Here is a 115,343-nt window from a genome sequence, read left to right on the forward strand (position 1 = left end):
ATCAGGAAGACAAGCCACCAGGAAAGCGTGGAAACGCTGTCATTGGCGCCAAGCCCGGAAGGGTTGAGAATGGCGGTCAGCATCGAGAATTTGGCGATGAAGCCTGAGAGCGGCGGCAGGCCGGCGAGAAGAATGCCGCAGGCGGCAAAACAGGCGCCGAGCACCGCCATGGTGGCGGGCATGGTCACGCCGACTTCTTCCTCCTCATCCTCGTCTTCGCCCTCGCCATAGGCTTCCATGGTCACGGCAAGAACGTTCGCGCCCGCATCCTGCCCGCGTTCCACCAGCTCGATCAGCATGAAGAAGGCGCTGATGGTGAGCGTGGAACTGACCATGTAATAGAGCGCCCCGGCCGCAACTGTCGGATTACCGGTGCCCATGGCGGCAAGAAGCGTTCCGGACGATACCAGAACCGAAAAGCCGGCGAGCCGCCCGAGCGCCTGTGACGCCAGAACGCCGATGGCCCCGAAGATGATGGTGGCGATGCCGCCGACAAGCAGGGCATCATGGCCGAAACCGGCGGATTCGCCGGCCGTCTGCCCGAAAAGAAGGAAGGACAGGCGGGCGATGACATAAATGCCCACCTTGCTCATGATCGCAAACAGCCCGCCGACCGGGGCCGACGCCGCGCCATAGGCGGAAGGCAGCCAGAAATTCAGCGGCCACATGCCGGCCTTGACCAGGAACGCGACGCCCAGAACCGCCGCTCCGGTTTCCAGCAGCATACGCTGGTCGGGGTTGAGGCCTTCGATACGATGGGCGAGGTCACCCATGTTCAGCGTGCCGGTCACACCATAGATGAGGCTGACGCCGATCAGGAAGAACAGTGCCGCAACGAGGTTGATGGCGATGTAATGCAGCCCCGCCTTGACGCGCTGCTGGCCGGAACCGTGCAGCAACAACCCATAGGAGGCCGCCAGCATCACTTCGAAGAAAACGAAGAGATTGAAGAGGTCACCGGTCAGGAACGCGCCGTTGACGCCCATCAGCATCATCTGGAACAGCGAATGGAAATGCGCACCGGACTTGTGCCACTTGGCCATGGAATAGATCAAAGACGGAATGGCAAGCAGCGCCGTCAACAGCACCATCAGGCCTGAAAGACGGTCGGCGACGAGCACGATCCCGAAGGGGGCCGGCCAGTTGCCGAGCAGGTAGACGCCGCTCGAAACCACCGCGGCGATCTCGGTATTGACGGTCGAGTTCACCTCGCGGAACAGCAGGATGGCGACCACCAGCAACAGCACGGTGGAGGTGAGGCTGATGGCGGCTTTCGCCACGCGCTGGCGCTCGTCGAAGAACAGCAGCAGGGCTGCAGTGATCAGCGGCACCAGAATGGGGGCGATGACGATGTGGAAGGGGAACGACATCATTTCGACTCCCTCCCGTCCACATGGTCGGTGCCGGTGAGGCCGCGGGCGGCAAGCAGCACGACGAGGAACAATGCGGTGGTGGCAAAGCCGATGACGATGGCCGTCAGCACCAGCGCCTGCGGCACGGGGTCGGCCAGCGTTGAGCTGTCAACGCCGTTCACCAGCACCGGCGGCGCATTGGTCTTGATGCCACCGACACCGAAGATGAAGAGATTGACGGCATAGGACAGCAGCGAGAGCCCGACAATGACCTGGTAGGTTCGTGGGCGCAGCACCAGCCAGACGCCGGAGCCGGTCATGATGCCGATGCCGATTGCAAGAATGAGTTCCATTACACGTCCTCCGCTTTTGCGGCTTCAGGCGTGCGAACGCGGTAGTTACGCAACGATTGGTGTGCCAGTGCTATCAGGATAAGAACGGTGGAGCCGACGACCAGCGAGAAGACGCCGAGGTCGAACAGCAAGGCCGAAGCTGTCGGCATTTTGCCGATATAGGGGATCTCCGTATATTGGAAATAGGAGGTCAGGAACGGGTAGCCGAAATACCACGAGCCGATACCCGTCGCCGCCGCCATCAGAAGGCCGAAGCCCATCCAGCGCAACGGCAGGATGCGGATGCGGTCTTCCGCCCAGCGTGCGCCGCCAGCGAGATATTGCAGCAGGAAGCCAATCGCCATGGTGATGCCGGCCGCAAAGCCGCCGCCCGGCATATCGTGGCCGCGCATGAACAGGAAGATCGAGAAGGTGATGATGACAGGGAACATCCACTGCATCACGATTGATGGCACGTAGAGATAGTCGCGAACCGTGTCCCCATTGCTGCGGTCGGGTCTTTCCGCATCGAAGGCGTTCTGCATCTGCTGCTGTTCCGGCACCCCGATGCTTTCATGGGCAGGGCGGAAACGGCGAAGCAGCGCAAAGACGGTAAGCGCCACGATCGCCAGAACAGCGATTTCGCCGAATGTGTCGAAGCCGCGGAAGTCGACAAGGATGACGTTGACGACATTGGTGCCGCCGCCTTCCGTATAGGCGCGCTCCAGGAAATAGGTCGCAATCGCGTTCGGCACGGGCAGGGTCATCACGGCATAGGCGATGACGGACATGCCGATACCGCTTGCAGCTGCCAGCAGGAAGTCACGGGCGCGGCGGAGCTGCGCCGGGAATTCATTGCTGCTGTCGACCTTCTCAAAGCGTTTCGGCAGCCATCTGAGGCCAAGCAGGATGAGAACCGTGGTGACGATTTCCACCAGCAGCTGGGTGATGGCGAGATCCGGTGCGGAAAGCCAGACGAAGGTAAGGCAGGTGACGAGCCCCGAGACGCCAAGCATCACGAGGGCGGCGAGGCGGTGATATTTCGCCTGCCAGGCGGCACCCATCGCGGCGATCATGCCGATCAGCCAGAGGATGGCGAAGATCGGATCGAAGGTCGTCACGCGCGGTAGCGATAGGGAGAACTCCGAAAGGAACAGAGGCGAGAAACCGGCAAGAAGCGCGACAAGGATCAGAAGCCTCAGCTGCGGCTGCAGACGCCGCGTGCCGAGCGTGCTTTCCAACCACCGCGCCCATTTCCAGGACACGGTGACGAGAATGCGCTCGAAGATGCGCTGTCCCCGCAAATGCCGGAAGACTGGCGGGCCGTCGTCGCAGCGCGAGAAATAACCGCCAAGCAGGACATAGATGGTGACGCCACCGATCAGCGCCGCAATACTCATGATGAGCGGCAGGTTGAAACCGTGCCAGATCGACAGGCTGTAGACGGGTGTCTGCGGGCCGAGAACGGAAAGCACGGCCGAATGCAGGAACGGGCCGATCGAAAGGCTCGGAACGATGCCGACGATGAGGCAGGCGAAAACCAGGAACTCGATCGGGAAACGCATCCAGCGCGGCGGTTCGTGTGGATTGGGGTTCGGCAGATCAACGGGTTTGGGGCCGAAGAAGACCGTGTGGATGAAGCGTAGCGAATAGGCGACGGCGAATGCGCCGGAAAGCGTCGCGACATAGGGCAGCGCGCGGTCGAGCAGCGAGTCGGCATGGGTTTCGACGGCCTCGGCAAAGAACATTTCCTTGGAGAGGAAGCCGTTGAACAGCGGCACGCCGGCCATGGCCGCGCTCGCCGCCATGGCGAGCGTCGCGGTCGCGGGCATATAGGTATAAAGCCCGCTCAGCCGCCGCATGTCGCGGGTGCCGGTTTCATGGTCGATAATGCCGGCGGCCATGAAAAGCGAGGCCTTGAAGGTGGCGTGGTTGACCATGTGGAAGATGGCCGCAACCGCCGCAAGCGGGCTGCCGAGGCTGAGCAGCGTGGTGATGAGGCCGAGGTGGCTGATGGTGGAATAGGCCAGCAGCCCCTTCAGATCCTGCTGGAACATGGCGAAATAAGCGCCGAGCAGCAGCGTGATGATGCCGGCCGCACCCACCAGCCAGAACCATTCCGGCGTGCCTGCCAGTACCGGCCAGAACCGTGCGAGCAGAAATACCCCTGCTTTCACCATGGTGGCGGAGTGCAGATAGGCGGAAACGGGTGTGGGCGCCGCCATGGCGTTGGGCAGCCAGAAATGAAATGGAAACTGCGCGCTCTTGGTCAGCGCGCCGCCGAGAATGAGGATAAGCGCCGGCAAATAGAGGGAATGGGCGCGAATGGCGGCACCAGCCTCGATGATCTTGTCGAGATCGTAGCTTCCCGCCATATGGCCGAGGATCAGCAGCCCAGCCAGAAGGCTGAAGCCGCCGATGCCGGTCACGGTCAGCGCCATGCGCGCACCGTCGCGAGCGCCGGCATTCTGGTGCCAGTAGCCGATCAGCAGGAACGAGAAGATACTCGTCATTTCCCAGAAGATCGACAGCAGGATGACGTTGCCAGAGAGGACCACGCCGAGCATTGAGCCCATGAAGGCGAGGAAGAAGGCGAAAAAACGCGGGATCGGATCTTCAGCCGACATGTAGTAACGGGCGTACAGCACCACCAGCAGGCCGATGCCGGTAATCAGCATTGAGAAAATCCAGGCGAACCCGTCCAGCCGCAGGGTAAAGTTCAGGCCGAGCTGGGGCAGCCATTCCACATCATATTTAAGAACCGCGCCGCCACTGACGCTCGTATAAAGAAAGATGCTGCTGACAAGCCCGAAAAGGGCGACTGCGCCCGCGACGGAGGCGGGGGCTGCGGCTACACCCTCGCGCGGCATGAAAGCCGTCAGGAGCGCGCCAACGAAGGGCAATGCGACAATAAATGGGAGAATGATTGCAAGTGTCATATGCGGCGGCGGTTTTCTCTCTGGAATGGGAGCCTACGGCGGGTTTCCGACGCCTCCGATCCCTCAAGGTTCGCAATGAACCCGATGATGATGACCGCCGGAATGACTAATACATAATATGCGGAGGCGCGCGTGGAACCACGCTGGCAAAGTCTCGGGAAGTTTGTGGCACGATGGCAACAGCAGCGAGCGAGGCTTCGGCGTGATCCCTGAGGTTCGGGGCGAATGAAGCGAACTCGCTGTAGCGAAGGCCCGAACCGGCATCGCCGGTCCTGCAGCCGACATCGTTGCCGCTATCGCAAGCTTTTTCGCGAAGGGAAACGGAACGGCCCGGATCGACGCTCTGCAATCGCTCGAGGCGGCTGGTTTTGGAAAGGGGCTTGATGCCGGAGGGCGCCTGAAAGCCGATCATGACGAGCAGGCTCGCGACCACGAGACCGATCAGCACTTGCGGATGGCGCCTTGAACTGCGGCCTTTCTCCATCCATGGCAAGTTGGCATCTCCTTGATCGTAAAGGTCTCTTTAAAGCATCACCGTTGAGCGAATATCCTGTTGATTTGTTTTAGGGGAAGCCGGACATGCTTGTCCAGCGCGCAGGCGGGAAAAACCGCCCGCAGCGTCCGATTCCTTTTCGTTTTTGCCCGTTTGCGGCAAAGTGAGGGCGGCATTGGCTAAAAGCTTTTACAAATTTTACCGTTTGACGCCGACGCCTGTGTTTCTTAACTTTCAAGCAAGGAATTAACCATAAAGATTGATGGTATTTCCACGGCGGAATGGGGTTCTCTCCCCTTCCAGGCATGACGCCGCACTGCCGTACCGGTGCCGATCCGGTATTTTCGTTTCTTGGTTCAAGAAGGTCTGGCAAGCGTCGATGCCGCATCGTCCGCGATGGGTATGTTCGTTCAAAAATCCCCTTTAGGGTGCTGGCGTTCTGAACCTTGGCCAATTTGGCCGGGTTTTACCGGCCGTCATGTTATTGGGGACGTCGGTTGGGGCAGGACTTGCCATCAGATCAAGCGCGCAGGTCGGCAGGCGGAAGCCTGGCGGGACGGTTGCGTTTTGCCGGCCTCGATGAGACGCAATCCGATTTCCTGCGCAGCTATCGCAGCATGCTGGAGCCTTACGTCAAGGCCGGCCTGCGGGACGTGATGACCCGTTTCCAGTCCATGCCGGACTGTTCCCCGTCCTTCGAAAGTGAAAATCAGCTCGACCGACTGCACGATCTGCAATCCTCGCACTGGAGCGTTTTGACGGATGCGCGTTTCGATGCGCTTTATGCCGAGCGGGTGAAGGTTCTCTCTGATAATTCCAGCCGCATGGGGCTTGATCCGCGCTGGCAGATCGCCAGCCACGCGGTGGTTCTGGAACATCTTGTCGGCGGACTGGTGGCCGAACATGCGCCACGCTCCATCCTGCCCGGCAACCGCAAGAAAACCCGTGAACTGGCGGAAGCCGTGAAGAACGTCGTCCGTCTGGTGATGGTCGACACCGAAATCGCCGTCTCGCTGCGTTTTAACGAATTGCGCCTGCGCCATGGCCGGGAGCTGGCCGAGCAGCGTGACAGTGACCGCTCGGAAGCGGCGACGTTGCTGGGCACCGCATTGACGGCCTTTGCTGCAGGCGATTTGCAGGCCCGCATCGGCGGCGATGTACCTGAAGCCTATCGCGACGTTGCGGTTTCCTTCAATACGGCTCTGGAAACGATCGGCGCATCGTTGATCGCGGCGCAAAACAACATCGGCGAGGCTGAGGCGCTCGGCGCGCGGTTTGCCGATATGGGCCGCTCCATCGCGGAGCGTTCCCGCCAGCAGGCCGAAGCCCTTGCCGAGACCTCCCGTGCGATCCAGGCGATGATCGGTAACGTTGCCGAAAACGGCGCCCGCATAGCGGCGACGGAAAAGGCGGTTTCCAGTGCCCGCGACGCGGCTGTCGAAAGCGGCCGGGCGATCGGCGAGGCGATCGACGCCATGTCGGACATCGAACAATCCGCCGAACAGATCGGCAGGATCATCGGCACGATTGACGAGATTGCTTTTCAGACAAATCTTCTGGCCCTCAATGCCGGCATCGAGGCGGCGCGCGCGGGTGATAGCGGCCGTGGTTTCGCCGTCGTTGCGCAGGAAGTCCGGGCGCTCGCCCAGCGGTCTGCAGATGCGGCAAGAGAGATCAAGAGCCTGGTCGGCACCACGAAGACGCAGGTTGAGGGCGGCGTGCGCATGGTCAACCGCACTCAGGACGCAATCGGCGGCGTCGTCCGGCAGGTTTCAGGCATCAACGACATGATCGCGGAAGTCTCCCGGCATACGGCCGAGCAGGCCGGCGAACTGCAATCGGTTGCCGCCGATATTGGCGGGCAGAAACGGCAGGCGGACCGGAATGCCATCGATATCAGTGCGAGCGCCTCCGAGGCCGACGCGCTTCAAATCGTCATTCTGGAACTCGGCCGCACCATCCGCGAATTCCGCATTGCCCGTCAGGCGCAGGCGCAGGCGGTGTCCGGTGCGGACCGGCAGGACACTTCATTTATGGCCCGTGCGGATAACCGCACGGATTACGGCCAGGATTACCAACAATTCAGACGCCAAGGAGTCATGTAATGGCAGCCAGAAAAGCAGCTGAGGCGACGCTGAAACTGTCACCGGTGCTGGATCTCAACGAAGCATCGGCCCTGCACGGCAAGCTGATGACGCTGAGAGGAGCACCGTTGTCGGTCGACGCGTCCGAGGTGGAGCGTATCGGTGCACTTTGCGCCCAGGTCCTCATGGCCGGCGCGAAGTCCTGGGAGGAGGATGGCAAGCCCTTCGGTTTTGCCAGGGTGTCCGATGCATTCGACAAGACCATGAAACTGATAGGCGTCGATATTGACCATTTGCTCCCCAAGGAGATGCAAAAGTGAAGAAAAAAGTTCTTACCGTGGATGATTCCCGGACGATCAGGAACATGCTCCTGGTCACGCTTAACAATGCCGGTTTCGAAACCATTCAGGCCGAAGACGGCATCGAGGGCCTCGAAGTGCTCGAGCAGAGCAACCCCGATGTCATCGTGACTGATATCAACATGCCCCGTCTCGATGGTTTCGGCTTCATCGAGGGTGTGCGTCGCAACGAAAAGTACCGGGCGATCCCGATCCTCGTTCTGACGACCGAAAGCGATGCAGAAAAGAAGAACCGCGCCCGTCAGGCCGGTGCGACCGGCTGGATCGTCAAGCCGTTCGACCCTGCAAAACTCATCGATGCCATTGAACGCGTAACCGCCTGATACGGGACATTTCACGATGGATATGAACGAAATCAAGGAAATCTTTTTCCAGGAATGCGAGGAGCAGCTCGCCGAACTGGAATCGGGGCTTCTTAAATTGAATGACGGCGACCGTGATCCGGAAACCGTCAACGCCGTTTTCCGTGCCGTTCATTCCATCAAGGGCGGGGCGGGTGCCTTCGGTCTCGATGATCTCGTGGCTTTCGCCCACGTTTTTGAAACGACCCTCGACTGCGTCCGCTCCAACAAGCTGGAGCCGACCCAGGATGTTCTGAAAGTCATGCTGCGCTCCGCCGACGTGCTGGCGGACCTGACCAATGCGGCAAGAGACGGCGGCAGCGTCGATGAAAGCCGCACCCGTGGCCTCGTGAAGGAACTGGAAGCGCTGGCAAACGGCGAAGCCGTTCCGGCATCCGCGCCGGCTCCCGTCGCCGTAAAGGCACCGGAACCCGTGAAGGCCAAGCCGACGGATGAGAGCGGCTTTGAGCCGATCCCGTTCTCTTTTACGGACTTTGCCGACGAAACCACGCCGCTGATGGAAGTGCCGTCCTTCCAGATCACCTTCAAGCCGCATGCGTCGCTTTATTCGAAGGGCAACGAGGCGGCACTTCTGCTGCGCGATCTCTCGCGCATCGGCGAGATGAGCATCAATTGCGACATGTCGGAGCTGCCTTCGCTCGACAAGCTCGATCCTGAAGCATCCTATCTCTCCTGGACGGTTTCGATCGCGACCGACAAGGGCGAAGAGGGTATCCGCAGCGTCTTCGAATTTGCCGAATGGGATTGCGATCTGGAAATCGTGCCTGATGTTTCGGCCGTCGCAGGCGGCGATGAAGAGCTTCCGATGATCCCGGTGCCGTTCGACCTTTCGGCTCTCGATAGCGGATCGGAAGAGCAGCCCATCGTTGAAATCGCTACGGCGGAAGCGTCTTATGCTGCAGCAGCCGTCGAAACGGCCGTCGCGACGACGCAGATCGCCCAGAGCGTCAATGCCGCCATCGAAAAGCGCGAGGCTGCGGCCGCGCCTGCGGCAACGCAGGCGAACGCCAACGCAGCGGCCAATGCCAGCGCCGGCCAGACCATCCGTGTCGATCTCGATCGCGTCGACCGCCTGATCAACCTTGTCGGCGAGCTCGTCATCAATCAGGCGATGCTGTCGCAGAGTGTCATCGAAAACGACGCAAGTGGCACGTCGGCCGTCAATATGGGCCTCGACGAGCTGCAGCAGCTGACGCGCGAAATCCAGGACAGCGTCATGGCGATCCGCGCGCAGCCGGTAAAGCCGGTGTTCCAGCGCATGTCGCGTATCGTCCGCGAAGTCGCCGACATGATCGGCAAGCAGATCCGCCTCATCACCGAAGGTGAAAACACCGAAGTCGACAAGACGGTCATTGACAAGCTGGCGGAACCTCTGACGCACATGATCCGCAATGCCGTCGACCACGGCATCGAAACGCCGGAAAAGCGCGAGGCTGCGGGCAAGAACCCCGAAGGCACCATCAAGCTTTCGGCCAAGCACCGTTCGGGTCGCATCCTGATCGAACTGCAGGACGACGGCGCCGGCATCAACCGCGAGCGTGTTCGCCAGAAGGCGATCGACAACGATCTGATCGCCGCCGATGCAAACCTGACCGACGAGGAGATCGACAATCTGATCTTCGCGCCGGGCTTCTCCACGGCAGACAAGATTTCCGACATTTCCGGCCGCGGCGTCGGCATGGATGTGGTCAAGCGCTCCATTCAGGCGCTTGGCGGCCGCATCAGCATCTCCTCGCGCCCGGGCCACGGTTCGACTTTCACTATGAGCCTGCCGCTGACGCTTGCCGTTCTCGACGGCATGGTGGTGACTGTTGCCGGCCAGACGCTGGTGGTGCCGCTGACCGCGATCGTGGAAACCCTGCAGCCGGAAGCGAAGAACATTCACTCCTTCGGCGCCAACCAGCGGCTGATCTCCATCCGCAACTCCTTCTGCCCGCTGGTGGATGTCGGTCGCGTGTTGAACTTCCGTCCGACCCAGGCCGATCCGGTCGAAGGTGTCGCCCTTCTGGTGGAATCGGAAGGCGGTGGCCAGCGTGCCCTGATGGTCGATGCGATCCAGGGCCAGCGCCAGGTCGTCATCAAATCGTTGGAGGCAAACTATACCCATGTTCAGGGCATTGCCGCCGCCACTATCCTCGGTGACGGGCGCGTCGCTCTCATTCTGGATGTCGATGCCATCGTCAGCGCCTCGCGCGGACAGCCACTGAAGCAGGAAATGTCGCTTGCGGCGACAGGTTGAAAGCGGATCATCCATGGCAGCACTTAATTTCAGCGACCAGCGCCAGTCTCCCGACGACGTCCTTGCCAGCGGTGAATATCCGCTGACGAGACGCGACCTGTCGGAAATCGCGGCGATGATCTATGCCGATGCGGGCATCTATCTCAACGACACTAAGGCGTCGCTGGTCTATTCCCGCCTCTCGAAGCATATCCGCAATCTCGGCCTGTCAGGGTTCCGCGAATATTGCGCCCTTGTATCCTCACCGGAGGGCGCGCCGGCGCGGCGCGAAATGCTGTCGCACCTGACGACGAATTTCACCCGCTTCTTCCGCGAAAACCATCATTTCGAACATCTGCGTGATGACGTCCTGCCGGGCCTCATCGCCCGGGCGAAATCCGGCGGGCGCGTCCGCATCTGGTCGGCGGCCTGTTCCGACGGGCAGGAGCCCTATTCGATTGCGCTCACCGTGCTCGCCATGTTTCCGAATGCGGCGGATTACGATTTCAAAATCCTCGCGACGGATATCGACCCGAAGATTTTGGCGCAGGCCCGCGCCGGGGTCTATGACGACAACGCGCTCGAAACCGTGTCTCCCGCCATGCGCAAGCAATGGTTCGCGGAAGTCGATGCCGGCGGTCGCCGCAAGTTCCGCATTGATGACAAGGTCAAGCGCCTCATTACGTTCAACGAGTTGAACCTGATGACGCAGTGGCCCTTCAAGGGCAATTTCGACGTGATCTTCTGCCGCAACGTCGTCATCTACTTCGACGAGCCGACGCAGATGCGCATCTGGTCGCGTTTCGCCGGGCTGCTGCCGGAAGGTGGTCATCTTTATATAGGTCATTCCGAACGTGTGTCCGGTGACGCAAAGAACCTGTTCGACAATACGGGCATCACCACCTACCGCTACATTGGTCACGCATCCGGGAGGAAGGCATGAGCGCACTCGCACGGGTACTCGTCGTCGATGATTCTCCGACGATGCGCGGCCTGATTTCGGCCGTCCTCAAGGCCGATCCCGAAGTCGAGGTGGTCGGTCAGGCCGGCAACGCCATGGAGGCGCGCGCCGCCATCAAGCAGCTCAATCCCGATGTCGTGACGCTCGACATCGAGATGCCGGAAATGAACGGGCTGGAATTTCTCGAAAAGATCATGCGCCTGCGCCCCATGCCGGTCATCATGGTCTCGTCGCTCACCCACCGCGGCGCGGACGCGTCGCTGGCCGCGCTTGAAATCGGCGCTTTCGACTGTGTCGGCAAACCGGCGCCGGGCGATGCACGCCCCTTCGGCGATCTCGCCGACAAGGTGAAGGCTGCTGCCCGCTCGCAGCATGCCGCTTACCGCGCTGCGCGCCCGGAAGCCGCTGCCGCGCCGCAGCCGGTCCCGGTCAGCGAATATCGGGCGGGTCGCAAGGTCGTCGCCATCGGCTCCTCCACGGGTGGTGTCGAAGCGCTGATCGCCGTGCTGCAGAAATTCCCGGTCAACTGCCCGCCGACCGTCATCACCCAGCACATGCCGCCGACCTTCACCAAGAGCTTCGCCGAACGGCTGAACCGCATCTGCGCCCCCGTCGTGGAAGAGGCGACTGATGGCGCGCGCCTGCAGACCGGCAAGATCTATCTTGCACCGGGCGGCGAACGCCATCTGCAGATCGCCAACCGGTCTGCACCCTGCTGCCGGCTTGTCGAGCGCGATCCCGTCAACGGCCATCGCCCCTCGGTCGATGTGCTCTTCGATTCTGTCGCCGAGCTTGCCGGCCGCAACGCCGTCGGCGTCATCTTGACGGGCATGGGCCGCGATGGTGCGGCCGGGCTCTTGAAAATGCGTCATGCCGGTGCGCGCACCGTCGGCCAGAACGAAAAAACATGTGTCGTCTATGGCATGCCCCGCGTGGCTTATGAGCTTGGCGCGGTGGAACAGCAATTGCCGTTGGCCTCCATCGGTGAAGAAATCCTGAAACTAACCACTGCCCGCAAAGAAGGTGCTGACTAATGTCTCTCGCAGAAAAGATCAAAGTTCTGATCGTCGACGATCAGGTGACCAGCCGGCTGCTCCTCAGCGATGCGCTGACACAGCTCGGCTTCAAGCAGATCACCGCCGCCGGCGACGGCGAGCAGGGAATGAAGATCATGGAGCAGCAGCCCCATCATCTCGTCATCTCCGATTTCAACATGCCGAAGATGGATGGTCTCGGTTTCCTGCACGCCGTGCGGGCCAACCCGACCACCAAGAAGGCCGCCTTCATCATCCTCACCGCGCAGGGCGACCGCGCGCTGGTGCAGAAGGCAGCCCAGCTCGGCGCCAACAACGTGCTGGCCAAGCCCTTCACGATTGACAAGATGCGCGCTGCCATCGAGGCGGTTTTCGGATCGCTGAAATGATTGAAGCTGCGGCCAAGCGCGTACATATCATTCAGGGCGAGTACAAGGTCATCAGCGATCCCGACGTGGTCATGACGACGATACTCGGTTCGTGCGTGGCCGCCTGTCTGAGAGATCCCGTTGCCGGCCTCGGAGGCATGAACCACTTCCTGCTGCCGGGAACGGGCAATGTGACCGGCGGAGATGCGACGCGTTACGGCGTGCATCTCATGGAGCTCCTGATCAACGGCCTCCTGAAGCAGGGCGCGCGGCGTGACCGGCTGGAAGCCAAGGTTTTCGGCGGCGCGAAGACGATCGCCAGCTTTTCCAATGTCGGCGAGCAGAATGCCATCTTCGCCATGCAGTTTCTGAAGGATGAGGGTATTCCGGTCATAAGCTCCTCCACGGGCGGGGAACACGGCCGCAAGATCGAATTCTGGCCGGTCTCCGGTCGTGCACGTCAGCATCCGCTCAGCGGCGCGGAAACCCAGAAGACGGTTGCCTTGGAAACGCGTCCGGTGCCGGCCCCAAAGCCCGTCGCCAACGACATCGAATTTTTCTAGTCACGGAGTTTCCAATGCAGCTTGCAGAGCACACCGCCACCACTCCGTTCGAAGAAGCCCTGCCGGATGTTCTGATGCGCGTGGTATCGGAATTGCACGATGTCGCCTACCTTATAGAGCGCATCGAACCGCAATTGCTTGAAGTGACCAACGGTCAATTGTCGAGCGACGGCGTCAAGCTCCTGCAGGGCATCGACCTTGCCGTCCAGAAGACCCGTGGCCTTGCCGAATTCATCGATACCGTCACCGGCTCCATTCCCGGAGACTGGATCGTGGATGTCTCTACCGCGCTCAGCCTCGTCAAGCTTGCGGAAATGCAGAAGGCGCTCGGCGCCGCCTTCCGCCATGGCCATTCCCAGCCGCTCGACAAGGCCTCCGGCGACTTCGACCTCTTCTAGCGGCATTTCCGCCGTTGCCTGCCTCTTCGCGGAATGCGGAGAAAGGCAACGCTCGCGCAAGCTTCGCACCCTATTGTCATTACGGGGCCAAAAGGTCTCGGACTCTATGAATGACGGTGCGGAACAGAATGAATCTGTTAAATCAAATCCCTCAGGTCTTGAAGAATGTTGCTGCGCTGGGGCAGACACGGCTTTTGATGCTGGGCGGCGTGGGCGTTTTGTCCATGGCCATTATCCTTGCAGCAGCGCTTTACGTGAACCGTCCCGCTTACGAGACCCTTTATGTGGGGCTTGAAAAAAGCGACCTCAACAAGATCAGCATTGCGCTCGCCGAATCGGGTCTGGACTTTCAGGTAGGGACCGATGGTTCCAGCCTTCAGGTTCCCGTTGGGCTCACCAGCAAGGCACGGCTGCTTCTGGCCGAGCGCGGCCTGCCGGACAGCGCCAATGCCGGTTATGAGCTTTTCGACAATGTCGGTTCTCTCGGCCTGACCTCCTTCATGCAGGAAGTGACGCGCGTTCGCGCCCTTGAGGGCGAAATCAGCCGCTCCATCCAGCAGATTGACGGCATTGCCGCTGCACGCGTCCATATCGTCATGCCTGACGTCGGCAATTTCCGCCGTGGCGAACAGAAGCCCACCGCATCGGTCATGATCCGCGCCAGCGCCACCGCAGGGCGCAAGGCATCGGCTTCCATCCGTCACCTCGTCGCCTCGGCCGTTCCCGGCCTCGAGGTCGATGATGTGACTCTCCTCGATTCGACCGGCCAGCTTCTGGCCTCCGGCGACGACGTCACCAACGCCGCCATGAACCGCTCGCTGACACTGGCGCAGAATGTTCAGCAGGAAATCACGACCAACATCGACAAGGCGCTGGCGCCTTTCCTCGGCATGGACAATTTCCGCTCCAGCGTGACGGCGCAGCTCAATACCGACAGCCGCCAGATTCAGGAAACCGTCTACGACCCGGAATCACGCGTCGAGCGCTCCATCCGCACGGTGAAGGAAGACCAGAAATCCCAGGAAACGCAGCCGGATACGGCCGCGACCGTGGAGCAGAACGTACCGCAGGCAGCGCCCCAGGGCGGCGGCAGTGGCCCGCAGTCTTCCGACCAGTCGGCCAAGAAGGAAGAGCAGACGAACTACGAGATCAATTCCAAGACGGTCGCCACGGTCAAGAACGGCTATACCGTCGAGAAGATTTCGGTCGCGGTTGTCGTCAACAAGGGTCGCATCGCCAAGATGGTCGGCGAACCCGCCGATCAGGCCAAGATCGACGCCTATCTCGCCGAGATGCAGAAGATCGTAACCTCGGCGGCCGGCATTTCTTCCGATCGCGGCGATATGGTGACGCTCACCGCTATGGACTTCCTCGAAACGCAGCTGCTTGATGAAGCCGTAAGCGGGCCGGGCATCATGGAAGTGCTGAGCCGCAATTCGGCCGGCATCATCAACTCGCTCGCCTTCGTCGCCGTCGCCTTCCTCGTCATCTGGCTCGGTGTGCGTCCTCTGGTCCGCACGGTTACCGCCAACGGTGCAGCAGCGGGTCAGCTCAGCCAGGAGACTGCCGGTCTGGAACTGCCGGACTTCTCTCCCGGCATGGATGCCGGCGCAGGTGGTCTCATGGAAGGTTTCGGGGCGGATTTCGGCTTCGACAGCACCGACGATCTTCTGGCAGGCGGCGATGGCGAGGGCACATTCAACCGCCGGGTTCGCGAAGGGCCCGAACGCAGGCTCTCCCGCATGGTGGAAATCAGCGAGGAACGAGCCGCCAAGATCCTGCGCAAATGGGCGGTGGAAAAAGCAGCATAATATCAAAAAGGCCGGTTTTACCCGGCCTTTTTTCTGTTTTCGGGCTTTTTGCTATCCTTGGCGGGCGCATCGTGGCAATCTCGTTTTAGGACAGTGTTTACAAAAAATTCAGCAACGATACAGTTTGCTGGGAATTGGCTGAGAATGCCGTTTATGGATTGAACAGCTTTTCAGTATGTTTTTTTAGCAATAGACGAACAGTGAAATACGTGGAAAGGCTGGTGTCAGGTAATGGCAAATCCCAGTCCGTTCCATAAAATGAAGTGATTCGGTCTCCGGGGGCTTGCCGTCCCATTTTGGTAAGCTTCTCGAATGGAATGATTCCATCCCGAGGTATAATCTCCCACTGGGAGCAAGAGGGCGTAGGCGATTGAAAGTCGATGTTGATATCCGCAGGCTGTCTGCCAAGCCTATGGAGGGCATGGGTAAGCCCTTGCCACGCGATCAGCTTGCTAAAAACGTCGCAGCCACGGCTGCTGCCGGTAACGTTGCAGGCGCACTGGATCTGCTCGTAACCTATGCTGGCGCCTCGCATTATCTGCTGGCGCGGGATGATCTTCTCGAAGAAACCGGACTGAAATTCATCGTCACCTCCGACTGGCCTTTTGATCTGGTCCGCAGGCTTGGCCTTGAACTGGCCAACAGCCAGAACAGATCAAGCGAAATGGAGAAATGCCTTTCGCTTCTGCAGCCACGGCTGCTTTTCCTTCCCGATGATGTTGCGGTTCCCTACGGCATAGACCGGCAATATTCGGCGCTCTCCTTCTGCGTGGGCCGCATCCGGCTTTCTCTGCTGCTGCTGTTTCCCGAAGAAGCGGTGCCTTCGCCGGAAAGACTGCGCGAAATCGCCCTGCTGACGGGTTATTGCGTCAGTTTCGGCATTGCCAGCGAAGCAAAGACCGTGCGCGATATCGATCTCACGGAGCGTGAGCTTGAGTGCCTGTTCTGGATCGCGGAAGGCAAGACAAGTGACGAAATTGCGATGATCCTTGGCATTTCACGCAATACGATCAATAATTACATCACAAGCGTGATGCGGAAAACCGCGACAAAAACCCGCTCGGAGGCAATTGCCTACGCCGTGCGCAACAACCTCGTATAATGGTCGGACGGATGGTACAGACGAAAGACAATGAGGGTACAGGTCAAATGGGCATGTTTTACCGCAGCCCTGTCGTGACGAGCCGGTCGGATCTGTTTCCGAAGCTTGTCGCCATGCAGAAGCTGGTCGGCGCGCGCAATTTCGTGGTGACGAAAGCTGCCGCTTCCGGTTTCCCGAACAAGAAGAAGTTGACCTGCGAGCTGGAAAACTGGGGCATGAATGCCGCAGAACAGAGCACGCAGTTCATCCGCGCCGTCGGCGATATTCTTCTCGATCATATCGAGACATCGCTTCTGCCGGTGATATGGCGCAACAAGAATGCCGGCGGCTTTGCCGATCTTCCCGATGTGCCCGCACTTCTGCGCCGCATCGAGAACGACACATTGCCCTATGCGGGGCTCGCCCTGCCGGTGCGGCTTGGCACTATCGGCAACGGTTATATCGTCTTCTGCGGTACCAACCTCGTTCTCGACAATGAGGTCGTGATCGAGCAGCACATCAAATGCTGCGAGATCATGGTGGACATGCTGGCGCTGGACGAGCGCAAGGCAGCACCCTCCGAAGCCCTGAGCGAGAGGGAAATCGCCTGCCTGCAACTGGCGGGGGATGGCCGTATCAGCGAAGAAATCGCGGTCAAGCTCGGGCTTTCCGTGCACACCGTCAACGCTTATCTCGGTTCGGCGACGATCAAGCTCGATTCCGTCAACCGTATCCAGGCGATCGCCAAGGCTATCAGGCTCGGTTACATCCATTGATGGCGGGCGGGTTTTCCCGCCCCTCCCAGGCCGGCGGCCCCGAACCGGCATTTGCGCGCCCCCTAAAAGGCGCTATCGGCACTTCGCGTTTTTTTAACAGTTGCCTACTAGAACTTTTATAAGTTTGGCTTTGGGGAACTGTTTCATGCACAACCGGCTCTTTAAGTCCGTTGCTGGCAAGGTCGTCGCGTTGACGATCGGCCTGATCACGCTCAGCGTGGCGGCAGTTGGTTTTTCGACCTATATTCGCTTGAAGGACAACATCATCACCACCGCGCTGCGTGATACGCACAGCGCGATGCGCGGCATGTCTATCCTTTATGAGATGAAGGTCGGCGGCGTTGCCCTCGAAATGGTGGATGGGGACCTCAAAAGTGTGGGTCGCGCCAGCATCGGAACGATGCGCGACAATGATCTCGTCGACCGCACCGCAGCCGGTAACGGCGGTATTTCTACCGTGTTTGAAGCCAAGGGCGGCGAATTCATTCGCATGACCACCAATCTGAAGAACGAAAAGGGCGAGAGAGCAGCCGGCACCAAGCTTGCTACCGATCATCCCGCTTTTGCGAAAGTCTCCAAGGGTGAGGCCTATTTTGGCACCGCCACGCTGTTCGGCACCAGCTACATGACCGGTTACATGCCTGTCACGAACAAGACCGGCGCAACCGTCGGCATCCTGTTCGTGGGTGTTCCCATGGACGTCTACGATGCGCAGATATACAGCCTGCGCGACATGATGCTCATCTGCGGCGCGCTCGCCATGCTTGGCGTCGGACTGCTCGCCTACTTTGTCATCAAGCGCACGCTTCAACCCCTTGGCAAGTTGACCGATGCGGTGAAGTCCCTTTCGGACGGCAATCTCGATACGCCGATCCCTTACGCCACCAATACCAATGAATTTGGCAACATCGCCCGCGCGCTGGTGATTTTCCGCGAAAATGCGCTTGAGAAACTGGCGATCGAGGGCAAAAGCGCCGAAGAACGCTCTGCGGCGGAGTCCGAGCGTTACCGCAACGACGCCGAGAAACAGGAACTCGACAGCCAGATCGAATTTGCGGTCGGCGAGATCGCCTCTGGTCTCGGCAGGCTGTCGCGTGGCGATCTGAGCCGCACGATCGAGACGCCTTTCGCTGGCCGTCTCGACCGTCTGCGCACGGATTTCAACGAATCCCTCCTCAACCTGCGCGATGCGCTGGGGCAGATTCGTGAGCGCACGCTCATCATCCAGCATAGCGGCTTTGAAATCGAGCAGTCGTCGGTCGATCTGTCGAAGCGCACCGAGAATCAGGCCGCCTCGCTGGAAGAGACCGCTGCCGCTGTAGACGAAATCACTGTCACCGTCAGATCCTCGGCCGAGCGTGCGCGGGAGGCCAATGAGGCCGTGCGCATCACCAAGCAGAGCGCCGACAGTTCCGGTTCGGTCGTCAGCAACGCCGTCGACGCCATGGGCCGCATCGAAGATGCCTCGCGCAAGATCGAGCAGATCATCGAGGTCATCGACGACATTGCCTTCCAGACCAATCTTCTTGCCCTGAATGCCGGCATCGAGGCGGCGCGTGCGGGCGAAGCGGGCAAGGGTTTTGCCGTCGTGGCGCAGGAAGTGCGCGAGCTTGCACAACGCTCTGCCGACGCGGCGCGTGAAATCAAGCAGCTCATCAACCAGTCGACGCAGGAAGTCAGTTCCGGATCGAAGCTGGTGCAGGAGGCGGGCACCGTACTTTCCGCCATCAGCCGGCAGATCGTCACCGTCAGCCAGCATGTCGAAACCATCGCCACGGCAACGCAGGACCAGTCCTCGGCACTTCATAACGTCAACAGTTCCGTCAACCAGATGGATCAGATGACCCAGCAGAACGCGGCCCTTGCCGAACAGTCGAGTGCGGCCAGCAGCATATTGTCCGGAGAGGTGGAAGCGCTGCTCGATCTCGTTCAGCGTTTCCAGATGGAACATGGCTCGGCGACCGGCAGGGATCGATTGAGCCGTGCGGCCTGACACGCTTATTCAGACGTAAACACCTCCCGGATCGCAACATCCGGGAGTTTTTTATTCTGCCGCCGCGCGGGCCGTGCTGGATATCTGGTTGATGTAGGCCCGCAGCGCTGCCGGTTTGACCGGCTTGTGCTGGACGGAAATCCCGTATTTTTCCGCATCGCTGCGCACTTCCGGGCTGCGGTCCGCCGTTACAAGCAGGGCAGGGATCGTCTTGCCGTAAAATGTCCTGATGAGGCGGATGGCGCTGATGCCGTCGCCATCGTCCAGATGATAATCGGCGACGATGACATCGGGCGCTGCGGCCAAGGTGAGGAAGGGCTCCTCCAGCGTCGCCACGGAACCTGCGGGCAAAACCTCGCAACCCCATCCCGTCAGCAGCAGTGTCATGCCCTCGAGGATTTTCGGCTCGTTGTCGACGCACAGGACCCGGACGCCCTGAAGGCGGTCGCTGGCTGCGGGACTGGTTATCCCGCCATCGGTTTTTGCCGGCACGAGGCGATCCGCCTCGCGCGGCAGGTGGATGCGGAAGGTCGTGCCTTTTCCGGGGGTGGAGGTCAGCTGTACCGGATGGTGCAGCATGCGCGACAGTCGGTCGACGATGGAAAGACCGAGTCCGAGGCCGGATGCCGTTCTTGCACCCTCGTCCAGCCGGGCAAATTCCTTGAAGACGGTGCGAAACTTGGATGAGGGAATGCCGATACCGGAATCCGTCACCTGAATGACGACTTCACCGCCACGCCGGCGCGCACCGACGACCACCTTGCCCCTCAGTGTATATTTGATGGCGTTGGAAACGAGATTCTGTATCAGACGCCGCAGGAGGTTGGGGTCGGAGCGGACGGTCAGCGAGGTTGGCATGACCACGAGGTCCAGGTTCTTCTCCTGCGCCATCGGTGCGAAATCGGTCTCGATGCGTTTCAGCAACTCATTCAGCGGCACGGATGTCATGCGCGCCTTCATAGAGCCGGTGTCGAGACGGGAAATATCGAGGACAGCACCAAGAATGGTCTCCACCGATTCCAGCGCCGAATCGATATTGTGGACGAGATCGCTTTCGCCAGAAGCGCCAAGCCGTTCGACCAGCGAGGAGGAATAGAGGCGGGCGGCGTTCAGGGGTTGGAGAATGTCATGGCCGGCGGCGGCGAAAAAGCGTGTCTTGCCGATATTCGCCTCGTCGGCGGAGGCTCTTGCCTCCGCCAGTTCGCGGTTGACGCGGGTAAGCTCAACGGTTCGCTCCGCCACGCGCTGCTCCAGCGTTTCGTTTGCCTGTTTCAGCGCCTGATCGCTCGCCACCCGCTGGGTGATATCGGTGAAGGTGGCGACGATGCCTTTGTCCGGCATGGTGTTGGAGCGCACTTCGATGATGCGCTCGCCGCCCGCCAGCACCAGCGAGAAGGGCAGATCCATGGTCAGGAAGCTGGTGATCAGTTCATTCGTGTCACCGGCGGGCATATCGCCGCGTTCCTGCAGCATCGAAACGATATCCGTGAGCGGTACGCCCACCTGCCCGAACTGCTCGGGTAGATCGAGAAGGGTGCGGAAACGCCGGTTCCAGATGGTCAGCTGCTGCGAACTGTCGAAAACGGCAATGCCCTGATCCATCTGGGCGAGCGCGGTCTGCAGCATGTCCTGGTTATATTGCAGGGCCTCGCTCGCCTGATCGAGCAGCCATGCCGTATCCGCACTGGTGTCTTCCGCCTTCTGTAGAATGATCGAAAGCACCAGACGGGCGGAGGAGGAGCCGATGGCGCTGCCCAGCAGCTGTTCGGAGAAATGAATCAGCGCCATGTCCGCCGGCTGGTCGTCATTGAGCTTCCTGCCTGCCGTCTTTTCATAGGTCGCGAGTGACCGCAGCATGCGCTCCTCGCCGAGATAACGGGCGACCGCGCTTTTGAGATCACCGACGCTGACGCGGGTTTTCCAGCCGCGGGTGGCGAATTGCGATTTCGAGTGGCGCTTGACGAAGATGCCGGACTGGATGCGCTCCACCGGCCTCGGATTTCGCGAAAGCGAGCCGAGCACGAAGGCGAGGCTGTTGACGAGCAGGCTGAGAATGACCGCATTCACGAATGGGTCGGCTTCCGGCCCATTGAATACTGTGCTGCCGGAAAACAGGAAACCGAGAATATTGGCTGCCACCTCGGAATTGTCAGGCCCGCCGAAGCTTGGCAGGAACAGCAGATACGCCCAGACGAAGAAACCCGAACTCAGCCCCGCGATCGCGCCGCGGGCATTGGCGCGCCGCCAGAACAGCCCGCCGAAAAGGGCAGGGGCCATCTGCGCAATGGCGGCGAATGCCAGAAGGCCGATGGAGGCAAGGCCCGTGGCGCTATCGGCGGCGCGATAATAGCCATAACCCAGCAGCAGCACGGCAAAGATCGCCGTTCGGCGGATGTTGAGCAGCGTCTTGGCGAAGTCGTCCCGGTGCGGTGAGCGGTTCAACAGCTTCTGCCGCAGGAAGATCGGCATGACGATATCGTTGGAAATCATGATCGACAGCGCCACCGAAGCGACGATCACCATCGCGGTCGCCGCCGAAAAGCCGCCGATGAAGGTGATCAGCGACACGACCGGCATCTGATGATTGAGCGGCAATTGCAGCACGTAGAGATCGGCATCGCCATTGGCGCCGAGCGTCAGAATGCCGGCAAGCGCGATCGGCAGCACGAAGATGTTGATCGCGATGAGGTAGAGCGGCAGCAGGAACCCGGCCATACGCAGCTCTTCCGGCGTGCGGTTTTCAACCACCGTGACGTGGAACTGGCGCGGCAGCAGGATGATGGCGAAACCGGAAAGCAGCGTCATCACGATCCAGCGGCTGACGGGCGTGTGATAGGATATGGCCCGCATGGCCTGCTCATTATCCGTGGCAAGCTGCCACAGATGCGCGGGACCGTCGAAGAGGACGAAGAGTACGTAAAAACCGACGGTGCACATGGCGACGAGCTTGACCAGCGATTCCATCGAAATCGCCAGAATAAGCCCGTCCTGATGTTCGGTGGCATCGGTGTGGCGGGTGCCGAACATGACGGCAAACCCCGCCATGACGATGGTGACGACCAGTGGCAGATCGAGGAAATAAAGATTGCCGCTGCCAATGCCGTAATCGCCGGGATCGACCATCGTCGCCACCGAGCTGGAAACGGCTTTCAGCTGCAGCGCGATATAGGGAATGGCGCCGACGAGCGCGATGATGGCGACGATCATCGCCACGGTGGAATTCTTGCCGTATCGGGCGGCGATGAAATCCGCGACGGAAGTCAGTTTTTCCGTTTTCGCCAGTTCAACGATGCGGCGGATGATCGGCATGCCGATGGTGAAGGCGAGGATCGGCCCGGTATAGATGCCGAGAAATTCCAGCCCCCTGTCTGCCGCGAGCCCCACACCGCCGAAATAGGTCCAGGACGTGCAATAGATTGCCAGGCTGAGCGCATAGACGAACGGACGCCCCTTTTTCGGAGCGTTTCTGTTGCGGCTGTTCCTGTCCCCATAGCTTGCAACCGCAAACAGCAGCAGGACATAAGCGAAGGCCGAACCGAATATGATCCACCCAGGAAGCACGCATCCTCCCCGTGCAAGAGTTCCCTGATATCAGCATAGGCGAATTCCGGGCCGTTGAGAATGAGCGCGGTCTGATCATAAAGTTCAAGGCGCGCGTGCAAAAAAGCTAATAAATGCAATCCCGCGGATTCCAAATGATGCCCGGACCCTATATGGTTGAGCGCGTAGGGACAGTCACATAGCTTCAGCTCGCGAAGCAGGAGAGAGGGACAATCTGAATGCTTAACGAATTTAAAACCTTCATTGCCCGCGGCAATGTCATGGATCTGGCCGTGGGTGTTATTATCGGTGCGGCTTTCAGCAAGATCGTCGACTCCGTCGTCAACGATCTCATCATGCCGATCGTGGGGGCGATCTTCGGCGGGTTCGATTTTTCGAACTACTTCCTGCCGCTGAGCTCCAGCGTCAATGCCACCTCGCTCGCCGCCGCCCGCGATCAGGGCGCCGTCTTCGCTTATGGCAGCTTTCTGACGGTTCTCATCAACTTCCTTATCCTCGCCTGGATCATTTTCCTGATGGTCAAGGGCGTCAACAAGCTGCGCGATTCGGTTGAGCGCAAGAAGGTTGAGGAAAAGGCGGAAGCAGCTCCGCCGCCGGAAGACGTCAAGCTCCTCACCGAAATCCGCGATCTGCTGAAGACGCGTTGATTGCCGGCATTGTCCCCGGCCTGATTTGCCGGCCCGTGCGGCCGGCGATCTGCTGCCGGGGATGATCCATAAAGAAAATCCATGATCGCCTCACGGAATATCATGCACATGGCTGGTTCGATGCGATAAGAAGGCACCAAACGGAGTGTCTTTAATGTCCATTTTGAACAGTCTGAGTGCGCGCTCTCTGGCGGCTCCCGAGAGCGGCATTGTTGAAGTCGTGAATTATGCCCGGGGGCGAGACAATCTCCTGCCGCTCTGGGTCGGCGAAGGTGATCTGCCGAGCCCGGACTTCATCAATCAGGCCGCCATCGATGGGCTGAACAATGGCGAAACCTTCTACACCTGGCAGCGTGGCATTCCAGAATTGCGCCAGGCGCTGAGCCGTTATTACGAACGCCATTTCGCGGCATCGCTGCCGCCGGAGCATTTTTACGCTACCGGTTCCGGCATGCAGGCGATTGTGCTTGCCGTGCAGGCGCTGACCTCACCCGGCGACGAAATGGTCTATCTGTCTCCGACATGGCCGAATATCGTTGCCGCCATCGGTGTGGCAGGCGCGAAGGCGGTTCCAGTGGGTATCGATTTCCGCGACGGCCGCTGGGATCTCGATATCAACAGGCTGGAAAGCGCGATCACCGGCAAGACGAAGGCGCTTTTCATCAATACGCCCTCCAACCCGACCGGATGGACGGCGACACGCGATAATCTTCGTGATGTTCTGGCACTCGCCCGCAAACATGATCTGTGGATCGTCGCCGACGAGATTTATGCGCTTTATCATTATTCCGGCAGCCGTGCGCCGTCCTTCCTCGACGTCATGGAGCCGGATGACAAGATCGTCTTCGCCAATTCCTTTTCGAAGAACTGGTCCATGACCGGTTGGCGTGTCGGCTGGCTTGTTGCCCCGCCGGCCATCGGTCAGGTCATCGAAAACCTCATTCAATATTCCACTTCAGGCGTGGCGCAGTTCATGCAGCGCGGCGCAGTCGCCGCCCTCGATCACGGTGATGGTTTCGTGCGCGAGAATTACGAACGCGCCCTGACCTCCCGCGACATTCTCTGCGATGCGCTCATCGCGACGAACCGTGTGGAAACTCTGAAGCCCGATGGCGCTCTCTATGCCTTTCTCAAGATAGACGGCGTGACGGACAGCCGGGCCACGGCGCTTGATATCGTCGACAAGACCGGGGTCGGCCTTGCGCCCGGCACGGCCTTCGGCCCTGGAGGGGAGCTGTTTCTCCGTGCCTGCTTCCTGCGCAACCCAAAGCAGATAGAAGATGCGGCCGACCGGCTGGCATCCTATATCCTCGGCAGGTAAGCGGCGCCTTTGCGTATAATGGTTTCCCCTGCCGCGCCGGGATCGCGCTGCGGTAGGGAAATCGGCAACAAAATCACAGCGAAGACCTAAAACTGCAACCCCACGGCGCAACCATCGACGCGGGGGATTTTCTGTGCTATGCGCTCCTTGTTCCATTTATGAGAACATTTTCATCTAATAAATAAAAAGCACCTCATTGCGCTAACCAATCGTAAGCCACCTTTTTAATGGGGCGGGGGTTCGGTCGCGTATTCGCTGTGCAAGTAATCAATGATGAAGAATTATTGGCTTTGATGGGCTCAAGAAAAGCAAACAGGGAAGTATTGTCATGGCTGTTCTGGTCACGGGTGGGGCCGGCTATATAGGAAGCCACATGGTGTGGGCTTTGCTCGATGCCGGGGAAGAGGTCGTTGTTGTCGACCGGCTTTCGACGGGGTCGCGCTGGGCGGTCGCGCCGGCGGCGCGTTTTTATCTCGGCGATGCGGCGGATCGCGCCTTGCTCGACCAGATTTTCGAAGAAAACCAGATCGAGACCATCTTCCATTTCGCGGGCTCCGTCAGCGTTCCTGAATCGATCAGCCAGCCGCTCGAATATTACGAAAACAACACGGGCACGACCCGCGCCCTCGTTGCGGCGGCAGTCGGCCACGGTATTCGCAATTTCATCTTCTCGTCGACAGCCGCCGTCTATGGAAACCAGCCCTTTGATGGCCCGGTTCCTGAAACCGCGATCCTCAGCCCTGAAAACCCCTACGGCCTGTCGAAACTCGCCTCCGAAATCATGCTGCGCGATGTCGTGCAGGCGCATGATTTCAATTACGTGGCGCTGCGGTATTTCAACGTTGCCGGAGCCGACCCGCAGGGGCGCGCCGGGCCTTCTCCCACCGGTGTGGCAAACCTCATCAAGGTCGCCTGCGAAGCCGCTACCGGTCGCCGCGACCGGGTGGAAGTTTACGGAACGGACTACCCGACCGCGGATGGCACCGGCGTTCGCGATTATATTCATGTCAGCGACCTGATCGACGCGCATATGCTGGCCATGGCGCATCTGCGTGCCGGTGGCGGCACACGCACGCTCAATTGCGGTTATGGCGTTGGTTATTCGGTTCTTGATGTCCTGCAGGCCGTGCAGCAGGAATCGGGTTGCGATTTCCCGATCATCCATTGTCCGCGCCGCCCGGGCGATATTGCGGCCATGGTGGCGGATTCGGCGCGCATCCAGTCGGAGCTGGGCTGGCGTCCTCGCTTCAACGATCTGGTGACCATCGTTCGCACTGCGCTCCAGTGGGAGGCCAAACGCCAGGCCCAGCAAAGCGACAGGATTCCGCCGGTGCGGCGCAAGCTCGCGGCAATAGGCTGAGCGGACTTTGCTTTACCGAAAGCGGTCTTTCCTGACGGAAGGATAAAGGATCGGCCGATCCAGTGGAGCGGCTGGTCGAAGCCAGCGATCCCTGTCAAAGAAGCTGCGTGTCAGCTTCTACCCCGGCGATTGTTCGCTTGTGAGCAAAATCACGTTCAGGCGATGGGGTGCCGTCGTTTCCGGTTTTATGGAAACCGAAATACCGAAATGTTGTGCCTGATAGGGCTGCATCCGGCGGGCCGGCTCAAGCATGTCCGCCAGATCAGCCCAGCGGGTTTGTTCGATGATCATGGTGAGTGTTTCATCGAGTTTTGTCAGAATGGCAGCACCATCCGGCGTCTTCGGCGCAACGGCCTTCATCCTGATGGAGCGAACCTCGCCGGACGCTTCGCCCCTGATCTCGAGGAAGAGCGAGGCCCGCTCGGCCGGGCCTGCCGCGTTCGCCACCGCAAGATCGGCCATGCACTCGAAATTGCGGATGTTGACCGGGCTTGTGTGCCAGCCATGCGGGTTGGAAAAACCTGCGGCAGTAAAGCGGTCGCAAAGCTCCTTACCGGAAAGAACGAAATCGCGTGCGAAAGATGCCCTGTCACCCCCTTGCTCAAATTTCAGAAGATGGGGCGGCAGAGAGACTTTTTGGGCGACCAGTTTCTGCCGCTTGACGGGCTTCATCTTCGGCGGGGGGGCCGCGGAGCGTGTCGCGGATGCCAGATTGAGATAAATCAGCAGGCTTTTGAGATGCTTCCTGTCATTGGCCAGCAGCACCGTCGCCCCGATGGCAAGACAAACGGCCAGCACCGCAAACAGCAGCGCGCCGGAGCTCACTCTTTTCTGCAAGCCTGCGTCCATCGCAAGACCTTAAGGGGCTGGCGGAAAGGCGTCAGCCGGTTTTGATATGGCTTTTCGGACTATCGGCAGCCCGGTGAATATATGGTGTGAGCGAAGGCTCTGAAAATCTTATGCAACTCACCGCCGAAGTTTCCGGCGGTGCAGGTCTTATTCGCCGTTGTTCTTGGCCGTGTCCTGTCCAACGGCGCTGCTTTCATCGTCTGCGACCGGAATGGCGTAGGAGCCGTTCAGCCAGCGGGCGAGATCAAGCGAGCGGCAGCGATCCGAACAGAAAGGATAGTCTTCCCGTGTCGAGGGCCGCCCGCATTCAGGGCATGGCTGGGATTTGCGCAGCGGCGTGACGTTTCCGGCGCCTTCGGGAGATTTTGCCATGGCCTATCCTTCGAGCCAGCCCGAAGTCACCTCAAATCCTTCTCCGGAAAGAAGCGACATCGTCTCATAAAGCGGCAGGCCGACGACATTGGTATAAGAACCGGTCAGCTTCTGCACGAATGCGCCGGCGATGCCCTGGATGCCATAGGCTCCCGCCTTGCCGCGCCACTGGCCGGAGGCGATATAGGCCTCGATTTCGCGCGTGGAGAGGCGCTTGAAACGCACCTTTGTCTCCGCCACCTTCTGTCGGATCTTGCCGCCGGGGGTGACGAGGCAGATGCCGGTATAGACCCAGTGGCTGCGTCCCGAAAGAAGATGCAGCGCAGCCGAGGCCTCTTCCGTATATTCGGCCTTGCCGACGATGCGGCGACCAACGGCGACCACGGTATCGGACCCCAGAACATAGGAGTCTTTCCACACCTGTTCGTTCTTCAGCGCCGCCTGCGCGGCTTCCGCCTTCTGCAATGACAGACGACGGCAGAGCGTGCGCGGATGCTCAAGCTTGGCCGGGGTCTCGTCGATATCCATCGGCATCAGACGTGCCGGTTCGATACCGATCTGATGCAGCAGTTCCAGACGCCGCGGCGAGCCGGATGCCAGAACGAGCTTTTGTTTTGAATTGGTCATTGCGCTGCCCGGGCGTCCGTTGCGGAACGTGGATTACTTGAAGCGATAGGTGATGCGGCCCTTGGTGAGGTCGTAAGGCGTCATTTCGACCAGCACCTTGTCGCCGGCGAGAACGCGGATACGGTTCTTGCGCATGCGGCCCGCCGTGTGGGCGATGATTTCGTGGTCGTTCTCAAGCTTTACGCGGAATGTTGCGTTCGGCAGCAATTCGGTTACGATGCCCGGGAATTCAAGGACTTCTTCTTTTGTCATGTAAGGGTTTTCTTCCTGTTGATAGTGCCGGACGTGTCCTGTCCGGGAAAATTGCGCGGAAACTACACAATCCCGGCACATTTGTGAACCTCTAAAGCATCGGCTTGAAAATCGCGATCGATTTTAACAGGCTGAGGCGGTTTTCAGTCTTTTGAAAGCGTATCCGCCACCGGCTGCTGCCGTCCCGGCAGGCGTTCCGAGATCAGCTTTGCCAGATGGTCCCGCACCTCGCGATAGGCGTCGAGGATTTGCTCGCGCGTGCCTGTTATTACCGTCGGGTCCATGGTCGGCCAATAGACCACGTCGAGCGAATTCGAGCGCGTCAGTTCCAGTGCGGCGTGATGGGCTTCGGGTGTCAATGTAATGATCAGATCGAAAAAATCATCCTCGATCTCATCCAAAGTGCGCGGTTTGTGCTTGCCGAGCGAAAATCCCTGTTCTTCCAGTACGGCATCCACGAAAGGATCGCGCTCGCCGGCGCGCACGCCCGCCGACTGTATATAGATGCCGGGCGCCACCAGCCGTTTGGCGATGACCTCCGCCATGGGGGAGCGAATGGAGTTCATGCCGCACATGAAGAGGACCGATTTGGGCGCTCGTCCCTCGTTTGGCGCTGCGGCAGGATCGATCATCTCTAACCCCGCCAATAAAGCACGCAGACAAGGGTGAAGAGGCGGCGCGCGGTATCAAAATCCACCTTGATCTTGCCGGAAAGCCGATCCATCAGCGTTTGCGAGCCGTCGTTGTGAATACCGCGCCTGCCCATGTCGATTGCCTCGATCTGGCTCGGCGTGGAGGAGCGGATAGCCTCGTAATAGCTTTCGCAGATCAGGAAATAATCCTTGATGATGCGGCGGAACGGCGTCAGCGACAGGATATGGATCGCGACATCCTTCTCGTCTTCCGTTCTGATCGAGAAAACCAGCTTGGCGTCGACGAGCGAGATGTGCAGCCGGTATGGCCCGCCGGCATGGCCAAGCGGCTCAAAGGTGTTTTCCTCGATCAGATCGAAAATGGCGACGGCGCGTTCATGCTCCACGTCGGGCGTGGACCGGCCGATGCTATCGTCCAGTACCACGTCGCAGAGCCGGAAATCGCCTGAAGCCATCGCTTAACTTTCCGGATTGAGGCGAATGGAGACCGAACGCGCATGTGCGTCCAGCCCTTCGGAACGGGCAAGGGTAATCGCTGCCGGCGCAAGCTGGCGCAGCTGCTCGGGCCCAAGCCGCAGGATCGAGGTGCGCTTGACGAAATCTAGCACTGAAAGGCCGGAGGAGAAGCGCGCCGAGCGCGCCGTCGGAAGAACATGGTTAGAGCCGCCGACATAATCGCCGATCACCTCCGGCGTGTGGCGTCCGACGAAGATCGCACCCGCATTGCGGATGTGGGCCATCAGGGCATCCGGATCATCGACGGCAAGTTCCAGATGCTCGGCGGCGATGCGGTTGGCGAGCGGAATGGCGTCGGCGAGCTTTTCGACCAGAATGATCGCGCCGAAATCGGCCCAGCTTGCCGCCGCCGTTTCGGAACGCGACAGGCGCTTCAGCTGCCGCTCGACGGCCGCTTCAACGGCCTTGCCGAGTTCGGCATTGTCGGTGATCAGGATCGATTGCGCGCCGCGATCATGTTCCGCCTGCGCCAGAAGATCGGCAGCCAGCCAGTCCGGATCATTGTCCTTGTCGGCAATGACAAGCACTTCAGAAGGCCCGGCGATCATGTCGATGCCGACAGTGCCGAAGACCTGGCGCTTTGCGGCGGCCACATAGGCATTGCCGGGGCCGACGATCTTGGCGACCGGCGCGATGGTTTCCGTGCCATAGGCAAGCGCTGCCACGGCCTGTGCGCCGCCAATACGATAGATTTCCTCGACGCCTGCGATACGCGCGGCGGCAAGCACCGCCGGATTGACCGCGCCGCCATTGGCCGGCACGACCATGACGATACGTTCCACGCCGGCAACCTTTGCCGGCACGGCGTTCATCAGCACCGAGCTTGGGTAGCTGGCCGTGCCGCCGGGCACATAAAGGCCCACGGCTTCGATCGCCGTCCAGCGCGAGCCGAGGCCCACGCCGATATCGTCCTCGTAGATATCGTCCTTCGGCATCTGCCGCGCATGGTGTTTTTCGATACGCCGGGCAGCAAGTTCAAGCGCCTCGATCACGCTCCTGTCGACGGCGGCAAAGGCTGCATCGATCTCATCCGCCGTGACACGCATCGGGACTTTCGAGAAATCGATACCGTCGAATTTCTGGGAATAATGGGCAAGGGCGGCATCGCCGCGATGGCGGACATCGTTGATGATGTCGCGAACGGTCGCGTTGACGTCTTCGGAAACTTCTCTCTTGGTTGTCAGGAAAGCCGCGAATTTCTGTTCGAAATCAGCCGATGCCCGCTCCAGCCAGATTGCCACGCCATTACCCTTTCATTGTCCCCGCGGGAAATCCCGCGAGGTGTACGAACTTGCCACAGAAAAATTGCGGCTCTGGTATGTGGCATAAATCGAAACGGCAAGGAAAGGCAACCGTTGCGAAGGCTTGCAACGTTTATTCGCTGTCGGGATGATGCGGTTTGGTAGTGGTTTCCCAGGCGCCGCTCACATCGGTCAGCTGCGCCTCGATGCATTCGACGTCGAGTGCGATGGCGCCGCCGCCGGACAGCGTCAGTTCCACCGCGCCATCAGGCCCTTCGCCATTCTGGACGAAGCGGATGGCGAGAAGCGAAAGCACCTGTTCCTTGTCGTCGCGGTTGATGCCGTGCGAGCGGACCGCGGAGACCCGCTTCAGGAAAACCACGCTGCGGCAGCGCTCCGGCGGCAGGCTCTTTTTCTCAGTGCTTTCCCAGACGAAACGGTTGGCGGAAAGCGTGAATTGCCCGTGTTTCGGCTCGAAGGCAACGTCCTTCAGCTTGAAGACGCTGTCCTGCATATGCGTCGAAATGACGGAGAGATCTTCAGTATCCAGCGCCAGCAATTTCAGGCCGCTCATCGTTTTCTTCCTTCTTCTGCGGTGCGGACCGCTATTTCCATGACTTACAATGGAAATAGGCAGTCCGGGGCCACTCTGCAACGGGTAGAAAACGGATGAGCGGTGATGAAAGGATCAATCGCTGACGCGTTCGACCAGCGCACCGCAGCGGGTGAGCTTTTCTTCGAGGCGTTCGAAGCCGCGATCGAGGTGGTAGACCCGCGAAACCATGGTCTCACCTTCCGCCACGAGGCCGGCAATGACCAGCGAGACGGAAGCGCGCAGGTCGGTCGCCATCACTGGCGCACCCTTCAGACGGGAGACGCCTTCGATGCGGGCCATCTGGCCGGAGAGCGAAATCTTCGCGCCGAGGCGGGCCAGTTCCTGCACATGCATGAAGCGGTTTTCAAAGATGGTTTCGGTGATATGCGAGACGCCCTGCGAACGGGTCATCAGCGCCATGAACTGCGCCTGCAGGTCGGTTGGGAAGCCGGGGAAGGGCTCCGTCACGATATCGACCGGCTGGATGCCATTGCCGTTGCGCACGACGCGCAGGCCTGTCTCCGTATCGCTGATGGTAGCGCCTGCGAGCCGCAGCGTATCGAGCGCGTTGTCGAGCAGCGATGCGCGTGTGCCTTCCAGCACCACGTCACCACCGGCCATGGCGACCGCCATGGCATAGGTGCCGGTTTCGATACGATCCGGCAGAACCCGGTGGCGTGCGCCGGAAAGCGAGGTGACGCCTTCAATGGTGATGGTGGAGGTGCCGGCGCCTTCGATCTTCGCGCCCATGGCAGTCAGGCACTGGGCCAGATCGACCACTTCCGGTTCGCGCGCGGCGTTGTGGATAACGGTGGTGCCGCGGGCAAGGCTTGCCGCCATCAGCATCACATGCGTCGCGCCGACGGAAACTTTCGGGAAGGTGTAGACGGCACCGATCAGGCCGCCCTTGGGCGCAGTGGCGTTGATGTAACCGCCATCGATCTCCATCGTCGCACCGAGTGCTTCAAGGCCCTCGATGAACAGGTCGACCGGGCGTGTGCCGATGGCGCAGCCGCCGGGCAGCGAAACGCGGGCGCGGCCCTCGCGCGCCAGAAGCGGGCCGATGACCCAGAAGCTCGCGCGCATCTTGGAAACCAGCTCGTAAGGCGCTGTGGTGTCTACAATGGTGCGGCAGGTGAAATGCACGGTGCGGGAATAGGCTTCGCCCTGGCTTTCGCGGCGGCCGTTCACGGAAATATCGACGCCGTGATTGCCGAGAATGCGGATGAGCTGCTCCACGTCGGCCAGATGCGGCACGTTTTCGAGCGTCAGCGTGTCGCTGGTGAGAAGCGATGCGATCATCAACGGCAGGGCGGCATTTTTAGCGCCGGAGATGGGAATGATGCCGTTTAGCTTGTTGCCACCCGTAATTCTGATGCGATCCATGCGTCCCTACGGGCCTGTGCCCGCCTTTCTTATAGTGCCTTGCGGAAAGGCGCGTCCTTAGACGAATTTCCGCGGCGTTTCAATTTTATGCTGATGAATTCTCTAAGAGGATGATTCGTCCGTTTTTGCGGCAGGCAGGCCAATAGTATCGTCCTCTTCGCCGGCACGGCGCGCACGAACCTGCTGTTTGCGCTTCAAAAGATTTTCACGAAGCTTCTTGGCCGCCCGGGCCTTGCGCTCCACCTCGCGCTGCCGCGCCTTTTCGCCAGGCCCCGCCTGCGGCTTGCCGTCGGCCACCGGGGCGTATGCTTCTGCGGAAGCGCCGGCGGAAACCGCTGCCTTTGCCTGTTTGTCATGATGTTCGTTCATAGATTCAGCAATATCTGAAAAATGCATTTTTCAACAGGGGGCACGCTTTTTTGCCCCGCTTGATGAAGAATATCGTTTTGCGACTTGCGCTCGTCAAAAACCTATGGCAATAGGCCGCCACGCTTGATGCTGAAGCAAACGCTTCGGCACCGGATGCTGCTATAGCTCAGGGGTAGAGCACTCCCTTGGTAAGGGAGAGGCCGAGAGTTCAAATCTCTCTAGCAGCACCATTTCCACACAATTTCAAATACTTACGTAATAGCCTACACCGTTCGCATGCGGCATGTGATGTATGCCCGCGCCGCGCAGCCCGCGGCAAATGGAAAACCGCGCCCCTTGCGAAGCGCGGTTTCCATATCCGAATATTCTGTTGCTGCCAGAGCGGGACGAAACCGCCCGTAGCCATCGGGCGCCGCTTACTGACGGAATAGCGACAGGATATTTTCGGAACTGGTATTGGCGATGGAGAGCGACTGGATGCCCAGCTGCTGCTGTGTCTGCAGCGCCTTGAGGCGGGTCGATTCTTCGTTCATGTCCGCATCCACAAGGCGGCCGATGCCGCTGTCGATGGAGTCGGTGAGCTTCGACACGAAGTCTTCCTGAAGGCCGATGCGCATCTTGATCGAGCCGAGAGCGGCGGAAGCGCTGCTCAGGGATTGAAATGCGGTTTCGACATCGGTGAGAAGATTACCGATGGTGTAGGCCGGCGGCGTTGCAGAAGCGAACAGCTTGAGATCGATGTCCCATACGGAAATGCCGGAGGCTGTTCCGGGTTGTCCGATGATGCCCCTCGTGGTGTCGAGCGTCGCGGGCGAGCCGGTCAGGCCGAAAAGCACATTGGCGGTCGTCGTGCCGGCAGTGGTATCGACAAGCGTATAGTCTGTTTTCGTCACGCTGACAGTGCCGCCGCCGTCGCGAACAAAGCCGGAAACGACAGTCTTGGCGCCGGTGCCCAGCAGCCAGTTCTCGCCGCTGAAGGATGCGCCCTGCGCGATCGATTCAAGCTGCTTTTTCAGCTGGTCGATCTCTTCCTGGATCTTGGTCTTGTCCACACCTTCTTCGGTGGCGGCAACGATTTTCGATTTGATTTCCTTGATGACTTCGACCGAGCTTTCCATTGCGGAATAGGCGACATCGATCTTCGCCGCGCCGAGGCCCAGCGCATCCTGAACCGCGGAAAGGGCCATGTTGTCGGAGCGCATCGTCGTCGCGATCGACCAGTAGGCGGCATTGTCGGATGCGGTCTTGACCCGCAGACCCGAAGACACTCTGGATTGGGTATCTTCGAGCTGGCCGCTGATTGCGCGCAAGGTCTGAAGCGCCGACATGGCGGCGGTGTTCGTCAGAATACTTGTCATAATTGCCCCTCTGAGCTGGCTAAATGGGAAGGGACATTCCGGGATCGCCGGAAACGACTGAGCGGCGTGATGCCTGTTAACCTCTTTTTCGTCTTGGTTAACGAGTCGTTTCGATGCGCTGATTTAGCCGTGATTTGGTTAACGAACTCTTAATCAAAAAATCTCTTAGTTTCGCAGGCGATTAAACAAAAAAACCGCGCCTTTCGGCGCGGTTGATTTTTTCGGCTGAAGCTTCCGATTAACGGAAGAGCGACAGGATGCTTTCGGAGTTGCTGTTGGCGATCGAGAGAGCCTGAACGCCGAGCTGCTGCTGGGTCTGCAGGGCCTTGAGGCGGGTGGACTCTTCGTTCATGTCGGCGTCCACGAGGCGACCGATACCCTTTTCGACGGAGTCGGACAGCTTGGAAGCGAAATCTTCCTGCAGGCCGATACGCATGGAGAGCGAGCCGAGCTTTGCGGCAGCGCTGGTCATGGCCTTCAGGGAGTTTTCAACCAGCGTCAGGGCTTCGGCCATGTTCGTGGCGCGGTCAGCGGCTGCATACTGGGTGATATCAAGCGTGTAGACGGACTGGGCAGCGACGGTCGTGAACGTGCCGGTCGTGCCGAGAATGCCTGTCGTGTCGGGAACGCCCGTAGCGGAGTCGACCGAGCCGAACAGGGTATTGCCGGTTGCGGTGTTGTCGAGAGCGTATTTCGTGGTCGTGACGTTAACGGCGCCACCGGTGGAGCGAACGAAGCCGGCAACGACCGACTTGTCCGGGTCCGTGCCGGGGGTCGTCGCACCGAGCGTCGAAACGCCGACGAGCCAGTTTTCACCGTAGAAGGAAGCGCCCTGTGCGATCGATGCGAGCTGCTTCTGGAGCTGGCCGATTTCTTCCTGAACCTTGGTGCGGTCGACGCCTTCTTCAGTTGCCGTGACCAGCTTTGCCTTGATTTCCTTGACGACTTCGATTGCCGATTCCATGCCGGCAGAAGCGGTGTCTACCTTGGCGGCGCCGAGGCCGAGAGCGTCGGAAACGGAGGAGAGAGCCATGTTGTCGGAGCGCATCGTGGTTGCGATCGACCAGTAAGCAGCGTTGTCAGCAGCTTCGCCAACGCGAAGGCCGGAGGAAACGCGTGCCTGAGTGGATTCCATGTTCTGGCCGATAGAGCGCAGGGTCTGGAGCGCAGACATTGCTGCGACATTCGTGATAATGCTCGTCATAGTAGTGTGCCCCTTGAATGGCTGATTAAAGAAGGGACATTCCGGTTTCACCGGGAACGGCGCACAGCATCATGCCTGCTAACTGGCTGATTTTTAACGTTAGCTCGCCGTTTCGATGAGCATTAGGTAACGCGGGTTTGGTTAATGAATTGATAAGCGGAGAAAGAAATTCGGCGTCGTCAAAATTAAAAAATACAACCCTCGCGCGCACGCGCGCGTATCGCCAAAAGTTTAAAAAAAAGATAAGGCCGCACCCGTTTCCGGATGCGGCCTCATTGATGCATTCAGTCCGATTCAGCCTTTCGGACCTTTATGCCTTCTATCCCAGTCTGCGCTCGGTCAGCCCCCGATTGCCTGTGGGAAGAAATCTGTCCCCCAGCCCCGAAGGGCTATGAGAAGCTCAGCTCTTAACGGAAGAGCGACAGGATGTTCTGCGAGTCGCTGTTGGCGATCGACAGAGCCTGGATTGCCAGCTGCTGCTGCGTCTGGAGAGCCTTCAGCTTGGTGGACTCTTCGTTCATGTCGGCGTCAACGAGACGGCCAACGCCCTTTTCGATGGTGTCGGACAGCTTGTCGGCGAAGTCGGTCTGCAGGTCGATACGGGCAGACAGCGAACCGAGCTTGGCGCCGGCGCTGGTCATCTTCGTCAGAGCGGTTTCAACGGAGTAGAGGGCGTTGTCGAGATCGTCGGTGGTGACGTTCATGTCGAGAACGGAGATCTGGGTGTAGGTCTTGGCGCCGACAGTCGTCGTCGCACCGGTAGCGTTCAGGATACCGGAGTTTGCGTCGATCGTGCCGGGCGTAGCTTCCGTGTAAAGCATGGAGGCGGCGTCGAGAGCGTAGTCCGTCGTCTTGACGCTGACGTTGCCGCTGGCGTCACGAACGAAGCCGGAAACAACCGTCTTGGTGGCGTTGGCGCTGGAAACGAGCCAGTTTTCACCGTTGAAAGACGCGCTCGTGCCGATCGACTTCAGCTGGTCGAGCAGCTGCGTGACTTCTTCCTGAACCTTGGCCTTGTCAACGCCCTGTTCCTTGGCGGCAACGACCTTTGCCTTGATGTCGGTGACGACCTTGATGGCGGCGTCCATACCGGCAGACGCGGTGTCAACCTTGGCGGCGCCCATGCCCAGCGCGTCGGAGACGGCGCCGAGAGCCTTGTTGTCGGAACGCATGGTGGTCGCGATCGACCAGTAGGCAGCGTTGTCCGAAGCCGAGCCAACCTTCAGGCCGGAAGAAATGCGGTCCTGCGTGCTCGAAAGGTCGGAAGCGATGGAACGCAGGGTCGAGAGAGCGGCCATTGCGTTGGTGTTGGTGAGAATGCTTGCCATAATAAATGTGTCCCTTGTTTTTACGAGATACTGGAGTGGGGACATACCGGGTTTGGTATTACCGGTCGCAACGTTTCGGCTTCATGCCACTCGGTTCGGAAATACTTAGTTTCAGAAACCAAACCCGCTGCGTGTAAAAAGAAATTCGCAGCGAAAAATTGCACAATTATTAATTTGAGCGCTAAGAAATATTGGAAGATACTTATGGTTAGTTTTCGATTTATTTAAATGGTAATTTTTCTATTTAGAAAGATAGTTACCAAGTCGCCAGAAAAACTGGTAATCAAAGCGTTAAAACGCGCAAACCCCGCGGCCTTGGGCGCGCGGGGTTAAAAAACAGGGTTAACGGGTGTCAATCCGGCACGAATGCCCGTCAGTTGAACGATCTGACGAGACTGCCGACGAGCAGGTTCCAGCCGTCGATCAGCACGAAGAACAGGATCTTGAACGGCAGGGAAATGGAGGTGGGCGGCAGCATCATCATGCCCATGGCCATGGTGATGGTGGCGACGATGAGATCGATGACCAGAAACGGCAGGATGATGAGGAAACCGATCTCGAAACCGCGCCGGATTTCCGACAGCATGAAGGCCGGAACGAGCACTCGATAGTCGACGACGTTGTTGGTCATGACTTCCTGTCCGCGCTCGCGGGCAATGTCAACGAACAGTTTCAGATCCTTGTCACGCGTATTGGCGTTCATGAAGGTGCGGAAGGGTTCGGCGATGCGCTCTACGGCCTGCTGCTCGTTGATCTGGTTCTGCAGCAGCGGCTGCACGCCGTCGGTCCAGGCTTTGTCGAAGGTGGGCGACATGACATAGAAGGTCATGAACATCGCCATCGACAGCAGGATCATGTTGGAAGGGGTCGAGGCAAGCCCCATGCCGGACCGCAGGATCGAGAAGGCGATCACGAAGCGCGGAAAGCTCGTGACCATGATCAGGATGCCCGGTGCGACGGAGAGAACCGTCAGAAGACCGAAGGTGCGGATGATCCATGCCGCAACAGAGCCGTCTATCTGCGTGTTGAACAGATCGGACGGAAATTGCTGGGCATTGGCAAGGCCCGGCAAAGCAAGGAGGACGGCGATGGTTACAAGAAATCGAATCATTCGATGACAAAGGTCCGGAACATGACCTTGGATACGCGCCCTTGAGAGCGCAGGTCAACTCGTTCCTGAATGTCATCCTTAAGATATTGAAAGCCGCGCGGCCCTTCCAGCTGCTGAAGGGAAACAGTGCGGATATAGGCCATGATGTCCTGGTGGATATCTTCCGCCAGACCCACCTCGACCGGTCCCTTGAACATCAGCGCCACTTCCAGCCGCACCCAGTTCGTCGAGGGATAGGCGAGGTTGGTGGTGATGGGATCGAGCTGGACGATGCCGTTCGCCTCGGCCGAGATTTTCTCGACGCCCTCTTCCTTTTTCTCACCGTGTCCGCCGGCAGCAGCCGGCGCATGCGCCTCCGCGCCGGCGATCTTCGGCGCGATCATGCCACCCACGAGCCAGCCGCCCCCCGCACCGAGCAGGGTGAGGATCGCAACGCCTGCGATGGTCATGACCAGAGGGGAGGATTTTTTCTTGCCCTCTACCTGTTCGTTTTCCATGGGTCAGTCCGTTCCCGTGTACCGGCGTCAGAGCGGCGAGAACAGGTCGACGACCTGCTGCCCGACCGGGGGCTGCTGCACTTCCGTCAGACGTCCGCGACCGCCATAGGAGATGCGTGCTTCGGCGATGCGCTCGTAGGAGATGATGTTCTGTGCATCGACATCCTGCGGACGGACGATACCGCCGACGTTGAGGATGCGGATTTCGTGGTTCACGCGCACTTCCTGCGAGCCGCTGATGATGAGATTGCCGTTTTCCAGAATGCCGGTCACCACGGCGGCCACCAGCAGCGTCAGCTTTTCCGAACGCTTGGTCTTGCCCTTCGCCTGGGTGTCGGTGTCGGAGCCGTATTTGATGCTCGAGTCCGCTTCCGGGGTCCAGCCGAAGATTTCGGCCTTGGCCTTCCAGTTCAGGCCGCTGGCATTTGTACGGTTGCGCTCGGTCTCGTTGTCGAAATCGGCCTTGTCGTTGATCTGGATGTTGACGGTCAGGATGTCGCCGATGTTGAGCGCGCGCAGATCCTTGAACAGCGCCCCCTGGCTGTCGCTCCACAGCGAATAGCCGCTGGCCATGTGCTTCGGCTGCTTGGGATACATGCCCATCTGCGGCGTCTGGCTGAATTGCAGGCCGCTGCCGATCGGGCTCATCGCAGGGGCGTTGCCGATTTCCTTCAGGGTCTGGTTGTTCTGGCAGCCGGCAAGCAGAGCGAGCGGCAGGAGGAGGGCCGGAAGACGACGCGTGCTCATGAAGGATCCTTCGAAGTGTTTTTATCGGTTGCCTGCGACATGATGCCGGCGACAGTGGCGGCTTTCTGCGCATCCATCTCACTGAGAATGAGACCCGATTGGCGCGGCGGCAGCTGCATGATGATGGCGGCCGCAATCTCCACATGCATCTTCTCAAGCTGCGGTGCGGCGGCATCGGCCTTCATCGTCTTGTAGATGTCGACGAGATTGCTTTTCGCCTGATTGAGGAAATGCTCGCGGCGCGCCAGCCAGTCCTCATATTCCGCCTTGCGGTCTTCCAGCACGGCAATGCGCTCATTGACGTCGGACTGCAGCTTTTCCAGCTCCTGCTTCTGCATGAGATAACGCTGGTCGCGGGCGGCATCGGCGATGTTGGTGCAGAATTTCTGGATTTCATCCTGCGTGCTGAGTTCCGACACCACGTTCTGTTGGCTCTCGGCGCCAGCAGCGGGAAGCAGGAAAAGCAGCGAGGCGACAGCCGCGAAGCGGACAAGGCCATTCGGGAAAGCGTTTTTCTTCTGATTGTCCATCATTGCAGCACAAGCTCCGCTTGAAGGGCGCCGGCGGATTTGATGCCTTGCAGAATGGCGATGATACCATCCGCCTTGAGCCCGATGCTGTTGAGACCGGCAACCAGCGTGCGAAGATCAGGACCTTCGACGATGGCGACCTTGCTGCCTTCCTGCATTGCCATGATATCCGTCTGCGGCTGCACCGCCGTCTGACCGCGCGAGAAGGGTGCGGGCTGGATGACCTGCGGCGATTCCGTCACCTGCACGGTCAGCGTGCCATAGCTCACTGCCACGCGGGAAATGCGCACATCAGCACCGATGACGATCGTGCCGGTGCGTTCGTTGATCACGACCTTGGCCGGCGTATCCGTCTCCACCGTCAGGTTTTCGATTTCCGCCATCAGCCGGGTGAGATCAGCCACGCGGGGCTTCTGCACCGCGATTTCCTGCGAATCGCGCGGCTCGGCGATCGGATCGCCGTAACGGGCGCGGGCAAAAGCGTTGACGACATCGGCTACGCGCACCGCGGTCGAAAAATCGGGATTGCGCAGCTGAAGGACCAGATTGACCGAATCCTTGAATTTGGACGGCAGCTCGCGCTCGATGATCGCGCCGTTCGGCACGCGTGCCGAAGTCGTGACGCCCTGCGTCAGCGTTGCAGCGTCACCCTGGGCGGAAAAGCCGTTGACGATCAGCGCTCCCTGGGCGACCGCGTAAATCTGTCCGTCCGCGCCGGAAAGCGAGGTCATGATCAGTGTACCGCCACGAAGTGAGGTGGCATCGCCCAGCGAGCTGACCGTCACGTCGACACGGCTGCCGGGGCTGGCGAAGGGCGGCAGGTTGGCCGTCACCATGACAGCGGCGATGTTCTTGGCGTTCGACTGACCGCCCTGTGTGGTGATGCCGAGGTTCTGCAGCATTGCGCGCATGGATTGCTCGGTAAACGGCGAGGAGCGCAGGCTGTCGCCCGTGCCCTGCAGGCCGACCACGAGACCATAACCGATCAGCTGGTTGTCGCGCCCCGCCTGCAGCGATGCGATATCCTTGATGCGGGATGTATCCGCATGGGCTGCGGGGAGGGAGAGGAAAGGCTGGGCCGAAAACAGGATGGCCGCGGCCAGGATACGAATCACTCTCATTTCGCCATCACCTGAATGGTTCCGTCCTTCATGACCGTGCCGCTGACCATCACGCCGGAATCGATGTTGCGTACCCGCACGACTTCGCCGAGCGAGCCGTCGGTCATTGGCGTTCCCGAAGCCATCAGCGTCATGTTGCCGATTGTGAAGACGAGTTTGACGCTGGTGCCGCGCGTGACGAGCGACGGTTCGCGCAAGGCGGCAACGGGGATCGTGCGGCCGGGAAGCAGGGTCTGCTTGGAGATCATGCCTTCCACTTCGCTGATGTCGCTCGCATAACCCGAGGAAATATTGGGATTGGTCACTTCCACCGGCTTCACCTGTTCAGGCGTGATCGTCTCGCCCGGATAGATGGTGCGCGTCGGAACCAGCGCCATCGGCGCCTGAGCAAGCGCGGGGGCCAGAGCCCCCAGTGAAAAGGCAGACGCCAGGCACATACGGACGAGCGCCGTTCTGCAGCTGCTATTGTTCCGGACAAACCTCATGTTCGCCTGCCTTTCCGTTCTTACTTCAGGTTCTTGCTGACAATCGAAGCCATTTCGTCAGCGGTGGTGATGACCTTGGAATTCATCTCATAAGCGCGCTGCGCCGTGATCAGGTCGGTGATTTCCTTGACGGCATCGACGTTCGAGCCTTCGAGGTAGGATTGCTTGATGTAGCCGTAGCTCGGATCGTCAGGCACGCCGATGACAGCGTCGCCGGATGCCGGCGTCTGGGCAAAGAGGTTGTCGCCGAGCGGCTTCAGGCCAGCTTCGTTGGCGAAGTTGGCAATGGTCAGCTGGCCAAGCTCGGTGAAGTCGGCGGCGTTGCCGATACGGGCCGTCACCTGACCCGTGCGGGTAACGGTGATGTCCTGCGCGTCGGTCGGGATATTGATGTTGGGAATGACGTTGTAGCCATCGACCGTCACCAGATTGCCATCGGCATTCTTGTTGAAGGCGCCGGCGCGGCTGTAGAGCGTCGAACCGTCAGCTGCTTCGATCTGGAACCAGCCCTGACCGATGATCGCAACGTCCAGCTTGTTGCCGGTCTCGATCAGGTTACCCTGGGTGTGGATGTTACGCACCGCCGAGGTCTGTACGCCGAGGCCGATATTGGCGCCTTCGGGCACGATCGCCTGATTGGCGCGGTTCGGCACGCCCTGCATGCGCTCGGTCTGGTAGAGAAGATCGGTGAACTCCGCACGCGCGCGCTTGTAGCCGGTGGTGTTGATGTTGGCGATGTTGTTGGCAATGACTTCCAGATTGGTCTGCTGGGCGTCCATACCGGTGGCAGCGATGGCAAGAGCTCTCATGTCAATATTCCTGCTGGGCTAGATCTGCATCTTGGTAATGTCGAGATAGGCCGACACGATCTTGTCTCGGAGCGCGATGGCGGTTTGCAGTGACTGTTCGGCCGAAAGCATGGCATCGACCACTTCACGCGTATTCGCCTTGCCCTGAATGCCTTCGAAGGAAGCGACTTCCGCCTTCTTCAGATTGTTCATCGCATCAATCGAGACGTTGCCGAGAACGCTGGCGAAGCTTGCGCCCGTCTGCTGCGCGGGCGTCGTCTGCTGCTGATCGCCGAAAAGGCTTTCCGTCAGCGAGGAGACGCCGCTTGCGCCGCGGGTAAGCGAGAGGGAACTGACTTGCTTGATACCGTCGATCATTGCGATGCCTTCAGAAGGTCGATTGTGGAGGCGACGAGGTCGCGTGTCTGGCGGATGACCTGAAGATTGGCGTCGTAGCTGCGGTTGGCTTCGCGCATGTCAGCCATTTCGATCAGGATATTGACGTTCGGCATCTTCACCATGCCGTTGCTATCGGCGGCCGGATTGCCGGGATCGTATTCGTTGACGAAATCACCACGGTCCACGCCGAGCTTCTTCACCGTCACGCGCTCCACACCGCTGACACGGTCGAGCTCGGAGCCGAAGGTGACGGTCTTGCGGCGATAGGGGTCGGCGCCGGGGGTGTCGCCGGTGGATCTGGCGTTGGCAATGTTTTCCGAAACAATGCGCAGGCGTGTGGACTGCACTTCGAGACCGCTGCCGGCGATTTTGCTCGCCGCACTCAAGGGATCCATGGATTACCTCTTTACCGTCATCAGCATCATGCGATGGAAGGATTTGACGAGATTGGCGTTCAGGTCGTACTGCCGCTTGATCTCGCCGGTCTTGGTCATTTCTTCAGCAAGCGCGACCGAATTGCCGGACTCCTGCATGCCGATCTCGTTATTGATCGGGTTGTCGCGCACCGCGATATTTTCGCTGAGCTCGCTCGCCCCGAAATGGGCGGGATGAGTCTTCGCCATACCGACCTGCTGGCTGGTGGCCTGCATGACCGCTTCGAAGGGGTTGACATCCTTGGCGTGGAACTTGGGTGTGTTGGCGTTGGCGATGTTGGTCGCCACGACTTCCTGCCGCACGCTCAGCCATTCCGCTTGGCGGGATGCCAGTTCGAACAGTTGAATCGGTTGCATAGACTTCTCCATCTCGTATGGCCCGAACCTACGGGGCTAATCTTGCGTCAGACTTGCGGGGAGGGATGGCGCTGCATAACGACGGAGAAAGGGGCGTGCGCAGGCGGCATGCACAAAACAAAAAAGGCGCGCCGGCAGATGCGGCGCGCCCTTCCGTTGAGAGAAAAACCGTTATTTTTCGGGGTGGTAGGTCTTGCCGGAGGAGGTCTCTATCAGCCACTCGCCGTTGCGCTGCTCGATCTTTGTCAGCAATGCATTGTCCGGCAGGGTCGAACCGACTCGCACCATGTACATGCCCGAACCGTCCTCGATCAGGGCGCGGCCATTGGAAACATGCAGCAGACGGAAGGATGTCTGGCCGGGGAAGGGCTGGTCCTCGATCCCGGCTGCCAGATTGTTCTGTTTTTCCTTGCCGCCCGCGTTGACGGTTGCCGTCGTCAGCATGTCGGGCAGCTCCGCCGGCGGCGGGGTGTCTTCCTTGTTGCGGTTGGTCATGGCCATCGGCGAAACGCTGAAGACTTCCCGCGGGCCGGTATGGGGCAGATCGCGGGTGCGGTCGCCGCCCGCCACTTTCATGCCGAATTTGTCTTCGTTGAAGAACACGTACCATGGGAAAAAGGCTGCTGCAGCGGCAAGTCCGATGCCCGTCCATGCGAGAATACGGTCAGGCGTAAAGAAAACAGGCTTGGGCAGCACGTCTTCATCATGGCTATTGTCATTCCGCTTGTTCACGGGTCAGCCTCTCACTCTCGGGTTTACCTGGGGCTGGCCATTCTGTGCTCCCCCGCGCAGCGCGGTCGCCAGGTCGGCATAGGCGTCTTGCGCTGCCGGTTCGCTCGGCAGCTGTTTCAGCGTTTCATAGATGATCGGGACCTGCTTCACCGCCATGTCGAGATCGGGGTCGGTGCCGGGCCGATAACCGCCGATAAGGCGAAGATCCCGCGTTTCCTCGAAGCGGTGCACCAGCGCCTTGAGGCGTGACACCAGCTTTTCCTGATCCGGCGTCCAAGCCTTCTTGGCGAGACGGGAGATCGAGGCGAGGGGATTGATCGGCGGATAACGGCCTTCTTCCGCAAGGCTGCGGTCCAGCACGATATGGCCGTCGAGAATACCGCGGGTCGAATCGGCAATCGGATCGTTATGATTGTCGCCATCCACCAGAATGGAGACGATGGCGGTGATGGTGCCGGTGCCTTCCGCGCCCGGTCCCGCCCGTTCCAGCAGTCGCGGCAGTTCGGTAAAGACCGAGGCGGGATAGCCGCGCGCCACCGGCGGCTCGCCCGAAGCGACCGCCACTTCGCGGATCGCATGGGCAAATCGCGTCACGCTGTCGATGATGAGAAGGACATTGTCGCCCTGATCGCGGAAATGCTCGGCGATGGTAACGGCGGAAAGCGGCGCCATCTTGCGCAGCATCGGGCTTTCATCGCTCGTCGCGACGACGGCGATGGACTTGCTCATATTCTCGCCCATCGTGTCTTCGATGAATTCGCGCACTTCGCGGCCACGTTCGCCGACAAGCGCAATCACCACCTTGTCGAAGGCGTCTGCCTTGGCGAGCATGGACAGCAGCGTGGATTTACCGACGCCGGAACCCGCGAAAATGCCGAGGCGCTGGCCGAGGCAAAGCGGCGAAAAGATATCGATTGCCCGGACACCCGTCTTGAAGGGCGTCTCCACCCTTTTGCGCGTCATCGAGGGTGGCGCATTGTTGGAAATCGAACGTCGCTCAATGCCGGCGGCAAGCGGCCCCTGGCCGTCGATCGGCTCGCCGAGCGCATTGATGGTGCGTCCGCACCAGCTGTCGTCGGGCGAGACGCGGAAGGCGCCCTTGCGGATGACGGTGTCGTGAATGCCGATCGGCTCGCCGGGTTCGATGGGGCAGACATAGCAGATGTCCGGTTCCACGCGCACGACTTCGCCGAGATGAATGCCGGTCGCACTGCGATGGGCGACAAATTCCCCAAGCCGCACATGCCGCGACAGGCCGGAAACCGTATAGTGCCCGGCGGCGATGGTGCGGACATGACCGCCATGCGCCACCGAGAACTCCGGATCGGCATAATGCCCGGCAAGGCTCGCCAGCTGCGCGAGCTTCGGTGAAATGGCCCCAGCCGAGAGCATGGATTCCGGCATTGTCATCACTCAGTTCCTCAACGCGCGCCGCCAAGCGTCTTGATGCCCTCGCCGAAGGTCGATTCGGTGTCCCGCATCAGCGAGGAGATGCTTTCAAAGGCGCGGTTGACCTGGATGAGCTGCGTCATCTGGGAAATGCCGTTGACATTCGACTGCTCGAGGTAACCCTGAACGACGCCGACTTCATGATTGTTGACGACCGGAACCGGCTGCGCCACCGGCTTCACGCCGCTATTGGGATGACGCAGGAAGCCTTGCGAAAAATCCGCCTGGTAGATGCCGAGCGTGGCGACGATGTTCTCGTTCTGGCGGATAGCTCCGTCGAGACCGACGGTGATAGGACCGCCATTCGGATTGAGCTGGATCGGGCCGCCGCCGGCATCGAGAACGGGATAACCGCTCGAGGAGATGAGCGCGCCGTCCGGACGCATGGTGAAACGGCCGTCGCGGGTCAGGATCTGACCATCAGGCGTATCCAGCGAGAACCAGGCATCGCCCTTGATGGCGAAATCGAAGGAATTGCCGGTCTGCTCGAATGCACCCTGACGAGTGGAGAGATAGTCGTTGCCCTGGGAAACGAAAGCCACCCTGGCGTTCATGTCATTGTGGTTCTTGGCGACCATCTCATCGAATTTCACTTCGGAGCCGCGGAAGCCGACCGTGTTCACATTCGCCATATTGTCGGAAATGGTGGTAAGACGGCGCTCCAGCGCGATCTGCGAGGACAGGGCGACGTATAGTCCGGATTGCATATCATTTGCCTCCGAGTTTCAGGGAGTTGATGGAGATCAGCAGGTCGGGGGAAATGCCGTAGCCGCTGGAGGAGCCGAAAACGGCCAAGGGGTCATAGGTCGTAGAGGGATTTTGCATTTCCCACATGATGGTGAAACGCTCGAGCAGCTTGCCGACCTTTTCAGGATCCTGCAGATCCTTGATATCGATGCTTTTTTCGATGAGCGCGGCCTGCTTGTCGACATCGGCCGCCGCAAATGCGTCGGGCAGGTTGAACGTTGTGCGGAATACCTGCGCAAGCGCGTCGTCGGCGAGGAAATCGAGGCCGGATTTTATTGTCGGCGCCTTGCGCTCGAAATAAAGGGCAAGCCGGACGCCGTTATTGTCGTCGCCCGCTTCCTGTTCCAGCGTCTGGCGCGTGTATTTACTGACGACACCTGATTTGGCTGCCTCGGTGGAGGTCGCTGCCGCACCCAGGCCTGCGAAATCCAGGGACTTTGCAAGCTCTGCATACCGGTTGTCGGAAAGCTTGTTGGCGAAGGCGTTCTTGTCCGAGGCGCCTTCCGTCAGCACCTTGCGGATGAAGGCCTTCGCATAGGCCATATCCTCGAGCCCGTGGGCTTTCAGGGCGTAATTATAAAGGCGCGTATCGGCCATGAAGTCGTCGATGGATTTCACATCGCCGATCTTTGCACGGTAATATTCGGTCTCGCGCGCCACGTCGGGCTGCTTCGACACCCGCTCAAGCGATTTGCCGATATCCTGACTGATCAGTCTGTAGCTGGTATAGGTGGAAGTCACTGAACCGCCGCTCTCGTTTGATCCCGATCTCAAGGCGCACGTCCGCCTTTGCCGGCATATTGCCGTGGCTTGCTTGTGCGAAACTGGCTGGAGGCGGGAGCATGGGGAGGCTTTGCGGACAGGTTCACGCAAGCCACATTTTCTAGACATGGCGGCATGGAACACTGTTCGGGCGTGGTCGATCAATGAATATTGTAATTGGACTTATAATCACCTTCGGCTGCATCATCGGCGGCTATATGGCGATGGGCGGTCATCTGGACGTGCTGGTTCAGCCGTTCGAATTGATGATCATTGGCGGCGCCGGCCTCGGCGGCTTCATCATGGCAAACCCCATGAAGGTCGTGAAGGATTCGGGCAAGGCGCTCGGCGAGGCCTTCAAGCATTCGGTCCCGAAGGAGCGAAACTATCTCGACGTGCTCGGCGTGCTTTATTCGCTGATGCGCGATCTGCGCACGAAATCGCGCAACGAGATCGAGGCCCATATCGACAATCCCGAGGAATCCTCGATCTTCCAGAGCGCGCCGTCGGTCCTGAAGAACAAGGAACTGACCTCGTTCATCTGTGACTATGTCCGTCTCATCATCATCGGCAATGCCCGCAGCCACGAAATCGAGGCGCTGATGGATGAAGAAATCGAAACCATCTTGCATGACAAGCTGAAGCCCTATCACGCGATCACCACCATGGGCGATTCCTTCCCCGCCATCGGTATCGTCGCGGCGGTTCTCGGCGTCATCAAGGCCATGGGCAAGATCAACGAATCGCCTGAAGTGCTCGGCGGCCTGATCGGCGCCGCACTCGTCGGCACCATGCTCGGCATCATCCTGTCCTATTCGATCTGCAACCCGCTCGCTTCGCAGGTCAAGATCGTCCGCACCAAGCAGCACCGCCTCTACATCATCGTCAAGCAGACGCTGATCGCTTACATGAACGGCTCGGTGCCGCAGGTCGCGCTCGAATACGGCCGCAAGACCATCTCCAACTACGAGCGGCCGTCCATTGACGCCGTCGAACAGGAGATGATGAACCCCGGCGGCGAAAACAAGGCGGCATGACGATGGCAAAAGCTGCAGCGCAACAAGCACCCGCCATCGACACCGCCCTTCTCGCAAAATTGACGGGAGGGCTGTCTGACCGCAAGACGATCGCCAAGATCGGTTCCGATATCGGCCATCTCTACAGCGAATTCCTGCCGGACATCTTCCACAGCGAGACCGGCATCGCGATCGATGTGGAATATGTCAGCTCCGAATCGGGCCTGATGACCGATCTCATCGCCAATGTTGGGAGCAATGTCGCGGTTGCCGATTGTTCCCTGCGCAACTGGTGCCCCAATTTCATGATGACTGTCGGCAACGGCTTCGTCATCGCGCTCATGGAGCGCATGCTGGGCGCGTCGCCGGACATGATCGGCGAACCGGACGAGCGCAGCCTGTCCCATATCGAGCTCGACCTTGCGGCCATGGTTCTTGGCCGCATCGCCGGTGTCCTGCGCTCCGGTGTCAACGCGCCCGGCGGTTTTGAGGCGGCCATCGAGCCGCCCTTCAATTCCAACGGCAAGAGCGCCTTCGAGGAAATGATCGCCGGTCTTTACGGCGTGACCCTCCGCATGAAGATCGATATCGGCAAGGTCTCGTCGGAATTTACCCTCATCGTGCCGCAGCGTCCCCTGCTCAGAACCTCCATCGTCGCTCCCAAGGCTTCGGCCCAGGCGCTGAAGAAGCAGGAGGAATGGATGGAGATGATTTCCGAGCAGGTGAAGCGATCGCAGGTCACGCTCGAGGCGCGCATCAAGCTCGAAACGCTGACGCTCAGGACAATTTCCAAGCTGGTGGCCGGTGATGTCATTCCGTTCCAGGCTCTGAAGCAGGACGATATCGGCGTCGAGGTCAGCGCCAACGGTTCCAAGCTCTATAATTGCGAATTCGGCAAGTCCGGCGACCGCTACATGGTTCGGGTGAAGAACAATGTCAGCACGGACGACGAGATCTTACGACATTTGATGGGTTAAATCCTGCCCGGCCTTTCGGGTTCTGGGCAGGCTGACGCAAGTTTCAAAGGGAATAATCAGCGCATGGCTACGAAGAAAACACCTGTGACCGATGATGCGGCGTTGCCGTCGTTTGAAGACGGCGGCGACCTCGACCAGGCTATCGGCGATCTGCGTGGCGTCCTCAAGACGGATGCGGAAGGCTCGCTCTCCGATTTTGGCGACTTCGGCGATTTCGGAAGCACGGACGAGGTTTCGACCGAAACCGACCTTTCCGCCTTTGGTGGCGGAGCGGCCGACTTTGCGATGGACGATTTTGCCGCCGCCCCGCAGGTTGCGGGCGTGAAGGCGCCGCTCGGCAGCGGCTTGTCCGAAAACATGGAAATGATCATGGACATCCCGATCGATGTCCAGATCGTTCTCGGCACCAGCAGAATGCTCGTTTCGGGGCTGATGAGCCTCGAAGAGGGCGCAACCATCGCGCTTGATCGCAAGATCGGCGAGCCGGTCGAGATCATGGTGAATGGCCGCCGTATTGCGCGCGGTGAAATAACGGTTCTGGAAGACGACGATACGCGCTTCGGCGTAAAATTGATTGAAGTACTGAGTACGCGAAAAGCCTGATCCCTGTGGGGACGGAGAGGAAAGACCATGATGGACTTCGAGGATTTCGGTAACCCCCTTGCGGGCAAGCCGTTGTCTCAGGCCGACAAGGCGGCCGCGGTGCTTCTTGCCATGGGCAAGGGCGTCGCCGGCAAGCTGCTGAAGTTTTTCACCCAGCACGAACTGCAGATGATCATTTCCTCGGCCCAGACCCTGCGCGTCATTCCTCCCGATGAGCTTGCACAGATCGTAGCCGAGTTCGAGGACCTGTTCACCGAAGGAACGGGTCTGATGGACAATGCCAAGGCCATCGAGAGCATTCTCGAAGAGGGCCTGACCCCTGAAGAGGTGGACAGCCTTCTCGGCCGCCGCGCGGCTTTCCAGGCCTATGAAGCATCGATCTGGGACCGCCTGCAGGAAGCCGAGCCGGAATTCGTCGGCAAGTTCCTGCTGCGCGAACATCCGCAGACCATCGCTTATATTCTCTCCATGCTGCCTTCCTCCTTCGGCGCTAAGGTTCTCCTCACCATTCCGGAAGAGCAGCGCGCCGATATCATGAACCGTACCGTCAACATGAAGGAAGTCAGCCCGACGGCTGCCCAGATCATCGAGAAGCGTGTGGTCAATCTCATCAATGAAATCGAGGCCGAGCGCAATGCGGGCGGTTCCACGAAGGTTGCGGATCTGATGAACGAACTGGACAAGCCGCAGGTCGATACGCTGCTCAGCTCTCTCGAGACGCTCAGCAAGGAAGCCGCAAACAAGGTCAAGCCGAAGATATTCCTCTTCGACGACCTCATGTTCATGCCGCAGCGCAGCCGCGTCCTGCTGCTCAACGATGTTTCGGCCGATGTCATGACGATGGCGCTGCGCGGCGCCACGATGGAAATCAAGGAATGTGTGCTCTCCAGCATCAGCCCGCGCCAGCGCCGCATGATCGAATCGGACCTCGCGGTGCCGCAGGCCTCGATCAACACCCGCGAAGTGGCGATTGCCCGCCGCGCGGTGGCGCAGGAGGCGATCCGGCTGGCCAATTCCGGCCAGATCCAGCTGAAGGAAGCCTCTGCGGAGGAGCAACCGGCCGCCGCTTAAGCGGAAGCCGGTTGATAACCCGCCCTTACGGCGGAACCGGCCATTGCGATGGCCGGTCACGGACGCTAGTTTCGGGATGACGGCCTGCCGGGATCGGCGGGCCCTTTTTTTTGATCCCGGGAACGTGCCTTGGCAGACGATCAGGACAAGGACAGTAAAACAGAAGCCCCGACGGAGAAAAAACTCCGCGATGCGGCGGAAAAGGGCAATCTTCCCTTTTCCCGTGAAGTGCCGATCTTTGCCTCCTCACTCGCTTTTTATTGTTACCTGGTCTTCTTCCTGCCCGATGGCGCCGGTCGCCTTGGCGTCACATTGAAGGACCTGTTCGGCCAGCCCGAACAGTGGGACCTCAGCACCAGGCCGGATGCCCTGTCGCTGTTGTATTTTCTCGGCACGTCGATCGCCTATCTGCTCATGCCGGCGATGATCATGTTCATGGTTTTCGGGCTTGCTTCGTCGTTTTTCCAGAACCTGCCGTCGCCGGTGCTTGAGCGGGTGCGTCCGCAATGGTCACGCGTCTCACCGGCGAAGGGCTTCACGCGCATCTACAGCAAGCAGGGTTTTGTGGAATTCGGCAAATCCGTATTCAAGATCATGATCGTCTCGGTCATCATGTTCTTTGCTTTGCGTGGCGATTTTTACAGCCTCATCGATCTGATGTTCTCCGATCCGCAGGTCATTTTCGTCCGGGTGGTCGAGATCGTCAAAAAAATGATGGTCGTTATTCTGCTTTCCACCGCGCTGCTTGCCGCCGTCGACGTTCTGTGGACGCGCCATCACTGGTTCAGCCAGTTGAAAATGACGAAGCATGAGGTGAAGGAAGAATACAAGCAGTCGCAGGGCGACCCCGTGGTCAAATCCCGCCAGCGTTCCATCGCCCGCGACCGTGCCCGCCGCCGCATGATCAACAATGTGCCGCGCGCAACGCTTGTCATCGCCAACCCCACACACTTTGCGGTGGCGCTGCGTTATGTTCGCGAAGAAGGCGACGCACCTGTTGTCGTGGCCAAGGGCCAGGACCTTATCGCATTGAAAATCCGCGAGATTGCGGAAGAAAACAATATCCCCGTTTTTGAGGACCCTCCGCTTGCACGCTCCATGTTTGCGCAAGTCTCGGTAGATAGTGTGATTCCACCAGTCTTTTACAAGGCTGTGGCTGAGCTCGTTCATCGGGTTTACGCCATGAAGTCATCGAAAATACGGGTTCAATAAAACCAATGAAAAAATCCGCCTATTCCGAACAGCGGGAAATGATCGTCGCAGAGGCGATCAACCCGATCGCCACCGAACTTCGATTGTTAGACCCGGCCGACCTGATTTCGCTGCTCAGATTCGAGTGCTACAGCAGTATCGCCGACCTCGTTTCGTCGGCGGCTGAGCTTTATTATCATCCCGGTACGATCAATTTCGGCGCCGGCGGCGAATACAAGCTCGAATGGGAAGGCGCGCCGGAGATCGTCCTCGATCTCGAGCTTAAGCCAAAGGGCGCCACGGTCTATGCGCGGTTGACGCTCGCCAACGAACATGCAGCGGTTGAGATCAATCACGTCTCGTTTCAGAACCCTTCCGAAAACCCGGACGAAAACACCGAGTTTCTTCGGAAAAGCCTGACGGCTGCCCGATTCGTGCCCACCCGTCAGGGCGAAGCGGCTTAACCGGATCATCCCTGAATATTGCCGTCATGTCCGTTGCTCCCGCCGAAATCGCGGGCGCAACGGCCTCGTTCCGGTGCGTTTTGACCAGAGCTTGCCTGAAGCCTGCCGGTTTATGCGAAACCCGGCTGTGAAAGGCAGGAACGCCTTGCAAATCAGTCCTGTTGTTTGTTACCTATCGCATTAACGATTTGTTAACGAACAGCAGGTCGCGGTGGTCGGTTCAGGCCATTGCCGATTCGCATGATGCTTCTGCTCGTTGTCGGCACAGCGCCGGATTTTTTCTTAAATTTTGAGTTGGGTGGACCCCATGACCAGCATTTTGACCAATGCGGCGGCGATGGCCGCGCTGCAAACCCTGCGCATGATCGACAAGAGCCTCGAGACAACACAGGCGCGCGTGTCTTCCGGCTACCGTGTCGAGACTGCGGCGGATAACGCGGCCTACTGGTCCATTGCAACGACGATGCGCTCCGACAATAACGCGCTTTCGGCCGTGCAGGACGCTTTGGGTCTGGGAGCCGCCAAGGTCGACACCGCCTACGACGCGCTTGAAAGCACGATCGAGGTCGTCAAGCAGATCAAGGCCAAGCTCGTCGCCGCCTACGGCGTTGGCGCCGACCGCGGCAAGATCCAGGATGAAATCAAGCAGCTTCAGGAACAGCTGAAGAGCATCTCCGAATCGGCCTCCTTCTCGGGCGAAAACTGGCTGCAGGCCAGCATCAGCAACGGTGGCACGCCGCCGGTTGAAGAATCGATCACGAAAAAGGTCGTTGCATCCTTCACCCGCACGGGCGCAGGCAATGTCGGCGTTACCACCGTTGATTATGTGCTCGATGGCAGTACGGTGCTTTTCGACCTCAGTGGTGGAAAGCTCGGGATTCTCGACAAGAACGCCGTTTTCGTCAGCAAGACGGAATATGAAGTCACTCAGACCTCGACGACTGCGGGTAAGGCGACGAACGCCGGTCATGTCGTCGAGAAGCTCAGTGACGCGCAGATCGGCGCGCTGAATGCCGCGACTGCGGATACGAATACGGATCCGAATGTCTATAGCGACGGGACTGCCAATTATCTCCGCCTTGCCGAAAACGTATGGGTGAAGGTGACGGCGACAAATCCGTCGAGCGGTGGCACCACCGTTTCTCCCGCCTATCGCGACACCAGCAGCAACGACTGGTTTTACGACCTCAGCGGCGGGGCGGCTTCCGCCGATCGTTCCCTCGGCTTTTCCGTGTCCACCCTCAATCTCGGTAATCTCGATGTCGTCGCCGCAGCCATGGGCGGTTTTGCCGGCGGCGGCACGACCTACACCGATGCCGACGCCATCGACATGATGATGTCCTTCGTCGACGGGCAGCTTGAGGCGATGACCAGCACGGCTTCCAGCCTGGGTTCGCTGCAGAGCCGCATCAGCATGCAGGATAACTTCGTTTCCAGCCTTATGGATGTTATCGACAAGGGCATCGGCCGTCTTGTCGATGCCGACATGAACGAGGAATCGACCAGGCTGAAAGCGCTGCAGACGCAGCAGCAGCTCGGCATCCAGGCTCTCTCCATCGCCAATGCCAACGCGGAAAATATCCTCCAGCTCTTCAAGTAACGGGTTCGACCGGCGTGGGCGCGCGGGGATGAATGGGCGCAGGCTTGCCGATCATGCCCGCCTTCATCCTCGCACAAGTTTGAACACCTAACGTCGGGTCAGTATGGGGCGGATCACATGGCGTGATCCGGCCGGGAAACGTGGAAGAGACGGGCAGGGTAGCAAGGATGACGGTGGTGCCGCCAAACGGCTTAGAGCATTTCCAGGAAAAGTGGACCCCGGTTTTCCGTCTGGAAATGCGGCGAGGCTTTTGCGATTCGCGCGGGCAACAAAACATGTCTGGCCCCTTTCTCCTGTTTTGCCGGAGGCAGGCATGAGCGCGTCCATTGCACGGTTTCTCAAGGACTTCGGTGAAGCGCAACCGCAATCGGCGGCGCCGGCCTTCGGCGACCCGTTGGCCGACAACGATTTCCTGTCCGGTTTTGCCGATGGCGCTTCCGCTTTCGACGAATTTGCCCCCGTTGACGTGGAGAGCGAGAAACAGGCGGCCTACGACCGCGGCCGCGAAGACGCCACCCGCGAGATCACCGAGAAGATGCAGGCGGAGCGGGAAGAGCTGATCGCTGCCCATGCGGCCGAGCTGGAGACCCTGCGTTCGGGCCATCTTGAAGAAATTGCGGCGTCCCTGTCCCGTGGTCTGCGCGAGGGTATCGACGCGATCGCGGCCAATCTCAGCGAACAGACAGCCAATATCCTTGCCCCCCTCCTGACGGAAAAGCTGTCGCTCAAGGCGGTTACGGCGCTGGCGGATGTGGTGCGCGCCGCCATGCCGGATGGCGAAGGGGTTACGCTTGTCGTGAAGGGTCCGAAAGATCTGTTCGAGCGGCTGAAGACGCAACCGGGCTTTGAAGAAGAAACGATGAAATTTACCGAGACCACCGATATCGATCTTTCCGTCGAGTTGGGTGAAAGCGTGTTCGTGACGCGCATGTCAGCCTGGGCGTCCAGTCTTCGCAAGGTGATGAAATGAGTGAAGGCGAGAACCACCACCACGGCAAGAACGAGATCATCATCGTCAAGCGCCACAAGGGCGGGCACGATGGCGCCCATGGCGGTGCGTGGAAAATCGCCTATGCCGACTTCATGACGGCGATGATGGCGTTCTTCCTCGTCATGTGGCTGGTCAATGCCGCCAACGAGGAAACCAAGGCCTCGGTCGCCAGCTATTTCAATCCCATCAAGCTGTCCGATGAGAAACCCTCGTCCAAGGGGCTGGAAAAGCCTGTCGATAAGGAAGAGGGCGTCCAGAAGAAAGACCAGTCCAACATCCAGGCTGAAAAGGTCACCAAAGGTTCCGCCGCGGCGACGGGCGAAGACCTGACCTCCCAGACCGGTGAGCAGTCAAATTTCTCTGAAGCGGACTTTTTCGAAAATCCCTATTCCGTGCTGGCCGAAATTGCCCAGCAGGTGGGGCAGCAGGCCAATGTCAGCGCCAAGGGCGAGGGCGGCGCTGCCGATTCCGGCCCGGCGACGGGCGCTAGCGGCGGCGAAGCCTATCGCGATCCCTTCGATCCCGATTTCTGGACCCAGCAGGTGAAAATCACCCGCGCCGATCAGCCGCAGAAACCGGTTGAACAGCAGCAACTCGCCGAGAACAAGCAGGAGGATGCGGCCGAAAACGCTCAGGCGGTCGCGCTTAAGTCGTCCGAGACACCGGCCGAAAAGGCGGAAGACGGCAAGCCGATGGAAGTCGCCGCCGTGGTGCCGCAGCAGCGTCCGGATGCCGCAGAGCAGGCAGCGCTTTCTCAGCCCAAGCCGGAGCAGCAAAAGGCCAGCGATGCCGAGTGGGAAAAGGCCGATACCCTGCGCGAGGAAATCGAGAAGCAGATCTCAGGCATTACCGGTAAGCTTTCCGAAGGTCTGGTGGTGACGCCGGCCGAAGGCGGGTTGCTGCTCACCATTTCCGACCAGACGGAAACGCCGATGTTCAATATCGGATCGGCTGTTCCCCGCCGCGAAATGGTTCTGGCCATGGAAAAAATCGGCAAACTACTTCAGGAGCGGGGCGGCAGCGTGGTGATCCGCGGCCATACCGACGGACGGCAGTTCAAGGGCGAGGCCAATGACAACTGGCGGCTCTCCATGGACCGTGCGCACAGCGCCTATTACATGCTGGTGCGCGGCGGCCTGTCGGAAGAGCGGGTAAAGCAGGTCTCGGGTTTCGCGGACCGCAGATTGCAGGTGCCGGCGGACCCTCTGGCAGATGCCAACCGCCGCATCGAAATTCTGCTTGAGGCCGATCGGGGGTGAGTGTGACGAAAACCTCGAAACGCTGGCTCCTTCTTGCGGCGACGCTTTGCGGTCTCGGCTCCGAGCCGAGCAAGGCGTTTTCGCAGTCGCAAGACAATCTGATGCCCTATGCCATGCTGCGCTCCCTGCAGTTCGTGCAGGATTCGGTGGCCATGGGCGACCATTCCGCCGCTGAAATGCAGCGGTTTCTGCTGCAGACGATCGATGAGCGGCTGAAGAGCGCGCCCTCGGCGATCTTCAAGGATCCGCGCAATGTCGATGCGGCGCTCATCTATGCGATGAGCGGCGGCAACCCGGCGACGCTGGAATTGCTGGTCGCGCGTGATGTGGATGGCAATTTCGATAGCCGCGTTGCCGATATCCTGCGCAAATACCTGTCCGGCAAGGGAACGTTGGTCGCACAGAGCATCGCGGCCATGGTGCCTGAATATCGCGGCAAGCGGATTGGCGCCTATCTGGCGCTGATCGGCGGCAATGTGACGATACCGCGCGATCCGCTGGCTGCACTCGGCTTTTACGACATAGCCCGGCTCGAAGCGCCCGGCACAATCGTTGAGGAGGCGGCACTGCGCCGCTCGCTCGCTATCGCGGTTGAAGACGGCGATGCTGCGCGCGGCGTCGACTATGCGCAGCGTTATGCGCGGCGCTTCCTGCATTCGCCCTATGCCAGCCAGTTTGCCGACCTTCTGGTCTCGCTGGTGGTCAAACGCGCCGATTCCATCGGTGAGGAGGCGATACAGGAAACCTTCGCCATGATGGATACCGAGAGGCAGAAGGAAGCCTATCTGCGCCTTTCTCGCCTCGCGGCGATCAGCGGCAAGGATTCGCTGGCGCGTATGGCGGCGTTGAAGGCGAAGGCGCTGTCTCCGTCGCTGCCGGGTGAGCCCGAAGTCCAGGCAAATCTCTATGAAAGCCTTTCCAACATCGGCACACCAGATGTGGTGAGCGCGATCGAGACAATCGGGCAAATCCCCGAAGCGCAGCTTTCGGATAGGGACAGGGCCCTGCGGGAGGCGGCAAGGGCGATCGCAGAGCAGGTGGTTCGTCCTCCTTCCCTGCAGTCCGGTGTCGGTGCAGACACTGCGGCCACGAAGGATACCGGGCGGAATGCGCCCGAAAACGAGGCGACCGCTGCTGATGCAAAGAGCATATGGCGGGTCGAAACCCAGAAGGCTGACGATGAGGGCGATAACGTCCGGCAACTCGTGACGAGCGGCCGTAGCAAGCTCGATGAAATCGACAGCCTGTTGAAGAAAGGCGAGGGGGCACCATGATCGACGCAACCATCAACGCGATAATGAATGCGCCACCATCCGATCCGCGCGCCGGCAGCGCCAGCGTCAGGGACGACGCCAAGGGCGGCAGTTTCGGCGATGCCCTTTCCACGGTCCGGGACGAGCGGCCGCCGCAGGCGCTGCATTCGCGGCATCAGCAGGACAAGAACCCGGCTGAAGAACAGCAGGCACAGGCTGATAGCGAGGCGGAAAAGATGGATGTCCCGGTCAAGCGGCCCGCAACCTTTCTGAATGCGATCGTCAACGAGCATGCCGGCGAAGGTCGTGCCCATGAGACCTTGGCCGAGTTTCAGAACGCCGTGAAAACGGCCCGCACACCCGAGAACGGCAAAACCGGCAAGAAGCTCAAGGACGACACCGACAAGGACGCCGAGACGGTAGCCGATGTGATCGATCCAAAGCTGGCGGAACTGCAGCTGGTTGTGGCCAACGCCGCCGATGTGGCGACAGCCAAGACGCCGCTTGAGGAAATTGCACAGGCGATTGCCGGCAAGACCGACACGGTGAAATCAGACCGGGCTGAACCTGTCCGGGGCAAGGCCGAGCATCTGGTCAAGGACACGCCGACAGGCATTGCACCTGCCGGTAACGAGGCGGGTTCGGCTTCCGAAAACGAAGGCGATGCCTCGGCATTCCGTTTCTCGTCTCCGCGTTCGGGCGCGGCCCGGGCTCTCGATATGAGCACGGTGCAGCGTGAGGGCCGTGTCGAGTTCGATGCACGGGAAAGCACCGGCAAAGCGGCAGATACCATCATGGTCCTCGATTCGCGGCGTTTCATCGGTCTGGCGCCTTCGACCAACGCTTCGGCCCTGACCGGCCTGATCGTCAATGATCCGGAATGGGTGAGCGCCATGCAGCCCGGCTCGTCGCTTTCCAATGCGGCGGCCCAGAGCAGCACCGGCAAGGTCGTGCATACGCTGAAGCTGCACATGACGCCGATCGAGCTCGGATCGGTGACGATGTCGCTGCGTCTTGCCGGTGACGAGCTTGCTGTTCACATGACGGTGGAGAGCGTTGCAGCCTATAAAAAGCTTCAGGACGACAGCAAGAACATCCTTGAGGGTCTCAAGGCGCAGGGTCTGACGGTCGATAACATCACCATCAGCATCGCTTCTTCCGACAAGAGTGACCAAACGGGCACACAGGGCAACAATCAGCAAAATCAGCAGGCGCAGCAGCAGGGCCAGCAGGCCGCCGCCGGGCGCAACCGTGACGAGTCCGGAGCACGGGGCAGTCGGCAAGGCAATGGCGATAATTTGGGGGTGCATAATGAAGGCATGGATGGCGCTCCTGGCTCTGCCCGTTCTTCTGCTGACAATGGCGTCTACCTCTGAAAACGCGTCGGCCTCGGCGACATCAGGCGTCTGTGAAAGAGAGATCCAGTCGGCGGCACGCAAATATGGCGTGCCGGAGGGAATTCTCTATTCGGTGGGCCTGACCGAGACGGGCCGCAAGGGGAGGCTCGACCCCAATGCCATGAATATCGAGGGAAAACCGGTATTTGCGACCTCCACCGAGGAAGCCCTGATGACTTTCGATGCGGCGAAGCGCAACGGCGCCAAGCTGATCGACCTCGGCTGCATGCAGATAAATCATTATTTCCACGGCGAAAACTTCTCATCCCCGCGGGAAATGTTCGATCCGCGTCGCAATGTGGAATATGCCGCCATGTTCCTTCGCAACCTTCACAACAGGCATGAAACCTGGACCATGGCGGTCGCCCGTTATCACGCCGGCCCCAACAATGACCCGGCGCAGAAGAAATATGTCTGCCGCGTCATCGCCAATCTGGTGGCGACGGGCTACGGGAAATGGACTCCCAACGCGAAAAATTTCTGCGACGGATGACAACCTGAAATTGCTTTTAGGCACCGCAGGACTCGTATTTCGAAATGTGGCGATAGATTGATCGAAAAAAGGCATTTCAAGCGGTTTTTTCGGAATTTTGAAATTTCTACACAAAAATTTTGTGCCATATATGGTTAATACCCACTATATATAGATCAAATCGGCACAAAATGGTTAATCAATTATTAATAACTATCGATGATTTCCTACAGTTGTCGCTGAATCCCCCGATTCGTACCAATGCCTCATTGGAAAACACCACACTGATTCGGAGGCGGACGAATGATCGTAGTGGTTGATGAGCGCGAGCTCGTTAAAGACGGCTATACATCTCTATTTGGGCGTGAGGGCATTCCCTCGACCGGGTTCGATCCGGTCGAATTCGGGGAGTGGGTCTCGACGGCGGCGGAAAGCGATCTGGCGGCTGTGGAAGCCTTCCTGATTGGCCAGGGCGACCGGAGCTTTGCTTTGCCGAAGGCGATCAGGGATCGCACGACGGCGCCTGTCATCGCGGTCAGCGACCAACCCTCGCTGGAATCCACGCTGGCGCTGTTCGACAGCGGCGTCGACGACGTCGTGCGCAAGCCGGTTCATCCCCGTGAAATCCTTGCACGTGCGGCGGCTATCCGCCGCCGGCTGCAGGTCATCTCGAACTTCACAGATGCGGGGCCGATTCGGGTTTTCTCCGACGGCCGCGACCCCGAAGTGGGTGGCGAGGTATTTCCCTTGCCGCGCCGCGAGCGTCGTATCCTCGAATATTTGATCGCCAATCGCGGACGCCGCGTTTCCAAGGCGCAGATTTTCAATGCCATCTACGGCATCTTTGATGACGACGTCGAAGAAAACGTTGTCGAAAGCCACATCAGCAAGCTGCGCAAGAAGCTGCGCAAGAAGCTTGGCTACGATCCGGTCGATTCCAAGCGGTTCCTCGGCTACAGCATTGATTGGCAATGATTTTCATTGACCCGCGTGGTCTTTTTCAAACGCGGTATTTCCGACAGCTTCACGCAAGCCAAACGCTTTACCTTCTCCCTGAAAGATGACCACGAGGGTTTTTGAATGAGTATTTTCGGCACTATGCGAACCGGTGTGTCCGGCATGAATGCGCAGGCGAACAAGCTGGGGACCGTGGGCGACAACATCGCCAACGCAAGCACCACCGGTTACAAGCGTGCATCCACGTCGTTCTCCTCGCTCGTTCTGCCCTCCTCATCGGGCAGCTACGCCTCGGGCGGCGTACAGTCCAATGTTCGCTACAGCATTTCGGAGCAGGGAAACCTCTCCTACACCACCTCGAGCACCGACCTTGCCATTCAGGGCAACGGCTTCTTCGTGGTTCAGGATGGATCGGGCACGCCTTACCTGACGCGCGCCGGTTCGTTCCAGAAGAATTCGGAAGGGTACCTGGAAAACGCGGCCGGCTTCCAACTGATGGGTTACCCCTATGGTTCCAACCCGCCGGCGGCCGTCGTCAATGGCTTCACGGGTCTTGAAGCCATCAATGTCAATAATTTCGGCCTGACGGCATCGCCCTCCACGCAGGGCAGCTTCCCGGCCAATCTTAACCGTGGCGATACGGCTGTGGCCGCGGCATCGCTTCCGGGCACCAACTCCGCAACTGCGACGTTCGGCAACAAGACCTCGTTGACGGCATTCGATAGCGGCGGTGCGAAGGTACTTTACGATTTCTACTACACCAAGACTGACGACAATACGTGGGAAGTGGCGGTTTACCGCCAGGACCAGTCGACGAATGGCGGATTCCCCTACACGGCAACGCCAATAACTGACCTTGTTCAGGAGAAAGTCGAGCTGACATTCGATCCTGCTACCAACAAGCTCACCCCCACCTCGGATAAATCGATTACGATCAATGACCAGGTCAGCGGCGTGGCGCAGGCGATCAACATCGACCTGTCTGAAATGACGCAGTTCTCGACCAAGTTTACGCCCGGTACTGCAGTTCTCGATGGCAACGGTCCGAGCCAGATCAAGGACGTCGAAATTGGCAAGGACGGCCTGGTAACGGCGGTCTATCAGGATGGCGGTCGCCGCAATATCTACCAGCTGGCATTGGCCACGGTGCCGAGCGTCGACAACCTCAGCCCGCAGAACGGTAACGTCTATCTGCCGAGCAACGAGTCGGGTGTTGTCACCATCGGCTTCGCGCAGACGGGTAGCTTCGGTTACATCCAGAAGGGTGCGCTGGAAGGGTCGAACGTCGATATCGCCAGCGAACTCACCGACATGATTGAATCCCAGCGTATCTATACAGCGAATTCGAAAGTCTTCCAGACTGGATCGGATTTGATGGACGTCCTGATCAATCTGAAGAGATAATACTTCTCACGAGGACAGATGAATGTCGCTCACGTCAGCAATGAATACTGCGCAGTCGATTTTCAATAATACAGGTAAGCAGACGGACGTTACCTCGAAAAACATTGCCAATGTCGGCAATGCGAACTACGTCAAGCGAACCGCCATTCTCGGCACGACCATGGCTGGAGCGAGTATCGTCTCCAACGGTCGTGCCCAGAATGAAAGTCTTCTCAGGCAGACAATCTCCAGCTCTTCTCTTGCTTCCGGCCAGAGCACCGTGCTCAATGGCCTTCAGGAAATGAAGAGCGTTTTCGGCGGCAACGATTACGAGAGTTCGCCGGCCACCTATATGAAGGAACTGCTGAAAAGCCTGGACGCTTACGCGGCCAAGCCGAGCGATGCCGCTCTGGCGGCGACGGCCGTCACCTCGGCCACGGATGTCGCCAGTTCCCTGAACAAGGCTTCGAGCGAATTGCAGGCGATGCGTCTGCGCGCCGACAAGGAAATCTCCCTCCAGGTCGACAAGCTGAACGGGCTGCTCGCGAAGTTCGAGGAAGCCAATAACGAGGTCAAGGCGCAGACGGCGATCGGCGGCGATCCGAGCGACGCTCTCGATCAGCGCGAAGCGCTTCTGAAGGACATTTCCTCCATCATCGGCATCAATGTCGTCAATCGCCCCAACAACGATGTGGCGCTTTATACGACTGACGGTGCGACGCTGTTCGAGATCGTGCCGCGCAGCGTGACCTTCAAGACGCAGCCGGGCTACGATGCGACGACCACGGGCAACGCCATTTATGTCGATGGCGTAGCGCTGAAGGCGGGCAGCGGCAGCAACACAACGGCGGAAGGATCGCTTCAGGGCCTGATGCAGGTTCGTGATGATCTGGCGCCGACGATGCAGAGCCAGCTCGACGAAATCGCGCGCGGCCTCATCACCATGTTTGCGGAAAAGCCCGCGGACCCGACCAGCGGTCTGCCAGACATGCCTGGCCTCTTCACCTACGGTTCGCCGTTGGCGACAACAATTCCGCCGGACGGAACTGTCTCTCCGGGGCTCGCGGCCAGCATTACCGTCAACCCGGCGTTAATTATTTCCAAAGGTGGCAATCCGGAATTGTTGCGTGACGGCGGTATCAACGGTACCGATTACGTGATCAATACCGCAACATCGGGTGGAACCGGTTTCTCCGCCCTGATCCGCAGCTATGTCACTGCTTTTGACGCGCCCATGAATTTTGCCGCGTCGACACGTATCGATACGAATACCAGCATCCTGAAATACGGCACCAACTCGATGGGGTGGCTCGAACAGGAACGTTCCGGCGCGACTTCGGCAAACGAAGCGAAAAGCGCGCTTTATGAGCGCTCCGCCACTTCCTATTCGAACAGCACGGCGGTCAGCCTGGACGAGGAACTGTCACTGCTCATGGATATCGAGCAATCTTACAAGGCCGCGACCAAACTGGTGACGACCGTTGATGAAATGCTCAAGTCCTTGATGGACATGGTGAGGTAAACGATGAAAACGTCATTCATTTCATCGCTGGCGATGCAGAACAGCATGCGCAGCACCATCCTCAAGGCTCAGCTTGAGATGACCAATCTCAATACCGAGCTGACGACGGGCAAGCATGCCGATCTCGGCGTGACGCTGGGCGCCAATACCGCCCGCAGCCTCGATCTCAATCGCGATATCGACCGCATCACCTCGCTGGTCAGCGTCAATTCGATTGCAACGCAACGCCTCAAATCCTCGCAGACTGCGCTGGACGGCATGGCGAAGGCCGCGCAGGAGATTCAGAAGGTTCTGGTCCCCAATACCAGCAGTGAAGCACCGACGCTGTCGACGGTCGCCCAGACCATCTCGAATGCGTTCAACAACTTCACGAGCTTCGCCAATACAGCGGTCAATGGCGAGTATCTGTTCTCCGGCATCAATACGGATGTGAAGCCTGTCGATGACTATTTCGCGGATGGATCTCCGCTGAAGGAAGCCTATGAGACGGAGCTGAACGCATTCATGGCGGCGCAGACGCCGCCGGTGGGTGATTTCGCCAGCCTCTCGAAACCGCAGGTCGAAGCGTTCATGACCCATATCGAAGGCGTGTTCAACGGCACGACCACGGTCACGAACCCGCCGCATAGCAGCCTGACGGCCGGCCAGAACTATGATTTCTGGACGACCTTCGGTTCGAAGGCGAGCGACACCAACATGACGAGCCGCATCAGCCAGAACGAGGTTGTCGAAACGTCGAGCAACAGCAATTCGCAGGGCATGCGTTATTTCGCATTGACCGCGATGACGTCCATGACCTTCCTCGACGCGAAGGTGGACAGCGGCATCCGCGAAATGGTGGCGATGAAGTCGGTGACCAATATCGGCACCGCCATCAACGGTCTGAACCAGCAGCAAAGCCAGCTCGGTCTTTCCGAAAGCCGTGTCTCGAAAGCCAATGATTCGCTGGAGGCCCAGAAGAAGATCATCGAAACGCATCTGCTGGATATTGAGGGGATCGATACCTACGAGGCGAAGACCCGTCTCGATCTGCTGCAGCAGCAGATTGAAATCGCATACAGCCTCACGTCGCGTCTGCAAAAAATGAGTCTGGTAAACTACCTCTGATGAACAGAGGTGGCGGCAGATAAAGGATACATGAATGTACCAGTTTTCCTACGCCGAAATCATGGAGGATGGTGTCGCCAACGCGAAAGATCGCGAGCGGCAGGCGTTGACCAAATCGATCGACCTTCTGGTGGAGGCAAGGGACTCCTCCTCGCAGCGGCCCACGAATCGAAGCACTTTTTTACACTCGACGGGTCTGGATCCGCTTCATTGAGGATCTCAAGCAACCCGACAACCAGCTGGCCATGGAACTCAGAGCCAATCTGATCTCCATCGCGATCTGGATTTTGAAAGAGTGCGAACTGATCCGGAAACGTCAGTCGACGAATTTCCAGGGCATAATTGACGTGACAACCATCATCAGGGATGGACTGAAATGAAAAGTACACTTCGAATTTCGCTGAAATCGGGCGAAAAGATTTTCATCAACGGCGCGGTTCTGCGTGTGGATCGCAAGGTGGCGCTTGAATTCCTGAACGATGTCACGTTCCTGCTTGAAAACCACGTTCTGCAGCCCGACCAGGCGACGACGCCGCTCAGACAGCTTTATTTCATCGCGCAGATGATCCTCATCAACCCGGAAGGGCGCGATCAGTCGACCAACATGTTCCGCAAGTCGGTCAGCATGCTGCTGAATTGCTTCCAGCATGACGAGGTTCTGGCGGAACTCAAGCGGATCGACGGGCTGGTTGCGTCAGGCAAGGCTTTCGAAGCCCTCAAGGCTATTCGCGGTCTTTATCCGATCGAGGAAAAAATCCTCAACAATCAGGAAATGACCCCGGCAACGATCGAACAGATTCGCAAGGAGATCGCACCATGGCGGTAGATGCAGTCAATGCGGCAGCGGCAAACCCCTGGGCGAATGCCGGGGCGAGCAGCAGTGACAAGAACGCGGCCTCGCTGAACTATGACAGCTTCCTGAAACTCCTCATCGCCCAGATGAAGAACCAGGATCCGACCAGCCCGATGGATGCGGGTCAGCAGATGTCGCAGCTGGCAAGCTTCTCGCAGGTCGAGCAGACCATCAAGACCAACACCCACCTGAAGAGCATGCTGCAGGCGGAAGCCCTGACGCGCGCGTCCGATCTCGTCGGCAAGACCGTCATGAGCTCCGACGACAAGGTCACCGGCGTGGTCAAGGAAGTGCAGGTCTATTCGGACGGCGTTGTCGCCATCACCGAAGCTGGTGACAAGGTGCTGCTGCAGGCCGGCGTGACCTTCTCGAATGGTCCAATCAAGAGTACAGCTGATGGCGGGACCGATTCGAATAAACCGGCTGGTTCCTGATATTGAAGAGGCGGCATGACGCCGCCTTTCCGGAATAAGGATGCGACGATGAACGAGGCCGATGCGCTTGATATCATGCAGGCGGCAGTCTGGACGGTTCTCGTCGCGGCCGGTCCGGCGGTTCTCGCCGCCATGATCGTCGGTGTCGTCATTGCCTTCATTCAGGCCCTGACCCAGGTTCAGGAAATGACGCTGACCTTCGTTCCCAAGATCGTCACGATCATGCTTGTCCTCGGTGTCGCCGCCCCCTTCGTGGGCGCGCAGATATCACTCTTTTCCAATCTCGTCTTTTCCCGCATTCAATCCGGCTTCTGACGCCCGTCCGCTATGGATGCCACCTTCGCGCAAGCTTCGGCGGCTAGGGATAGGTTGAAGCATCGGGCCGAATTGCGTTCGCTTTTCGAAAACCGGTGCCGCGGAACCGTGCGGCGGCTTTTCCGTCGCCCTTCTCATGAAGAGACAGGACGATTTTATGGCGCAACCACCAGTCATCTCCTTGCCCAAGGTAAGTCCGAGCATGCGAGACATCGGTTTCGCATTGGGCATTGTGGCGATCCTCTGCGTTCTCTTCCTGCCCATTCCGGTCATTCTGGTGGATATTGGCCTGGCGTTTTCGATTGCGCTTTCGGTGCTCATCCTCATGGTGGCGCTCTGGATTCAGCGGCCGCTGGATTTCTCGTCTTTCCCGACCGTGCTGCTGATCGCGACCATGATCCGCCTGTCGCTGAACATTGCGACGACGCGTGTCATCCTGTCCCACGGCAATGAGGGGCCGACGGCGGCCGGCGGCGTGATTGCGGGCTTCTCCAGCCTCGTCATGTCCGGCGACTTCGTCATCGGTCTCATCGTCTTTCTGATCCTGATCACCGTCAACTTCATCGTCATCACCAAGGGCGCAACGCGTATCGCCGAAGTCGGCGCCCGCTTCACGCTGGACGCCATCCCCGGCAAGCAGATGTCGATCGATGCGGATCTGTCCGCCGGCATCATCGACGAAAAGGAAGCGCAGCGCCGCCGCCGCGAACTGGAAGAGGAAAGCTCCTTCTTCGGTTCGATGGACGGTGCCTCGAAATTCGTGCGCGGCGACGCGATCGCCGGTCTCATCATCACCGCGATCAATATTTTCGGCGGCATCATCATCGGTTATTTCCGCCACGGCATGCCGATCGGCGAAGCGGCCGACGTCTTCGTCAAGCTTTCGGTCGGTGATGGTATCGTCTCGCAGATCCCGGCCCTGATCGTATCGCTGGCCGCCGGCCTTCTGGTATCACGCGGCGGCACCGCCGGCTCGACGGATCAGGCGGTCGTCAATCAGCTGAGCGGTTATCCGCGCGCGCTGATGGTCTCGGCCATGTTGATGGGACTGCTCGCCGTCATTCCGGGCCTTCCCTTCCTGCCCTTCATCTTCCTCGGCGGCATCATGGCCTTCGGCAGCTGGTATATTCCACGCCAGGCGGAAGCCGAAAGCGCGCTGCGGCGTCAGGAAGAGGAGAACAAGGTTCTCCAGACCACCGAGGCGGAAAAGGATTCGGTCAAGCAGGTGCTGAAGACGGCCGAGATCGAATTGGCGCTCGGCAAGCAGGTTTCCACCCGTCTTCTCGGCGCGCATCAGGAGCTGGCTTTCCGCGTCGGCAAGATGCGCAAGAAATTCGCGAGCCAATACGGTTTCGTGGTGCCCGAGATCAAGGTCGCCGACGACATCATGATCCCGGAAAAGGCCTATCAGATCCGCGTCCACGGCACGACCATCGCCTCCAGCAGCCTGCGCGTCGGCGATGTTCTTGTCGTGACGGGTGCAGGGCGCAAGCCGAGCATTCCGGGCGACGAAATCCGCGAACCCGCTTTCGGCATGCCCGCCGTCTCCATCCTCGAAACCTTCACCGAGGATCTGAAGCGCGAAGGTTTCCACCCGATCGACAACGTCTCGGTGGTGCTGACGCATCTGAGCGAAGTCATCCGCAACAACCTGCCGCAGCTCCTGTCCTATAAGGACGTCAAAATCCTCATCGACAGGCTTGATCCCGAATACAAGAAGCTGGCCGACGAGATTTGCTCGTCGCATATGTCCTATTCCGGCCTGCAGGCGGTGTTGAAACTGCTGCTCGCCGAGCGCGTGTCGATCCGCAACCTGCATCTCATTCTCGAAGCCGTCGCAGAACTCGCGCCGCATGTGCGCAAGACGGAACAGATCGTCGAACATGTGCGGGTGCGCATGTCGCAGCAGCTCTGCGGCGATCTGGCCGACAATGGCGTGTTGCGTGTCCTGCGTCTCGGCAACAAGTGGGACATGGTTTTCCATCAGGCGCTCAAGCGTGACCAGAAGGGCGAAATCGTCGAATTCGACATCGATCCCCGCCATCTCGAGGAGTTTTCGGAGCAGGCCTCGAAAGTTATCCGTGAATTCATGGATCGCGGCCTGCCCTTTGTCCTTGTAACCTCACCGGAAACGCGGTCCTATGTGCGCATGATTATCGAGCGACTCTTTGCGACCCTGCCGGTTCTCTCGCATGTGGAACTTGCCAAGGGTCTCGAGATCAAGATTCTGGGCGCCATTTCATGATAACCGACCCGCAAGGGACAATTATCGCATTGTTCCTTGCTATTTGCCGTATCGGCGCCTGTTTCATGACCATGCCGGGCTTTTCCAGTTCGCGCATCTCGCCGCAGATTCGCATGCTTCTGTGCGTCGCGGTATCCATGGCGCTTCTGCCGGTGCTATGGGACACGATCTATCCGAAAGTCTCCGGCGCAAGCCAGGGCACGGTCGTCGGTCTCATCTTCACCGAGGTCGTCATCGGTTCGATGTATGGCCTGATCGCGCGGTTCTACACGCTGGGTTTTCAGTTTACCGGCGCGCTCATCGGCGCTTCCATTGGCCTCAGTGCGCCTGGCGGTGCTGATGTCATCGAAGACGTGCAGGAAAACCAGATATCCAACTTCATCACCTTGGGCGGCCTGCTGGTGCTGTTCATATTCGATTTCCACCACATCGTCCTCAAGGCGCTGGTGGATTCCTACACCGCCACACCGGTCGGCGCGCTCATCAGCGGCCAGAAGATGCTGATTACGCTGACTGATACGCTCAGGGCCTCCTTCTCCATCATGCTGCGGCTCGCCAGCCCCTTCGTGATTTACGGCCTGATGTTCAACGTCGCGGTTGGCCTCATCAACAAGCTTGCGCCGCAGATCCCGGTCTTCTTCATATCGACGCCCTTCATTCTCGCGGGCGGCATTTTCATGCTTTATCTGTCGGTCGCGGCCCTCATCCGGCAATTCGTGGATGGTTTCGGCCCGGTCTTCATCGGCTTTTGATCGGGAGAAAACGCCATGGCTTCGGACAAGCGCTCGGCCAAACTCAAACGTCTGGTAACGGTTCAGCGGCACATGGAGAAAATGGCCGAGGTGGAGCTGGCCGACACCACCCGCACCCGCACCGAAGTGGCGCAATCCATGGAGAACGTGCTGGAGGCGATGAGTTCCATGGAGCCGGTGCATCAGACATTCTCCAAGCATTATTCGGACCGCTACGGCCGTCTCGTTGTCCAGGACCGCCAGCTTGAAGGCGTCCAGCAATTTCAGGAAAACAAGGTCCTGAAGGAAAAGACCAAGGCCGACAGGCTCGAGGACAGGATGCATATTGCCCGCGATCTTGAGGATCGCGAGGCCGATGATAATGCAATCTATGATTTGTTAGAAATTACGAATGTTTCCCACACACCAGCCTCCAGCAAGGTTGGCGATCCATAATCTGTCCCATTGTTGCATCGCGGGCGTTTTTGAGGACGCCTCCGGCGATGTTTCTTGATTGAGCGGATGTGCCGGCTTTCTGTGCCGCCCATTCGTCAGCTCGGGAGATCTGGACGTGGCGATATCGGTGATAAGTGATCTGGTGATGGATGTGGTTCGCGCTGCGGATCCCCAGGAAGTTCAGGTTGCCCAGGAGAAACTCAAGGCGAACAAGGCGGCTTTTGCCGCGACCAGCCTTGCCGATGCCGGCAAGGGTTTTGGCGCCGCGGTCGACATGCTGGATGGCGCTTCCTCGAAGGCTGGCCTCGGCGACACCAATATCCGCGCGGCCCGCACCGAAATCCCGGAAACCTATCGCAAATATGAAGCCTCGGTACTCCAGACCTTCGTGGCCAACATGCTGCCGAAAGACAGCGAGGAAGTTTACGGCAAGGGTAATGCCGGCGAGATCTGGAAAAGCATGATGGCCGAACAGTTTGCCGACACGATCTCCAGAAATGGCGGCGTCGGCATTGCGGAACAAGCTTACAAGGATGCGCTGCGGAAGGCCGAAAGCAAAGGTATTACCGACGTATCGATGAATGAAAAAGACCATAATGCTGCAATTCGGATGGTGGCGGAGTTCGAGCGGCAGGTCCTCGGTGTTTCCAATGAGAAAACAGACGAGGCTTGAGAATGAAAAACCTTAACGAGGAGACAAGCATGGACCTTATGTCGAACGACCACCGTATCCAATCCGTTCTCGGCCGCCTTGAGATGATCATCGACAATGAGAACGACAATATCGGTAAGGACCCACAGTTCGACTTCAAGGTCTCCAATGCCCATAAGAGCCGTTGCCTTTATGAGCTGACGATGCTGTTCCGCGATACGCCGCGCGAGGAAATCGCCGCTGGCTATATGGAACAGGTCAAGGGCATCAAGTCCAAGCTTGCGACCAATGCCAGCCGCGTCGAGGCGCATCTGAACGCGGTTCGCGCCGTTGCGGACCTCTTGAAGAGCGCGATCCAGGAGGCCGATACGGACGGCACCTATTCGCAGGAACAGTTCATGTACGGCGCTGCCTCCTGATGTTGAAGCTTCTTCTCACCGGCGTCTGGGTTTGCGCCGTCACGCTCGGCGCGGTGTATTTCTCCGTCCAGTTGGCGACGGCGCCCGCGCCGGATGAGGCGGGGGCGAAAAAGGCCAGTCTGCAACTGGTCAAGGGCGAAAGCATCACGATCCCCGTCATCAATGACGGCGGGGTGAACGGCTATTTCCTCAGCCGGATTTCGCTCCGCGTCGACAAGACCAAGATGGCGAAGATCGAGCTGCCGGCAACGCAGCTGATGACCGACGAATTGTTCACGCTGCTCGCCGGTTCTTCCATGGTCAACATTGCCAACATCTCCACCTTCGATCCCGAAGCCTTCAAGCAGCGCATCCGCGAGGGGCTGAACAAGAGGCTTGATGACGAGGTGGTCGAGGATGTGCTGATCGAACAGCTCGATTATCTGTCGAAGGCCGATATTCGCGAGCAGAACGGTAACGGTACGCCCCGCTCGGTCAAGCTCGTCGAGGGCGAGAAGGCCGAAGTCGGAAAAGAAGCGGCTGCGGCGCCAAGTCATTGATGGCCAAGGGGCGAGGGGCTTCGGCCGGCTGCAGGATGCGGAGCATCTTTCTGGTTAATTGTCTCTTGCCGTATCCCCAAGCATTCGAGAGATTGCTTTCAAGCTAAATTCAACCTGCACCTGTATAAACAGACCCATGAACCACCATCCCGCAGGCCATGCTTCGGATCGGTGGCGATGGGTTTGGTATTGGGGGTTGGCAATGAGTTTCGCGTCAGGTTTCGCGCGGCCGGGATCGCAACGGAATATCCACGGACTGCGCGTCTGTGATCTCGATTGGAATGGGGCGCTGGAATTGGTCAGCGGCAGGGCTTCAGCCTGTGAAGGGCACACGATGCTGTCCTTTCTTACTCCCGAAAAAGCCAAGCTTTCGCTCAAGGACAATGCCTACCGACAGATTCTGGAAAGCTGCCTGCTTCTGCCGCAGGGCAAGGCAATGAGGGCCGCCGCGCGCAACGAGAATGGCGAGCCTCTGCCTGCCGCCATCGACGGCGTCGCCTTCACCATGGCGCTTCTGACCTATATGGCGGTGCCGAAGCGGATCGGTGTGGCGGGAGATGATGCGGCGCAGATCGGCGAGGTTCTCGCCAAGTTGCGGGCGCACGCGCCCTGGCACGATTTCGTCATGCTGAACCGCGATGCATCGGGCGTTAAGGTGGATGTTCTGCTGGCGGGAATGTTGAAGGAAAACCAGGAGACATGGCTGCACCGCACCGTCAGTCGCGAGAATGCGCGGGTCACCATCGCGGTTGGGCCCCTGTTCAAGGTCCTGTCATCGGAAGTGGCCGGCATGCCGGAAATTTTCCGCAAGCTTCACATGAGCTGGCTCTACAGCCTCTGCGCCGAACCCTGGCACATCGCGCTCGGCAAGAGCTGAGACAACGTCCGCAAGCGCCGCGTTAACCATTTGTTTGCCACGATCCTTTAACCTCTCGTAAGGTTTTGACAGTCGCCCGTGGCGGGCGGCACCGAGGGCGGCAGACGGCTTCAGATGGTTGATGACAATCCGGACATGATGGCGATCCGCCCTGACGAGGATGATGTCGCCGCGCCCGTATCGCAGTGGCGCAGACATTGGCTGCGGCTCCTGACGTCCGGGTGCATCGCCGCCGCCACCGTTGCCGGGGCGGCCCTTCCGCTTCTGCTCATCGATTCCGGCTTTCGCGGTTATGTTTCGCAGGCCCGGATCGAGGTCTCCCAGACCGCTTACGATGCCCCCGACGCGGCCCGTTTTCTGGCGATGGCACGCCGCACCCTGCTTTCACCCTCCGGGCTCGACCGTATAACCGCCGATCTCAAGCTGAAGTCCGCCGATATGGTCGGCGTTCGCAATCAGGGTGAGCTTGGCCTGCTTTTCGACCTTCTGACCGGCGCGGATGCGCGTCCGCTGTCCGCGCGTGAGGCGTTGAACGGTGCGGTGGGCCAGGCGATCCGGCTGGAACTGACACCGGATGAAAATACGCTGATCGTGACCGGCAAGGCCGCGACGCCGGAAACCGCCATGCGGCTGACCGACTATCTTTCGATGCGCGTGATCGCGGATGGCAAGGCCGGCACGATGACACCAGCCATGCGCGAGACGGAGAGGGCGCGGACAAGGCTCGATGAGGCGGAAGCCGCACTGAACGGTTTCCAGATGCGTCACGGTGATGCCGTGATGTCCGAGGTGCAGCAACTTGAGCAGCAGCTGCGCGATGTAAACGACAGGCTTGCCGGAATTACCCCGCAGCAACAGTCCATCCAGGCTGATTTGACGGCAGCTTCGGCCCTGAAGCCTAATGATGTCTTTGTGAAGCCTCTGCCGGCCGGCGTGGCTTTTTCGGCGCTTGAGGATGTCAGGCAGAAGCATGCGAGCGCCAGCATGGCGCTTGCTGCCGTTTCGGTCGATTATGGCCCGAAACATCCCCGCAGCATCGCCGCCCAGAATGCCGTGGACGCGGCACAGGCACTTGCCGCCCCAGCATTGCGACAGTTGCTCGAAGGCCTGCGGGCGGATGAAAAGCGCATCGTTCAGGAGGTCGCGACCGCCAATGGCGAGCAAAGGAAATACCTAGACCGCCTGAGCGAGCTCGGTGTCGCCTCCGGCGAATTCTCGAGATTACAGGGTGAACTGGAAACAGCGCGAAATGCCTATCTGGAGGCAAGCGAACGCCGTGACCTGTCCGCATCCGCCACGCCTGCGGTCGAAACACGTTTGACCAAGAAGGCAACACCGGGAGAATTGACCCGCGACCTGACTCAGGCCGCCATGCTGACGGGCGGCGGCGCATTAATTGGCCTGTTGGGCAGTCTCTATCTCCTGAGCTACCGTCGCCATGACGAAGAAGAAGAGGGCGCATTGATCGTCGAAGACGGCGCGCAACTTCCATCCTCCGTCGAGCCGCCGGTCCAGTCTCTGCAGGTTTCGGAATTCGAACCGATCGAGCCGGCTGTGTTTGAAGATCTGCCGGATCTTGCCGCAGAGGGTAACATCGAGCCGGAGGAAGACAGCTTTGCCGATTATTATGGCGAGGCCTTCAATGACGACGACGATATGCCGCTGGACGAGCGTGTGCGGCAGGTCCTGATGGGCAGCCGCACGGTCAGGGCTGCTGATCCGGTATCCTCCGGGCTTCCTCCGCTCCTGGCGGAAGCCCTTGCCGGGCGCTTCGATCATGCTCAGGCCGAAGCCGAGGAACTGATGGAATTGCGACGTCAATTGGCGTTCCTGAGAGAGCGTCTTACCGATTACGCCGATCATCGCGAAGACTACCGCAAAACAGCCTGAAAACGCCGCATTTTAGCTTGCATTCCTGCGAAGGGGGCACCATACGGAGCCTACGTAACCCAGCAGGAGCAGGACGCATGGCAGTTGTGATTGACGGGAAGGCGAAGGCGGCTTCGGTAACGGAGGCGGTCCGCAAATCGGCAGAAGCGCTTGAGGCGGAAAAGGGCACAAAGCCCGGTCTCGCGGTTGTCATCGTCGGAAATGATCCGGCCAGCCATGCTTACGTGAACTCCAAAAGCAAGATGGCCAAGCAATGCGGTTTCAACTCCATCCAGCACACGCTGCCTGAAGAAACCACGCAGGGTGACCTTCTGAAGCTGGTCGGCGAACTGAACGCCGATGCCTCCATTCACGGCATTCTGGTACAGCTGCCGCTGCCGAAACACTTCAATTCCGATGAAATCATCCAGTCGATCCTGCCCGAAAAGGATGTGGATGGTCTGAGCGTATTGAATGCCGGCAAGCTCGCGACCGGCGATCTCGCCACCGGTCTCATCTCCTGCACGCCCGCCGGCGCCATGCTTCTGGTGCGCGGCATTCACGGCGATGATCTCTCTGGCCTGAACGCTGTTGTCATCGGTCGCTCGAACCTGTTCGGCAAGCCCATGGGCCAGCTGCTGCTGAATGCCAACGCTACGGTGACGATGGCGCATTCGCGCACCAAGGATCTCGCCACCGTCTGCAAGACGGCCGATATTCTCGTCGCGGCGGTCGGCCGGGCGGCGATGGTGAAGGGCGACTGGGTGAAATCAGGCGCGACCGTCATCGATGTCGGCATCAACCGCATCCCCGCACCGGAAAAAGGTGAAGGCAAGTCGAAGCTGGTGGGCGATGTCGCCTATGATGAAGCAAGCGCCGTTGCCGCGGCCATCACGCCCGTTCCCGGCGGTGTCGGCCCGATGACAATCGCCATGCTGATGGCCAACACCGTCATCGCCGCCCATCGCGCAGAGGGTTTGACCGCGCCGAAGTTCTAAGCGGTTTAAAATGGCCAGCTACGCTTTCGGAGCCGGCCCCGTCGACGCGCGGACCACCAGTTCCGCCTTCCAGAGTTCCTGATGAGGTTCCGTCTGGTTGAGCTTGATCCGGTTGATCAGGCGCTGGCCCACACGCACCCCCGCAGCCCTCAGCGACGAGCGGGTGGTGGTGAGCGGCACAGAAAAATTATCGGGTTTCAGCAGCGGCAGCACGTCGTCATGGGCGATCAGCGAAATATCCTTGCCGGGTTTTAAGCCCCGCTGATTGAGCGAGCGGATCGCGCCGAGCGCGAGCGCGGTACTGGCGCAGAGGATGGCGGTCGGTTTTTCCGGGCGTGACAGCAGCGCCTCCATGCCGAGATAACCTTCCTCGTCGGTCATGCTGCCGTGCCTTACATTTTCCGCATGCAATGCCAGACCATTTGCCGCCATCGCCTTTTCCACCCCGAGACAGCGGCGGAAGGTGAAATCATAACCCGCCGGGCCGTTCAGCAGCCCGATGCGCGTATGGCCGAGTTGGAGGAGAAGCTGGGTCGCATCGCGGAAGGCGCCCTCATTGTCCACGTCGAGATAGGGATAGTCCTCCTCCACGCCGATGGAGCGGCCATGCACGAGGAAGGGCAGGGAGAGCGACTGCATCATGGCGATGCGTGGATCATTGTTCTTCATATAGGCGAGATAGATGCCGTCGACGCTGCCGCTGGCCGCCAGACCCCGCAGCGCTTCGCGCTCCTTTTCCGGCTCCGTCGGCATGATGACGAGATGAAAGCCGCTGCGCGACGCTTCCTCACCGAGGCCGCTCAGGAATTCGCCGAAATGCACATCCGAACGATGATGCTCGCCAATCGGCATCACAAGTCCGATGGAGCCAACCTTGCCTGTCGCCAGCCGTTGCGCCGCTGCATTCGGGCGATATCCCGTCTTTTCGGCAGCCTCCATCACGCGGCGGCGCGTTTCGGCGCTGACTTCCGGATAGCCGTTGAGCGCCCTGCTGATGGTCGTCTGCGAAATGCCCAGCAGTTGCGACAACTGTTTCAGGTTCATGTCTGTCATTCCTCCATGCGCGCGCCCGAGAATACGGCAAAGCCGCTCCTCAATTCCCAAAGCGCTTTAGATTTTTACCAGCCTCCACCGCATTTCTCAATCGAAAAGGATAGCCGCCTTCCTAATTAAATATGACTATTCATAAGGTGCTGCAACGTTTCCGAATAAAGAGCCTCTTGACTCTGTCTTAATGACAATGAGATGAATAGGCAGCCAAAGCGCTTTGATTGGAGAGGACGCTTTGAGCCTTTTATGTGATGGGAGGTAAATCACATGCGGAAGACTCTTTTGGCGACGGCTGCTGTCATGGCATTGCTGTCCGGTGCGGCCTTTGCCGCCGACCTGAAATTTGCACCCGGCGGGGACGCCAAGTTCAACTGGAAAAGCTACGAAGACTTCAAGGCGGCCCATGCCGACCTGAAGGGCCAGACGCTGACGATTTTCGGCCCGTGGCGTGGTGAGGACGAGGCCCTGTTCCAGTCGGTGCTCGCCTATTTCGCTGACGCGACCGGCGTGAATGTCCGTTATTCCTCGTCGGAAAACTACGAGCAGCAGATCGTCATCGATACGCAGGCAGGTTCGCCGCCCAATATCGCCATCCTGCCGCAGCCCGGCCTTCTGGCTGATCTCGCCGCCAAGGGCTTCCTCGTGCCGCTCGGCGATGCGACCGCCAGCTGGGTCAAGGAAAATTACGGCGCGGGCCAGTCATGGGTCGATCTCGGCAGCTACAAGGGCAAGGACGGCAACAAGGCCTATTTCGCATTTCCCTTCAAGGCGGATGTGAAGTCGCTCGTCTGGTATGTGCCTGAGAACTTTGAGGAAGCGGGCTATAAGGTGCCCGAGAGCATGGAAGACCTGCTCAAGCTCACGGACCAGATCGTTGCCGATGGCGGCACGCCCTGGTGCATCGGCCTCGGTTCCGGCGGCGCCACCGGCTGGCCGGCGACCGACTGGGTGGAAGACCTGATGCTGCGTACGCAGCCGCTCGACGTCTACCAGAAATGGACGACCAACGAGGTGAAGTTCACCGATCCGGCCGTGGTCGAGGCCATCAACGAGTTCGGCAAATTCGCCAAGAACGAAAAATATGTGAGCGGCGGTGTTGCGGCCGTGGCCTCCACCGACTTCCGCGACAGCCCCAAGGGCCTCTTCGACATTCCGCCGAAGTGCTACCTGCACCATCAGGCGTCGTTCATTCCGTCCTTCTTCCCTGAGGGCACCAAGGTGGGGACGGATGCGGATTTCTTCTACATGCCGACCTATGCGTCCAAGCCTGAACTCGGCAAGCCGGTTCTCGGCGCCGGCACGCTCGTCACCATCACCAAGGAAGCGCCGGCTGCCAAGGCATTTGTCGAATTCCTGCAGACCCCGATCGCGCACGAAGTGTGGATGGCGCAGTCCAGCTTCCTGACGCCGTATAAGGGCGTGAATGTCGAGACTTATGCCAACGAGCAGATGAAGCGCCAGGGCGAAATCCTGACGACCGCGACAAGCTTCGGTTTCGACGGTTCCGACCTGATGCCCGGCAAGATCGGCGCCGGTGCATTCTGGACCGGCATGATCGATTTCGTCGGCGGCAAGTCCGCCGATCAGGTCGCTTCCGATATCCAGAAGGCCTGGGACGGCCTGAAGTAACAATCGGCCGAGCAGATTCCGGAAAAGTGTTCTGCGGTTTTCCGATCAGAATCTGCGGTAAAAAGGCCCGGCGGCTCGCTGCCGGGCCTTACCAACGGAACGGCCCGACGACCGCATAAATCAGCGCGGCGCGGAGAGGATCAAGGGAGGGAACATGGCTCAACAACTCGTGTCTGCCATCGGCGTCATGGTAGCAGGTGTTTTTGCCTGCGCTGCCTATTACTGGCTGTCCGACAAGGCGCTGCAGGCAATCTTTCCCGTCCGCTCGGGAGACGTCATTCACGCCTCCCGCAACCTCAACCGCCGCGCCGCCGTCCGGCCGTGGCTGTTCATCGGCCCGGCGCTGATCCTTCTGCTCGTTTATCTGGTCTATCCCGTTATCGCGACGCTGATCCTGTCTTTTTATGACCGCACAGGCAGTGAATTCGTCGGTCTCGCCAATTATCGCTGGGCGTTTTTTGACGCGGGTTTCCGCCAGTCGATCTTCAACAATATTCTCTGGCTGGCCGTGGTGCCGGCCGCCTGCACCTTCTTCGGCCTCGTCATCGCCGTCATGACCGACCGCATCTGGTGGGGCAACATCGCCAAATCCATCGTCTTCATGCCGATGGCGATCTCTTTCGTCGGTGCCTCCGTCATCTGGAAGTTCATCTATGAATATCGCGCCGAAGGTCAGGTGCAGATCGGCCTTTTGAACGCCGTCGTCGAGTTTTTCGGGGGCAATCCGCAGGTGTGGATTTCCATGCCCTTCTGGAACAACTTCTTTCTGATGGTCATCCTCATCTGGATTCAGACCGGCTTTGCCATGGTCATCCTGTCGGCGGCGCTGCGCGGCATTCCGGAAGAGACAATCGAGGCAGCCGTCATCGATGGTGCCAATGGCTGGCAGATTTTCTGGAAGATCATGGTTCCGCAAATCTGGGGCACCATCGCCGTTGTCTGGACCACGATCACCATTCTCGTGCTCAAGGTTTTCGACATCGTGCTGACCATGACCAACGGCCAGTGGAACACCATGGTTCTCGCCAATCTCATGTTCGACTGGATGTTCCGCGGTGGCGGTGACAGTGGCCGAAGTGCTGTCATAGCACTCATCATCATGGCGGCCGTAACCCCGATCATGGTCTGGAACATCCGTCAGGCCAACCGCGAGATGGAGGGCCGCTGAGATGAATATCGTCAAACGCCTTCGCCGCGTCGGCCTGCCGCGCCTTATCGTCCACGCCAGCGTTCTGATCGTCGTGCTTCTCTGGCTCTTGCCCACGCTCGGCATTCTCGTCAGCTCGCTGCGTGACAAGGACCAGATCACCGTATCGGGCTGGTGGACGGCCTTTTCCAGCTCCGAACAGACAGCGGCGGTTCGCCTTGCCGACGCTGCCGTGCAGAAACAGGACGGAAACCGATACGTGATATCAGGCAATGTCTTTGAAAACGGCGCGGGCGGAAAAGTCTCCGCCTTCGGCGTGCGTGTTCAGGAGCCGAGAGCCTTCAAAGCCGGTGAGGCGGCCGATATCGGCGATGGTGAAACGCTGCTGGTCAACGCGGACGGCACCTATGAGTACAGCAAGGCCTCCAGCTTCGAGGGTTCCCGTGGCAAGCGCGTCTATATTTCCGTTGGAACGCCGCCGGTCTTCACGCTCGATAATTATCGAACGGTCCTGACCTCGGAAGGTATCGGCCAGTCCTTTGTCAACTCGTTGACGGTGGCCGTGCCTGCGACCGTTATCCCCATTCTCATCGCTGCCTTTGCCGCCTATGCGCTGTCATGGATGAGCTTTTCCGGCCGCAATTTTCTGATTGCGATGGTGGTGGGCCTGATCGTCGTACCATTGCAGATGTCGCTGATACCGCTCCTGAAACTCTACAACGAAATCGGCAATATCTTCGGCGTACCGTCCAAGACCTATGCCGGCATCTGGCTGGCGCACACCGCCTTCGGTCTGCCGCTCGCCATCTACCTGTTGCGCAACTACATTTCCGGCCTGCCGAAAGAGATCATCGAAAGTGCGCGTGTCGACGGCGCGAGCGATTTCGAAATCTTCGTCAAGATCATCCTGCCGCTGTCCTTCCCGGCGCTCGCCTCCTTCGCCATCTTCCAGTTCCTGTGGACCTGGAACGACCTGCTTGTCGCCATGGTCTTCCTCGGCACGCAGAAGGATGAGCTGGTGCTGACCGGTGCGCTAAACGCGCTGCTCGGTTCGCGCGGCGGCAACTGGGAAATCCTCACCGCCTCGGCCTTCGTTACCATCGTCGTACCGCTTGGCGTCTTCTTCGCCCTTCAACGTTATCTCGTGCGTGGCCTGCTCTCAGGCTCCGTCAAGGGAGGCTGATAATTCCATGAACGCCCATACCAGACAGGATGAGACTATGACCGCTCCGGTGACTTCCGCTTTGACGCCCAACAAGGATTGGTGGCGCGGCGCCGTGATCTACCAGATTTATCCGCGCTCCTATCAGGACTCCAACGGCGACGGCATCGGCGATCTCAAGGGCATCACCGACCGGCTGGCGCATATTGCCGGCCTCGGTGCCGACGCTATCTGGATTTCGCCCTTCTTCACCTCGCCGATGAAGGATTTCGGTTACGACGTCTCGAATTATGTCGATGTCGATCCGATGTTCGGCACGCTTGCCGATTTCGACGGGCTGATCGCTGAGGCCCACCGTCTCGGCATCCGTGTGATGATCGACCTCGTCATGTCGCACACCTCGGACCAGCATCCATGGTTCGTGGAAAGCCGCGCCAGCCGCAATAACCCCAAATCAGATTGGTATGTCTGGTCGGACAGCAAGCCGGATGGCACGCCGCCCAACAACTGGCTGTCGATCTTCGGCGGCTCCGGCTGGCAGTGGGACCCCACCCGCATGCAATATTATATGCACAACTTCCTGACCTCGCAGCCGGATCTCAACCTGCATAATCCGGAAGTGCAGGAAGAACTGCTCAATATCACCCGCTTCTGGCTGAAGCGCGGCGTCGATGGTTTCCGCCTCGATACCATCAATTTCTATTTCCATGATCTGGAATTGCGCGACAACCCGGCGCTGGCGCCGGAGCGCCGCAACGCCTCTACGGCACCTGCGGTCAATCCCTACAATTTCCAGGAACATCTCTACGACAAGAACCGCCCCGAAAACATCGCCTTCCTGAAACGCTTCCGCGCCGTGCTGGACGAGTTTCCGGACATCGCCGCCGTCGGCGAAGTGGGCGACAGCCAGCGCGGACTCGAAATCGTCGGTGAATACACCTCCGGCGACGACAAGATGCAGATGTGCTACGCCTTCGAATTCCTGGCGCCGGATGCGCTCACGCCGCAGCGTGTTGCCGATGTGCAGGCGGATTTTGCCAGGGCCGCACCGGAAGGCTGGGCCTGCTGGGCTTTCTCCAATCACGATGTCGTTCGCCATGTCAGCCGCTGGGGCGAGCATGTCGAGGATAAGGATGCTTTCGCCAAGGTGCTCTCGGCGTTGTTGATGACGCAGCGCGGCTCCGTCTGCATCTATGAGGGTGAAGAGCTGGGCCTTACTGAAGCCGATATTGCTTTTGAGGATTTGCAGGACCCCTACGGCATCCAGTTCTGGCCGGAATTTAAGGGCCGCGACGGTTGCCGCACGCCGATGGTGTGGGATGCGGGCCATGCGCAGGCCGGCTTCTCGACCTCGGACAAGACCTGGCTGCCCATTCCGGCCGAACACAAGCAGCGCGCCGTCAGCGCCCAGCAGGGCAATGAGGCATCCGTGCTGGAGCACTACCGCCGCTTCCTTTCCTTCCGCAAAAAGCATCCCGCCTTTGCCAAGGGCGGCATCGAATTCCAGCCAGTGGAGGGCGATGTGCTGAGCTACACCCGCACGCTCGGCAACGAAACCGTTCTGTGCCTCTTCAATCTGTCCGCGACGTCAGCAAAGGCGACGTTGCCGGAAGGGAACTGGGAGATTCTCGAAGGCCACGGCTTTACAAGCGGTGTGGACGGCAGAAGCGTAGAACTTCCGGCATGGGGCGCTTTCTTCGCCCGTTACGCCTGATAGAGCAGGGAGGAACAACCCATGACAAGTCTCGTTCTCAAGGATATCCGCAAATCATACGGGCAGGTAAAAGTCCTGCACGGCATCGATCTGGAGATCGAACAGGGCGAATTCATCGTTTTCGTCGGGCCGTCCGGCTGCGGGAAATCGACGTTGCTGCGCATGATTGCGGGTCTGGAGGAAATCACCGGCGGCGAAATGTTCATCGACGGACAGCTGGTCAATGAAATCCCGCCCTCGCGTCGGGGCATTGCCATGGTGTTCCAGTCCTATGCGCTTTATCCGCATATGACTGTTTACGACAACATGGCCTTCGGCATGAAGATCGCCAAGGAAAACAAGCAGGAGATCGACCGCCGCGTCCGCGCCGCCGCTGAAATCCTGCAGCTGACGCAATATCTGGAGCGTTTGCCGAAGGCTCTGTCCGGCGGCCAGCGCCAGCGTGTTGCCATCGGCCGCGCGATCTGCCGCAATCCGAAGGTCTTCCTGTTCGACGAGCCGCTTTCGAACCTTGATGCCGCACTGCGCGTCGCAACCCGTATCGAGATCGCCAAGCTCAATGAGCAGATGGCCGATACGACGATGATCTACGTCACCCACGACCAGGTGGAGGCGATGACGCTGGCGGACCGTATCGTCGTTTTGAATGCGGGTCGCGTGGAGCAGGTCGGTGCGCCGCTCGAACTTTACGAAAACCCCGCCAACCTCTTCGTGGCGCGCTTCATCGGCTCGCCCGCCATGAACATCATCGCTGGGAAGATTGTCGGGACCGGGGAGCGGACGTCGATCGAACTGGCGGGTGGCAAGACGCTCGCCCTCAATGTTCCGACCCCCGCCACCGAGCGGGGCAAGTCCGCCAGCTTTGGCGTGCGGCCGGAAGATCTGAGCATCGTCACCGGCGATGATTATCTTTTCGAAGGGAAAGTATCGATCGTCGAGGCTCTCGGTGAAGTGACCCTGCTTTATCTCGAAGCACCCAAGGGGCAGGAGCCCATCATCGTCAAGGCGCCGGGCATTGTTTCGGTCGCCAAGGGGCAAACCCTGCGTTTCGCCGCTCCGCAGGAAAAGCTTCACCTCTTTAATGCCGAGGGCAAGACCTACCGCGTCTGATTGCCGTCGACCCCAAAAACACCCCGGAACGTCCTCGTTCCGGGGTTTTTCCTGAGCTTTTTACGGCTGTGGAAAAATGACGGAAATGTCCCGCTTCCGGTCTGTTTAAGCCTGCGCTGATATGAATTGTTAAAGACTATGGCCTAGTCTCGATCCATTGACTGAGCATGGGAGTCTGGGCGTGCAGAGCGGTACGGGTGTCATCAGGAACCATTACCTGAGCAAGGAAGAATCCTTCATGTATGACCGCGAAAACCGGTTCCGCATGGAAGATACCATGAACGCAGCACGCATCGAATATACCGAAAAGGCCGTGATGCACATGGCGGCGCGCCGCTGCGACGTCATCCGCATCTCCCAGACGGAAGCGGTGCTGGCGCTGCTGACGAAATATAACCTGCCGAACCAGTTCTATCTCGATATTCCCGACGCCCGCATCACCAAGATCGGCTGCGTGATGTTGCGCGTCAACGCCAACAACACGATCCATGTCCGTTTCCTGCGCATGCTGACGCAGAAGGAACTGGACCGCATTTTTGTGTTCAGCACACATCCGGCACACAGGGACCGGAAGCTCGATATCAGGTCGTTCTGAGACCTGATGATCTGCGGCCTTAAGAAAGCCCGCCCAGAGCCGTCTGCTTCAGCTTCACATCAGGCACCTCGGTGAAGGTCAGGTCCCCGCGGCCGAAATAGGATTTCTGGTTGGTCGCGGACCAGTCGTTGCAGACCAGCTTGTAGCGCTCTTTCTTCCCGGGCTTTTCCGGCATGGCGTAGAGATAGTCGCCGGTACGTGCGGCGAGCGGAATGTCGCCATCCTGGTTGCATCGTTTGAGGATTTGCTCAAGCGCCTCGCCATCCACTTCCGTCACCATCAGCTTGCCGTCGAAACGCAGCGAAGCGTTGAAATCATAACGGCGAATATCGCCCTCAGGTAGGCCCGCGCCGAAGGAGGTGTGGCCGACGAAACCGACATCTGCGCCGGTTTTTGCGGCGATAAGCTGCGCCACATGGCGGCCCGCCTCGTCGACGGTCATCGCCTTCGCCGATTTGCCGACAACTTCCCGTTCTTCCGCCGTCAGGTGCTTTTCAAGCGTCTGCTCGATCAGGGCCTTGAGGGCAGGGGAAGCGGGAGCGCCGCGATCGATGGCGATCGTCTCGATGGCCGCAGCCTTGCCGGGAGCCGCAAAGGTCGCCACCGTCATGGAGGTGCACCATGAGCCGGTATGGACATAGCGGGTAGCACCCTGTTCATGCACGAAGTTCAGATGGTCATGGCCGCCGACAAGCAGGGTGCTATCCGGCAGCAGCGGCAGGATATCGCGGTCTGCGACGACGCCGGCATGGCTGAGAACGATGTTGATCGCGTCCGGTTTGACGATACCGGGAAGATTGGCCTTGGCCCACTCGACAGGCTGCGGAATGTCGAGCATTTCGCGCGTGGCCTTCGGGTAGGTGTTGATCGCATTGGTGGCGAGACCCGTGAGGATGACCTTCCGCTCGCCAACGCTCATCTCGGCACTTTCGGGCGCATAGGGTTTGCCGCTGCGCTTGTCGATGATGTTGGAAAGCACGGTGATGCCGAGCGCACGGGCGCGGCTGACGAAATTGGCAAGGTCATTGTCGATATCGGGCTCATGATTGCCGATATTGATGACCGTGGGAGCGAGCTTGGCGAGCGCCGTGAGGAAGGTCCATTCGATTTCGCCGGCCGAACGTGTGGCTACCGCGTTGCCGAGCTCAAAAAGGTCGCCATTCAGCAGGATGATGTGGGGCGCCTTGTCGGCAGCGATGCGCATTTCGATGGCCGCAAGAAGCTGGCCGATGCGCTCATAGGCCGAATGCAGGTCGGAGATGACGATTGCACGCAGGGCCACGTCCTGCGCCATGACAGACGTTGCCGCCACCATCAGCGGCAGCATGGCGGTGCCGGCCATAAGCTTCAGCACATCGCGGCGTTTGCTTGAGAAAATCGTCATGTCAGGCCCCATCATCCGAAACTGCGCCGTCGTCCCACGGCTGGCTGGAGAAGGCCCTATAGGGCGATCATCACAGTCGCATGACAAGTCTGACGTTTAAGATGTGGGAAATAAAGTGGTTTCTGGCGGCATCCCGGTGACACCGTAAAGTAGGGTTGAAAGGCGAAAGCCGCATCCGGCCTTCGCCTCCCCGAAATCAATGGAAGAGGACGCTGGCGCCCTGATCGGCCGGGCCGGCATTGCGGCGGAAGGGGGCGAAAAGTTCGCGGCCCATGCCCCATTCATTGCCGGAGAGGTCGGCGCGCGCCGGTTCGCGTTTTGCCAGCTCGGCGGCGGAAACCAGCACCTCGAGCGAGCCGGAAATGGCGTCGAGACGGATGATGTCGCCGTCGCGGATGAGCGAGATCGGCCCGCAATCGGAAGCCTCAGGCGTAACGTGGATGGCCGCCGGCACCTTGCCGGAGGCGCCGGACATGCGCCCATCGGTCACCAGCGCCACCTTGAAGCCGCGATCCTGCAGCACGCCAAGCGGCGGCGTCAGGCGGTGCAGTTCCGGCATGCCGTTGGCCTTCGGGCCCTGGAAGCGGACGACCGCAATGAAGTCGCGGTTGAGCTTGCCATCCTTGAACGCGTCATGAAGCTCCTGCTGATCGTTAAAGACGATCGCCGGTGCCTCGATGATGTGGCGCTCCGGTTTGACGGCGGAAATCTTGATGACCGATTTGCCGAGATTGCCAGTCAGCATCTTCAGGCCGCCCGTCGGCTGGAACGGTGTTTCGACGCTGGAGAGAACCTTCGGATCATGGCTCTGCTCGGGGGAGGGCTGGCGGACAACTGCGCCCTTCTCATCAAGCATGGCATCCACGGTGTAAGCCTCTAGCCCCTGTCCGAAGACGGTGCGCACATCGTCATGCACGAAGCCCTGTTTCAGAAGCTGCTTGATGAGGAAACCCATGCCGCCGGCGGCGTGGAAATGGTTCACATCGGCAAGACCGTTGGGGTAAACGCGGGCGAGCAGCGGCACGATGTCCGAGAGATCGGAAATATCCTGCCAGGTAAGGATGATGCCGGCGGCGCGCGCCATGGCGATCAGATGCATGGTGTGGTTGGTGGAACCGCCCGTCGCATGCAGGCCGACGACGCCGTTGACAACAGACCTTTCATCGATCATCTCGCCGGCCGGGGTAAATTCATTGCCCTGCGCCGTAATCGCCAGTGCGCGCTTTGCAGCTTCACGCGTCAGCGCATCGCGCAGCGGCGTGCCGGGATTGATGAAGGAGGAACCGGGCATATGGAAGCCCATGATCTCCATCAGCATCTGGTTGGAATTGGCGGTGCCGTAGAAGGTGCAGGTGCCGGGACCGTGATAGGACTTGGATTCCGCCTCCAGGAGCTCGGCGCGACCGACCTTGCCTTCCGCATACAGCTGACGGATGCGCGACTTCTCGTCATTCGGCAGGCCTGATGTCATCGGGCCGGCAGGAACGAAGACGGCGGGCAGGTGGCCGAAGGCGAGTGCGGCAATGACGAGGCCGGGCACGATCTTGTCGCAGACGCCGAGATAGACGGCGGCGTCGAACATGTTGTGCGACAGGCCGATGCCGGCCGCCATGGCGATAGCGTCGCGGGAAAACAGCGAAAGCTCCATGCCGGGCTGACCCTGGGTTACGCCGTCGCACATGGCGGGAACCGCGCCCGCCACCTGTGCTATGCCGCCCGCTTCTTTTGCCGCATCGCGAATGATCGCCGGGAAGGTCTCATAGGGCTGATGCGCCGAAAGCATGTCGTTATAGGCGGTGATGATGCCGAGATTGGGAACCCGGTCGCCGGCAAGGATGTCCTTGTCGGCGGGGGAACAGACGGCAAATCCATGCGCGAGATTGCCGCAGGACAGAACGGAGCGGTGAACGCCTTTTGAAACCTGCAGCCGCAGCCGCTCGAGATAGGTCTCGCGGTAGGGCTTGGAACGTTCGACGATGCGGGCGGTGATGGCCTGAATGCGGGAATCGGCGGACATGGGCGTTCATCCTGTTCGTTGGTCGGCAACCGGCGTTCCGGGAGGTGAGCGGCCGGTTGTCGTGTTTCAGTCTTCATGTCTTCGGGCGCTTGTCGCGGGGCCGCAGAGGCGGCAACCGCGTTGGCTCATGGCGCCCAGTATATATCCACGGGCGTCTCGGCCCGGTTCAGCACGGCGCGGATCGGCATTTCATCCTCATCCTCGCCAGACTGCGCCTTCTCCAGCGTCGCCTTTTTGGCCGCACCTTCGATATGCAGCACGAGGAAATCGGCATCGTGCAGGCTGGAGAAGTTGAAGGTCAACCGCTCCTCTCCCGCATTCTCCGCCGCCATGGTCAGGACGCCGCGCGGTTCATCAAGGTCGAGCGCTTCGTAGAGATTGTCTCCACCGGGGAAGAACGATGCCGTATGGCCATCCGTTCCCATGCCGAGAATGACGACATCGAAGGGATCGCAGATCGCCTCGGTCTTGACGGTCGCAAGCGTCGCCGCATCCTCGGGCGAGGCCGCCGGCTGGAACAGCGGCACGAAATAGGCCGACTTCGCCTTGTCCTGCAGCAGGTTCTCCGCAACGAGACGGTGGTTCGAACGGTCGCTTTCCGGTGGCACGAAACGTTCGTCCACCAGCGTCACGCTGATATTCGGCCAGTCGAGATCGTGTTTGGAAAGCGCCTGAAAGAACAGCTTGGGCGTCGAACCGCCGGATACGGCGATGCTCGCCGTACCGCGATCCTTCGTTGCCGCATCAAGGCGTTTGGCAACCTCCGCCGCAAGCGCGGTTGCCAGTTCGGCGGCGGTGTCGAAGACGTGGATCGTTTCGCTCATCGGTGCGCCCTCAATCGGCATCGTGCCAGGTGCGACCGTCACGCTCGATCAGTGCGATCGAGCCGCTCGGGCCCCAGGTTCCGGCGGTATAACCCTGCACGCCCTGTCCCAGATCTTCCCAGCTCTTGAGAATGGGGTCGATCCAGTCCCACGCGGCCTCGACCTCGTCGCGGCGCATGAACAGCGTCTGGTTGGAGCGGATGGTGTCCATCAACAGCCGCTCATAGGCATCGGGGCTGCGTACGTTGAAGGCTTCGGCAAAGCTCATGTCCAGCGAAACCTGACGCAGGCGCATGCCGCCCGGGCCGGGGTCCTTGATGAGGAGCGACTGTTTGACGCCTTCATCCGGCTGCAGGCGAATGACCAGCTTGTTGGCCTCGATCTTGCCGGCCGCATCGTCGAAGATCGAATGCGGGATCTGCTTGAAAGTAACGACGATTTCCGAAACGCGGGTCGCGAGGCGTTTTCCCGTGCGGATGTAGAAGGGAACGCCGGCCCAGCGCCAGTTGGCGATTTCAGCTTTGATGGCGACAAAGGTTTCGGTGTTGGAAACGCCGCCTTCCAGCTCTTCCAGGTAACCCTTCACCGGGCCACCTGCGGAAGCGCCAGCGCGGTACTGGCCGCGCACAGTCAGCTTTTCGACGTTGCTGGTGTCGATCGGCTTCAGCGAGCGCAGGACCTTCAGCTTCTCGTCGCGCACCGCCTCCGATTTCATGGAAGCGGGCGGTTCCATGGCGACGAGGCAAAGCAATTGCAGAATGTGGTTCTGCACCATGTCGCGCAGCGCGCCGGCCTTGTCGTAATAACCGGCGCGGCCTTCGAGGCCCACCGCTTCGGCAACGGTGATCTGGACGTGGTCGATATGGGCGGAATTCCACAGCGGCTCATAAAGCGCGTTGGCGAAACGCAGCGCCATCAGGTTCTGCACCGTCTCCTTGCCGAGATAGTGGTCGATACGGAAGATCTGCTCTTCCTTGAAGACGTGACCGATCGTGTCGTTGAGTTCCTGGGCAGAGGCCAGATCGCGGCCGATCGGCTTTTCAACGACGATGCGGGTCGAGCGGGTGATCAGCTTGTGTTCGCGGATCTTGTCGGCGATGTCGCCGAAAATGCCCGGTGCGACAGCCAGATAGAAGGCGCGCACGCGCTCCTTGCCTTCGTCCAGCAGCTTCTTCAGAACGTCCCAGCCGTTGTTGCCCTTGGCATCAACAGGCACGTAGAAAAGTCTGTTCAGGAACACGGCAACCTGTGCGTCGTCATATTCGCCGGCCTTCAGGTGCTCTTTCAGAGCGTCCTGCGCGAATTTGCGATATTCCTCATGGGTCATGACCGAACGCGACGCACCGATGATGCGGGTCGGCTCCGTGAACTGGCCTTCGACCTGCCGGTGATAAAGCGCCGGCAGAAGCTTGCGCTCGGCAAGATCGCCCGTGCCGCCGAAAACGACACAATCAAAAGGTTCAACAGGAATGATCTGACTGCTCATATCGATTCTCTCGATCTTCAAGGGTTGGGGGCATCAATAATCTAATCGATTTAAAAATGCCAGACTCAGTTATGTGAAATTATGAATTTTGCTTTTGCCGAGGTTTGAAACACTCATGCGATGATCTCGGTCATTCTGCCATGCGCGGGCAGAGCACTGTTTCTAAAGATACCTTTGGCAGGCGGTGGAACCGAAAAGAAGAAAAACACAAGGATAGCGGCAATCCCTCGCCAGAGTTGAAGGCTCTTTCTGGCATCCGTGGTTTCACTGCTTTGCTCGATGCTGTCCAGCAGCATCTGCGCTTCTTCGAGCTGCCGTGCGGCAACGCGAATCTCTATGCCACCAAAAGCCACGGTGTAGTGCCAGAATATCGAGGCGCATTGGGAGGGAATGGCGATCGTCGGAATTCCATAGGCCTGCAGAAACGAGGATGTCACCGCCGTATCAACGAGACCATAGCCCGTCGCGATCGTAACAAGCCTGTCATCCGGTTTTTCCATCGAAACCCCCTATGCATCCTGAAGGATTAAAACCTGTCTCGCAGCGCGTACCAGGAGAGCGCCAGGAAAAGCAGCGGCGCACGCAGCGATGCCCCGCCGGGGAAAGACGGCACCTTCAGCCGTGCGAAGGGCGCCAGCATGTCCTTTTTGCCGAGAACCAGATCGGCATAGAGCTTGCCGCAATAATTCGACAGCATCACCCCATGGCCAGAATAACCGCCGATGGAAGTGACGCCGGGCATGACGTCGCGCACGAAGACCTTGCGCGGCAGGGTAATGCCGACGGAGCCGCCCCAGGAATGGGTGATTTCGACAGCCTTCAGCTCGGGATAAATCTCGGCGATCTGCCGGCGGATATGGCTGGAAATATCGCGTGGCGCATCGGCCGTATAGGCCTCGCGCCCGCCGAACAGCAGCCGGTTGTCAGCCGTCTTGCGGAAATAACGCACCACGAAGCGGGAATCGGCGACCGCTTCCTTGCCGGGGATGATATCAGGATAGGCGTCGAGCGGTGCGGTGGCGCCGATGAAGGAGCGGATCGGCATGATGTGGGCGGCCGTTACCGGTTCCAGATTGCCAATATAGGCATTGGTGGCGATCAGTACCCGCGGCGCGGTGATCGTGCCGAAGGGTGTATCGATGATGGTCTTGCCGCCCGCCTGCCGGATGGACTTGGCGGGGGTCATCTCATAAATGGCGGCACCTGCCGCTTGCGCCGCCTTCGCCAGCCCGACCAGCAGCTTCAGCGGGTGAATGTGGCCGGTGCCGGTGTCGCGCGTGCCGCCGAAATAATGGGTGGAGCCGACGCGTTTGCGCGCTTCACCACGCTCCATATAGGAAATATGCGGATAGCCGTAGCGATTGTTCATCGCATCCACGCTTCTGCGATAATCATCCTCGTAAGCCGCCTTGTGCGCCACATAGAGCTGCCCCGGCAGATATTCCATGTCGATGCCGCGGCTGCTTGCGAAATCGCGCACGTAATTCTTGGCGTCCTCGGCAATGTCGAACAGCAGCTTCGATTGCTCGAAGCCGATCTCGGCCTCCATTTCGTCCGGAAAGGAGCGCTGGCCGGTGCCGAACTGGCCGCCGTTGCGGCCGGAAGCGCCATCGCCAAAACGATGCGCCTCGATGAGGGCGACGGAGACGCCGTTTTCGGCGAGGTTACAGGCGGCCTGAAGGCCGGTATAACCGCCGCCGATGATCGCGACATCAACTTGCTTCGATCCATCGAGGGCAGGATAGTCCGGCCGCTCGCCGACGGTTGCCTGATACCAGGAAATTCCCGGCGCAATCGGGCTTTGCCATGTCATGCTCGTGGTTCCTCACACGTTGAGAAGCAGGAACTCGCGCTCCCAGGGGCTGATGACCTGCATGAAGGTCTCGAACTCCCCGCGTTTCAGGCCCGCATAAAGGCCCACGAATTCATGGCCAAACACCCGCTCGAACTGTTCTTCGCCTTCCAGCAGCGCCACGGCCTCCAGAAGCCCGCGCGGCAGGTCGATGGAACCTTCATTGGCCGTCTCGGCGGTCGGTTCGGTCGGTTCGATATTGTTGACGATGCCGAGCCAGCCGCAGCCGAGCGAGGCGGCAAGCGCGAGGTAGGGATTGGCGTCCGAACTCGGCAGGCGGTTTTCGACGCGCCGCGCCTGCGGGCCGGAAATCGGCACGCGGAAGGCGGTCGTGCGGTTGTCGTAACCCCAGGCATTGTTGACCGGGCAGGCCATATCAGGCGTCAGGCGGCGATAGGAATTCACATAGGGCGCGAGCATGACAAGCGCGTTCGGAACGTAACGCTGCATGCCGCCGACGAAGGAAAAGAACTCCTTGGAAGGGCCGCCATCCTTGTTCGAGAAAATATTGCGGCCGCTGTCGATTTCCACCACCGACTGGTGAATATGCATGGCCGAACCCGGCTGGCCCTGCATCGGCTTGGCCATGAAGGTAGCGTAGATGCCGTGCTTCAGCGCCGCCTCGCGGATGGTGCGCTTGAACAGGAAAACCTGATCGGCAAGCTCGATGGGGTCGCCGTGGCGCAGGTTGATCTCCAGCTGCGCCGGGCCTTCCTCGTGGATCAGCGTATCGATCTCGAGGCCCTGCTTTTCCGAGAAGTGATAGATATCGTCGATCAGCTCGTCGAACTCGTTGATGCCGGCGATGGAATAGCTCTGCCCGCCGACAATGGAGCGGCCGGACCGGCCCTTCGGCGGATGCAGCGGATAATCCGGGTCGTCATTCATGGCGACGAGGTAGAATTCGATTTCCGGCGCGACGACCGGCTTCCAGCCCTTTTCCGTATAAAGCGACAGCACGTTCTTCAGCACGTTGCGCGGCGTGTAGGGGACGAAATTGCCTTCCGCATCCACGACGTCGCAGATCACCTGCGCGGTCGGGTCGCTCTCCCACGGCACGACGGAGAGCGTGGAAAGATCAGGCACCAGCTTCAGGTCACTGTCGCGCGGCTCGTAACGGAAATTAGCGGTCTCATCAGGATATTCGCCTGATATCGTATGGCGGTAGAGCGCGGAGGGCAGGGCAAGCGAGGTGTCGCCCGTGAACTTTGCCGTCGGCATCATCTTGCCGCGCGCAACGCCGGCAAGATCGGGGGTGATGCATTCTATGTCCTCGATACCGCGCGCCCTCAGCCATTGCGCGGCTTCGCGCCAGGAGGAAACGCCACGGGTGGAGGAGAGGTCGAGGGGAGGTGTCTTTGCCATGGTTGCCTGTTTCTTCGGGCGGAGCATGGTTTTCTTCGGGGGCATGTATCACCGGGTCTGTGTTTCTGGTGGAGCCATCATAACCGTAGTTTGGCAATTGGCGAGGGGGAAAGCGCCATTGACAAGCGGCGGCACTTCGAAAAGAGGAAAGGAAACGGATCGGATGGAATGATGACAGAGAAATGTGACGTGCTGATTTTGGGGGCGGGCGCCGCCGGCATGATGTGCGCCATCCGCGCCGGCCAGCGCGGCCGCTCCGTCATAATTCTCGACCATGCGAAGGCGCCGGGCGAAAAGATCCGCATCTCCGGCGGCGGCCGCTGCAACTTCACCAATATCCATGCCGGGCCGAAGAATTATCTCTCCGCCAACCCGCATTTCGCCAAATCCGCTCTCGCCCGTTATACGCCGCGCGATTTCATTGCCCTTGTCGAAAAACACCGCATCGCCTGGCATGAAAAGACGCTCGGCCAGCTTTTCTGTGACGACAGCGCCAAGGATATCATCCGCATGCTGCTTGGCGAAATGCAGGCGGTCAATGCGAAGCTGCGGCTCGAAACGTCAGTCTCGGCCGTCACCCATGACGGTGGGCGGTTTCGCGTCACGACATCAGGCGGCGTCATCGAGGCGGAAAGCGTCGTTGTGGCGACGGGCGGTAAGTCGATCCCGAAAATGGGCGCGACCGGTTTCGCCTACCAGATCGCCGAGCAATTCGGCCTCAAGCTCATCGAGACGCGCCCCGGTCTCGTGCCGCTGACGCTCGATCCCGCTTTGCTGGAAAAGCTGAGCCCGCTTGCCGGCGTCGCGGTTCCGGCTGAGGTTTCCCATGGCAAGACCTCGTTTGAGGAAGCGCTGCTCTTCACCCATCGCGGTTTGAGCGGGCCCTCGATCCTGCAAATCTCATCCTACTGGCGCGAGGGTGATGTGGTCAGCCTGAAGCTTGAGCCGCATCGCGATATAGCCGCGCTTCTGAAGCAGGCGAAACAGAAGAACGGTCGGCAGTCACCCCAGACCGCTTTGTCGGAAATCCTGCCGAAGCGTCTTGCCCAGCATGTCGTCGAACAATCCGGCCTCACCGGCCATCTGGCCGATATGTCGGACAAGGTGCTGGCGAAGCTTGCGGGCGAGGTGCAGGACTGGCAGATCAAGCCCGCCGGTTCCGAAGGTTATCGCACGGCGGAAGTCACACTCGGCGGGGTGGATACGACCGGCCTCGATTCCCGCAGCATGGCGGCGAAATCCGTGGCCGGGCTTTATTTCATTGGCGAATGTGTTGATGTGACCGGCTGGCTCGGCGGTTATAATTTCCAGTGGGCCTGGGCTTCCGGTCAGGCGGCAGGCGAATTCGCCTGAGACCTTACCCGTTAAGACCTTGTTAACGGGCGTGGAGTCATCCTGACCAGATGCCAGCAAAGCCGGATCGCCCTATGATCCCGCTGCACATGAAGTCATGCTGGAGGCTCTTAACAGGGCATGGGTCGGTTGAGTTTTTCGTCAGGAACCCGCGCATGAACAGAACAGCACATCGCCGCCCTCGCGCCATTGCCATCGCCCGCGCCGAAAGCGGGAACCGGCAGCTGGCCTTTCGCCTGAGTCTTATCGCAGCCGGTGCTATGGCAGCCCTGATCGCCCTCTTTTATTGATCGGCGGCTCGTCGTCCTCGTCAAGCCGATGACTGTGCGGAAAAACCGCCACGGCCGAGATGCCTCGGCCATATCGGCATAAAATTTCTCTTCCTGCAGAATGGCTTCGCGCCGCGTGCGCGGCTGCTGGTTTTCGATGATGGCCCGTGCTGCAAAAATCGCATGCATGTCGCTCTCCTTCTAATGCGAAGGAGCCATGATGCGCGCCGTTTTTTGATTTATCTGCGCAAGAAAATGCGCTACGTTTTTCATCCATGAAAAACGTCACCTGGGATTCCTACCAGCTTTTCCTCGATGTGTCACGCAGCGGCGGCCTGACCGGGGCCGCGGCGATAACGGGTTTGAGCCCCGCGACCATCGGACGGCGCATGATCGAACTGGAGGAGCGTATCGGCAAGGCTCTGTTTCTGCGTAGCCAGACGGGATACGCCCTGACGGCGGATGGCCGTGCGCTGTTCGACCGGCTAATGGCAATGGAGAATGCAGCCAGGGATATCGAGGGATGGCAGAAGGCGTCGTCCGCCTCATCCGTGGTGCGCATCGCCGTCGGCACCTGGAACGCCTGGCTGCTGACCGGCAACTTCTCCGCCATCTGCACCGACCGTGACGATTTCCGCATCGATCTTTTCATTGCCGAACAGAGGGCGTCTCTGGCGCATCGCGAGAATGACATCGGCATTCGCGCTTTCGAGCCGCAGGAAAAGAACCTCGCCGCCATCAAGACAGGAGAGGTGGCTTATGCGCCCTACAGGCTGCGCAACGCCGCCACTGCCGTCGCCGACCGCTGGCTGGCGGTGGCGGAGGAAAACGCCATTTCAACCTATCTGCGCTGGCCGCATGAGAACCGCCGCAATGATATCGCGGTAACGGTGAACCGGCCGACGGCGCTTCTCGATCTTGTGCTGGCTGGGGCAGGCGTCGCCGTGCTTCCATGCTTCGTGGGCGATGCGGATGCGCGGCTTGCCCGGGAAGGTGACGAGATGGAAACCCTTCGCCACAATCAATGGATCGTCATGAACAATGACGATCGCCACCGCCGCGATATCAGGACGGTGGCGGATCGGATGACCCGTCTGATCAAGGGGCATTCCGATCTTTATGCCGGGCGCAAGAGCCGCCCGGCATAAAAGAAAGGCTGTCGCTTCAGGCGGCGTCACGCCCCTGCGCGACAATGACGGGAATCAGAAGATCTCCCCAGTTGCCGCCGCCGCCATGGTGGCGGGCCGAGCGGACCAGCTCGACGGAAACACCGGCCTCGACGGCTTTCATGACGGCCTGGTTGAGGCGGTGCAGATCATTGGCCAGCATGCGGATGGCGGCCTGCTGATCCTGCGTCATGGCAGAGGACTGCTCCTCGGCGCGTTCCTTGACGTGGGTCTTGATGGGGTTGTGGGCATTCATGGCATTTCTCCTCTCTTTATTGGTTGGGGTTCTTGATCCGGTTTGCAAGCCCTTCCCGTCACCGGGAAGGGCGTTTTTTGAGGTTTATTCGGCCGCGGGGCGGAACTGGTCGTGCTCGGTGGATTCCTTCATGGCTGTCGTCGAAGACGTGCCGCCGGAGATTGCGAGCGACACGGCGTCGAAATAGCCGGTGCCGACCTCGCGCTGGTGTTTGGTGGCGGTGTAACCATTGGCCTCTGCTGCGAATTCCGCTTCCTGAAGCTCGGAATAAGCCGCCATCTGCCGGTCCTTGTAACCGCGCGCCAGTTCGAACATGCCGAAATTCAGCTGGTGGAAACCGGCGAGCGTAATGAACTGGAACTTGTAGCCCATTGCGCCCAGTTCCCGCTGGAACTTGGCAATCGTCGCGTCGTCGAGGTTCTTTTTCCAGTTGAACGACGGCGAGCAATTGTAGGCGAGCTTCTTGCCGGGATGCACCTTGTGCACGCCTTCCGCAAACCTGCGCGCCTGCTCGAGATCCGGCTTTGATGTCTCGCACCAGATCAGGTCGCAATAGGGTGCATAGGCCACCGCGCGGGCAACACAGGGCTCAAGACCGTTCTTGACCTGATAAAAGCCCTCGACGGTGCGGCCGGCATCGTAATCCACGAAGGGACGGTCGCGCTCATCGATATCGGAGGTCAGAAGCTTGGCGGCCTCCGCATCCGTGCGGGCGATGACCAGCGTTGGCACACCCATGACGTCAGCCGCAAGCCGCGCCGCCGTGAGGTTGCGGATATGCGCCGCCGTCGGGATCAGGACCTTGCCGCCGAGATGGCCGCACTTCTTTTCCGATGCCAGCTGGTCTTCATAGTGAACACCCGCCGCACCCGCCTCGATGAAGGCCTTCATGATTTCGAAAGCGTTGAGCGGCCCGCCGAAACCGGCCTCCGCATCGGCAACGATCGGCGCGAACCAGGTATCGACCGAAAGGCCCTTGCCCTCCGCCGTCTCGATCTGGTCGGCGCGCTGCAGGGTGCGGTTGATGCGCTTTGCAAGCTCCGGCGCCGCATTGGCGGGATAAAGCGACTGGTCCGGATACATGGCCGACGCCGTATTGGCATCCGCCGCAACCTGCCAGCCCGAGAGATAGATCGCCTTCAGCCCGGCGCGAACCATCTGCATGGCCTGGTTGCCGGAAAGCGCGCCGAGCGCATTGACGAAATTTTCCTCGTTGATCAGCTTCCACAGCCGGTTCGCGCCCATTTCGGCCAGCGAATGGCGGATTTCGACGGAGCCGCGCAGCCGCTCCACATCCGCGGCGGTGTAAGTGCGCTCGATGCCGTCGAAGCGTCCCTGCGGTGCACCCGGAACAAGTTTGTAAAAATCCGTCATACTTCTCTCTCCCTTGACAAATGCCGTTTCGGAAACGCGCTGCCTTCAACTTTGTGAAGCGCCGTTCGATGTGACTACATTTACATTTTTGGAGATTTGAGCGCCAGAACAAACATAAAAACAGTGACTTGAAAGAGGTTATCCTGTAGGATGCATGACAGGGTGGAGCTGTAAAATTGTAAATTTTGTAAAAGCTATTCACCCCGAGAGTTTGTAACAGGCTTGTATGAGTCGTCGGGATGGAGAGGCAAGACGGTGTCGGAAAACAAGATTTTTGCAGGCCCGCGCGTGCGCCGCATTCGCAATGGTCTGGGGCTGACGCAGACGGCCATGGCCGAGGCGCTGGCGATTTCGCCGTCCTATCTCAATCTCATCGAGCGCAACCAGCGACCGCTGACCGTGCAGCTGCTTTTGAAGCTCGCCTCTGTCTATAAGGTCGATCTTGATGATCTGCAGGGCGAGAGCGCCGGTTCCGCCGGACAATTGCGTGAAGTCTTCGCCGATCCGCTGCTGGTGGGTGAGGTGCCGTCGCCGCAGGAGCTGATCGAGGTCGCAGATGCGGCGCCCAATGCGGCAAGCGGTGTCCTCAAGCTTTACCGGGCCTACCGGGAACAGGCGCAGCGCCTTTCCGACCTTTCCGATCTTCTGGCGCGGGAAGGGCACGAAACGGCGCTCTCCTCCACCCGCCTGCCGATCGACGAGGTGCGGCATGTCTTTGAAAACCGGTCGGCCTATTTCCACGCCATCGATGCGGCGGCGGAAGAGCTCCATAAACAATTGGCGGCGGGCGATGATCTCGCCTCCGGGCTGAGGGCATGGCTGCAGAAAAACCACGGTATCGTGGTCAGAACCTTGCCGGTTCATGCCATGCCCAATCTGAGACGGCGTTACGACCGCCATTCGATGCGGCTGTTTTTATCCGAGCGCCTGTCGCAGCCGGATCAGCTGAGGGAAATGGCCATGGAGACCTGTCTTCTGGCCCTTCGCGAAGAGATAGGCGCGGAGCTTGACGGGCTTGGTTTGAAAGGGGAGGAGGCAAAGCGCATCGCCCGCTTCGAGCTGGCGCGTTATGCCGCCCATGCCCTGATGATGCCTTATGGCGCATTCCTTGCTGCCGCCCAGCGCGCGAAATACGATCTTGATGTTTTGCGGTCGCGCTTCAACGTGTCGTTCGAGCAGGCCGCCAATCGCCTCGTCAGCCTGCAACGGCCAACGGCTGCGGCAATACCGTTTTTCCTGATGGAGATCGACAATGCCGGCAACCGGTTCCGCCTCGCAGGGGCCGGTGGTTTTCCGAGGGCGCGGTTCGGCGGCCTCTGTCCGCGGCTTAATATCCATGCCGCCTTCGCCCAGCCGGGGCAGGTGCTGGTGGAGGCGGTGGAGATGCCTGACGGTGATGCCTTCCTCACGGTTTCGCGCACACTGGAAGGCCCGCAGGCGGGTTTCGGCGAGAGGGTGCGGCGAACGGCCGTGCTTGTCGGTTGCGATCTCGCTCAGGCGGGAGAGACGGTCTATGGCCCAGCCGCCTCGGGTGCGTCGCCTGTTGCCGTCGGCCCCTCGTGCCGGCTGTGCGAAAGACAGGGCTGTCTGTCGCGCGCCGAAGCGCCACTGACACGGCCGCTGGGGCTGGATGAAATGGTGACCGGCCTTAGTGTTTTCGACTTCCAGTAGGTGTTTCCATCCGCTTTTTTGCGGCCGGAACACATTTGGTTGAAAATGCTGTGCTGCACATTTCCCGCTTGCTCCCTTTTGTTTTCCTTTCTAGTCTCTCCAAAAAAAGGGGATCACGCTTCCACCGTGAGGATGCGTTAACAGGAGACATCATGAAAAACCGTTCTCTCCGTCTGACCTTGGCTCTCACCACCGCGCTCGTTGCAGCAGGCTCGGCAATGGCCCAGGAGAAGGTCGTCCATGTCTATAACTGGTCGGATTATATCGACGAATCGATCCTTACCGATTTCACCAAGGAAACCGGTATCAAGGTCGTCTATGACGTGTTCGACAGCAACGAACTTGTGGAAACCAAGCTTCTGGCCGGCAGCTCCGGTTATGATGTCGTGGTGCCGACCGGCCCCTTCCTTGCCCGCCAGATCAATGCCGGCGTGTTCCAGAAACTCGACAAGTCCAAGTTGCCGAATCTGAAGAACCTGTGGCCCGAGGTCTCCGAGCGTCTGGCGAAATACGACCCCGGCAACGAATATGCCGTGAACTACATGTGGGGCACCACCGGCATCGGTTATAACGTCGCCAAGGTGAAGGCTGCGCTTGGCGATGTTCCCGTCGATAGCTGGGATATTCTCTTCAAGCCGGAAAATGCCGAAAAGCTGAAATCCTGCGGTATCAATATTCTCGATGCGTCGGACGAAACCTTCGCCATCGCCATGAATTATCTCGGCAAGAATCCCGACAGCAAGGAAACGGCCGACCTGGAAGCCGGCGGCGAGGTCTATTCGAAGATCCGTCCTTTTGTGAAGACCTTCAACTCCTCCGCCTATATCGACGAACTCGCGAATGGTGACAGCTGCATCACCATCGGCTGGTCGGGCGATATCCTGCAGGCGAAGAGCCGTGCTGAGGAAGCCAAGAACGGCGTCGAGGTGAACTACATCATCCCGAAGGAAGGCACCTATATGTGGTTCGACAACCTTGCCATCCCCGCGGATGCCAAGAATGTCGAGGAAGCACACACCTTCATCAACTATCTGATGCGGCCGGAAGTCATCGCCAAGGCGTCCAACTACGTTCAGTATGCCAATGGCAACCTCGCTTCGCAGGCGCTGATGGATGAGTCCGTCGCCAAGAACCCGGCGGTCTATCCCAATGCGGAGACGATGAAGAAGCTCTTCACCATCTCGCCCTACGGACCGAAGGAACAGCGTGTGCTGAACCGCGTCTGGACGCAGATTAAGACCGGCAGCTAAGACCTCCGCTCGCTGGTTGAGGAACGGCCGGCGGGCCTGTTTCTCAAATCCTTTGCCGGCAGGTCCCGCGACCTGCCGGTGTCGCCCGCCCCGAAGCATCGTTCGAAAGACCAACGGGATTTGAGGGTGGGTGAATGGCGAAAACTCTGGGGCCGGTCAAACGCAAATTTAGCCCTTGGGACAGTCCCGATGCGGTGCCCTTCATCCGCTTTGAAAACGTCACCAAACGTTTTGGCGATTTTGTCGCCGTCAATAATCTGACGCTCGATATTTACGAGCGCGAGTTCTTCTCGCTGCTTGGTCCCTCCGGCTGCGGCAAGACCACGCTGATGCGCATGCTCGCCGGTTTCGAGGAACCGACTGAGGGCCGCATCCTGCTGCAGGGAAAGGATATTTCCGGCGTTCCGCCCTATAAGCGCCCCACCAACATGATGTTCCAGTCCTATGCGCTTTTCCCGCATATGTCGGTGGAAAAGAACGTCGCTTTCGGTCTGGAGCAGGATGGTCTGCCCAAGGCGGACGTCGCCGCCCGCGTCGAGGAAATGCTGCGCCTCGTCAAGCTCACGGAATTCGCCAAGCGCAAGCCCAGCCAGCTTTCCGGCGGCCAGCGGCAGCGTGTGGCGCTCGCGCGTTCGCTTGCCAAGCGGCCGAAGGTGCTTCTTCTCGATGAGCCTCTCGGCGCGCTCGACAAGAAGCTGCGCGAAGAAACGCAGTTCGAGCTGATGGATATCCAGACCAATCTCGGCCTCACCTTCCTCATCGTCACCCATGACCAGGAAGAGGCGATGACGGTTTCGGACCGGATCGCTGTCATGGACAAAGGCAACGTCGTGCAGGTGGCGACACCGGCCGAGATTTACGAGGCACCGAACAGCCGTTACGTGGCCGACTTCATCGGCGACATCAATATTTTCGACGCGAAGGTCGTCGACAATGCCTCGGATATCGGCAAGCCCGGCCTGGTGACGCTGGATTGCGAAGGGCTGAAAGTGGCGGTGGAGCAGGAATGTGCTGCCGCGACCGGCAGTGAGGTCGCTTACGCCATCCGCCCGGAAAAGGTTCGCATCTCGCTAGACCAGCCCGCCGACAGCAGCGTCAACTCCGCCTATGGCGAGGTCTGGGATATCGGTTATCTCGGCGACTTCTCGGTCTTCATCGTCAAGCTTGCCGATGGCCGCGTCATCCGTGCAGCGCAGGCGAACGTCTCGCGTCTCGTGGATCGCCCGATCACTTTCGGCGACATGGTGTGGCTGAACTGGAGGCCGGATTCCGGCCTTGTCCTGACGCGCTGAGGGAGGCTTTCATGGCGATCACCACTCCCGAAAACCGGCAAAGCCCCTGGCGCTGGCTGGTTGTCGCGGTTCCCTATTTCTGGCTGCTGCTGTTTTTCGCAGCACCCTTCTTAATCATCTTCAAGATCTCGCTGTCGGATACGGCGATCTCCATGCCGCCCTATACGCCGGTCTTCGAAGGGTTTTCGAAGCTCGGCGAATTCTTTTCGCAGCTGGATTTCGAAAATTACCTGTTCCTGACGGAAGACCCGCTCTACATCGACGCCTATCTGTCGTCGCTGCGCATCGCCTTCATCTCCACCTTCCTGCTGCTGCTGATCGGTTATCCCATGGCGCTGGCGATGGCGCGCGCACCGTCATCCATTCGCCCGACGCTGGTGATGCTGGTGATCCTGCCGTTCTGGACTTCGTTCCTGATCCGCGTTTACGCCTGGATCGGCATTCTGAAGCCCGAAGGCCTGCTGACGGTGCTGTTCCAGTCGATCGGCCTTCTGGGGCCCGACCAGCAGGTCAATATCTTCCGCACCGAGACGGCGATCTTCATCGGCATTGTTTATTCCTATCTGCCCTTCATGGTGCTGCCGCTTTATTCGGCGCTGGAAAAGCTCGACAATACGCTCCTCGAAGCTGCTGCCGATCTTGGTTGCCCGCCATGGAAGGCCTTCTGGAAGATCACGTTTCCGCTCTCCCTGCCGGGCGTCGTAGCCGGGTCGATGATCTGCTTCATCCCGATAACGGGCGAGTTCGTTATCCCCGATCTCCTGGGCGGCGCGCAGACGCTGATGATCGGCAAGACGCTGTGGACGGAATTCTTCGGCAACCGCGACTGGCCTTTGGCATCCGCCGTCGCCGTGCTGCTTCTGCTGTTGCTGGTGGTGCCCATCGCCATCTTCCAGAACCAGCAGAAGAAGGTGGGGTGAGGCCATGAAGCGCGGAAAATTCGACATCACCGTCCTCACCCTCGGTTTTGCCTTTCTTTATATCCCGATCATCATCCTGATCGTTTATTCCTTCAACGCCTCCAAGCTGGTCACCGTCTGGGGCGGCTTTTCGCTGCAATGGTATCGCTCCATGTGGTCGAACCAGGGGCTGATGGATGCTGCCTGGGTGACGCTGCGCGTCGGTATCCTCAGCGCCACCATCGGCACCATCCTCGGCACTCTGGCGGCGCTGTCGCTCACCCGCTTTGCCCGCTTCCCGGGTCGGGTACTGTTTTCCGGCATGATCTATGCGCCGCTCGTCATGCCGGAGGTGATTACCGGCCTGTCGCTGCTGCTGCTCTTCGTGGCGGTCGGGGTGGATCGCGGTTTCTGGACCGTGGTCATTGCGCACACCACCTTCACCATGTGTTACGTGGCGATCGTCGTGCAGTCGCGCCTTTTGACCTTCGACCGCAGTCTGGAGGAGGCGGCGCTCGATCTCGGTTGCCCGCCGGTCAAGACCTTCTTCCGCATCACCCTGCCGCTGATCTTCCCCGCCGTTATCGCCGGCTGGATGCTGGCCTTTACCCTGTCGCTTGATGATCTTGTCATCGCCAGCTTCGCCACCGGCCCCGGTGCGACGACGCTGCCGATCAAGATCTACTCGCAGGTCCGCCTTGGCGTGACACCGGAAATCAACGCCATCTGCACGATCCTCATCGGGCTTGTGACCATCGGCGTTATCGTTGCCTCCATCGCATCCAAACGCACGGAGTTGCAGCGGATGCGGGATGAACACGCCGCCGCTCGACACTGATCAAACGGACCTCTTCGATTTTCTCGCGTTACTGTTGAAATCGCGATTAATTCAGGAACTTTTAATTTAGTTTCGGCGCTTTACGGTCTCAGAATAGGAATTTTCGTCGGTAATTGCTCGATTTTGGTTTTAACCGCTTGTTAATAGGAGTTGGCGGAAAGTAAACCCAACGCAGGGCTGTCAAATTTCTGATGGCCGGGATTGATAATTTCCATATCGCGAGGTTGTCCCCCTTTCTCTCGTTGAAAAAAAGCACAACTAATACAGGCGGTCGCAAGGCCGCCTTTCTTTTTGCCGCGACGGCCGATGCCATTCAGCGATTTTCCGGATGATCCATCGATTTCGAGACCAGCAGCACAGGAACAAGCCCGGCGATAATGATGATGATCGCCGGTACGGCAGCATCCTGCACCTTTGAGCGGGATGCATCCTCATAGACCAGCGTTGCCAGCGTGTTGAAACCGAAAGGCCGGAGCAGGATGGTGGCCGGCAATTCCTTCATGGATTCGATCAGCACCAGAAGAAAAGCAGTCAGCGCGGCCGGCCGCATGTTCGGCAACAGCACCTTGAACAGCGTCTGTGCCCGGTTGCGCCCAAGCGTTCGCGAGGCCATGTCGATATGCGGCGAGAGCTTCTGGAAACCGGCATCGAGCGTGCCTTCCGCCATGGTCATGAAGCGTACGGCATGGGCATAGATGATGGCGAAGGCGGTGCCTGATAGCAGCAAGCCGCTGGAAAAGCCGAAATGGGAACGGATGAACCCGTCGACGCCGTTATCGAGGCTGGCCAGCGGAATGAGCACGCCAATGGCGAGCACGGTTCCCGGCACGCCATATCCCATTGAGCCGAAGCGGGCGGCGACCTTGGAGGTACGCGAGCGCTCGGTGCGGATGGCATAGGAAAACACAAAAGCGGCAATCAGCGTCACGAAGGCGGCGGAAAGCGAGACTTCGAGACTGTGTCCGAGCGCTTTCAGAAGCTTCGGGGAGAACAGCGCATCGAGCCTCTTTGCTGCGTAACCGCCGAGCACGATCACCGGAATGAAGAATCCGCTCGCCACGGGTACGAAGCAGAACAGGCCGGCGCACCAGCGCCGCCAGCCGGTCAGCGCCTTCAGCCGATGGCGCTGCGCCATGCTTGTCGCCTTCGGCGCGCCGAAGCGCTGTTTTTCGCGGGCGTTGCGTTCGATGACGATCAGTGCACCGACGATGATGAGGATGACGGCGGCGATCTGGGTCGCATTGGCAAGATTGCCGCGATTGAGCCAGGTCTCGTAAATGGTGAAGGTCAGCGTCTGGACGCCGAGATATTCGACCGCGCCGATATCGTTCAGCGTCTCCATCAAGACCAGCGACAGGCCGATGGCAATCGCCGGCCGCGCCATCGGCAATTGCACGGAGAAGAACACGTTCAGAGGCTTTGCGCCAAGTGTGCGGGCCGCATCAGCCGCAAAACGTCCCTGCATGGAAAAGGCGGCGCGCGCCGAGAGATAGACATAGGGATAGAGTACCGAGCTCAGAACGATGACAGCACCGCCGAGCGAGCGTATATCCGGAAACCAGTAATCGCGGATGCTGTGATAACCGAAGGCCGCGCGAAGGGCGCTCTGCACCGGGCCGGTAAAGTCGAGAAACTCACCGAACGCATAGGCTGCCAGGTAGGACGGAATGGCAAGCGGCAGGACAAGTGCTGCCGACAATAGCCGCCGCAGCGGAAACTCGAATGTAGTGACGAGCCAGGCGCAGGCAATGCCGAAAAATGCCGTCGTCGCGGCCGTCATCCCCAGCAGCATGAAGGTGCGAAAGCCGGCGCGCGGCAGAACATTGGCGAGAAGATGCTGCCACCCCTCCGTGCTGCCGGTCAGCGCCAGCCAGAAGATCGCCAGAATGGGCATGGCGGCAATGGCTGCGACAATGATGGCCGCAATCGGCAATAGCGAAACGCGTTTTGTCGCGGGAAGGGGAGCCGTCATGGGCATGCGAGCCTGCTGTCTTGCAAAAAGCCTTAACCGGCTGATCCTTCAGCCGGCGGCTTTCGCATTGCTACGCCCGCATGACCTCAGTTGGCAAGAACCCGCTGTGACGGAAAGCTGATTTCCACCAGCGTGCCCTCATTCGGCGTTGAGGTGATGGAGAAATTCGCACGGTTGGCGTCCACCATGGCCTTGGTCAGCGGCAGGCCGAGTCCGGTGCCGTCGCCCCGCACACGTTTGCCGGAAGAGGCCACCTGCCGGAACGGCTTCATGGCCTGCTCCAGTTCTGCGCGCGTCATGCCGATGCCGGTATCGCGGATACGCAGCGACACGCTGCCATTGGCTTCATAGGCTGTGGAAACGACGATCTGGCCGCCTGATGGCGTGAAACGGATGGCGTTCGACAGGATGTTCAGCACGATCTGCTTGATCGAGCGCAGGTCGGCGACGATCTGCGGCACAGATTGCGCAAGGGCCGTGCGGATAATGACACGCTGGTTATTGGCTTGCGGCTGCACCAGCGACACCGCCTCGGCCACCGTCTCGTTCAGCGGCACGGCGATGAAATCCACATCCATCTGCCCGGCCTCGATCTTCGAAATATCGAGGAGATCATTGACGATATCGAGCACATGCCGGCCGGAGCGGCCGATATCATTGGAATATTCCACATAGCGCGAATGGCCGATAGGCCCGAAGCGTTCAGTCGCCATCATGTCGGCAAAGCCGATGATGGCGTTGAGCGGCGTGCGGATTTCATGGCTGACGCGCGCGAGGAAATCGGTCTTGTGGGCATTGGCGGTTTCCGCCGCGCGCTTGGCGTTGCGCAGTTCCTCTTCCGTGCGCTTCCACTGGGTGATGTCACGGATGACAACGCAATAGCCATGCGAGGATTTAAGCCGGCCGATGGTCATGAACAGCGGCAGGAAGCCGCCGGATGCCTCGCGGCCGATCACTTCGCGGCCATCATTCAGCACGCTCGCGACACCGTTATTGGCAAGGCCGGAAAGATAGTCCAGCACGGCGCGCTGGCTCTCATGGGCAAAGAGGGTGACGAAAGGTTTGCCGGCGATTTCGCCATTATCATAATTGAACAGCGCGCTGGCGGAACGGTTGAGCGAGCGGATTTCGCCTTCGTCTCCCAGAAGCACCACGCCATCGGTGGCGGTTTCCAGAATGGAGTGCAGTTCCTCCACTTCGCCCTGCAGGAGGGAGAGGCTGCCTGCTTCCGCATTTTCGATGTCGCCGGCCGCAATGTTTTCGTTGGCGGCCGCAACCGGCGCCTGCTTTTCCTCAAGCGGCACCAGCGACAGCATCAGCGCCTTGGTTTCTTCCCAGCGGATGGATTGTAGCCGCGCCTTGACCGGAATGATGTCGTTTTCGGCGCTGACGACGACCATGCCGCCCTCATTGTCAGGCATCTGTTCCAGATCCTGCCGCTGCAGCAACGCTTCCAGCCCGCCAACATCTTGCAGTTCGGCGAGAGACCCATAGCCCGTCAAGCGCAGGAAATCCGGATTGGCGTGGATCAGCCTGTCGCCGGCATGCACCAGAAGCGCAACCGGCATCTGGTCCAGCGTTTCGGCCGTCAACGCATTTGCGGGGCGAACGGACGGGCTGACCATGGAGGCGGCAATATCGGCAGTCGGCTGCTCGTCAATTGCAGTCTCCTGCTTTTCTTCAGAGCCGCTTTCACCCGCCGCTGCGCGAATAGCCGCGGGCTGCTCGCCACGAACGTAGTCCGCAAAAAGATCGTCTTCATCAGGCGGTTCGGTCGTCTTTTCGTCGGTTTCCGTGTCTGAGGGTGCGCTTTCCGGCGCATCCGCAACGATATCCTGCTGGATATCCTGTCCTGCCGGTTCGGCGGAAATGATCCCCGCATCCGCGTCCGAATTTTCCTCCGAAGCAGAATCCGCAGGCGCCAGGGCCCGGCCGATTTCGCGGAAGGCGGCCTGCTCGCCTGCGGTCAGGCCCTCGCGGGAGCGGGAACGGCGCTCCTCCAGATGGACGACCTTGTCGGAATAGGTTGGCTCCAGCGCCGGCGCTATGACAGGCGCTTCGAATTCCGGCGGGGTATAATCAAGGTGCGGTTCTTCGACAGGGACCGCATCCGATGCGCCGTCTGCCGCATCGAGGTCCGTTGCCGGGGCCTCATCCTCACCGGAATCGCCGCCTTCGTCGTCATCCTCATCGATAAAGGCCAGCAATTCGTGGCTTTCATCCTCGATAGACGGCTGCGGTAGTGCTTCTGCCGGATCGGCCTCTTCGCCATCAAGGAAGGTAAGGCCCGTGGCATGCGGGTCTTCGGTGGCATCGGCAAGCCGCACGATACCGAAACCGCGGAAACCGTCGAATTCGCGTGAGCGCGTATAGGTGGGCAGGGCGGCGAGATCGATCGGCACCATCAGCGATGTGCCTTCCACCGGCCAATAGATCGTCTTGCCCGACCAGGTGTCGCGACGGCCGAGAAGCTCGCGGATCTTGCCGTCGGGATCGAGATTGAACAGGGCCGCGACATCGGCAAAGCCCATGCCTTCCACGGCAGCAGCCTTCGCGCCCACGGCTTCCGCAAACTCATGCGAGATCGAGCTGAAGCGTCCTTCGGCGTCGATTTTCCAGACGAAACGGGAAGCGCGTGCACCAGCATTGAAGACAAAAGGCTGTGCTTCTTCGCCAGCGCCGTTGTCTGTCTCCTCGGTCTCCGTCGTTATCTCCTCATCCGCCGCAGGAGCAGCTTCTGACGGCGCGGTTTCGACGATTTCATCGTCCGCGGCTGCATTGTCTTCGGCCCGGGCCTCTTCGGCAGGGGCGTCGGCGTCGGCGATTGCTCGCTCGGTTAAGGGAGCCTCTGCTTCATCCTCATCAAGTTCGAAAAGATCGGCGATGTCGTCAGTCATCGCCATATCAGCAGCGGCGTCGGCATCCTGTGCGGAAAGCTCCGCCGGGGTCTCCGCTCCGTCTTCCGGCAACGTTAGGAGGCTGTCCTCATCCTGCTCCGCGGCCACTTCGTCTTCGGGATCGGCCGGCAGTTCCTGCACCTCTTCCATATCCTCGATGCCCGCAACGGCATCGAGCACGGAATCAAAGGAGGCGGCTGTTGCGACAACAGGCGCGGTCTCCGCAACCGGCAAGGCGGGCTCCGCGGCGGCTGGGGTTTCCTGCGGCCTGTCTTCCGCAAAACCATTAACAGGGTCGAGTGTGCCCAGCGCGGTTTCGACCACGAACATCAGGTTCAGTTCGGGCGATGCCGCGATCTGGCCGGTGGCGGCGGGCAGATAGCCCTTGCCTGTCGGCACCGGCCGCTTGACGAGATGGCCGGACTGGCCGGCTGCCATCTTCACCAGCGTGCGCGCCGTGTGCGGCGTGATGCCGAGCGACGAAAAGCCGGGCGAGGCGGCGATAATTTCGTTCTCGCCGTTCAGAACCGCCATATGAATATCGGGGTCGTCAAAACCTTCGATCATGCGCCGGGCGCATTCTGCCGTGTCGGGTGCGGCCTGATCGGTAAGGGCCGAAAACAGGATGGCCGGCTGACCGGGCTCGGCCTCGATGATTTCCGCGCGCGCGGTGACGGCAAGGCTGCGGAAACCCGATGTGATGCGAATGGTAAACGGCAGGCTGTCGCCCGCTTTGGAAAGCCGCGCCGCCGTGGCCGCCAATTGCCGGAAGGTCACGTCCTGTGGCTTCGGGCCCTGTTCCAGAAAATCATAGACAATCGGCGTGTCGAACAGCGCCGCACCCCGGCCATTGGCCCAAAGGGCATTTTTAAGGTCCAGCGAGAACAGCGCCATGGCCGCGCCACGCCCGAAACCTTCACGCACCCGTTCATGTACTGCGATATCGATAAAGGGATACTGGACGGCGGGCATGTCGAAACCTATTCTGGCACTACCGGACCTTGCGGGCTTTCGGCTTCCTCATGAAGCGCAAAACGTAAACCCGCCGAGGCATCACGTTAACAGAATTTTAAATAACTTCACAGCGCTGCCGGGTCCACCATCTGCGGGATGAATCGCCAAATAGAGTTAACATCAACAGGCCGCTGCGGCTTCTCCATGTCAGCCCGGCCCATTGAAAAGAACTTGCCTTTCGACGCCTTTTTTCGCAAAATTCGAAGAGGCACTTGCAAATGGGGGAAACACCTTTTATGTCACCCCCCGTGACGCCGCTTCGGCGTTTCATGTGCGGTTGTAGCTCAGTTGGTTAGAGCGCAGGTTTGTGGCACCTGAGGTCGGTGGTTCGACCCCACTCAACCGTACCATTCCCCTCTCCCGATAAGTCTATATGTCACAGTGACTTACCGGGAGAGGGGAGTATTCTCTTCCGTCGATGCTATTCATGCCTGCGGATCCCTGCTGAAGCCCTGACGCCGCGCAGGCTGCTTCCGATTTCCGAAAATCCCCAAAACCATTGCGTGACTGTGTCGTTCCCATGCAGCGTGGGTAACGCATGAACCCTGGGCCATACGCAGCCCGGCAAAAACCATTTGGCTAAAATCTCTTGCGCTGGTATTGTCTGCCCAACGAAACCTTATGAAAGCCAGCAGCATAGCGTCTACGCTTGTGCGCGGCGAAATGGACAAGACAGTGATCGACCCCGGAAACGGCCCAAAGCCGTCGGAACAAGGGGCGTCGGTGGCGAACAAAGGGAAAGCGAAGCGATCCCGTCGTGGCAAGAAACACAAGCGTGACGGTCAGCCCCGTGACGCTGTTGTGCTGTCGCATGATGTTGCCGCGGATGTTCCGGCCGGTTCCTCCTACGTATCGGCTCTCGAGCCGGATGCCGAGCCGCGCAAGAGAAAGCGCCGCAGGCGCTCCCGCGGCAAGGGTACGTCTCAACAGGCTGCCCCAGCTTCCAGCGCGCAGACGCAGGCTCCAGCCGCAACAGATGCGGCCAATCCATCCTCCGTGCCGCCGGGCGGCGGGCGAAAGTCGCGCCACCGCAAGCGTGGGCATCGCGATCCGCGTAGCCGTGATCCACAGGGTCGTCCGCTGGTTCCTACCCATGCGCCGAAACATGTCGGCAAGCAGAATGGCCGGGCCAACGGGGCTGGACAGGAACCGCACCGGCAATCCGAAATATCCGCCCGCCACGCAGGCCGCCAGCACGAGCATGGCCAGGAGCCGCCGGCGGATATGTATGCCGCGCTCGATCTCGGCACCAATAATTGCCGCCTCCTGATTGCGCAGCCGACGCGGCCCGGTCAGTTCCGGGTCGTCGATGCCTTTTCGCGTATCGTCCGGCTGGGTGAGGGGCTGGTGTCGAGTGGGCGGCTGTCCGACGATGCCATGGATCGTGCTGTCGAGGCGCTGAAAGTCTGCTCCGCGAAACTCTCGGGCCGCCCGATCAGGCGCATGCGTCTCATCGCCACCGAGGCCTGCCGCGCTGCGTCGAATGGCGAAGAGTTTCTGGCGCGTGTCACGCGGGAAACGGGACTGAAGCTTGAAATCATCAGCCGCGAGACGGAAGCCCGCCTTGCGGTGTCTGGCTGCGCCTCGCTCGTCGGGCGTGAAGCACGCTCCGTCGTGCTGTTCGATATCGGTGGCGGATCCTCGGAAATCGCCGTTATCAAGGTCGGGGAAAATCGCTCGAACCGGCTCGCCAATCACATCACCCACTGGACCTCGCTGCCGGTTGGCGTCGTCACGCTTTCGGAACGCCATGGCGGCCGCGATGTGACGCCGGATGTCTTTGCCGCCATGGTGCGGGAAGTCGAAGGGTTGCTCGATGCCTTCCATTGCCCGCCTCTGGCGCCGCAGATGCATCACGAGGATTTTCACCTGATCGGAACGTCGGGCACGGTGACGACGCTTGCCGGCGTCCATCTCGATCTGCCACGATACGATCGCCGCAAGGTGGATGGCCTCTGGCTTTCCGACGCCGAGGTGACGGCGATGCAGGACAAGCTTCTGGCCTGGGATTTCGCCGGCCGCGCCGCCAATGCCTGCATCGGGCCTGACAGGGCCGATCTGGTTCTGGCCGGCTGCGCCATTCTCGAGGCCATTCGCCGCCGCTGGCCGGCGCGGCGTATGCGGGTGGCCGATCGCGGTCTGCGCGAAGGCCTCTTGACGGATATGATGGCGGATGACGGCGCATGGCGGCGTAACCGCATAAGGCGCATGCAGATGACACGGCAGGACAGGACGGAAGGTTTGACATGAGCAAGGCGCCGACAAGCACCAATCGCACCGGCCGAAAGATCGGCCAGAAGGTCAAGAAGACCAAGCTCAAGGCCTCATCGCGCCGTTGGCTTGAACGTCATATCAATGACCCCTATGTGCAGCGCGCCAAGCTTGAAGGCTATCGCGCCCGCGCCGCCTTCAAGCTGCTGGAAATCAACGACAAGCATCAGATATTGAAGGGTGCGACCCGCATCATCGACCTTGGCGCCGCACCCGGAAGCTGGTCGCAGATCGCTTCGAAGGTGACGGATTCCACCGAGGACGATATCCGCGTCGCGGCGATCGATTTTCTCGAAATCGATCCCATTCCCGGCGTAAAAATCCTGCAGCTCGACTTCCTTGATCCGACAGCACCCGAAAAGCTGATGGAGGCCGTTGGCGGCACGCCTGATCTGGTATTGTCGGATATGGCGGCGCCCACCACCGGGCACCAGAAGACCGACCATATCCGCACCATGCATCTGTGCGAAGTCGCTGCTGATTTCGCCGTTCAGGTGCTGGCGGAAGGCGGCCATTTCCTTGCCAAGACCTTCCAGGGCGGCACGGAAAAGCAGTTGCTGGACATGCTGAAGAAGAACTTCAAGCAGGTGTTGCACGTCAAGCCGGCGTCCTCACGCTCGGAATCGGTGGAAATGTTCCTGCTTGCCAAGCACTTCAAGGGCCGCAAGAACGAGCCGGTTGACGCATCCGAAGCCGACGAGGCGGCGGAAGACTGATTACTCCGCCGGTTGCGAGACCTTGCCGCGGTGGCCGGAGACGGCCGCCCCGGCATTGCCGTCCATGCGGATGATCGGCACGATGGCGAACAGCGATACCAGCGCCACGATGGTGAAGGCGACGTGGAAATCGGCAAGCTGCAGATGCGAGCCTGACATCATGCTGCTGACTTCCAGAATGGAGGCGGCGAAAGCCACGCCCAGCGCCAGGCTGATCTGCTGCAGTACAGACGCCATCGAGGTCGCCTGACTGGCCTGGCTGTCCTCGATATCGGAATAGCTGAGCGCGTTCGACCCGGTGAAGAAGAAGGAACGGGCAAACCCCGCCGTGACAAGGAAGATCATGATCAGCGGATAGGGCGTTTCCGGCGTGAAGAAGCTGTTGGCAAGCGTTGTGAAGGCGCCGACGATGCCGGCCCCAATCAGCGTTGATCGGAAGCCTGTCGCCGCAAAGACCCGCTTGGCCATGAATTTCGTGGTGATCGCACCGATCGCGCCTGCAAAGGTGATCATGCCTGACTGGAACGGGTTCAACCCGAAACCGATCTGCAGCATCAGTGGCATCAGGAAGGGAATGGCGCCCGTGGAAATGCGGAAAACGGTGCCGCCAACAGAAGCCGCCCGGAAGGTGGCGTTCTGGAATATGTGGAAATCCAGAATGGGGGCAGGGTGGCGTGCGGCGTGGCGCATGTAAAGAAAACCGCAGATGAAACCGATGATCGTCGAGGCGATGCCGATGGCGGGCGGCAGGGCCGGAAGGCTGACGACCGACAGACCGAATACGACGCCGGAGGCGGCGATGCCTGAGAGCACGAACCCTTTGCCGTCCATCGGCGGTGGGTTGGTGGTTTCGATTTCCGGCAGGAAGATCGTCGAGAGCCAGATGCCGATGACGCCGATGGGCACGTTGATGAGGAAAATCCAGTGCCATGAAAAATAGGTGGTGATGAAGCCGCCGATGGGCGGGCCGGTCAGTGGCCCTACAAGCCCCGGTATCGTCAGCAGCGCCATGGCGGAGACGAGTTCGCTGCGCTTGGTCGTGCGCAGCAGCACGAGGCGGCCGACGGGCGTCATCATCGCACCGCCCATGCCCTGCAGGAAACGCGAAAGCACGAATTCGAACACCGACGAGGACACCGCGCAGCAGATCGACCCCACGACGAAGACGCCGATGGCGAAACGGAAGATTTTCTTCGCACCGTATTTGTCGGCCATCCAGCCGCTGATGGGAATGAAGATCGCCAGCGCCACCATATAGGCGGTCAGCGCGAGCTTCAGCGTGATCGGCCCAACATTAAGGTCGGCTGCAATCGCCGGAAGCGAGGTGGCGATGACGGTGGAGTCCATCTGCTCCATGAAGAGAGCGACTGCCAGGATGAGGGGAATGATGCGGTTCATGAGGCTGCCTGCGGCTTTCCGCTGCGACAAAGGATATCGCCGTTCCTCCTACGCCTGATGAGCGGGCTTGCCAACACGTTAATTATCAATTTCTCAAGTTCTGATCAAACCTGCGTGAGGCCGGTTTTCTTGCAACTTTCTCGCTCTATTGTCCGTTGGGTGAGTTCAGTTGGCGATCACGGCCAGTTGGCGATATCGGGAGAAAGATGATGACCCAATCCTTGAGCATGAGCAGACGCGGCCTCATCGGTGCGGCCGGTGCAAGCGTTCTCGGCGCGCCGCTTTTGATGGCGCGCAGCGCAAATGCCCAGACCAACCAGCCGCAGACCTCCATGGAGATCAAACACGCCATGCCGCCGGAAACCAACCGCTTCAAGCTCGGCAATTTCGAAGTGCTCGTGGTGAAGGACGGCTCGCGCGCCGCACCCAATCCCGGCGAGACCTTCGGCACGGATCAGTCTGCGGAAACGGTCGGTAAATTGCTGGAAGACAATTTTCTGCCGAAGGAGCAATTCGTCAATTCCTTCTCGCCGGTTCTCATCAATACAGGCACGGACCTCGTGCTGTTCGACACCGGTTTTGGGGAGGCCGGTCGCGGCGCCGGCAATGGCCGCCTGACCGAGGGCATGGCGGCGGCCGGTTATTCGCCAGAGGATGTAACCGTGGTGGTGCTGACCCATATGCACGGCGATCACATAGGCGGGCTGATGGAAAAGGGCGCGCCTGTGTTCTCCAAGGCGCGTTATGTTTTCGGCCAGGCGGAATATGATTTCTGGGCGGACGAGAAGCGTGTCGGCACGCCGGCCGAGGGCGGCCATAAGGGTGTTCTGGCCAGCGTCAAGCCGCTGGCGGAAAAGGCGACCTTCATCGGTGATGGTGGCAATGTCGTGTCCGGCATCACCGGCATTGCAGCTTTCGGTCATTCGCCTGGCCATATGATCTTCCGTGTCGAATCGGAAGGCAAGCAGCTGATCCTGACGGCGGACACGGCCAATCATTTCGTCCTGTCACTGCAAAGGCCGGACTGGGAGGTCAAGTTCGACATGGACAAGGCGGCGGCGGCCGCGACCCGCAAGAAAGTCTATGACATGATCGCTACCGACCGGCTGCCCTTCCTTGGGTATCACATGCCTTTTCCGGCTGTCGGTTACGCGGAAAAGCTGGATACGGGTTACCGTTTCGTGCCGAAATCCTATCAGTTCGATATCTGATATCTGCTGCAATGCAGCAACAGAGGGGACCCGGAAGGCAATTCCGGGTTTTTTCTATTCCCTTCCTGTCATGAACGTGTTACCAGCCCTCGCCAACTTCCAAGCAATCCTTGCAGGGCGCCGGGGTGAACTTTTCGTTCCGGAACGGCCACGCATTTTCATTATGAAGGAATTTGGTCATGGCACGCATCATTCAAACACCCACTGGTTTGGACGCTCTCACATTTGACGATGTGTTGCTGCAACCCGGACATTCCGAGGTTATGCCGGGACAGACGAATATCGCCACCCGCATCGCCCGCGATATCGATCTCAACCTTCCAATCCTCTCTTCCGCCATGGACACGGTGACCGAAGGCCGTCTCGCTATCGCCATGGCCCAGGCCGGCGGCATCGGCGTTATCCACCGCAACCTCACCCCCATCGAACAGGCTGAAGAAGTTCGGCAGGTGAAGAAGTTCGAAAGCGGCATGGTCGTCAACCCGGTCACGATAGGCCCGGATGCGACGCTTGCAGAAGCGCAGGCGCTGATGAAGGCGCATGGTATTTCCGGTATTCCGGTGGTTGAAAATGGCGGCTCCGGCGGCCACAAGAACGGCCGCCTCGTCGGGATTCTGACCAACCGCGACGTGCGCTTCGCTTCCGATCCGCAGCAGAAAATCTATGAACTGATGACCCGCGAAAATCTGGTCACGGTCAAGGAAAGCAGCGTCGATCAGCAGGAAGCGCGCCGCCTGCTGCACAAGCATCGCATTGAAAAACTGCTGGTGGTGGATGGAAAAGGCAATTGCGTCGGCCTCATCACCGTCAAGGATATCGAGAAATCGCAGCTTAATCCCAATGCCACCAAGGATGCGCAGGGCCGTCTTCGCGCCGCCGCCGCCATCAGCGTTGGTGCCGATGCCATCGAGCGCGCCGAGCGCCTCATCGATGCTGGTGTAGACCTTCTGGTCGTCGATACCGCACACGGCCATTCGCAGCGCGTGCTCGATGCCGTTTCGGTGGTCAAGAAGATGTCGAACTCGGTTCGCATCATCGCCGGCAATGTCGCAACCGCTGACGGCACCAAGGCGCTGATCGATGCCGGCGCCGATGGCGTCAAGGTCGGTATCGGCCCCGGTTCCATCTGCACCACCCGCATCGTCGCCGGCGTCGGCGTTCCGCAGCTTGCCGCGATCATGTCGTCGGTCGAGGTGGCCAATGCGGCTGACATTCCTGTCATCGCCGATGGCGGCATCAAGTTCTCGGGCGATCTGGCCAAGGCAATCGCCGCCGGTGCTTCCGCCGTCATGATCGGCTCGCTGTTGGCAGGTACGGATGAAAGCCCGGGCGAGGTGTTCCTCTACCAGGGCCGCTCCTTCAAGGCCTATCGCGGCATGGGTTCCGTTGGCGCCATGGCCCGCGGTTCCGCCGACCGCTATTTCCAGGCGGAAGTGCGCGACACGCTGAAGCTCGTTCCCGAGGGCATCGAAGGCCAGGTTCCCTATAAGGGTCCGGTTTCCGGCGTGCTGCACCAGCTGGCCGGTGGCCTCAAGGCCGCCATGGGTTATGTCGGCGGCAGCAACATCAAGGAATTCCAGGAGCGCGC

At 59.7% G+C, this 115,343-nt stretch carries 105 protein-coding genes, 2 tRNA genes and 3 pseudogenes (2 of these 110 only partly in view); 64 read left to right on the top strand and 46 right to left on the bottom strand.

Annotated features, from left to right (window positions below):
* The 4 genes from V6S97_RS10755 to V6S97_RS10770 form a co-directional block, all read right to left on the bottom strand.
* On the bottom strand, positions 1-1,373 hold the 5' portion of the coding sequence (locus tag V6S97_RS10755) for a monovalent cation/H+ antiporter subunit D (protein ID WP_003503488.1). 274 nt of this gene lie to the left of the window's left edge; 1,373 of the gene's 1,647 nt are visible here — the first part of the coding sequence; its start codon is at positions 1,371-1,373; its stop codon lies off the left edge, out of view.
* Positions 1,370-1,705, bottom strand: a complete 336-nt coding sequence (locus tag V6S97_RS10760; RefSeq protein ID WP_003503487.1) for a Na+/H+ antiporter subunit C — start codon at positions 1,703-1,705, stop codon at positions 1,370-1,372. Before V6S97_RS10760 ends, V6S97_RS10755 begins: the two co-directional genes overlap by 4 nt.
* Positions 1,705-4,623 (bottom strand): monovalent cation/H+ antiporter subunit A, encoded by a 2,919-nt coding sequence (locus V6S97_RS10765; protein ID WP_003503486.1) that lies wholly within the window; start codon positions 4,621-4,623, stop codon positions 1,705-1,707. Before V6S97_RS10765 ends, V6S97_RS10760 begins: the two co-directional genes overlap by 1 nt.
* Before the next feature lie 106 nt (positions 4,624-4,729).
* On the bottom strand, positions 4,730-5,107 hold the full coding sequence (locus V6S97_RS10770) for a hypothetical protein (protein ID WP_003503485.1): 378 nt from the start codon (positions 5,105-5,107) through the stop codon (positions 4,730-4,732).
* Positions 5,108-5,625: 518 nt separating this feature from the next.
* Between V6S97_RS10770 and V6S97_RS10775 the strand changes: the two genes are divergently transcribed.
* The 13 genes from V6S97_RS10775 (at position 5,626) to V6S97_RS10835 (ending at position 19,124) form a co-directional block, all read left to right on the top strand.
* Positions 5,626-7,221: a globin-coupled sensor protein gene (locus V6S97_RS10775; RefSeq protein WP_240532253.1), complete on the top strand. Its 1,596-nt coding sequence runs from the start codon at positions 5,626-5,628 to the stop codon at positions 7,219-7,221.
* A complete protein-coding gene (locus V6S97_RS10780; RefSeq protein ID WP_003503483.1) occupies positions 7,221-7,520 on the top strand; it encodes an STAS domain-containing protein in 300 nt (99 codons plus the stop codon). The genes V6S97_RS10775 and V6S97_RS10780 overlap by 1 nt, the downstream gene beginning before the upstream one ends.
* Positions 7,517-7,882, top strand: coding sequence for a chemotaxis response regulator CheY1 (gene cheY1, locus V6S97_RS10785; RefSeq protein ID WP_003493773.1), 366 nt, complete (start codon positions 7,517-7,519; stop codon positions 7,880-7,882). Before V6S97_RS10780 ends, cheY1 begins: the two co-directional genes overlap by 4 nt.
* 16 nt (positions 7,883-7,898) lie before the next feature.
* Positions 7,899-10,160, top strand: a complete 2,262-nt coding sequence (locus V6S97_RS10790) for a chemotaxis protein CheA (RefSeq protein WP_003503479.1) — start codon at positions 7,899-7,901, stop codon at positions 10,158-10,160.
* A gap of 13 nt (positions 10,161-10,173) precedes the next feature.
* Positions 10,174-11,082, top strand: coding sequence for a protein-glutamate O-methyltransferase CheR (gene cheR / locus V6S97_RS10795; protein ID WP_003503478.1), 909 nt, complete (start codon positions 10,174-10,176; stop codon positions 11,080-11,082).
* Positions 11,079-12,134: a protein-glutamate O-methylesterase CheB gene (gene cheB, locus V6S97_RS10800; protein ID WP_003503472.1), complete on the top strand. Its 1,056-nt coding sequence runs from the start codon at positions 11,079-11,081 to the stop codon at positions 12,132-12,134. Before cheR ends, cheB begins: the two co-directional genes overlap by 4 nt.
* Positions 12,134-12,523: a chemotaxis response regulator CheY2 gene (gene cheY2 / locus V6S97_RS10805; protein WP_003503467.1), complete on the top strand. Its 390-nt coding sequence runs from the start codon at positions 12,134-12,136 to the stop codon at positions 12,521-12,523. The genes cheB and cheY2 overlap by 1 nt, the downstream gene beginning before the upstream one ends.
* Positions 12,520-13,065: a chemoreceptor glutamine deamidase CheD gene (gene cheD / locus V6S97_RS10810; protein ID WP_003503466.1), complete on the top strand. Its 546-nt coding sequence runs from the start codon at positions 12,520-12,522 to the stop codon at positions 13,063-13,065. Before cheY2 ends, cheD begins: the two co-directional genes overlap by 4 nt.
* A gap of 14 nt (positions 13,066-13,079) precedes the next feature.
* Positions 13,080-13,463 carry a chemotaxis protein CheT gene (gene cheT, locus V6S97_RS10815; protein ID WP_003503465.1) on the top strand — a complete coding sequence of 128 codons (384 nt, stop codon included), beginning with the start codon at positions 13,080-13,082 and terminating at the stop codon, positions 13,461-13,463.
* Between the two features lie 128 nt (positions 13,464-13,591).
* Positions 13,592-15,274, top strand: coding sequence for a flagellar basal-body MS-ring/collar protein FliF (gene fliF, locus V6S97_RS10820; RefSeq protein ID WP_003503464.1), 1,683 nt, complete (start codon positions 13,592-13,594; stop codon positions 15,272-15,274).
* A gap of 370 nt (positions 15,275-15,644) precedes the next feature.
* The gene (gene visN, locus V6S97_RS10825; protein ID WP_003503463.1) at positions 15,645-16,376 is read left to right on the top strand and encodes a transcriptional regulator VisN; all 732 of its coding nucleotides are present in this window, start codon (positions 15,645-15,647) and stop codon (positions 16,374-16,376) included.
* Between the two features lie 53 nt (positions 16,377-16,429).
* Positions 16,430-17,131, top strand: a complete 702-nt coding sequence (gene visR / locus V6S97_RS10830) for a transcriptional regulator VisR (protein ID WP_034496317.1) — start codon at positions 16,430-16,432, stop codon at positions 17,129-17,131.
* Positions 17,132-17,276: 145 nt separating this feature from the next.
* Positions 17,277-19,124, top strand: a complete 1,848-nt coding sequence (locus V6S97_RS10835; RefSeq protein ID WP_003503461.1) for a methyl-accepting chemotaxis protein — start codon at positions 17,277-17,279, stop codon at positions 19,122-19,124.
* Between the two features lie 51 nt (positions 19,125-19,175).
* On the opposite strand, the gene V6S97_RS10840 is transcribed toward V6S97_RS10835, so the two are convergent.
* Positions 19,176-22,685 (bottom strand): PAS domain-containing hybrid sensor histidine kinase/response regulator, encoded by a 3,510-nt coding sequence (locus V6S97_RS10840; RefSeq protein ID WP_209787726.1) that lies wholly within the window; start codon positions 22,683-22,685, stop codon positions 19,176-19,178.
* A 218-nt stretch (positions 22,686-22,903) separates the two neighbouring features.
* On the opposite strand from V6S97_RS10840, the gene mscL reads away from it, so the two are divergent.
* From mscL to galE, 3 genes are all read left to right on the top strand, one after another.
* Entirely contained in the window at positions 22,904-23,332 is a 429-nt protein-coding gene (mscL, locus tag V6S97_RS10845; RefSeq protein ID WP_003503459.1) for a large conductance mechanosensitive channel protein MscL, read from the top strand.
* A gap of 154 nt (positions 23,333-23,486) precedes the next feature.
* A complete protein-coding gene (locus V6S97_RS10850; RefSeq protein WP_060727008.1) occupies positions 23,487-24,653 on the top strand; it encodes a pyridoxal phosphate-dependent aminotransferase in 1,167 nt (388 codons plus the stop codon).
* A 328-nt stretch (positions 24,654-24,981) separates the two neighbouring features.
* The gene (galE, locus tag V6S97_RS10855) at positions 24,982-26,013 is read left to right on the top strand and encodes a UDP-glucose 4-epimerase GalE (RefSeq protein ID WP_060722890.1); all 1,032 of its coding nucleotides are present in this window, start codon (positions 24,982-24,984) and stop codon (positions 26,011-26,013) included.
* A gap of 12 nt (positions 26,014-26,025) precedes the next feature.
* Here the strand turns inward: galE and V6S97_RS10860 are convergent.
* The 10 genes and pseudogenes from V6S97_RS10860 to V6S97_RS10905 form a co-directional block, all read right to left on the bottom strand.
* Positions 26,026-26,862: pseudogene (locus V6S97_RS10860) on the bottom strand (DUF6030 family protein).
* A gap of 147 nt (positions 26,863-27,009) precedes the next feature.
* Positions 27,010-27,234 carry a DNA gyrase inhibitor YacG gene (gene yacG, locus V6S97_RS10865; RefSeq protein WP_003503455.1) on the bottom strand — a complete coding sequence of 75 codons (225 nt, stop codon included), beginning with the start codon at positions 27,232-27,234 and terminating at the stop codon, positions 27,010-27,012.
* Between the two features lie 3 nt (positions 27,235-27,237).
* Positions 27,238-27,861 carry a Maf-like protein gene (locus V6S97_RS10870; RefSeq protein ID WP_060727005.1) on the bottom strand — a complete coding sequence of 208 codons (624 nt, stop codon included), beginning with the start codon at positions 27,859-27,861 and terminating at the stop codon, positions 27,238-27,240.
* Positions 27,862-27,894: 33 nt separating this feature from the next.
* Entirely contained in the window at positions 27,895-28,113 is a 219-nt protein-coding gene (infA, locus tag V6S97_RS10875) for a translation initiation factor IF-1 (protein WP_003503453.1), read from the bottom strand.
* A gap of 143 nt (positions 28,114-28,256) precedes the next feature.
* Entirely contained in the window at positions 28,257-28,745 is a 489-nt protein-coding gene (locus V6S97_RS10880; protein WP_003503450.1) for an arsenate-mycothiol transferase ArsC, read from the bottom strand.
* Between the two features lie 2 nt (positions 28,746-28,747).
* Positions 28,748-29,221 (bottom strand): UPF0262 family protein, encoded by a 474-nt coding sequence (locus tag V6S97_RS10885; protein WP_003503448.1) that lies wholly within the window; start codon positions 29,219-29,221, stop codon positions 28,748-28,750.
* A gap of 3 nt (positions 29,222-29,224) precedes the next feature.
* The gene (gene hisD / locus V6S97_RS10890; protein WP_003503447.1) at positions 29,225-30,523 is read right to left on the bottom strand and encodes a histidinol dehydrogenase; all 1,299 of its coding nucleotides are present in this window, start codon (positions 30,521-30,523) and stop codon (positions 29,225-29,227) included.
* 133 nt (positions 30,524-30,656) lie between these two features.
* Positions 30,657-31,097 carry a DUF2948 family protein gene (locus V6S97_RS10895; protein WP_003503446.1) on the bottom strand — a complete coding sequence of 147 codons (441 nt, stop codon included), beginning with the start codon at positions 31,095-31,097 and terminating at the stop codon, positions 30,657-30,659.
* 114 nt (positions 31,098-31,211) lie between these two features.
* Positions 31,212-32,504 carry a UDP-N-acetylglucosamine 1-carboxyvinyltransferase gene (murA, locus tag V6S97_RS10900; RefSeq protein WP_003503445.1) on the bottom strand — a complete coding sequence of 431 codons (1,293 nt, stop codon included), beginning with the start codon at positions 32,502-32,504 and terminating at the stop codon, positions 31,212-31,214.
* 102 nt (positions 32,505-32,606) lie between these two features.
* The gene (locus V6S97_RS10905) at positions 32,607-32,873 is read right to left on the bottom strand and encodes a hypothetical protein (RefSeq protein WP_060722894.1); all 267 of its coding nucleotides are present in this window, start codon (positions 32,871-32,873) and stop codon (positions 32,607-32,609) included.
* A gap of 155 nt (positions 32,874-33,028) precedes the next feature.
* Between V6S97_RS10905 and V6S97_RS10910 the strand changes: the two genes are divergently transcribed.
* Positions 33,029-33,103: transfer RNA gene (locus tag V6S97_RS10910), tRNA-Thr, on the top strand.
* Positions 33,104-33,289: 186 nt separating this feature from the next.
* Here V6S97_RS10910 and V6S97_RS10915 read toward each other — a convergent pair.
* From V6S97_RS10915 to V6S97_RS10995, 17 genes and pseudogenes are all read right to left on the bottom strand, one after another.
* Positions 33,290-34,231, bottom strand: coding sequence for a flagellin N-terminal helical domain-containing protein (locus V6S97_RS10915; RefSeq protein ID WP_003503441.1), 942 nt, complete (start codon positions 34,229-34,231; stop codon positions 33,290-33,292).
* 238 nt (positions 34,232-34,469) lie between these two features.
* Positions 34,470-35,435, bottom strand: coding sequence for a flagellin N-terminal helical domain-containing protein (locus tag V6S97_RS10920; protein WP_003503440.1), 966 nt, complete (start codon positions 35,433-35,435; stop codon positions 34,470-34,472).
* A gap of 407 nt (positions 35,436-35,842) precedes the next feature.
* Entirely contained in the window at positions 35,843-36,763 is a 921-nt protein-coding gene (locus V6S97_RS10925) for a flagellin N-terminal helical domain-containing protein (RefSeq protein ID WP_003503439.1), read from the bottom strand.
* Between the two features lie 373 nt (positions 36,764-37,136).
* On the bottom strand, positions 37,137-37,874 hold the full coding sequence (gene fliP / locus V6S97_RS10930) for a flagellar type III secretion system pore protein FliP (RefSeq protein ID WP_003493833.1): 738 nt from the start codon (positions 37,872-37,874) through the stop codon (positions 37,137-37,139).
* Positions 37,871-38,371 carry a flagellar basal body-associated FliL family protein gene (locus V6S97_RS10935; RefSeq protein ID WP_003503435.1) on the bottom strand — a complete coding sequence of 167 codons (501 nt, stop codon included), beginning with the start codon at positions 38,369-38,371 and terminating at the stop codon, positions 37,871-37,873. Before V6S97_RS10935 ends, fliP begins: the two co-directional genes overlap by 4 nt.
* Before the next feature lie 27 nt (positions 38,372-38,398).
* The gene (flgH, locus tag V6S97_RS10940; protein ID WP_003503434.1) at positions 38,399-39,118 is read right to left on the bottom strand and encodes a flagellar basal body L-ring protein FlgH; all 720 of its coding nucleotides are present in this window, start codon (positions 39,116-39,118) and stop codon (positions 38,399-38,401) included.
* The gene (locus tag V6S97_RS10945; protein ID WP_003503433.1) at positions 39,115-39,651 is read right to left on the bottom strand and encodes a MotE family protein; all 537 of its coding nucleotides are present in this window, start codon (positions 39,649-39,651) and stop codon (positions 39,115-39,117) included. Before V6S97_RS10945 ends, flgH begins: the two co-directional genes overlap by 4 nt.
* Positions 39,648-40,700, bottom strand: a pseudogene (locus V6S97_RS10950) (flagellar basal body P-ring protein FlgI); the annotation flags it as partial. The gene V6S97_RS10945 and the pseudogene V6S97_RS10950, both read right to left, overlap by 4 nt.
* 65 nt (positions 40,701-40,765) lie before the next feature.
* A complete protein-coding gene (gene flgA, locus V6S97_RS10955; RefSeq protein ID WP_020811270.1) occupies positions 40,766-41,254 on the bottom strand; it encodes a flagellar basal body P-ring formation chaperone FlgA in 489 nt (162 codons plus the stop codon).
* A gap of 20 nt (positions 41,255-41,274) precedes the next feature.
* Positions 41,275-42,063 (bottom strand): flagellar basal-body rod protein FlgG, encoded by a 789-nt coding sequence (gene flgG / locus V6S97_RS10960; RefSeq protein WP_003503427.1) that lies wholly within the window; start codon positions 42,061-42,063, stop codon positions 41,275-41,277.
* An 18-nt stretch (positions 42,064-42,081) separates the two neighbouring features.
* A complete protein-coding gene (locus tag V6S97_RS10965; protein WP_003503424.1) occupies positions 42,082-42,420 on the bottom strand; it encodes a flagellar hook-basal body complex protein FliE in 339 nt (112 codons plus the stop codon).
* Positions 42,417-42,836 carry a flagellar basal body rod protein FlgC gene (flgC, locus tag V6S97_RS10970; protein WP_003503422.1) on the bottom strand — a complete coding sequence of 140 codons (420 nt, stop codon included), beginning with the start codon at positions 42,834-42,836 and terminating at the stop codon, positions 42,417-42,419. The genes V6S97_RS10965 and flgC overlap by 4 nt, the downstream gene beginning before the upstream one ends.
* Before the next feature lie 3 nt (positions 42,837-42,839).
* Positions 42,840-43,232 (bottom strand): flagellar basal body rod protein FlgB, encoded by a 393-nt coding sequence (gene flgB / locus V6S97_RS10975; RefSeq protein ID WP_003503414.1) that lies wholly within the window; start codon positions 43,230-43,232, stop codon positions 42,840-42,842.
* Positions 43,233-43,403: 171 nt separating this feature from the next.
* On the bottom strand, positions 43,404-43,964 hold the full coding sequence (locus V6S97_RS10980; protein WP_003503413.1) for a hypothetical protein: 561 nt from the start codon (positions 43,962-43,964) through the stop codon (positions 43,404-43,406).
* Between the two features lie 3 nt (positions 43,965-43,967).
* Complete coding sequence (gene fliI, locus V6S97_RS10985) at positions 43,968-45,374, bottom strand: flagellar protein export ATPase FliI (protein WP_003503412.1); 1,407 nt, start codon at positions 45,372-45,374, stop codon at positions 43,968-43,970.
* 11 nt (positions 45,375-45,385) lie between these two features.
* Positions 45,386-46,120 (bottom strand): flagellar basal-body rod protein FlgF, encoded by a 735-nt coding sequence (flgF, locus tag V6S97_RS10990; RefSeq protein WP_003503411.1) that lies wholly within the window; start codon positions 46,118-46,120, stop codon positions 45,386-45,388.
* A gap of 1 nt (position 46,121) precedes the next feature.
* Complete coding sequence (locus tag V6S97_RS10995) at positions 46,122-46,901, bottom strand: DUF1217 domain-containing protein (protein ID WP_060722896.1); 780 nt, start codon at positions 46,899-46,901, stop codon at positions 46,122-46,124.
* Between the two features lie 185 nt (positions 46,902-47,086).
* On the opposite strand from V6S97_RS10995, the gene motA reads away from it, so the two are divergent.
* From motA to V6S97_RS11140, 29 genes and pseudogenes are all read left to right on the top strand, one after another.
* Complete coding sequence (gene motA / locus V6S97_RS11000) at positions 47,087-47,959, top strand: flagellar motor stator protein MotA (RefSeq protein ID WP_003503407.1); 873 nt, start codon at positions 47,087-47,089, stop codon at positions 47,957-47,959.
* Positions 47,956-48,915: a FliM/FliN family flagellar motor switch protein gene (locus tag V6S97_RS11005; protein ID WP_003503405.1), complete on the top strand. Its 960-nt coding sequence runs from the start codon at positions 47,956-47,958 to the stop codon at positions 48,913-48,915. The genes motA and V6S97_RS11005 overlap by 4 nt, the downstream gene beginning before the upstream one ends.
* Positions 48,916-48,978: 63 nt before the next feature.
* The gene (fliN, locus tag V6S97_RS11010; RefSeq protein WP_003503403.1) at positions 48,979-49,518 is read left to right on the top strand and encodes a flagellar motor switch protein FliN; all 540 of its coding nucleotides are present in this window, start codon (positions 48,979-48,981) and stop codon (positions 49,516-49,518) included.
* A 27-nt stretch (positions 49,519-49,545) separates the two neighbouring features.
* Positions 49,546-50,589, top strand: a complete 1,044-nt coding sequence (fliG, locus tag V6S97_RS11015) for a flagellar motor switch protein FliG (RefSeq protein ID WP_003503398.1) — start codon at positions 49,546-49,548, stop codon at positions 50,587-50,589.
* A 129-nt stretch (positions 50,590-50,718) separates the two neighbouring features.
* A complete protein-coding gene (gene flhB / locus V6S97_RS11020; RefSeq protein ID WP_003503396.1) occupies positions 50,719-51,801 on the top strand; it encodes a flagellar biosynthesis protein FlhB in 1,083 nt (360 codons plus the stop codon).
* A 5-nt stretch (positions 51,802-51,806) separates the two neighbouring features.
* Entirely contained in the window at positions 51,807-52,244 is a 438-nt protein-coding gene (locus V6S97_RS11025; protein WP_003503394.1) for a hypothetical protein, read from the top strand.
* 307 nt (positions 52,245-52,551) lie between these two features.
* Entirely contained in the window at positions 52,552-53,844 is a 1,293-nt protein-coding gene (locus V6S97_RS11030; protein WP_112978357.1) for a flagellin N-terminal helical domain-containing protein, read from the top strand.
* A gap of 313 nt (positions 53,845-54,157) precedes the next feature.
* Positions 54,158-54,814: a hypothetical protein gene (locus V6S97_RS11035; protein ID WP_060726030.1), complete on the top strand. Its 657-nt coding sequence runs from the start codon at positions 54,158-54,160 to the stop codon at positions 54,812-54,814.
* Complete coding sequence (locus V6S97_RS11040; RefSeq protein ID WP_003503388.1) at positions 54,811-56,094, top strand: MotB family protein; 1,284 nt, start codon at positions 54,811-54,813, stop codon at positions 56,092-56,094. Before V6S97_RS11035 ends, V6S97_RS11040 begins: the two co-directional genes overlap by 4 nt.
* A complete protein-coding gene (gene motC, locus V6S97_RS11045; RefSeq protein WP_003503386.1) occupies positions 56,091-57,368 on the top strand; it encodes a chemotaxis protein MotC in 1,278 nt (425 codons plus the stop codon). Before V6S97_RS11040 ends, motC begins: the two co-directional genes overlap by 4 nt.
* The gene (fliK, locus tag V6S97_RS11050) at positions 57,365-58,723 is read left to right on the top strand and encodes a flagellar hook-length control protein FliK (RefSeq protein WP_003503385.1); all 1,359 of its coding nucleotides are present in this window, start codon (positions 57,365-57,367) and stop codon (positions 58,721-58,723) included. Before motC ends, fliK begins: the two co-directional genes overlap by 4 nt.
* The gene (locus V6S97_RS11055; protein WP_209787732.1) at positions 58,671-59,237 is read left to right on the top strand and encodes a lytic transglycosylase domain-containing protein; all 567 of its coding nucleotides are present in this window, start codon (positions 58,671-58,673) and stop codon (positions 59,235-59,237) included. Before fliK ends, V6S97_RS11055 begins: the two co-directional genes overlap by 53 nt.
* A 282-nt stretch (positions 59,238-59,519) precedes the next feature.
* Entirely contained in the window at positions 59,520-60,191 is a 672-nt protein-coding gene (locus V6S97_RS11060; protein ID WP_003503381.1) for a response regulator transcription factor, read from the top strand.
* 105 nt (positions 60,192-60,296) lie between these two features.
* The gene (locus V6S97_RS11065; protein WP_003503378.1) at positions 60,297-61,577 is read left to right on the top strand and encodes a flagellar hook protein FlgE; all 1,281 of its coding nucleotides are present in this window, start codon (positions 60,297-60,299) and stop codon (positions 61,575-61,577) included.
* 22 nt (positions 61,578-61,599) lie between these two features.
* Entirely contained in the window at positions 61,600-63,078 is a 1,479-nt protein-coding gene (gene flgK / locus V6S97_RS11070) for a flagellar hook-associated protein FlgK (protein WP_003503368.1), read from the top strand.
* 3 nt (positions 63,079-63,081) lie between these two features.
* Complete coding sequence (locus V6S97_RS11075) at positions 63,082-64,185, top strand: flagellar hook-associated family protein (protein ID WP_020010439.1); 1,104 nt, start codon at positions 63,082-63,084, stop codon at positions 64,183-64,185.
* Between the two features lie 34 nt (positions 64,186-64,219).
* Positions 64,220-64,565 (top strand): annotated as a pseudogene (gene flaF, locus V6S97_RS11080) (flagellar biosynthesis regulator FlaF).
* The gene (gene flbT, locus V6S97_RS11085; RefSeq protein WP_003503362.1) at positions 64,562-65,011 is read left to right on the top strand and encodes a flagellar biosynthesis repressor FlbT; all 450 of its coding nucleotides are present in this window, start codon (positions 64,562-64,564) and stop codon (positions 65,009-65,011) included. Before flaF ends, flbT begins: the two are co-directional and overlap by 4 nt.
* The gene (flgD, locus tag V6S97_RS11090) at positions 65,002-65,472 is read left to right on the top strand and encodes a flagellar hook assembly protein FlgD (protein WP_003503359.1); all 471 of its coding nucleotides are present in this window, start codon (positions 65,002-65,004) and stop codon (positions 65,470-65,472) included. Before flbT ends, flgD begins: the two co-directional genes overlap by 10 nt.
* 48 nt (positions 65,473-65,520) lie before the next feature.
* Positions 65,521-65,787 carry a flagellar biosynthesis protein FliQ gene (gene fliQ / locus V6S97_RS11095; RefSeq protein ID WP_003503352.1) on the top strand — a complete coding sequence of 89 codons (267 nt, stop codon included), beginning with the start codon at positions 65,521-65,523 and terminating at the stop codon, positions 65,785-65,787.
* Positions 65,788-65,944: 157 nt separating this feature from the next.
* Positions 65,945-68,032 (top strand): flagellar biosynthesis protein FlhA, encoded by a 2,088-nt coding sequence (gene flhA / locus V6S97_RS11100; RefSeq protein ID WP_003503351.1) that lies wholly within the window; start codon positions 65,945-65,947, stop codon positions 68,030-68,032.
* A complete protein-coding gene (gene fliR / locus V6S97_RS11105; RefSeq protein WP_003503350.1) occupies positions 68,029-68,784 on the top strand; it encodes a flagellar biosynthetic protein FliR in 756 nt (251 codons plus the stop codon). The genes flhA and fliR overlap by 4 nt, the downstream gene beginning before the upstream one ends.
* Positions 68,785-68,799: 15 nt before the next feature.
* The gene (locus V6S97_RS11110) at positions 68,800-69,219 is read left to right on the top strand and encodes a hypothetical protein (RefSeq protein WP_003503349.1); all 420 of its coding nucleotides are present in this window, start codon (positions 68,800-68,802) and stop codon (positions 69,217-69,219) included.
* Positions 69,220-69,334: 115 nt separating this feature from the next.
* The gene (locus tag V6S97_RS11115; RefSeq protein ID WP_003503348.1) at positions 69,335-69,892 is read left to right on the top strand and encodes a rod-binding protein; all 558 of its coding nucleotides are present in this window, start codon (positions 69,335-69,337) and stop codon (positions 69,890-69,892) included.
* A gap of 29 nt (positions 69,893-69,921) precedes the next feature.
* A complete protein-coding gene (locus V6S97_RS11120) occupies positions 69,922-70,290 on the top strand; it encodes a hypothetical protein (protein ID WP_003503347.1) in 369 nt (122 codons plus the stop codon).
* Positions 70,290-70,829: a flagellar basal body-associated FliL family protein gene (locus V6S97_RS11125; protein ID WP_003503346.1), complete on the top strand. Its 540-nt coding sequence runs from the start codon at positions 70,290-70,292 to the stop codon at positions 70,827-70,829. The genes V6S97_RS11120 and V6S97_RS11125 overlap by 1 nt, the downstream gene beginning before the upstream one ends.
* 202 nt (positions 70,830-71,031) lie before the next feature.
* Entirely contained in the window at positions 71,032-71,706 is a 675-nt protein-coding gene (locus tag V6S97_RS11130) for a WecB/TagA/CpsF family glycosyltransferase (protein ID WP_334426795.1), read from the top strand.
* Between the two features lie 114 nt (positions 71,707-71,820).
* On the top strand, positions 71,821-73,596 hold the full coding sequence (locus V6S97_RS11135) for a hypothetical protein (protein ID WP_112978360.1): 1,776 nt from the start codon (positions 71,821-71,823) through the stop codon (positions 73,594-73,596).
* Between the two features lie 77 nt (positions 73,597-73,673).
* Entirely contained in the window at positions 73,674-74,573 is a 900-nt protein-coding gene (locus tag V6S97_RS11140) for a bifunctional methylenetetrahydrofolate dehydrogenase/methenyltetrahydrofolate cyclohydrolase (RefSeq protein WP_020813066.1), read from the top strand.
* 18 nt (positions 74,574-74,591) lie between these two features.
* Here the strand turns inward: V6S97_RS11140 and V6S97_RS11145 are convergent, their stop codons facing one another.
* Positions 74,592-75,617, bottom strand: a complete 1,026-nt coding sequence (locus V6S97_RS11145; protein ID WP_003503341.1) for a LacI family DNA-binding transcriptional regulator — start codon at positions 75,615-75,617, stop codon at positions 74,592-74,594.
* 273 nt (positions 75,618-75,890) lie between these two features.
* Between V6S97_RS11145 and V6S97_RS11150 the strand changes: the two genes are divergently transcribed.
* The 6 genes from V6S97_RS11150 to V6S97_RS11175 all read left to right on the top strand — a co-directional run bounded on the left by V6S97_RS11150 (position 75,891) and on the right by V6S97_RS11175 (position 82,980).
* Positions 75,891-77,252, top strand: coding sequence for an ABC transporter substrate-binding protein (locus tag V6S97_RS11150; RefSeq protein WP_080865816.1), 1,362 nt, complete (start codon positions 75,891-75,893; stop codon positions 77,250-77,252).
* Positions 77,253-77,406: 154 nt separating this feature from the next.
* Positions 77,407-78,420: a carbohydrate ABC transporter permease gene (locus V6S97_RS11155; protein WP_080865818.1), complete on the top strand. Its 1,014-nt coding sequence runs from the start codon at positions 77,407-77,409 to the stop codon at positions 78,418-78,420.
* Position 78,421: 1 nt separating this feature from the next.
* Entirely contained in the window at positions 78,422-79,582 is a 1,161-nt protein-coding gene (locus tag V6S97_RS11160; protein WP_080865820.1) for a carbohydrate ABC transporter permease, read from the top strand.
* 37 nt (positions 79,583-79,619) lie between these two features.
* Positions 79,620-81,275: a beta-galactosidase BglA gene (gene bglA / locus V6S97_RS11165; protein WP_209788191.1), complete on the top strand. Its 1,656-nt coding sequence runs from the start codon at positions 79,620-79,622 to the stop codon at positions 81,273-81,275.
* Between the two features lie 21 nt (positions 81,276-81,296).
* Entirely contained in the window at positions 81,297-82,385 is a 1,089-nt protein-coding gene (locus tag V6S97_RS11170; protein WP_060722907.1) for an ABC transporter ATP-binding protein, read from the top strand.
* A gap of 238 nt (positions 82,386-82,623) precedes the next feature.
* Entirely contained in the window at positions 82,624-82,980 is a 357-nt protein-coding gene (locus V6S97_RS11175; protein ID WP_034501163.1) for a hypothetical protein, read from the top strand.
* A 19-nt stretch (positions 82,981-82,999) separates the two neighbouring features.
* On the opposite strand, the gene V6S97_RS11180 is transcribed toward V6S97_RS11175, so the two are convergent.
* The 7 genes from V6S97_RS11180 to V6S97_RS11210 all read right to left on the bottom strand — a co-directional run bounded on the left by V6S97_RS11180 (position 83,000) and on the right by V6S97_RS11210 (position 91,953).
* Entirely contained in the window at positions 83,000-84,364 is a 1,365-nt protein-coding gene (locus tag V6S97_RS11180; protein ID WP_209787741.1) for a metallophosphoesterase, read from the bottom strand.
* A gap of 196 nt (positions 84,365-84,560) precedes the next feature.
* The gene (edd, locus tag V6S97_RS11185; RefSeq protein WP_209787744.1) at positions 84,561-86,381 is read right to left on the bottom strand and encodes a phosphogluconate dehydratase; all 1,821 of its coding nucleotides are present in this window, start codon (positions 86,379-86,381) and stop codon (positions 84,561-84,563) included.
* A 125-nt stretch (positions 86,382-86,506) separates the two neighbouring features.
* Positions 86,507-87,205 carry a 6-phosphogluconolactonase gene (pgl, locus tag V6S97_RS11190; protein ID WP_099086156.1) on the bottom strand — a complete coding sequence of 233 codons (699 nt, stop codon included), beginning with the start codon at positions 87,203-87,205 and terminating at the stop codon, positions 86,507-86,509.
* A gap of 10 nt (positions 87,206-87,215) precedes the next feature.
* Positions 87,216-88,691, bottom strand: coding sequence for a glucose-6-phosphate dehydrogenase (zwf, locus tag V6S97_RS11195; protein WP_003503322.1), 1,476 nt, complete (start codon positions 88,689-88,691; stop codon positions 87,216-87,218).
* Positions 88,692-88,804: 113 nt separating this feature from the next.
* Complete coding sequence (locus V6S97_RS11200; RefSeq protein WP_003503320.1) at positions 88,805-89,191, bottom strand: hypothetical protein; 387 nt, start codon at positions 89,189-89,191, stop codon at positions 88,805-88,807.
* 26 nt (positions 89,192-89,217) lie between these two features.
* Positions 89,218-90,504, bottom strand: coding sequence for an NAD(P)/FAD-dependent oxidoreductase (locus V6S97_RS11205; protein WP_087743364.1), 1,287 nt, complete (start codon positions 90,502-90,504; stop codon positions 89,218-89,220).
* Between the two features lie 12 nt (positions 90,505-90,516).
* Entirely contained in the window at positions 90,517-91,953 is a 1,437-nt protein-coding gene (locus V6S97_RS11210) for a glutamine synthetase family protein (protein ID WP_020010462.1), read from the bottom strand.
* A gap of 123 nt (positions 91,954-92,076) precedes the next feature.
* Between V6S97_RS11210 and V6S97_RS11215 the strand changes: the two genes are divergently transcribed.
* Complete coding sequence (locus tag V6S97_RS11215) at positions 92,077-93,261, top strand: NAD(P)/FAD-dependent oxidoreductase (protein ID WP_060726033.1); 1,185 nt, start codon at positions 92,077-92,079, stop codon at positions 93,259-93,261.
* Positions 93,262-93,371: 110 nt separating this feature from the next.
* Here V6S97_RS11215 and V6S97_RS11220 read toward each other — a convergent pair whose 3' ends face one another.
* Positions 93,372-93,719, bottom strand: a complete 348-nt coding sequence (locus V6S97_RS11220) for a hypothetical protein (protein ID WP_080865826.1) — start codon at positions 93,717-93,719, stop codon at positions 93,372-93,374.
* Between the two features lie 86 nt (positions 93,720-93,805).
* Between V6S97_RS11220 and V6S97_RS11225 the strand changes: the two genes are divergently transcribed.
* The gene (locus V6S97_RS11225) at positions 93,806-94,678 is read left to right on the top strand and encodes a LysR family transcriptional regulator (RefSeq protein ID WP_020812629.1); all 873 of its coding nucleotides are present in this window, start codon (positions 93,806-93,808) and stop codon (positions 94,676-94,678) included.
* 16 nt (positions 94,679-94,694) lie between these two features.
* On the opposite strand, the gene V6S97_RS11230 is transcribed toward V6S97_RS11225, so the two are convergent.
* The gene (locus V6S97_RS11230; protein ID WP_004432604.1) at positions 94,695-94,952 is read right to left on the bottom strand and encodes an SMc00767 family acetate metabolism repressor; all 258 of its coding nucleotides are present in this window, start codon (positions 94,950-94,952) and stop codon (positions 94,695-94,697) included.
* Between the two features lie 84 nt (positions 94,953-95,036).
* Positions 95,037-96,326, bottom strand: coding sequence for an isocitrate lyase (gene aceA / locus V6S97_RS11235; RefSeq protein ID WP_112293054.1), 1,290 nt, complete (start codon positions 96,324-96,326; stop codon positions 95,037-95,039).
* A gap of 255 nt (positions 96,327-96,581) precedes the next feature.
* Here aceA and V6S97_RS11240 point away from each other — a divergent pair, with 255 nt between their 5' ends.
* From V6S97_RS11240 to V6S97_RS11260, 5 genes are all read left to right on the top strand, one after another.
* On the top strand, positions 96,582-97,997 hold the full coding sequence (locus V6S97_RS11240; protein ID WP_003503301.1) for a helix-turn-helix domain-containing protein: 1,416 nt from the start codon (positions 96,582-96,584) through the stop codon (positions 97,995-97,997).
* 152 nt (positions 97,998-98,149) lie between these two features.
* Positions 98,150-99,247: a polyamine ABC transporter substrate-binding protein gene (locus V6S97_RS11245; protein WP_003503300.1), complete on the top strand. Its 1,098-nt coding sequence runs from the start codon at positions 98,150-98,152 to the stop codon at positions 99,245-99,247.
* Between the two features lie 134 nt (positions 99,248-99,381).
* On the top strand, positions 99,382-100,539 hold the full coding sequence (locus V6S97_RS11250; protein WP_112978366.1) for an ABC transporter ATP-binding protein: 1,158 nt from the start codon (positions 99,382-99,384) through the stop codon (positions 100,537-100,539).
* Positions 100,540-100,550: 11 nt separating this feature from the next.
* Positions 100,551-101,459, top strand: coding sequence for an ABC transporter permease subunit (locus tag V6S97_RS11255; RefSeq protein ID WP_003503296.1), 909 nt, complete (start codon positions 100,551-100,553; stop codon positions 101,457-101,459).
* Positions 101,460-101,463: 4 nt separating this feature from the next.
* Complete coding sequence (locus V6S97_RS11260; RefSeq protein WP_020010469.1) at positions 101,464-102,276, top strand: ABC transporter permease; 813 nt, start codon at positions 101,464-101,466, stop codon at positions 102,274-102,276.
* A gap of 313 nt (positions 102,277-102,589) precedes the next feature.
* On the opposite strand, the gene V6S97_RS11265 is transcribed toward V6S97_RS11260, so the two are convergent.
* Both V6S97_RS11265 and V6S97_RS11270 read right to left on the bottom strand, forming a co-directional pair.
* A complete protein-coding gene (locus tag V6S97_RS11265) occupies positions 102,590-104,254 on the bottom strand; it encodes an ABC transporter permease (protein WP_162692777.1) in 1,665 nt (554 codons plus the stop codon).
* A gap of 80 nt (positions 104,255-104,334) precedes the next feature.
* Positions 104,335-108,117 carry an ATP-binding protein gene (locus V6S97_RS11270; RefSeq protein WP_334426807.1) on the bottom strand — a complete coding sequence of 1,261 codons (3,783 nt, stop codon included), beginning with the start codon at positions 108,115-108,117 and terminating at the stop codon, positions 104,335-104,337.
* 315 nt (positions 108,118-108,432) lie between these two features.
* On the opposite strand from V6S97_RS11270, the gene V6S97_RS11275 reads away from it, so the two are divergent.
* The 3 genes from V6S97_RS11275 to V6S97_RS11285 all read left to right on the top strand — a co-directional run bounded on the left by V6S97_RS11275 (position 108,433) and on the right by V6S97_RS11285 (position 111,146).
* Positions 108,433-108,509: transfer RNA gene (locus tag V6S97_RS11275), tRNA-His, on the top strand.
* A gap of 271 nt (positions 108,510-108,780) precedes the next feature.
* The gene (locus tag V6S97_RS11280; RefSeq protein WP_003503289.1) at positions 108,781-110,409 is read left to right on the top strand and encodes a Ppx/GppA phosphatase family protein; all 1,629 of its coding nucleotides are present in this window, start codon (positions 108,781-108,783) and stop codon (positions 110,407-110,409) included.
* Complete coding sequence (locus V6S97_RS11285; protein ID WP_003503282.1) at positions 110,406-111,146, top strand: RlmE family RNA methyltransferase; 741 nt, start codon at positions 110,406-110,408, stop codon at positions 111,144-111,146. Before V6S97_RS11280 ends, V6S97_RS11285 begins: the two co-directional genes overlap by 4 nt.
* On the opposite strand, the gene V6S97_RS11290 is transcribed toward V6S97_RS11285, so the two are convergent.
* Positions 111,147-112,544 carry an MDR family MFS transporter gene (locus V6S97_RS11290; protein WP_003503280.1) on the bottom strand — a complete coding sequence of 466 codons (1,398 nt, stop codon included), beginning with the start codon at positions 112,542-112,544 and terminating at the stop codon, positions 111,147-111,149.
* Between the two features lie 209 nt (positions 112,545-112,753).
* Here V6S97_RS11290 and V6S97_RS11295 point away from each other — a divergent pair, with 209 nt between their 5' ends.
* Together V6S97_RS11295 and guaB are read left to right on the top strand one after the other, a co-directional pair.
* Positions 112,754-113,755 carry an MBL fold metallo-hydrolase gene (locus V6S97_RS11295; RefSeq protein WP_209787755.1) on the top strand — a complete coding sequence of 334 codons (1,002 nt, stop codon included), beginning with the start codon at positions 112,754-112,756 and terminating at the stop codon, positions 113,753-113,755.
* A 179-nt stretch (positions 113,756-113,934) separates the two neighbouring features.
* Positions 113,935-115,343, top strand: partial view of an IMP dehydrogenase gene (gene guaB / locus V6S97_RS11300; protein ID WP_020812622.1) — the 5' portion only. It continues 97 nt past the right edge of the window; the window shows 1,409 of its 1,506 coding nt (coding positions 1-1,409); it begins with the start codon at positions 113,935-113,937; its stop codon lies off the right edge, out of view.

The organism is Agrobacterium sp. CCNWLW155 (assembly GCF_036888815.1).
Taxonomy (GTDB): Bacteria; Pseudomonadota; Alphaproteobacteria; order Rhizobiales; family Rhizobiaceae; genus Agrobacterium; species Agrobacterium radiobacter.

Bases quoted from the DNA above. Each gene is read 5' to 3' on its own strand.
- V6S97_RS10760 (WP_003503487.1), bottom strand. From the start codon at position 1,705: ATGGAACTCATTCTTGCAATCGGCATCGGCATCATGACCGGCTCCGGC.
- V6S97_RS10765 (WP_003503486.1), bottom strand. From the start codon at position 4,623: ATGACACTTGCAATCATTCTCCCATTTATTGTCGCATTGCCCTTCGTT.
- V6S97_RS10770 (WP_003503485.1), bottom strand. From the start codon at position 5,107: ATGGAGAAAGGCCGCAGTTCAAGGCGCCATCCGCAAGTGCTGATCGGT.
- V6S97_RS10780 (WP_003503483.1), top strand. From the start codon at position 7,221: ATGGCAGCCAGAAAAGCAGCTGAGGCGACGCTGAAACTGTCACCGGTG.
- V6S97_RS10790 (WP_003503479.1), top strand. From the start codon at position 7,899: ATGGATATGAACGAAATCAAGGAAATCTTTTTCCAGGAATGCGAGGAG.
- cheR (WP_003503478.1), top strand. From the start codon at position 10,174: ATGGCAGCACTTAATTTCAGCGACCAGCGCCAGTCTCCCGACGACGTC.
- cheB (WP_003503472.1), top strand. From the start codon at position 11,079: ATGAGCGCACTCGCACGGGTACTCGTCGTCGATGATTCTCCGACGATG.
- cheY2 (WP_003503467.1), top strand. From the start codon at position 12,134: ATGTCTCTCGCAGAAAAGATCAAAGTTCTGATCGTCGACGATCAGGTG.
- cheD (WP_003503466.1), top strand. From the start codon at position 12,520: ATGATTGAAGCTGCGGCCAAGCGCGTACATATCATTCAGGGCGAGTAC.
- cheT (WP_003503465.1), top strand. From the start codon at position 13,080: ATGCAGCTTGCAGAGCACACCGCCACCACTCCGTTCGAAGAAGCCCTG.
- fliF (WP_003503464.1), top strand. From the start codon at position 13,592: ATGAATCTGTTAAATCAAATCCCTCAGGTCTTGAAGAATGTTGCTGCG.
- visR (WP_034496317.1), top strand. From the start codon at position 16,430: ATGTTTTACCGCAGCCCTGTCGTGACGAGCCGGTCGGATCTGTTTCCG.
- V6S97_RS10835 (WP_003503461.1), top strand. From the start codon at position 17,277: ATGCACAACCGGCTCTTTAAGTCCGTTGCTGGCAAGGTCGTCGCGTTG.
- mscL (WP_003503459.1), top strand. From the start codon at position 22,904: ATGCTTAACGAATTTAAAACCTTCATTGCCCGCGGCAATGTCATGGAT.
- V6S97_RS10850 (WP_060727008.1), top strand. From the start codon at position 23,487: ATGTCCATTTTGAACAGTCTGAGTGCGCGCTCTCTGGCGGCTCCCGAG.
- galE (WP_060722890.1), top strand. From the start codon at position 24,982: ATGGCTGTTCTGGTCACGGGTGGGGCCGGCTATATAGGAAGCCACATG.
- yacG (WP_003503455.1), bottom strand. From the start codon at position 27,234: ATGGCAAAATCTCCCGAAGGCGCCGGAAACGTCACGCCGCTGCGCAAA.
- V6S97_RS10870 (WP_060727005.1), bottom strand. From the start codon at position 27,861: ATGACCAATTCAAAACAAAAGCTCGTTCTGGCATCCGGCTCGCCGCGG.
- infA (WP_003503453.1), bottom strand. From the start codon at position 28,113: ATGACAAAAGAAGAAGTCCTTGAATTCCCGGGCATCGTAACCGAATTG.
- V6S97_RS10880 (WP_003503450.1), bottom strand. From the start codon at position 28,745: ATGATCGATCCTGCCGCAGCGCCAAACGAGGGACGAGCGCCCAAATCG.
- V6S97_RS10885 (WP_003503448.1), bottom strand. From the start codon at position 29,221: ATGGCTTCAGGCGATTTCCGGCTCTGCGACGTGGTACTGGACGATAGC.
- V6S97_RS10895 (WP_003503446.1), bottom strand. From the start codon at position 31,097: ATGAGCGGCCTGAAATTGCTGGCGCTGGATACTGAAGATCTCTCCGTC.
- murA (WP_003503445.1), bottom strand. From the start codon at position 32,504: ATGGATCGCATCAGAATTACGGGTGGCAACAAGCTAAACGGCATCATT.
- V6S97_RS10905 (WP_060722894.1), bottom strand. From the start codon at position 32,873: ATGAACGAACATCATGACAAACAGGCAAAGGCAGCGGTTTCCGCCGGC.
- V6S97_RS10915 (WP_003503441.1), bottom strand. From the start codon at position 34,231: ATGACAAGTATTCTGACGAACACCGCCGCCATGTCGGCGCTTCAGACC.
- V6S97_RS10920 (WP_003503440.1), bottom strand. From the start codon at position 35,435: ATGACGAGCATTATCACGAATGTCGCAGCAATGTCTGCGCTCCAGACC.
- V6S97_RS10925 (WP_003503439.1), bottom strand. From the start codon at position 36,763: ATGGCAAGCATTCTCACCAACACCAACGCAATGGCCGCTCTCTCGACC.
- fliP (WP_003493833.1), bottom strand. From the start codon at position 37,874: ATGATTCGATTTCTTGTAACCATCGCCGTCCTCCTTGCTTTGCCGGGC.
- V6S97_RS10935 (WP_003503435.1), bottom strand. From the start codon at position 38,371: ATGGAAAACGAACAGGTAGAGGGCAAGAAAAAATCCTCCCCTCTGGTC.
- flgH (WP_003503434.1), bottom strand. From the start codon at position 39,118: ATGAGCACGCGTCGTCTTCCGGCCCTCCTCCTGCCGCTCGCTCTGCTT.
- V6S97_RS10945 (WP_003503433.1), bottom strand. From the start codon at position 39,651: ATGATGGACAATCAGAAGAAAAACGCTTTCCCGAATGGCCTTGTCCGC.
- flgA (WP_020811270.1), bottom strand. From the start codon at position 41,254: ATGAGGTTTGTCCGGAACAATAGCAGCTGCAGAACGGCGCTCGTCCGT.
- flgG (WP_003503427.1), bottom strand. From the start codon at position 42,063: ATGAGAGCTCTTGCCATCGCTGCCACCGGTATGGACGCCCAGCAGACC.
- V6S97_RS10965 (WP_003503424.1), bottom strand. From the start codon at position 42,420: ATGATCGACGGTATCAAGCAAGTCAGTTCCCTCTCGCTTACCCGCGGC.
- flgC (WP_003503422.1), bottom strand. From the start codon at position 42,836: ATGGATCCCTTGAGTGCGGCGAGCAAAATCGCCGGCAGCGGTCTCGAA.
- flgB (WP_003503414.1), bottom strand. From the start codon at position 43,232: ATGCAACCGATTCAACTGTTCGAACTGGCATCCCGCCAAGCGGAATGG.
- fliI (WP_003503412.1), bottom strand. From the start codon at position 45,374: ATGACAATGCCGGAATCCATGCTCTCGGCTGGGGCCATTTCACCGAAG.
- flgF (WP_003503411.1), bottom strand. From the start codon at position 46,120: ATGCAATCCGGACTATACGTCGCCCTGTCCTCGCAGATCGCGCTGGAG.
- motA (WP_003503407.1), top strand. From the start codon at position 47,087: ATGAATATTGTAATTGGACTTATAATCACCTTCGGCTGCATCATCGGC.
- V6S97_RS11005 (WP_003503405.1), top strand. From the start codon at position 47,956: ATGACGATGGCAAAAGCTGCAGCGCAACAAGCACCCGCCATCGACACC.
- fliN (WP_003503403.1), top strand. From the start codon at position 48,979: ATGGCTACGAAGAAAACACCTGTGACCGATGATGCGGCGTTGCCGTCG.
- fliG (WP_003503398.1), top strand. From the start codon at position 49,546: ATGATGGACTTCGAGGATTTCGGTAACCCCCTTGCGGGCAAGCCGTTG.
- V6S97_RS11025 (WP_003503394.1), top strand. From the start codon at position 51,807: ATGAAAAAATCCGCCTATTCCGAACAGCGGGAAATGATCGTCGCAGAG.
- V6S97_RS11030 (WP_112978357.1), top strand. From the start codon at position 52,552: ATGACCAGCATTTTGACCAATGCGGCGGCGATGGCCGCGCTGCAAACC.
- V6S97_RS11035 (WP_060726030.1), top strand. From the start codon at position 54,158: ATGAGCGCGTCCATTGCACGGTTTCTCAAGGACTTCGGTGAAGCGCAA.
- V6S97_RS11040 (WP_003503388.1), top strand. From the start codon at position 54,811: ATGAGTGAAGGCGAGAACCACCACCACGGCAAGAACGAGATCATCATC.
- fliK (WP_003503385.1), top strand. From the start codon at position 57,365: ATGATCGACGCAACCATCAACGCGATAATGAATGCGCCACCATCCGAT.
- V6S97_RS11055 (WP_209787732.1), top strand. From the start codon at position 58,671: ATGGCGCTCCTGGCTCTGCCCGTTCTTCTGCTGACAATGGCGTCTACC.
- V6S97_RS11060 (WP_003503381.1), top strand. From the start codon at position 59,520: ATGATCGTAGTGGTTGATGAGCGCGAGCTCGTTAAAGACGGCTATACA.
- V6S97_RS11065 (WP_003503378.1), top strand. From the start codon at position 60,297: ATGAGTATTTTCGGCACTATGCGAACCGGTGTGTCCGGCATGAATGCG.
- flgK (WP_003503368.1), top strand. From the start codon at position 61,600: ATGTCGCTCACGTCAGCAATGAATACTGCGCAGTCGATTTTCAATAAT.
- V6S97_RS11075 (WP_020010439.1), top strand. From the start codon at position 63,082: ATGAAAACGTCATTCATTTCATCGCTGGCGATGCAGAACAGCATGCGC.
- flbT (WP_003503362.1), top strand. From the start codon at position 64,562: ATGAAAAGTACACTTCGAATTTCGCTGAAATCGGGCGAAAAGATTTTC.
- flgD (WP_003503359.1), top strand. From the start codon at position 65,002: ATGGCGGTAGATGCAGTCAATGCGGCAGCGGCAAACCCCTGGGCGAAT.
- fliQ (WP_003503352.1), top strand. From the start codon at position 65,521: ATGAACGAGGCCGATGCGCTTGATATCATGCAGGCGGCAGTCTGGACG.
- flhA (WP_003503351.1), top strand. From the start codon at position 65,945: ATGGCGCAACCACCAGTCATCTCCTTGCCCAAGGTAAGTCCGAGCATG.
- fliR (WP_003503350.1), top strand. From the start codon at position 68,029: ATGATAACCGACCCGCAAGGGACAATTATCGCATTGTTCCTTGCTATT.
- V6S97_RS11110 (WP_003503349.1), top strand. From the start codon at position 68,800: ATGGCTTCGGACAAGCGCTCGGCCAAACTCAAACGTCTGGTAACGGTT.
- V6S97_RS11120 (WP_003503347.1), top strand. From the start codon at position 69,922: ATGGACCTTATGTCGAACGACCACCGTATCCAATCCGTTCTCGGCCGC.
- V6S97_RS11125 (WP_003503346.1), top strand. From the start codon at position 70,290: ATGTTGAAGCTTCTTCTCACCGGCGTCTGGGTTTGCGCCGTCACGCTC.
- V6S97_RS11130 (WP_334426795.1), top strand. From the start codon at position 71,032: ATGAGTTTCGCGTCAGGTTTCGCGCGGCCGGGATCGCAACGGAATATC.
- V6S97_RS11135 (WP_112978360.1), top strand. From the start codon at position 71,821: ATGGTTGATGACAATCCGGACATGATGGCGATCCGCCCTGACGAGGAT.
- V6S97_RS11140 (WP_020813066.1), top strand. From the start codon at position 73,674: ATGGCAGTTGTGATTGACGGGAAGGCGAAGGCGGCTTCGGTAACGGAG.
- V6S97_RS11145 (WP_003503341.1), bottom strand. From the start codon at position 75,617: ATGAACCTGAAACAGTTGTCGCAACTGCTGGGCATTTCGCAGACGACC.
- V6S97_RS11150 (WP_080865816.1), top strand. From the start codon at position 75,891: ATGCGGAAGACTCTTTTGGCGACGGCTGCTGTCATGGCATTGCTGTCC.
- V6S97_RS11155 (WP_080865818.1), top strand. From the start codon at position 77,407: ATGGCTCAACAACTCGTGTCTGCCATCGGCGTCATGGTAGCAGGTGTT.
- V6S97_RS11160 (WP_080865820.1), top strand. From the start codon at position 78,422: ATGAATATCGTCAAACGCCTTCGCCGCGTCGGCCTGCCGCGCCTTATC.
- bglA (WP_209788191.1), top strand. From the start codon at position 79,620: ATGACCGCTCCGGTGACTTCCGCTTTGACGCCCAACAAGGATTGGTGG.
- V6S97_RS11170 (WP_060722907.1), top strand. From the start codon at position 81,297: ATGACAAGTCTCGTTCTCAAGGATATCCGCAAATCATACGGGCAGGTA.
- V6S97_RS11175 (WP_034501163.1), top strand. From the start codon at position 82,624: ATGTATGACCGCGAAAACCGGTTCCGCATGGAAGATACCATGAACGCA.
- V6S97_RS11180 (WP_209787741.1), bottom strand. From the start codon at position 84,364: ATGACGATTTTCTCAAGCAAACGCCGCGATGTGCTGAAGCTTATGGCC.
- edd (WP_209787744.1), bottom strand. From the start codon at position 86,381: ATGTCCGCCGATTCCCGCATTCAGGCCATCACCGCCCGCATCGTCGAA.
- pgl (WP_099086156.1), bottom strand. From the start codon at position 87,205: ATGAGCGAAACGATCCACGTCTTCGACACCGCCGCCGAACTGGCAACC.
- zwf (WP_003503322.1), bottom strand. From the start codon at position 88,691: ATGAGCAGTCAGATCATTCCTGTTGAACCTTTTGATTGTGTCGTTTTC.
- V6S97_RS11200 (WP_003503320.1), bottom strand. From the start codon at position 89,191: ATGGAAAAACCGGATGACAGGCTTGTTACGATCGCGACGGGCTATGGT.
- V6S97_RS11205 (WP_087743364.1), bottom strand. From the start codon at position 90,504: ATGACATGGCAAAGCCCGATTGCGCCGGGAATTTCCTGGTATCAGGCA.
- V6S97_RS11210 (WP_020010462.1), bottom strand. From the start codon at position 91,953: ATGCCCCCGAAGAAAACCATGCTCCGCCCGAAGAAACAGGCAACCATG.
- V6S97_RS11215 (WP_060726033.1), top strand. From the start codon at position 92,077: ATGATGACAGAGAAATGTGACGTGCTGATTTTGGGGGCGGGCGCCGCC.
- V6S97_RS11220 (WP_080865826.1), bottom strand. From the start codon at position 93,719: ATGCATGCGATTTTTGCAGCACGGGCCATCATCGAAAACCAGCAGCCG.
- V6S97_RS11225 (WP_020812629.1), top strand. From the start codon at position 93,806: ATGAAAAACGTCACCTGGGATTCCTACCAGCTTTTCCTCGATGTGTCA.
- V6S97_RS11230 (WP_004432604.1), bottom strand. From the start codon at position 94,952: ATGAATGCCCACAACCCCATCAAGACCCACGTCAAGGAACGCGCCGAG.
- aceA (WP_112293054.1), bottom strand. From the start codon at position 96,326: ATGACGGATTTTTACAAACTTGTTCCGGGTGCACCGCAGGGACGCTTC.
- V6S97_RS11245 (WP_003503300.1), top strand. From the start codon at position 98,150: ATGAAAAACCGTTCTCTCCGTCTGACCTTGGCTCTCACCACCGCGCTC.
- V6S97_RS11250 (WP_112978366.1), top strand. From the start codon at position 99,382: ATGGCGAAAACTCTGGGGCCGGTCAAACGCAAATTTAGCCCTTGGGAC.
- V6S97_RS11255 (WP_003503296.1), top strand. From the start codon at position 100,551: ATGGCGATCACCACTCCCGAAAACCGGCAAAGCCCCTGGCGCTGGCTG.
- V6S97_RS11260 (WP_020010469.1), top strand. From the start codon at position 101,464: ATGAAGCGCGGAAAATTCGACATCACCGTCCTCACCCTCGGTTTTGCC.
- V6S97_RS11265 (WP_162692777.1), bottom strand. From the start codon at position 104,254: ATGCCCATGACGGCTCCCCTTCCCGCGACAAAACGCGTTTCGCTATTG.
- V6S97_RS11270 (WP_334426807.1), bottom strand. From the start codon at position 108,117: ATGCCCGCCGTCCAGTATCCCTTTATCGATATCGCAGTACATGAACGG.
- V6S97_RS11280 (WP_003503289.1), top strand. From the start codon at position 108,781: ATGAAAGCCAGCAGCATAGCGTCTACGCTTGTGCGCGGCGAAATGGAC.
- V6S97_RS11285 (WP_003503282.1), top strand. From the start codon at position 110,406: ATGAGCAAGGCGCCGACAAGCACCAATCGCACCGGCCGAAAGATCGGC.
- V6S97_RS11290 (WP_003503280.1), bottom strand. From the start codon at position 112,544: ATGAACCGCATCATTCCCCTCATCCTGGCAGTCGCTCTCTTCATGGAG.
- V6S97_RS11295 (WP_209787755.1), top strand. From the start codon at position 112,754: ATGACCCAATCCTTGAGCATGAGCAGACGCGGCCTCATCGGTGCGGCC.